This window comes from Ruminococcus sp. OM06-36AC, assembly GCF_003438725.1.
In the GTDB taxonomy this organism is placed as follows: Bacteria; Bacillota; Clostridia; order Oscillospirales; family Ruminococcaceae; genus Ruminococcus_C; species Ruminococcus_C callidus.
In genome coordinates, this window is the sequence record NZ_QSTT01000001.1 from 344,260 (window position 1) to 454,676 (window position 110,417).

Consider the following 110,417-nt stretch of genomic DNA (forward strand, 5'->3'; position numbering starts at 1 on the left):
CTACTGTCGCTTCACCGGAATAGGTGCTGGACATTTTGGCGGAGTTGATACCGATCACCTGACCAGAGCTGTTGATCAGCGGACCGCCGGAGTTACCGTTGTTGATGGCGGTATCCGTCTGGATCAGCGTCATGGTGTTGTCGTTAATGGTAACCTTCCGATCCAGTGCGGAGATAATGCCGCAGGTTACGGTGTTTTGGAACTGCAGACCCAGCGGGTTACCGATTGCCACAACCATTTCACCGACTTCACAGCTGCTGCTGTCGCCGAATTCTGCGGGAGTCAGGTTGTCTGCATCGATTTTCAACACAGCAATATCCGCTTCCTTGTCGTATGCCACGATTCTGGCATCATAAGTGGTTTCCTCGTCAGACATCTGGATCTGTACGGAAGAAGCTTCGCCATAACCGTATTCGTCATCGTAAATAACGTGGGCGTTGGTGACAATATAGCCGTCCTTCGACATGATGATGCCGGTGCCGACGCCAGTCATACCCTGCGAACCGTTGTTGCCCTGCGAGCCGTAGCCGAAGAAGCCGCCGTAGCCGTTCATGGGGTTATTGTTGCTGCCGTTGGACGAGGAGAAAGTGGACTGTACGCCGACAACCGACGGTGTCACTTTCTTTACAATATCCGCTACCGACATGGAACCGTTGGTAGAAGCCAGCTGAATCCAACTCTGACTGGAGTCGCTCTTTTTGGAAGAACTGCTGTCGCCGGTGCTGCTTTCTGCGGCAGAACTGTCGTTGCTTGCAACGATCGAACTGCTGTTGTCCGCATTTGAGGAACGAATGCCCTCATAGACACCGATCGAACCGCCGGACACCAGAACCATTGCCAGCACAAACGCTGCCACTTTCAGTCCGGTATGCTTTTTCTTCGGCTTCTTGTTGGGGTCGCCGCCGTTGGGATCGGAGTAGTAGTTTACATAAGAGTAGCCGCCGTTGTTGCCGCTGCCGCCGTTTCCGGTGGGAGTGGTCTGACCGCCTGCCGGATTGTTATAGGCAGAGCCGGCAGCGTTCTGCTGCTGGTATGCACCGCTGTGCACTGCCTCGTCCTGATGCGGTGTGGTGTTGCGGTAGTAACCGTTCTGATATGCATACGGATTTGCCGCACCGTTGACACCGGAACCGGCATTTCCTGCCGGAGCCGCGGTATTTGCAGCACCGCTGTTGTTGGTGGTATTGTCGGCATTCTGTGCCGCACCATTCTCATTCCATTGTGCATTGTTTTTGTTTTCGAAGTCAGCCATAATACTCTTCCTTTCTATCGTGAACCGCTTGTTTTCTGCGGTATGTGTTCTTCGCTTTCTGTAATTATTATTATACAGTTTTATGTGATAAACATATGATAATCGATAGAAAAGACGGTAAAATACAGCCCACAAAGGCTTCACATTCCCTGAAAACAGCTTTCACACAGGAAATTATGCCTGATTCTGTGCAAGATAGTCTGCCAGATCGACATGAACGCCGGCACCGGTCTGTGCCATATAGTACAGCCACAGGAAAATATCCTGCGAATCCAGCGTGCCGCTGTTGTCTGCGTCCAGAGCCTTTCGCTGAATCGGATTCAGTTCGGTGTCCAGACCAGCACCTACCCGTGCAATATTGTACAGGCAGAGAAACAGATCCTGTGTATCAATGCTGCCGCTGGCATCGGCATCGCCCATACTGCATGCCATTTTCTGATGAGATGCGGCTCCGGTGATAATGCTGTCTGCCGAGGGACGATTGCTTTTCAGATCGCCGTCCTTGCCGGTAGCGGTATAGGCATTGGAAATCACGCTGCCGTCGCCGCAGGAGAGCATCTCCGAGGACTGGATCGCAGCAGATGCCAGCATGACCTGCCCCAGCGGAGTGAAAGTCATGTTCAGATCCATGATGTTGCTGAATTCAAAGCCGATCGCCTTTTCACCGGCTGCCCCTACATAAGGCGTATAGAAGTCGGCAGCAGAAGCATTCTGCAAGCCGCGGATCTTGTCATTCAGTCCGGCATTGTCTGCAATGGTCATTGATGCCAGTCCCGTGCCGCTGACATTGCCGCCCTCCAGGGAAACGTCCAGATACTGATACAGATATGCGATTACAGTCTTTCGGTTCTGGGATACACCGGACATGCCGTAATAGTCCACGCCCAGCGGATTGTTGACAGTCTGTACTACCACGTTGGCAGAACGGTTCAGGGACTTGACTTCAGTAACCACCGCTTCAATGTTTGCCGCAACGGTTTCCACCAGAGCCGGCAGATCCCGAGCAAGCTTGCTGTTTGCCGCAGAAAGCTTCGAGCCATCACTGGTCAGCTTGTTTGCCACGTCAGTAAGCGTCTTACAGTTGTCCATATCCACCAGGTCGGCGTTTTTATACAGTACTTCTTCTATAAAGTCGTTGACACCCACAGAGATCATTACCACATCTGCGGTCTGCACATCGCGTTTCATATTCTGATTGGACTGCAAGTCAGAAACCAGCTTACCGGAAGTGGTGCCCACTGCGGCATAGTTCACCGCATTGCCGCCCAGATAGTCCGCCATATAGGAAACTGCCGACTCGCTGCCGCTGACTTCTGCCAGACAGTCGTCACCCAGTGCCACGACCTTCGGGGTAACTGCAAGGCTGGAAGTGTCTGCCGCAAATACCGGCAGTGCCAGTCCGGTGGCTGCTGTGACAACGGCACAGGCTGCCGCAATGCCTCTTTTCCAAAAATGTTTTTTACTCATATCGTTTTTCCTTTCTGTACAGGCAGAGCCGCCGTACCCCCTTATGGCAACACTGCATAAAGCTTACTTGTTGACTTCATCTGATGCTGCCCCTATATTTTTCGCATGGCTCTGCATTTCCTTTACGATATTGTCATTATACCGTGTTTTTCCGATTCTGTCAAGATAAAACCGCACAAAGCTGATGCGTAAGATACATTACCAGATTTTTCAGCAGAGTTTCTCCAAAAAAGCGAAACCGTGCCTGCCCTCAAAAGGACAAGCACGGTTTCAGTAAAGCAATGAGAAAAAGAGAGATAACTGCAAAATTCAAAAATTGCATGTAGAAATGTGACTGACATCTCGCAATTCTATTTTGTCAGCCCATATCCGTTCGAAGCATCATCACACGCGGGATTTCCGTTTTTTGTGAATCATCTGCCTTGCTTCTGTGATAATTATATCATATTTGCACCATTCTGTCAACAGGAAAGTGCTGGATTTCGTGTAAAATATCCAATTCGTTTTTTGTGCAATTTCACAACACGGATTTTATGCACCATATTTTCCTTGTCCAGCTGGTACAATTTCTACAAGCATTCCCTTGTGAAAAACGTTTTCCACAATTTTATCCACTTTTCCACATGCACCCGTGTGGAAAGCGGTGGAAAAGGGCGGGCTTTATGCAGTATTTCCTTAGTTCTTGATGATTTCCGCGGAATCCAGCAGAACGGTAAACGGTCCGTCGTTGCACAATTCCACCTGCATATCTGCCCCGAATATGCCGGATTCCACCACAGACACCCGTTCCTGACAGTACGCCTTGCATGCCTCATAAAGGGCTTCCGCCTGTGCCGGCGGTGCCGCGTGCACAAAACTGGGGCGGTTCCCCTTGCGGCAGTCCGCATACAGAGTAAACTGGGACACCAGCAGCAGACTGCCGCCGACATCTTGCAGCGAAAGGTTGATCTTATCGTTTTCGTCCGAGAAGATCCGCAGCCGCAGCAGCTTGTCCACCATTTTTTCCATGATCTCCGTGGTATCCTCCGGTGCAATGCCCAGCAGCACCAGATACCCCTGTTCGATTGCACCGGTGACATTGCCGTCTACGGTGACTTTTGCGTGTTTTACACGCTGTACCAACATTTTCATGCCTGATCCCTCACTTGAATTTGTTCCAGCACCTTGCCGATGGGTTCCCGAATGCACAGGTCTGCCTGTTCGTCCATGGGCGTTGCATCACGGTTCAGCAGTACCAGATGTTCCCCGCGGAAATACCGCAGCAGTCCTGCCGCCGGATAAACCGTCAGCGAAGTGCCGCCCACCAGCAGCAAGTCTGCGTTGGCAATGGCATTCACAGAGCGTGTCAGCGTGTCCTCCGGCAGAGATTCCTCATAGAGCACCACGTCCGGCTTCACTCTGCCGCCGCATTTGTCGCAGTGTGGCACACCGGTGGTCATCATGATCCACTCGGCATCATAGACGGCACCGCACACCTGACAGATATTCCGGTGCACACTGCCATGAAGTTCCAGCACACTCCTGCTGCCCGCCAGCTGGTGCAGCCCGTCAATGTTCTGGGTAACTACTGCCAGCAGTTTTCCTGCCTGTTCCAGTTCCGCCAGCTTCTTGTGTGCCGCGTTGGGCTTCGCCGTCAGACAAATCATTTTGTTCCGGTAAAAGCGGTAAAACTCCGCGGTATGCCGTTCAAAATAGGTGTGGCTCAGAATCGTTTCCGGAGGCACGTCATACTGCTGATGATACAGCCCATCCTGACTGCGGAAGTCCGGAATCCCGCTTTCGGTAGAAACGCCGGCTCCGCCAAAAAACACGATACGATCCGACTGATCCACCCATTGCTGCAATTGTTTGATTTTTTCCGTTTCCATGATACCTGCTCCTTTCTATCCGGCAATGACGCTGACATAAAACGTCCGGCGGCGTGGACCGTCGAATTCGCAGAAGTACACGCCCTGCCATGTGCCCAGCACCAGTCTGCCGTTCCGCACGGGAATGGTCACGCTGCTGCCCATTGCCGAAGCACGGGCGTGAGCAGAGGAATTGCCCTCCATATGGCGAAATTCCGGTCTGTCCGGAAACGCCTTCCGATATGCCAGCAGCAGATCTGTTACCACATCGGGGTCGGCGTTTTCATTAATGGTGATACCGGCGGTGGTGTGGGGGCAGTAAACGACACAGATGCCGTCTGTGATGCCGCTGTCCGCTACGGCTCCCTGTACCTGTGCCGTGATCGGGCAGAGATTCTCTGCCGGTGTTTCCAGTGTATACGAATATAGCATGGCATTTGCTCCTTTTTTCGGTAGTATTTCTATTTTTTCGGTAGTATCTTTAGGAAACACTGAATAAAGCTTGTGCGTAAGATGCGTAGTCAGATTTTTCGGCAGATTGCATAGAAATTCCGCAGGCATACTGCCGTATGGCAAGGGATTTCTGGGCAATATGACGGAAAATCTGCAAGCAGATTGCGTACAAAGCCGTCAGGCGGGCTTTATTCAGTGTTTCCTTTATTATAGAATATCTGTCCGGAAAATGCAAGTCCTTTCTTTTTCGTGCAAAATTTCATCTGTTTCTTTTGCTTTTTCAACAAACAGCCATCATTTTTCGCCATTATTTTTTCAGCAGCATTGAAAAGAAAACTTTTCGGAAAACGCCGAAAAAATTTTGCAGTTTTCTCTTGACAAATCGCCGATTTTATAGTATAATAATAAAGCTGTTTGATGCAGTTTCTGGAGAGGTGTCCGAGTGGTTTAAGGAGCTAGTCTTGAAAACTAGTGATTCCGCAAGGAACCGTGGGTTCGAATCCCACCCTCTCCGCCAGTTGAATACATTCGGAACGGAACGTTTCTCATGACGTTTCCTCCTTTGGATCATAAAATGCGGAAGTACCCAAGTGGTGAAGGGGCTCCCCTGCTAAGGGAGTAGGTCGGGAAACCGGCGCGAGGGTTCAAATCCCTCCTTCCGCGCCAAGAAAAAGACACTTCATTTCGAAGTGTCTTTTTCGTTTTTCTGCCGTTTTTTCAGCATCAGTATAAAAAAAGACCTGCAACAGGGAATTGCAGGTCAAAAACAGATAAAACCAATCAAGGGGAATTGGGGGATTTTTCAATCCATGTGAATAGTATACCGGAAAAAGCCTGCCGGAATCAAAAAAGTCTGTATGCCTCGCGGCACACAGACTTTTCTCATTTCAAAACACAGTTTCCCGAAAGTTCCAATCAGTTGATAATGGTTTCTTCGGTTTCCTTGTCGAACAGGTGAATCTTGTTCGGATCCAGAGCGATCTTGATCTCATCCTGCGGACGAGCAGTAGAACGCGGATCAACGCGGGCAGTCATAGAAACGCCGGCACAAACCAGATACAGATAAGTTTCTGCACCCATCATTTCGGTGATTTCTACAGTTGCATCTACAACACCAGTGGAAGCGTTGGACAGGAACATTTCGTCATCGTGCAGAGCCTCCGGACGGATACCCAGAGTCACTTCCTTATCCACATACTTTGCCAGTTCCGGTGTTACCTTTGCAGCCGGTACTTCGATCTGATACTTGACAGCCTTGCTGGTCTTGGTAGCTTCAGCACCGAATTCTACATAGTAGTTGTCTGCCTTCTTCAGAACAGCATCGATGAAGTTCATCTGCGGAGAGCCCAGGAATCCTGCAACGAACTTGTTGCCCGGACGCTCATACAGAGCCTGCGGTGTATCGATCTGCTGAATGATACCGTCCCTCATAACTACGATACGGTCACCCATGGTCATAGCTTCGGTCTGGTCATGTGTTACATAGATAAATGTAGTACCCAGCTTCTTGTGCAGCTTGGAGATCTCAGTTCTCATCTGTGCACGCAGCTTAGCGTCCAAGTTGGACAGCGGCTCGTCAAGCAGGAATACCTGCGGATTACGAACGATCGCACGACCCAGTGCAACACGCTGTCTCTGACCACCAGACATTGCCTTCGGCTTACGATCCAGCAGGTGGCTCAGGTCCAGAATCTTTGCAGCTTCTTCTACCTTGCGAGCGATTTCGTCCTTCGGAACCTTACGCAGCTTCAGACCGAATGCCATGTTGTCGAATACGGTCATGTGCGGATACAGAGCGTAGTTCTGGAATACCATTGCAATATCTCTGTCCTTCGGAGCGATGTCGTTTACCAGACGGTCGCCGATGTACAGTTCGCCCTCAGAAATTTCTTCCAGACCAGCGATCATACGCAGGGTGGTGGACTTACCACAACCGGAAGGACCTACCAGAACGATAAATTCCTTGTCCTTGATCTCCAGATTTACATCCTTTACAGCAACTACATTGCCCGGATACTTTTTATAAATATGTCGAAGTGATAAACTTGCCATTTGCACAGTTCCTCCTAAATAAGATTTTCCAGAACGTCCCCGCGGCTGAGCCGCTTGCCGTTCCCGGTGACATATATATCATACCAAAAATAAAAACATTTTTCAAGTCGTTTATTGCCCAAAATTCTGCTTGTACATTTATCCATTATGACGAATGACTTTGGAGCGTTTGTAGCAAACTTGCAAAATCGGTTTCACATTTCAACAATTTTTGGACATCTTTTTCAGACAGCACACAACACGCTCCCAGCGGCAATTCCGGCGGCAGCAGCAGTCCGCCCATTGCAACACGTGCCAGTTCACTGACATGATTTCCCAGTGCGGCAAACATGCGGCGTACCTGATGATACTTCCCCTCATGCAGACAGATGAGGGCTTCCCGATCGGTGTCGGGAACCGGTGCTGCCTTTGCCGGCAGGCACTGTGCCCCGTCTGCCAGCGTGATGCCCTGTTCCAGCGGCTGGAGATAGCCGTCCTCCCACGGACGTGCCAGCACGATGTGATAATATTTCGCCACATGCCCCCGTGCCGCAATCACCTGATGGGCAAGCTGTCCATCATCGGTCAGCAGCAGCATGCCGGTGGAGTCCTTGTCCAGCCGTCCCACTGGTCGCAGATCTTTCCGGCACAGTTCCGGCGGCACCAGTTCCAGCACACTTTTCTGTCCCGCCTCGTCGGCGGAGCTGACATAGCCCTTGGGCTTGTGCAGCAGCACATAGAGATACTGGTCGCCGCAGATCTCCCGTCCGTTCAGGCAGACCGTGTGGGCTTCCGGCTGTACTGCCTGATCGGCTTTCCGGACAACTGCACCGTCTACGGTGACTTTGCCTTTTTGTATCATCTGCCGCAGTTCCCGACGGGAATACATGGTACGTGCAGAGAGAAACTGATCCAGTCGCATAGAGGAACCTCCGTTCTATTTTTCATTTGGTTACATAAGCTGTACAAGCAACATTTTCTGAAAGGTGGTTTTTACATATGGGAAAACGCAGTGTACTTGCTCTGGGAATCGCAGGGGTATTGTTCGGGTGCGGGTTTTTGTGGCAGTGGCTGCACCAGCCGGAAGCAGAACCGGCACCGCAGGAGATCGTGCTCTCCGACGGAGCACAGCGGCTCGCCTTTCTGGAGGCGAACGGGCAGCCGGAACGCTGCTGTGTTGCCACAGAAACGGTGCAGCTGCCTGCCGCTGCCGATGATACCTACCGCCGCTATCTGGCTCTCCAGCAGGCACAGGGGCTGCCTCTGGAGGCACATCTGGGAGAAGCCGCCGCCCGATACACTTATACACAGAACAGCTCCGGACAGGGTTCCCTGTGCACAGAGCTGCTTCTTAGTGAAGATCAGGTTTTGCTGGGAGCGATCCAATACGACAGCACCGCACCGGAACAGTTCTCCCCCGTCCTTTCCACAGAATAATTACTTGTCAAATACGTGCAGCAGATTGCCGATCAGGGGCAGCTGCTTTGCCTTGCCATTGGCAGCGTTGAGGATTCCAATAATTATCAGAGCCAGAATTGCCAGAGAAAGCAGGGCAGGGAGAATTCTGCCCAGCAACGGAATCTTCCCCAGAATCGCATTGGCAATGATAACCACAGCTTCCGCAAGGAACAGGATAAAGCCCTGATTGGCGTGGTACTTGGCATAGCGGGACTGCCCGCCATTTACCAGCAACGGCAGAATGAACAGGATTCCCACGTAAGACAGAGCCGCCCAGACCTTGTTGGTCTGCACGTCCTGTGTGTCATACAGCATGGAATCGTCCTGCGTGTTCATGAAGTCGTTAAAATCTTTACTCATCGTTTTTCCTTTCCAGTCAAGATGCACATTCCCTGATGCATCACTTTTCGTCCGTTTTATCCAGTGCACCGATCACCGCCAGAAAGCCGGCGACATCGGTGAAGTCCTGATACACCGACGCAAACCGCACATAGGCGACTGCATCGATATATTTCAGGCGTTCCATTACCGCATTGCCGATCTCCGAAGAAGTCACAGTACTCCGCATCTGCCGGCTGTATTCGTCCTCCAGTTCTTCTACCATGGCAACGATCAGATTAGAGTTGACCGGTCGTTTCTTGATGGCGTTGAAAATGCCTGTCACCAGTTTATGCCGGTCAAAGGGTTCATAAGAACCGTCTTTTTTCTGTACCATCAGCATGGGACGGTCTACGGCTTCATAGGTCGTAAAGCGTTTGCCGCAGCCCAGGCACTCCCGCCGCCGGCGAATTCGTTCATCGTGAGGACGAGAATCCAGCACACGGGTTTCCGTGTGCCCGCAAAATGGACAATTCATGACACCACAGTTCCTTTCTTTCGGACAGCACCGCACAAGCTTTATTCAGTGTTGCCTTAACGTTTTCCCTCGATGCGGTTTCGCAGCAGCGTGTAATTGGCGGCAAGTTCTGCCACATCGGAAAAGCCGCTGCGGTATAGTTCCAGAATCACAGAGCAATCCGGACTGACTGCCGCCAGTTCCTTTAGAAATGCATCAAACCGAAACCGCCCTTTTCCCAGCGGCAGACAGTCCCCGTATTCCCCGTGGTCGCTTATGTGCACATGCACAATATGGCTGTTCAGCCCGCGGAGCATGGCGAAAGGATCTTCTCCGGAACGCACTGCCTGCTTGATGTCCAGCACAAAGCGTGCCTGTTTGCCCAGTGCGTCCCGCATCTCCAGCAAAAACGGCAGCGAGGCACTGGTACAGCGTGCCACATTTTCCTGTGCCACCTGTACCCCGTAGGATTCGCCCAGTTCTGCCAGCCGGCGGAACCGTGTAAAGTACATGTCCTTGTTCACCGAAGCCGCAGGCACCTTGTTGCCGTGCAGGACAAAAACCTTTGCCCCCAGCTGCTGCATGGCGGTGAAATAATTCCGGCAGTATTCCAGATAATCGTCTACACGCCTTGCGTAGTTGGAGAACAGCATGTTCGGTTCGATCTCACAGGTGTATGGGTGCAGCGAAGCACAGGTCATGTCAAACCGCTGTAACAGCCGTGCCAGCGTGTCCACAAAGCTGCGGCGTAATTCGGAGTGACTGTTGATGAAGATTTCCACGTGGGGAACGCCGGAAAGTGCCAGATCATACAGGGCTTCTTCCACCACGCGGGGATAAAGACACGCCGTAGAAACACCAGCTCGCAGCATAAGATCACTCCTTCCAGTTTGTTTTCCTATTATAGCACATCACCACGGAAATTTCAATAGAAAGACGCAGATTTTCACCAATTTTTCAGTCAGGGCAGCACTGCGTGAAAAGCAAAAACCGGTACAGGCACAACGCCCATACCGGTTTTTTACAATTTTGGAATCACGAACAAGTTATACGCTTGTTTTTGCCTTTTTCTTTGCAGGCTTCAGCACGGTGATGCCACGCTTGGTCTGCCACCATACCCACAGGCTGGGAACAAAGCAAATGGAGTTAAAGGTACCCATTGCAATACCTGCCATCATCGGTATGGAGAAGCTCAGGATCGAATCCAGTCCCATTACCAGTGCCACAATGGTAACCACCAGCATGGAACTGAATGTAGTAACGGAAGTCCGAATGCTTCGACGCAGGGACTGGGAGTCACTGATGTTGACCAGATCACGGATCTGGATTCCCGGCAGCAATGTCTGGTTTTCACGGATACGGTCGTAGATAACGATCGTATCGTTGACAGCATATCCCAACAGGGTCAGAATAACTGCCATGAAGTTGGAGTCGATCTCAAACCGGCACAGTACCACGCAGCCGTAAGTAACGATCAGAGTGGAAAGCAGTCCCAGCACGGCACAAACGCCGGCGGACCAGCCGCTGATCTGCTTGAATCGGAATGCAATGTAAATGATCAGGAGCAGTGCGGCAAAAACAGCTGCCACAATACACTTTGCGAAGAATTCGCCGCCGGAACGTGCGTTGACATCGTTTGCATCCAGCAGTGTCACGTCATTATCCGGACAGAGTTCCTTGACCTTGTTGGTCACGTCGTTCTGGCGGTCAATCGTCAGACCGTCGTTGGAAGTGAAGGACAGAGACAGGGTCTTGGTGTCGCTGTCCAGACTGTCGCCCTGCTGCACCTTGACGGCAGAGCCTACCAGACTGGTCAGTTCCTTGGAAATGCTGTTCTCGTCCACATCGCCTACATAGCTGTAAGTGATAATGGTACCGCCCTTGAATTCCAGTGCCACATTGACACCAGTAAAGGTGGAAAGCAATGAGATCAGAATCAATGCAAGGCCGATAATGAAGAATACTTTCGACTTGCTGCAAAAGTCACGCACTTTTACGTCAACATCAAAATGCTTTGCCTCTTTTGCTTCTTTAGTCTGCTTTGACATCGATACCACCTCCATAAAGTTTCTTGTTCTGGAAGCACTTGAAGCGAGAGAGCGACATGGTCATCAGTCTTGCAGCAAATACGCCCATGATGAAGTTCATGATCAGACCGGTCATCAGTGTGAAGCCGAAGGAGTAGATCACGCCCTCTGTGGTCGCACCGAAGAACCAGAAGATCGTATGGTTGAAGATCTTTGCCCAGATGCTGCTGGGAACACCAAATGCACCCATCAGCACGATGGAAACCAGAATACCTGTGAGGTTTCCGTCGAAGATCGCACTGAATGCACGGTGATAACCGGAGTACAGTGCTGTATCCAGCGTCTTGCCCTTCCGCAGTTCTTCGCGGATACGCTCGCCGGTGATGATGTTTGCATCAACGCCCATGCCCACAGACAGGATAATACCGGCAATACCCGGAATGGTCAGTGTGGTGCTGGACATAAAGCCGAACCAGCCGGAAACTGCTGCCAGCATGCCGGCAACCTGTCCGATCAGGGTGATCGAAGCCACAACGCCCAGCAGGCGGTACAGCACGATCATGTATACCACGATCAGAAGCAGTGTGATCAGACCGGCGATCACCATAGCGTTCAGTGCACCCTCACCCATGGTCGGGGAGATGGTCTTGAAGCTGGTGGTTTCCAGAGAGAACGGCAGTGCACCGGAATTGATCTTATCTGCCAGTTCCTTGGCACTCTCATAAGTAAAGTTACCCGAAATAGAAGCCTTACCGTCCGAGATGACTGCACTGACAGACGGTTCAGAGATCATGGTATTGTCCATCCAGATCGAGATCTTACCCTTGGACTGATACAGTTCAGAAGTTGCCTCATAGAACTTTTCCTTACCGCTGTCGTTCAGGTCCAGTGTTACCACCCATGTGATCTCACCGGTGGTATCGTCCTTGGAACCGCCGGTAGATGCCTGTGCCACATCGGCACCGGTCAGGACGATGTCGCCTGCCGGAATGGTATCTCCGTTTTCATCGGTAGAAGTATCGGTACCCTTGCGGAAAGTCAGTTCTGCGGTTTCGCCCAGTTCCTTGACGGCCTGCTCCGGATTGAAATCCGTTTCGCCCGCCTGCCACGGATACCGCACGATAATACGGTTGCTCTTGTAATCCAGATACGTTTCGCTGTCGCTGATGTTCTGGTTTGCCAGACGCAGCTTGATGGTTTCCAGTGCTGCGTCCATTTGTTCCTCCGTTGCATCCGCATCGCCCGCCGGTTCAAAGGTCACGTCTACGCCGCCTTGAATATCGATTCCAAGACGAATGTCGCCAACACCGTGTACATAGGTCTTGACAATATCACCATACTGCGAATGTACGCCGAATATGGTGGAAAGCGTAAACAGAGCGATCACGGCAAATACAATGAAGAAAACAGGTTTTTTCACTTTTCTCACGATTTAGCCTCCTGTGCTGCGGTCCTGTCTGTCCCAGTACCGCATATTAAATTGTGCCGTCGGCAGAATGCACGATCGACAATTACCTATTATTATATTCCAATTTTCGCAATTAGTCAATAGGTGCGGCAAAACTTGTACAACATTGCCGATTTGAAAGGGCTTTTTTCGGCGACTTCTCCAAAACACCGGGCAAAACTTTTCGAATTGCCGTTGCAATTCAGGGATACTTATGATATAATCAAAAGGAAACAAAAGGAAAGACAACACCGCACAGGCTTTGTGCAGTGCTGTCCAAACACGCAAACAGAAAGGACGAACCTCACATGGTACACTTCGGCAACGACTGGGACACCATTTTAGACGGCGAATTCGCCAAGACCTACTACCAGAACCTGCGGCAGTTCCTGTTGACGGAATACCGCACCCAGACCATTTATCCCGGCATGTATGATATTTTCAACGCCCTGAAATATACCCCCTATTCCCAGGTGCGGGCAGTGATCCTGGGACAGGATCCCTATCACAACCCCGATCAGGCTCACGGGCTCAGCTTTTCCGTGCGGAAAGGCGTGGCTCCGCCGCCGTCGCTGGTGAACATCTTCAAGGAGATCAAGGACGATGTGGGCATCGACAACACCGGCAAGCACGGCGAACTGACCAACTGGGCAAAACACGGCGTGCTGCTGCTGAACACCGTGCTGACCGTCCGTGCCGGACAGGCGAATTCCCACAAGGGCAAAGGCTGGGAGCAGTTCACCGATGATGTCATCCGACTGCTGGATCAGCGGGAAGAACCGGTGGTGTTCCTGCTCTGGGGCAACAACGCCAAGGCGAAAAAGGCCCTGATCCAGCACCCCCAGCATCTGGTACTGACTGCCGCACACCCCAGCCCCCTGTCCGCCTATCATGGCTTCTTCGGCTGCAAGCATTTCTCCAAGGCAAACGCGTTCCTGCGGGAACACGGGCTGCCGGAAATTGACTGGAGCATCTGACATGGCATATTCCTATCGCTGGCAGTACTGCGACATCGATTTTTTGCGGCACTGTCTGAAACAATACAACCTGCTGCTGGAGAAGATCCCGTCGGCAATTCTCACGGAGGAAACCACGGGAACGCAGATGTTCGTTACAGGATACCTCTCCGACTGCATCAAGCGGTGTGATGACGGATTCGACGATTACACCATGACGGCACTTTTGCCGGAAGGGACAGCCTCTGTCACGCTGCAAGGAAATGGGTGGACGATTCGCCGTCTTTCCACCCGCTACCACGGCAAGTATGCGGCACTGCTTCCGGAAATAGCAGCCTATTACTTTTCCAAAGCCGGCAGACAGCGACGGCGGGATACGGAACAGGCTCTGGGAAGCCGCTGCTTCGCATTTTTCGATTATGCGTACAACAGAATGTTGGAAACGCAGTTTCTCCGGCACGATTTTCGCTGGGTGGGCGGCGAAATTCCCTCTGTCAATCATTTGAAAACGCTCTCCGACGCTGCCGACCTGACTGAGGCACTGGGGCAATTCCGGCGGGAAGAATATGGCAGGCGAAAGAAGCACGATCTCTCCCATGCAAAGCTTTGCACTTTCTTGGAAACTCAGTTTGGAATACTATATTTTGAAAATCGGTCTGCTTCGTACCTGTTGCAGCCGGTTTCCGGCGGTTTTTCCGCAGATGACGGCAGCACGGAAAGCTGGCTGCTGTGGAGATGCAACCGGCTGCTGGGCGGCATTGCCCTTACAGCAGAGCGAAAAGTGTGCCGCCTGTTTGGAACTGACGAAAACGATCGGCAGCAGGTACTGGCGGCATACTTCTGTTTCTGCCGGCAAAAGGGGATTCTCTTTTCCGGAGAGATGCAGCTGTGCCAGCCGGAATACCCCGAACCGCTGGGGAAAGATTTCCTGCCGTGGAAGTGGGAGTCCGGCAAGGTCACGCCGCAGCTGCTGCAAACCATAGCCGACCAACTGCGGCAATGTGCTCCGGAACAAGCTGCGGACTGGTGCTGGCTGCTGGGGACACGGCTGGTATTTACTGTGCTGCCGCTGGCAAAAGAAGCATTGGCAGCACTGCCCCAGCTGGAACGAGATGCCTTTTTCGTACAGGCGGAGCAGTTCCTGCGGGAAACGGCGACTGCCTTAGGCGACCAGCCGCAGCCGCTGACGGAGCCGAACTTCGAAAAACTGACGGCACAGTACGGCAAGCTTTTGCTAGTAGATTCCAAGGAAAAGCTGCGGCGGTATGCCCGCCTGTATCCCACATTGGCATGCACCAAGTTTCCGATACGGCAGAAAAATGGCTATGTCTGGCTGCCGGAGCAACCAGTACGGCAATCAGCAAAAGCTGCCTCAGACGGCATCACCCTGCCGGAAATCCGCAGAGAACTGCTGTTGAAACAGTTGCAATTGCCGCCGGAAAAAATTGCTCTGGAACAGGTCTATCCCCTTTGCTATGAGGATATGGGATTTTTCTCCGAAAACGGAAGCTACCGCAAACGTGGTGAAAATTTCCTGAAAGAAGCACCGCAGCTGCTGCAGGATTACGAAGCACAGCATGGCAAAGTTCTCCGGGAACGGTACTCACCGGAGGAATGGGACTGGTTCCGTCAGGCTGCCGATTAACCCGAATCTGCCATAGGAAAAATTGATAACAAGCGATACGATTTTCCCGTCTACTCAAATACCTACAATTATGCTATAATATAAACAATATCATTATAGGCAATACCGCAAATTGCCGCAGAAAGGACAACACCATGAAAATCGCATCGTTATTTTCCGAAAAAACCGTTTTTTCATTTGAAATTTTTCCGCCGAAGAAAACTTCTCCCATTGAAACTGTCTATGACACGCTGGAAGCCTTACAGGATCTGAAGCCGGACTTCATCAGCGTGACCTTTGGTGCCGGCGGCAGCGGCAACGGGGAAAACACCCTCGCCATTGCACGGCGGCTGAAAGAGCACTACGGCGTACTGCCGATGGCACATCTGCCCTGTATCCACTATACCAAGGAGCAGATCGATAACATTCTGAAACAGTTTCAGGAAAACGGCATCGAAAATGTGCTGGCTCTCCGGGGCGACCGTGTAGAGGGCATGGAGCCGGCAATGGACTTCGTCCACGCTGCCGACCTCATCAGCTATATCCGCAGCTTCGGCGGGTTCGACATTGCCGGAGCCTGCTATCCGGAGTGTCACCCCGAAGCTCCCAACATGGACACGGACATCCGTCACCTGAAAGAAAAGGTCGATGCCGGTGCAAGCCACCTCATCACCCAGCTGTTTTTCGACAACGATTCCTTCTACGACTTCCGGTATCGGGCAGCCCGTGCTGGTGTCAACGTGCCCATTGAAGCCGGCATCATGCCAGTGACCAACCGGAAACAGATCGAGCGTATGGTCACCATGTGCGGTGCCAGCCTGCCCCGAAAGTTTACCAAAATGGTACAGCGGTTCGAGAACAATCCCGAGGCTCTGCAGGACGCAGGCATTGCCTATGCCATTGACCAGATCGTCGATCTGGTCACCGACGGCGTAGACGGCATTCACCTGTACACCATGAACAATCCCTACGTGGCACGGAAGATCAGCGAAGCGGTAAGCGGCATCATCAAGGCGGCTCCGAAATGCTGACCCTGCCGCTGGAGGCAATCGACAAGCAGGAGGCTCTCCGCTATATGGGCTGCCCCGCAGAACCGGACGAAACCCTGCGGACTGTCGTGGACACCTGCGAGCAGCAGCTTCGCCGGACGGTACAGCCCCGCGTGGTCTATCGGGTACTGCCCCTGTGTCGGGAAGCGGGGACACTTTCCGCCGGCGGCATGCAGCTGACCGGTGAGGACATTGCACGGCATCTGGCGGAATGCGACCGCATGCTCCTCATGGCGGCAACCCTCTCCGGACAGGCGGATCAGCTGATCCACCGTGCCGGCATCTCTGACATGACACGTTCGCTGGCAATGGACGCTCTTGCCAGTGCCGGCATTGAACAGGTCTGCAACCGTGCGGAAGAATGCTTTCGGGAGCAGCTGCCGGACACTTATTTTACATGGCGGTTCAGTCCCGGATACGGCGATTTGCCGCTTTCTCTCCAGCCGGAGATCCTCCGGCTGCTGGACGCGGAAAAGCGGCTGGGGCTGACAGTCACCGCCGAACACATTCTCATTCCGCGAAAATCCGTGACCGCGATCATCGGACTGGCAGATCACCCGCTGAAAAAAGGGGCAAGAGGCTGTGCCACCTGCCGCATGCGGGAAACCTGTATGTTCCGAAAGGGCGGCACGCACTGTTAAGGAAGCACTGCATAAAGCCCGCCTGACGGCTTTGTACGCAATCTGCTTGCGGTATTGCCTTAAAAACCACTTTCAACATGGACACAGACACCTGTGTCCATATTGTGCTATCTGAGCATGTATCCATACAGCATGTTCCGGACAACAAAAGGAGCCTTATCTTATGGAATACGAAATCGTACCATATACCGAAGCCGATGTCGATGCCATGATTGAGATCTGGAACGAGGTGGTCAATGACGGCGTAGCATTTCCACAGTTAGACGAACTGAACCACAAAACCGGCGTGGAATTCTTTGGAAAACAGGACTTCATTGGCGTGGCAAAGGTAAACGGCGAGGTTGCCGGTCTGTATATCCTCCACCCCAACAACGTGGGCAGATGCGGACATCACGCCAATGCCAGCTATGCCGTTTCCTCGAAAATGCGGGGCATAAAAATCGGAGAAGGGCTGGTGAAGCACTCCCTGAAAACTGCCAGGGAGCTGGGCTACCGCATTTTGATTTTCAACGCCGTAGTCAAGGGCAATGACCGTGCAATTCAGCTGTACACCAAGCTGGGATTCCAGCGTGTGGGCGTGATCCCCGGCGGCTTTCTGCTGAAAAGCGGCGTGTATCAGGATATTTATGTGTATTATCATGTGCTGTAAAAAACTATTGAATCACTTTCTGGAAAGGACACTCTCCTATGCTTTCTTCCCTATTTCCGCATCGTAAATTCATTCGCTTAGACGGCGGCATGGGCTCCATGCTGCAAAAGGGCGGCATGCCCGTAGGTGCACTGCCGGAGGTGTACAACATCACCGAACCGGAACGCATCATTGCCGCACAGAAACAGTTCGTGGCTGTGGGGTCGGACATCATCTACGCCAACACGTTCGGAGCAAACCGGCACAAAATGGCGAAATCCGGCTATTCCGTGCAGGAACTCATCTCTGCCGGCATTGCCTGTGCCAGAAAAGCCTGTGCCGGCACGGACACCAAGGTGGCTCTGGACATCGGTCCGATCGGACAGCTTCTGGAACCACTGGGCACACTCACATTTGAAGAAGCCTACGACATTTTCCGTGAAGAAGTCCTCGCCGGACAGGACGCAGACCTGATCGTCATCGAAACCATGACCGACCTGTACGAAACCAAGGCGGCACTGCTGGCGGCAAAGGAAAACTCCGACAAGCCGGTGATTTGCACCATGACCTTTGAGCCGAATCTCCGCACCTTTACCGGCTGTACCGTCGCTTCTGCGGCAATGACGCTGGAGGGACTGGGAGCCGATGCGGTGGGCGTGAACTGCTCCCTGGGTCCGGACGAACTCTTTCCCATTGTGGAAGAAATGGCAAAGTGGACCACGCTGCCGCTGGTGGTAAAGCCCAACGCCGGACTGCCGGATCCGGTCACCGGTGAATATCTGGTAGACCCTGCGGAATTCGCACAGGCAGTGGTGAAGTTTGCACAGCTGGGCGTTACCGTTTACGGCGGCTGCTGCGGCACCACGCCGGAACACATCAAAGCCGCATACGATCTGCTGGAAGAAGCAGAAATTCCCAGGCGGGAAAACATCGAGATTCCGGCGGCAGTCTGCTCCGCTTCCGAAGTGGTGCTGATCGACCAGCCACGCATTATTGGCGAACGCATCAACCCCACCGGCAAAAAGCGGTTCAAGGCGGCATTGCAGGCAAACGACATGGACTACATCTTGGATCAGGCAGTACAGCAGGTAGATGCCGGTGCCGACCTGCTGGACGTAAATGTGGGCATGCCGGGCATTGACGAAAAGGGCATGATGATCCGCACAGTCAAGGCGTTGCAGTCGATCGGCGGCACACCGTTGCAGCTGGACTCCACCATTCCGGCGGTCATGGAGGCGGCTCTGCGGGTGTACAACGGCAAGCCCATTGTCAACTCCGTCAACGGCGAAGAAGCTTCCCTGCAAAATATCCTGCCGCTGGTCAAGAAATACGGTGCCGCAGTTGTCGGGCTGACGCTGGACGAAAACGGCATTCCCAAAAAGGCAGCCGACCGGTTTGCCATTGCCAAGCGGATCCTCGACCGTGCCACTGCACTGGGGATTCCGAAACGGGACGTGTACATTGACTGCCTGACTCTGACGGCTTCTGCCGAACAGGACGGTGCCAGGGAAACGCTGGAGGCTCTGCATCGGGTCAAGACGGAACTGGGGCTGAAAACCGTTCTGGGTGTATCCAATATCTCCTTTGGTCTGCCGAACCGTGAGGCAGTCACCCGCACATTCCTCACCATGGCTCTGGAAAACGGGCTGGATCTGCCCATTATCAACCCTAACATTGCTTCTATGGCAGAGGCAGTGCGGGCATTCCGGCTGCTCCGCGGCTTTGACGTGAACTGTGCCGCCTTTGTAGAAGCGTATGCCAACATGCCCACTGCCACAGCAGCCGCAACGCCTGCTGCTGCGGCGAAGCCCGCCGCAGAAAAGGCTCCGGAAACGTTAGACCTGCCCTATGCCATGTCCCACGGACTGAAAAACGAGGGGGCAAAAATCACTGCCCAGCTGCTGGAAACCACAGATGCCATGGAAGTGGTCAACGAAATTCTGATCCCCGCACTGGACAGTGCCGGAAAGCTGTTTGAACAGGGAAAGATCTTCCTGCCCCAGCTGATTCAGACTGCCAGCGTGGCACAGGCGGCATTCGAAGTCATCAAGACTACCCTGATCGAACGCAATGCGGCTCCGGTCAGCCGCGGTGAGATCGTTCTCGCCACTGTCAAGGGCGATATTCACGACATCGGCAAGAATATTGTACGGGTGCTTCTGGAAAATTACGGCTACACCGTGCTGGACTTGGGGCGTGATGTGCCGTGCCAGCTGGTGGCAGACACCGCAAAGGAACACGGCGTAAAGCTGGTGGGACTGTCGGCACTGATGACCACCACGCTGGGAGCCATGGAAGAAACCATTCAGCTGGTGAAGCAGTCTTGTCCGGACTGCAAGATCGTTGTCGGCGGTGCAGTTCTGACTGCGGACTATGCCGAGAAGATCGGGGCAGACTTCTATGCAAAAGATGCCATGGAAACTGTCGCCGTTGCGAAAGAGGTTGTTGGGTAATTTTTTCCGTGGATCGCTGTCCTTTCAGGGACTTATTCTGATACATTCCCCAGCCATTTTGAAAATACAAAGGAAACACTGCATAAAGCTTGTGCGTAAGATGCGTAGTCAGATTTTTCGGCAGATTGCATAGAAATTCCGCAGGCATACTGTATGGTCGCAATCAATCTTAGTGCGACACGCCTTTGTTCTCGAGCAGAATCCTGCCTCGAACACAGTTGTCTGGCAAGGGATTTCTGGGCAATATGACGGAAAATCTGCACGCAGATTGCGTGCAAAGCCGTCAGGCGGGCTTTATGCAGTGTTTCCTAAACAAGCGAATCTGAAATCACCCGCCGCCATTCCAAAGGAGGGCATTATGACAACAGAACCAAACGAAACTGAAACCATGACGGATTCTCAAAAGGAAGACGAAAAAAAAGTCCGCAAGTGGGACTTTGTCAACAAACAGTGGGCGGCAACGATCATCTTCAGCGGCGTAGTGCTGCTGCTGATGGCGTTCCTGTTCATCAAGCGGGAAATCTTCACCGGACTGCTCGCCTATGTGTTCGATGTTCTGCGGCCGATCACCATCGGGCTGGTCATCGCATTTGTCCTGTACCGTCCCACCTGTCAGATCGACAAGCTGTTCCGCAAGGTACAGCAAAAATTCCCGCGGTTCCCTGCCGGTGCAATGGCAGTGTTCTGTGCATACTTCCTCATGCTGGCACTGCTCAGCATTGTCATCTGGATCATTGTGCCGCAGTTCATCACCAGTATCCGCGACTTCGGGGACAACATCATGGTATACTACAACAATATCATGAAATTCCTGAACAGCGACCGCGGCGAACAGATTCTCAAACTGTTACAGGACAACGACATCAATCCCGCAATGCTCCGCACCAAGTTAATGAGCCTGACCACCTACATTCCGGACGCAGTGGGCACACTGAGTACATGGGCAAGCGGGCTGATCGGCGGTGTCATCGACTTTTTCATCGGGCTGATCTTCTCCGTATATGTCCTCGCCGGACGGAACAAACTCCGCAGACAGGCAAAGCTGATTTTCCGGCATTTCCTGCCGAAAAAGCACTACGAACAGGTTGTCCACTACGGCAGACTGACTTTTTCCACGTTCTCTAATTTCGTCAGCGGACAGCTGTCTGATGCGTTCATTCTGGGCGTGCTGATTTTCTGTGTCATGAGTATCGGCGGACTGGAATACCCCATGATGATCGCGGTTATCATCGGCATCACCAACATGATCCCCTATGTGGGACCGTGGATGGGTACTATTCCCTGTGCGTTGATCCTGCTGATGGTCAAGCCCAGTCATGCCATTGCATTTGTCATTATCGTTATCATTGTCCAGCAGATCGACAGCAACCTGATCTACCCCCGTGTGGTTGGCACTTCTGTCGGACTGCCGGCAATCTGGGTGCTGTTCGCCATCACTGTGGGCGGCGGCTTGTTCAACGTACTGGGCATGATCGTCGGCGTTCCGATCATGTCTATCATTTACACCGTGATTCGGGAAAAGACCACCGGCAGCACCGGTTCACCGGAGAATCAGTCCACGCCCAAACCGCGGCAGTGGCATATCCGAAAATCTGTGCAGTCCCTCCGCAGCCGCGTTTCCAGAAAGGGAACGGAAGCCGAAAAGGACACCTCAAAAGAATAAGAACCTGTCTGCACGCAAAAATGCCGCCTGTTCCCTTGTTGGGAATGGGCGGCATTTGTCTGTCTTGAGGCAATACCGCACAAAGAGCGTCTGGCGACTTTGTGCGGTATTGCCTTGATTACTTTCGCAGTTCCTCCGGCTGTAAGCGTTCCACTTCCCGCAGCTGACGGACAATGGCACGGGTGCGGGTGCCTGCCAGAAGTTCCAGCTGCTGTTCGGCTCCCTGCAGGCTTTTCTGTGCCTTTTCGATCGTGCCGGCAAATTTTTCGAATTCCCCGCGGACTGCTCCCAGCACCACCCATGCTTCGTGGCTGTGCTTCTGAATGGCAAGGGTGCGGAAGCCCATTTGCAGGGCGTTCAGAATCGCCGCCATAGTAGACGGACCGGCAACGCTGATACTGTATTCCCGCTGTAACTGTTCCACCAGACCGCTGTTGACTACCTCGGCATACAGCCCCTCAAAGGGCAGGAACAGGATTCCGAAGTTGGTGGTATACGGCGGCTGGACATACTTGTCCCGAATGTCCTTGGCACAGCCGCGGACAACAGTCAGCAGTTTCTGCCGTGCCGCCTCCACCTGCTGAGGATCGCCCTGTTCCCGTGCGTCCTGCAACGCCGCATAAGTATCCCCCGGAAACTTGGAGTCAATGGGCAGCCATACCGGCTGTTCCCCGTCTGCGGGCATACGCACGGCAAATTCCACGTGGTTCCGGCTGTTGGGGAGAGTGGGGATCTCGGCGGCGTACTGCTCCGGCGACAAAATTTCCTGCAAAATTGCCCCCAGCTGTACTTCTCCCAGAATGCCGCGGGTCTTGACGTTGGACAGCACCTTTTTCAGGTCGCCTACGCCCACCGCCAGCGTCTGCATTTCGCCAAGCCCCTGATAGACCTGCTCCAGCCGGCTGCTGACCAGCTGAAAGGACTGTCCGATCTGCTGGTTCAGGGACTGTGCCAGTTTCTCGTTGACGGTGGTCTGGATCTCTGCCAGACTGTCCTGCTGCTGTGCCTGCATGCGGTGCAGATTTGCTGCAACGGCAGAGCGAATCTGCTCCATGCCCTGTGCATTGGAGCGTTCCAGATTTCCCACACGACTTTCAAACTGCCGCAGCCGTGCGTCCATGTTCCGTTCCATTTGTTCCAGTCGTTCTGCCTGATAGTCGCCGGACTGCCGCTGATTTTCCGACAGCAGATTCCCCAGCATCTGCATCTGGTTCTGGGTGTCGGCAGCGATCTCCTGCCGCAGGGTTCGCAGGGTGTTGTCGTCCTGGGGATTCCGCAGCTTCTGTACCTGTAATGCCAGCCAGATGATCGCAGCCAGTTGTATCAAGCAGAGAAATAGTAATATGTACAGCATATGATTCGACCTTTCCTAATTTTCTTTTATCATAGCACAGTCGGGTTCTGTTTGTCAAGAAATGCGGCAAGGGAGGCACGGAAATCAATTTTCATGATAGCCTCCCCTGAAAGGGGAGAGGGACCGCCGTTAGGCGGTGGAGAGGTTTTTTCGTAAAATCCTTTTATGGCGTTTCCGGCATAAGTGGAAACCCCTCAGTCAGTGCTACGCACTGCCAGCTCAGCACAAGGCACGCCCTACGGGTGCCCTTTCAGGGGAGCCTTCCTTGTCAAACTTCATAATTTGGCACAATTTAAATCAACATATTTTTGAAAATTGATTTCCGTGCAAGGGAGGATTTGGATTTTCAGGAATCCGCGACCGACAGTGCCACAAGCAAAGAAACCAAAAAACGCCCTCTGCACGTCATGTCCAGAGAGCGTTTCCTTGGGAAACACTGCATAAAGCCCGCCTATCAGCTTTATGCAGCGTTTCCCTTGTATTTTTATTGCAATAACGAATTGCTTACCGTTCCAGAATCTGACTTCTGTCCGGTCCGTTGCCGACCATGACTACCTTGCACTCGCAGACTTCTTCCAGCCGTGCGATGTACTTCTTGCAGGCTTCCGGCAGTTCGTCAAAGCTCTTGCAGCCGGAAATATCTTCGTCAAAGCCTTCGAATTCCTCGTAGATCGGCGAGCAGTCTGCCAGAGATTCCAGTGCTGCCGGAAAATCTTTCAGTACTGTGCCGTCCGGCTTCTGATAGCCAACGCACATTTTCAGGGTGCCGATGCCGCTGAGGGTGTCCAGCTTATTGATTGCCAGACCGTCCAAACCGTTGGTGCGGACAGAGTGCCGTACAATGACAGCATCGAACCAGCCGGTACGGCGGGGTCTGCCGGTAGTGGTACCGAATTCGCCGCCCTTGTTGCGGATCGTGTCGCCGGTTTCGTCATTCAGTTCTGTCGGGAACGGTCCCTTGCCCACGCGGGTGGTGTATGCCTTTGCCACGCCGATGATGTTGGTAATCATCTTCGGGCCAACGCCGGTACCAATGCATGCACCTGCTGCAATGGGGTGAGAAGAGGTAACATACGGATAAGTACCGAAGTCAATGTCCAGCAGGGTTGCCTGTGCACCCTCGAACATAATAGTCTTTCCTGCCTTGTTTGCCTCATAGGTCAGAACGGAAACGTCGTCCACATACTTTGCCAGACGCTTGCCGTATTCGGTATACTCTGCAATCACTGCGTCCAGATCAAACGCCTTGCCGCCGTAAACAGCAGTGATGATCTTGTTCTTCAGTGTGCCGGTAGTCCGTGCCTTTTCTGCGAAAATTTCCGGATGTACCAGATCATAGATCCGCAGACCGCAGCGTTCGTACTTGTCCATGTAAGTCGGACCGATGCCACGCTTGGTGGTGCCGATGTCCGAGTTGCCGCGGAACTTTTCCGACAGACCGTCCAGCTCAATGTGCCACGGCATTACCACGTGTGCACGGGGATCGATCTTCAGGTTTGCGGTAGAAATGCCGCGGCTTTCCAGACTGTCCAGTTCAGAGATGAAGTCCTTCGGGTCCAGAACCACGCCGGCACCGATCAGGCACAGGGTTTCCGGATAGAGAATACCGGACGGGATCAGGTGCAGCTTGTACACTTCGCCGTTGTTGACAACGGTGTGACCGGCATTGTTGCCGCCTGTTGCACGAACCACCACATCTGCACGAGATGCCATGATGTCGATGATCTTACCCTTTCCTTCGTCTCCCCACTGTGAACCGACTACAATATTTGCAGGCATAAGAAATTCCTCACTTTTCAAAATAGGATTTGTTTCCGGAATCCAGCTTCCGGTGCAGTGTATCACTGCAGCATACTATTCTATTATAACAGGCTTTTTCGGGAAATGCAATAGCATTTGCAGATTTTTTTCTTTTTGTGGGGTTTCTGCGGGGAAATGCGGGGATTGTCACCGCCGTTCACCCGCAAAAATCCACCGCTTGTCGCAAACTGCTTGAGGCGTTCTGCAAAATATGCTATGATATAGGCAACACCGCGAAAGGAGGAACAACGCCGCGTGAAGATACATATACAACTGGACAGCCAGTGCGAAGAACCGGAGATTCTCATTCGCACCGCCGCCGTAACCGCAGAGATTCGCGAACTGGTGGAAAAATCCCAGGGCAATACCGCACAAAAACGCCTCCTGCACCCAACCGTGCAGAAGGCGTTCCCTTGTATCGTTTTACTTCGAGAACCGTCCGTCCTCGTCCTTGATCTTGCTCCACATATACCGCAGCATCCAGCCGTCGAAGTCGGTGATCTTCATGGCGGAGCCTGCCATCATCAGAGAATTTTCTCCGCCGGGGAAACCGCCGGGCGGGAAGCCGTTGGATTCGCCTTCGCCGCCGTAGAAGTCTGTCATGCCGAAGCCGTGACCGATCTCATGTTCCAGCACGTGAATGCCTGTGCCGTCCAGCATGTTGAGGTACGCTGTATCCGAAAGTCGCTGTCCCCAGTCACCGCCGCAGCCGCCGATGTTCGGGAAGCCCTGTGTGCCCCACAGGTACATATCAAAGCGGCTGTCCAGCCCGTTGGGGTAGACATAGCTGCTGTCTGCAAAGTGGGCAAAACGGGAGATTTCCGACGGGGCACTGGGCAGCTTATCCGGAATGGTATCCACGCCGTTGGAGGTGTCATAGGTGCTGTCATAGTCGGAGATCAGGTTGTCATAGACAACTTCGTCCGGCTGCAGGTCTTGCAGAACGGATTTGTCCAGCACTGCCCAGCCTACAATTTTTACGTCCACGTGGTCATACTTCCAGCCGTCCCAGCCCTTGAGCCAGTCGTTCCAGCCGTTGATGCTGTCGCTGACCAGCTTTTCAAACTGCTGCCGCTGTTCCAGTGTCAGCGTCCGGTAGGACTGCCACCGTACCACATAGTTGATCGTACCGTTTCCGGCATCGATCTGGTCAAAAATGGTGTTTCGCCGTTCCGTGGACTTTTCCGCAGTAATGCGGTTGTTCCAGATCCAGTCTGCCGCATAGGTGTAATCTGACGGAAAATCCGCCATAGTCAGCTCCTGACGGGGTGCTTCTGTGGTGGTAGTCACTGTCGTTTCCGTCGTTGTCGTTGTAGTCGTAGATTTCTCTGTAGTCGTGGTGACAACCGGTTCCGTCGGCTCTGGTGCCGGCGGCACGATCGTACATGCCGGCACGGAAACCGGTGCAAGCGAAACAGATTCTCCCAGCAGATACTGCTGGAGCAGTTTCACATCAGCAGCATCTAAAACACCGTCTCCGTTGGCATCGCCCACAGCCTGCTGCATAAAGCTGACCTGTGGCTGTTCCACTGCCTGCCGCAGCTGCACCAGATCGGTGCCGTCCACAACACCATCATCGTTCCAGTCGCCCATGTGCAGATCGGTCACTGCCTGCGGTGTCACCTGTGCATAGACCGGCGACTGCACACCGCTGCGGAATCCCCGCAGATAGCCGTCCTCTCCGAATTCAAACTGCCCCGCATTTGTGGAGATCTCCAGCCTGTTTTTCTTTGTGTTTTCTGTCAGATAGTATTCGCCTTGGGACAGTGCGGATTTGATCGTAACGCCCAAGTTGGTTTCCGTGAAATACCACGTGTTGTAGGGTGCTGCACCGTCTGCCTCATAAAAGCCGACCTGTATACCCTCGCCCTCGGTGCCGCCCAGCACACTCAGATAGCGGCCGGTGCTGTCCTGTAGCATGTATCCCGTCCAGGTGTTGTACGATTCCGATGATACTGCGATCACCGGAACGGACACTGCCCCCAGAACTGCCGCAGTCAGGGCAGCCGCACAGCGTCGCAGCGTTTGTTTCTTCTTCATACTCAAATTCCTCCCGAACCGAAACGCCTTTCGGTTCTGCTCTCGGAGCGATCGCAGCACTGCACACGCTCCCATCTCTGATTTCCAATAGGTCTATTATAGCACATCAGAATCATAAATACAACAATTATTTTCTATAATGAGGAATATTTTTATTGAAAGAACACATCTGCAATAACTCTGACAACCTGCCTCTTTTCAATCGCCCTTGGCAATTTCACCGGAAATCTGCATGAAATCTCGTACAAATTGCGGATTGCACCCATGCAGTATTTCATGTTATAATAATAGTATATATAAAGCGGCACTGTATCAGACGAAATTTGCGTCATGCTGTTGTGAGCTTGTGTAAGACAGGAGAACGTTTATGAAGAAAAGTGCAAGAATCGCCCTGCACTGTCTGCTGGCAATGGTACTCACCGTACCGCTGGCGGCATGCGGTTCGGATACCAAAGATACCACCCCGAAAAAAGATATGTCCACCAACACGCGGGAACAGCTGGCAGAATTGTCCAAGTCGGACGAACGGCTCACCGGTGAGCTGGAAAACAAGACGATCAAGTGGATGTCAGACTGGGACATCAACTCCGACGATACCGGAAAGACCACGCCCATCGAACTGGCAGTGTTTCAGGAACGCTACGGCGGACAGATTGAGTTCCACCAGACCACCTATGGTGCACGGTACGACAACCTCGCCAACGCCATTAACAGCGATGAGGGCATCGACTTTTTCTACGGCGGCAACTGGGACGCATTCCCCAAGGGTGCTGTCCGCGGCATGTTTGTCCCCTATGATGATTACATTGATCTGGACTCCGACCTGTGGAAAGACGTAAAGGCTGCCAATGATGCCATGGTCTGGAACGACAAGCACTACATGGCAATCGTAGAAGTCACCGGCGACCAGTGTGCCATTATCTACAACCGCAAGACTATGGACGAAAACGGTCTGGACGATCCCGCAGAACTGTTTGAAAAAGGCAAGTGGGACTGGGACGCTTTCGAGGATATGCTCTCGGAATTCGTAGACACCTCTGACGAACGCTACGGCATCGACAGCTGGTATTTCGAATCCGGTCTGTCCGCCTCCACCGGTGTTCCCTATATCGGACTGGAAAACGGCAAGCTGGTGAACAACCTGCGGAACGAAGCCATTGAAGATTACCAGAACTGGATGTACGGGCTGTGGCAGTCGGACTATATCGCTCTGGGTGTCGGCGACTACGGCTGGACCTCGCGGGACTACTACATCGGCGAGGGCAAGCTACTGTTCTACCCCTGCGGGCTGTGGGCACTGGGCACCGAAAAATCCCAGTGGTCCAAGACGTTCGGCGAGGACGTATTCTTTGTACCGGTGCCGAAGTACGACAAGGCAGACGAATACTATATCCCCACCAGTGTCAACGCCTACTGCTTCGTCAAGGGCGGACACAATCCGGAGGGCGTGGGCAAGTTCCTCGACTGCTTCCGGTTCAGCAAGATCAGCGACGGTGCACAGGAGATCAGCGATGAACAGTTCGTCAAGGACTACGAGTGGACCGACGAAATGATCGAGATGAAAAACAAAATGAACGAAATGGCTCTGGCGAATCCGGTATTCGACTACTACAACGGCATTTCCTCCGATGTCACCGACATTCTGGACAGCAGCGTCAACGGCATTCGTGCCACTTCCCGCGGAATTCCGTGGAACGAATCTGTCAACGCGATCTATGACCAGACACAGAACTTCATTGATGAGGTCAACGAAAAGAACGCTGCTGAATAATCCCCTAGTAAACCATAACAACTCTGAAATATTGCAAACAACCGCCGACAGAAGATTTCCTCTGCCGGCGGTTGTTTTTCCACAAAAAAGCCGGAACACAGGTGAACCCCATGTTCCGGCTTTCTGTATGCGATTAAATTGTCAGAGAAGTTCTCTCACAGTTTTTCTTAGTACATACCGCCCATGCCGCCTGCTGCCGGAGCTGCTGCTGCCGGTTCTTCCTTCGGAATGTTTGCAACGGCACTCTCGGTAGTCAGAACCATAGAAGCGATCGATGCAGCGTTCTGCAGAGCACTTCTGGTGACCTTGGTCGGGTCTACGATACCATTGCTCATCATATCGCAATAGGTTTCGTTGTATGCATCGAAGCCATAGCCAACCTTGCGGCTGCGGCGAATCTTATCCACGATGATGCTGCCTTCCAAACCAGCATTTGCAGCGATCTGACGAAGCGGAGCTTCCAGTGCACGGAGTACGATCTTTGCACCGGTCTTTTCATCGCCGTCCAAAGACGGAACCAGCTTTTCTACTGCCGGAATTGCATTGATCAGTGCAGTACCGCCGCCGGCAACGATGCCTTCTTCTACAGCTGCCTTGGTTGCAGACAGAGCGTCTTCGATCCGCAGCTTCTTTTCCTTCATTTCAACTTCTGTTGCAGCACCGACCTTGATGACTGCTACACCGCCGGACAGCTTACCGATACGTTCCTGCATCTTTTCCTTGTCGAAATCAGAAGTGGAAGCAGCGATCTGGTTCTTGATCTCTGCGATTCTCTCCTCGATTGCTTCCGAAGTGCCTGCACCGCCGACCAGAATGGTGTTTTCCTTGTCGATCACTGCCTGACTAACCTTACCCAGCATCTCAATGTTTGCATCAGCCAGTTCCATGCCCAGATCAGAAGACAGAACAGTACCGCCGGTCAGGATCGCAATATCCTGCAGCATTTCCTTTCTTCTGTCGCCGAAGCCCGGAGCCTTGACAGCTGCACACTTAAAGGTACCGCGGAGGTTGTTCAGGATAATGGTAGTCAGAGCCTCACCCTCAATGTCCTCTGCGATGATCAGCAGCTTCTTGCCCATCTTGACGATCTGTTCCAGCATCGGCAGAATGTCCTGAATGTTGCTGATGGTCTTATCGGTGATGAATACCAGGGCATCATCATAAACGACCTTCATCTTCTCACGGTCGGTAATCATGTACGGGGACATGTAACCGCGGTCGAACTGCATGCCTTCTACGACTTCGCTGTAGGTTTCCGCAGTCTTGCCTTCTTCAATGGTGATAACGCCGTCGGTAGAAACCTTTTCCATTGCCTCTGCGATCAGCTTGCCGACATTTTCATCTGCGGAAGAAATGGTAGCAACTCTTGCAATATCCTCTGTGCCGTTAACGACCTTGGAATTTTCCTGAATGACCTTTACCGCAGTGTTCACTGCCTTTGCGATACCCTTGCGGAGCACCATGGGGTTTGCACCGGCAGCGATGTTCTTTGCACCTTCGTGAATGATTGCCTGTGCCAGAACGGTTGCGGTTGTGGTGCCGTCACCGGCAGCATCATTGGTCTTGGTAGCAACTTCGCGAACCAGCTGTGCACCCATGTTTTCAAACGGGTCTTCCAGTTCGATGTCCTTTGCGATCGTCACGCCGTCATTGGTTACCAGCGGAGCACCGAATTCGCGGTCCAGAACCACGTTTCTGCCCTTCGGTCCCAGTGTGATCTTTACGGTGTCTGCCAGCTTGTCGATACCGGCGATCAGTCCGTTTCTTGCGTCTGCATTGTACTTAATATCCTTTGCCATAGGTCAAAACTCCTTTTCTCTGTTGTGGAATCGTTCTTGTGGGATCACTTATTCTGTGATGCCCAGAATCTCGCTCTCATATACCAGTGTCAGTTCCTCGCCGTCCAGCTTGACGGTCTGACCTGCACTGTGGCTGATCAAAACGGTATCGCCAACCTTAACTTCCATGGGAACGCGTGTGCCGTTCGGGGAGAACTTGCCTTCGCCGCATGCAACGACCTTGCCCTTTGCGGGAACGCCTGCCGGATTCTTGGTCGCCAGTACCAGACCGCCTACGGTCTTTTCTTCTTCTTTTTCTACTTTAATCAGTACTCTGTCTGCCAACGGTTTCATTGTCATGATCCATTCCTCCTGCAACATAACATTATCACTTGTTTTCGAAATGTGTTAGCACTCAATATTCCCGAGTGCTAATATCTATTTTACCAACTTTTCAGAAAAAATCAAGGGCTTTTGTGCGATTTTCCGGAAATTCAGACATTTTCACAAAAAAGAAATCTTTCCCACGCCAAAACAACAGCAACTTCCACAAATACCCTGCCATGAAATCTTGAAAAAACAGCTGTAAATCTGTTTCCATGCAAAAATAAACTAACAAATACACGTGTAGAAATCACTATCTTCACATTTTACAATTTAAACATAATTGAGAAATAAAATATACACCTATCAATCACAGTGCTATAGTATAATAATATTGCAAGAATGTGACAGCGACCGACGGAATTTCCGCGGTCCTGCCGGAAGCAGCTCTGCTTCTCTTTTGTATAACCCCCAATATTCGTACAAAAAAAGAAGCGAAAAAACAAATCTATTCTGAATTATGAGGAAGGCGTGAAAAATCATGGCATTGGAAAAAGTTCTTGTTGTTGATGATGACCCGAATATTTGTGACGTACTGCGGATGTATCTGGAAAATGAAGGATACAGTGTAATTCTGGCATACGATGGTGAAGAGGCTCTGGTAAAGTTTAATGCACTGAAGCCGGACATCATTCTGCTGGACGTAATGCTGCCCACTCTGGACGGCTGGCAGGTTTGCCGAGAAGTCCGCAAGAAGTCCAGCGTGCCGATCATCATGATTACCGCAAAGGGCGACACCTTTGATAAGGTACTGGGTCTGGAACTGGGTGCAGACGACTATATCGTAAAGCCGTTCGACACCAAGGAAGTTATTGCACGTATCAAGGCAATTGCAAGACGTGTGGGCAATTCTCCGGAGGAATCCGAAGTCAAGGAAGTTCGCTATGACAAGCTGTCCGTAAACATGACCCGTTATGAACTGCGTGTAGACGGCAAGGTCGTAGACACCCCGCCGAAAGAACTGGAACTGCTGTTCTATCTGGCATCGAACCCGAACCGTGTATACACCCGTGACCAGCTGCTGGACGAAGTATGGGGCTTTGAGTACTATGGCGACTCCCGTACCATTGATGTCCACATCAAGCGTCTGCGTGAAAAGCTGGAAGGCGTTTCCGACAAGTGGTCTTTGAAGACCGTCTGGGGTGTCGGCTATAAGTTTGAGTCTGAAGAAGAAGACTAAGTCCCGTGGAAAAAGCAGAACAAAGTCGAAAAAAAAGCCACCACTGGCTTCGCATCTGGAGAGCCTTCTTGATCCGGCTGCTGCTGGTCGCTGTAGTTCTCATTATTACGGTAACTGCACTGTCCGGTTATGCGATCTCCAAGTACAAGCAGGATTATTACAGTAATTCCATGCGTGTCTGCGATATTATGGCGAAGGATTTCACCGAATACAACGCCCAGAACCCACAGCTGGATCTCTGGCAGGAGTATATTCCGAAAAGTGTGAATAAAGTTGCCGAACAGATGCACGTTTTTCTGTACGTGTTCAATGCAGACGGCAGCTGCCGGATCGCAAGCAGCAACAGCAGCATCGCGGCAGCAGACCTGACCCTGAACAACGAAATGCTGGCGGGCATACGGAAAGGCGGCGAATACCTGACGGACAAAGCCTCCGGCAAGATCGATCATTCGATCGTAGAGCCGATGCTCACCCGCGGATTCACATTCACCCTGACGGAAAACGGCGTAGAAGCCACTTATTATCTGTTTGGTGCATCATACACCAAGCCTTTGAATCTGTATACCACACATCTCTTTTTGTTTATGGCGATCCTGTCGTTTACACTGCTGCTGATTGCGGGCGTTCTGATCTTTTATCAGGTATGGCGAGGCAATTCGCAGCTGGAACAGCTGGAAGCTGCATTGCAGCGTTATGCACAGGGCAACTACAGCCAGCCCATTCCTGTGGAGCAGTACACCAGTTCCAATCTGGAACTGATCGCCGCACTCAGTGCACAGATCGGCAGTCAGTCCGGACGGGCAGAAGAATCCAGCCGCCAGTTTGTGTCCAACGTTTCTCACGAACTGCGTACTCCGATGACCATTATCAGCGGGTTCGTAGAGGGCATTCTGGACGGCACTGTTCCCAAGAACAAACGCATGGAATATCTCTCTATTGTGTCGCAGGAAGTCCAGCGGCTGAAAATGCTGGTCACTTCCATGCTGAATCTGACAAAGTTTGATGCCGGCACCATTCAGCTGAATTACCGTATGTTTATCCTGAACGACACTGCATTCCGGACGATTCTGATGTTTGAAAACCGACTGGAAAAGCGGCATATTTCCGTAGAGGGACTGGACGGCGAGCCGATTCGCGTCTGTGCTGATCCGGATCTGATCGGACAGGTGGTCTACAATCTGGTGGAGAACGCCGTGAAGTTCGTCAACGACGGCGGCACGATCTCGTTCACCTTTGCAGACGAGGAAGACTGCTGGGTATTTGCAGTACGCAATACCGGAAACGGTATTTCCAAAGAAGAACTGCCGAAAATCTTTGAACGATTCTACAAGTCCGATGCCTCCCGCAGTCAGGACAAAACCGGACTGGGGCTGGGGCTGGATATTACGAAAAAAATCATTCACCTGCACCACGCACAGATCAGTGTCCGCAGTGAGGAACATGCCTATACGGAGTTCGAAGTGCGTTTGCCGCACGTAGAGCCGCCGGAACAGGAACACGAATGATATAAGGCAATACCGCACAAAGAGCGTCTGGCGACTTTGCACGCCATCTGCTTGCAAATTTTCCGTCAGAGCCTGTTTCGTATCTTCCCGCACGCATCTTGCGTGCATATTTTCCGAGATATTTCGGGAAAATACTCGAAAATCCACAAAGGATTTTCTCCGTTTTTCCCTTCATCTCTCAAAAAATCTGACGACGCAATCTGCATACGTCAGATACGAAACAGACTCTCATATTTCACAAAAATGCTCGTGAATACAGCAAGTATTCACTCCGCTTTTTGTTTCATCTGACGAAAAATTTGACGACGCATCTGTCGCACAATCTTTGTGCGGTATTGCCATAATGAAACGATAAAAACGGACAGTGGCAAAGCGACAATCGCGGACACTGTCCGTTTTTTTGAAAGGAGCATTTTTGATGCAGGAGCCGTTCCCGAATTTTCCCACTGAGCCGCCGCAGAAGCCTGCCGGCGAACCGCTTCCCCCACAGGAAGAAACACCGGCACCGCCTACAGAACAGCCGGTTCCACCAGTGCAAAATCCATTACCGCCTGTACAGAACAAACCCGTTCCGCCAATGCAGAATCCATTACCGCCGGTACAGGGCATGCCGCAGAATAATCCGATTCCGCCAGTACAGAATCCATTACCGCCGGTACAGGACATGCCGCAGAATAATCCGGTTCCGCCTATGCAAAACCCAATTCCCAACTGGTACCAGAACCAGCAGCCCACCATGGGAAACTGGCAGATTCCGCCGCAGGTACCGCCTGCACCGCCGCAAAAACAGCCTCTGACACCGGAACAGAAAGACCGCCGCACAGCGTTCTGGCTGAAAATCGTAGCGGCTCTGCTGGCAGCCCTGCTGCTGTACTGTATCGGCAGCGATGTGGTTTCCTACCGCCGCGGCGGTGCTGCACCGGCTGCTGCCACAGCTTCGGACACTGACAGGGACGAAACCGCCGGCAGCAAGGTGATTATTCAGCAGCAGGATAAACCCGAACTGGATAAGAACGCAGAAAACACCGATGCAGATGGTGCCTACACCGTAGAGGGCGTTGCTTCTGTGGTGTGTCCCTCCATTGTGGAAATCGAAACCTACGGCGATGCCAAAGGCGAACAGCTTAGCGGCACCGGCTCCGGCATCATCTCCAGCGAGGACGGCTACATCATCACCAACGCCCACGTCCTGACTAACGGGAAGTCTTTCCGTGTCATCATGTCCGACGAAACGGAGTACCCTGCCACCGTCATCGGCAAGGACAACAAAACCGACCTTGCCGTTATCAAGATCGAGGGCAGCGACTTCCCTGCCGCCGTCATGGGCAATTCCGACGAGGTCGTTCTGGGCGAATCCGTTGTGGCGATCGGCAACCCCGCAGGGCTTTCCGGCTCTGTCACCAATGGCATTGTGTCCGGTCTGAACCGACAGATCCGCTCTGATGCCACCGGATTCGACATGAACTGTATCCAGACCAACGCCGCAATCAGTCCGGGCAACTCCGGCGGTGCACTGGTCAACATGTACGGGCAGGTCATCGGCATCACCTCCTCCAAATACGTCAGCTCCAGCTATGAGGGGCTGGGATTTGCCATTACCATTAACGAGGTGCTGCCCATTGTGCAGGATCTGATCGACAACGGCTATGTTGCCGACCGTGTGCGGGTAGGCATTACCTTTATTTCCCTGATCCCCGAAGAAGTCCGGCAGGGCTTTGCCGACGAGATCGGCATGAAAACCGTACCGGACAACCTGTCCGGCGTGTGGATCACGGAAATTGCAGATGACTGTGACATTGCCAGCACTGACCTGCAAGTGAATGATGTTATCGTATCGGTACAGGGCGAAGCCGTAGACGACTATGACTCCCTGAATGCCGCCATTGCCGGACTGAAAGGCGGTGACACCATAGAGGCACGCTGCCGCCGGTACCAGCCGGACGGAAACTTTGAGGAGTTCTCCATTCAGTGCAAGCTAATGGCAGACACCTCCGGAAACTATTAAGGCAATTTCATGTAAAAAAGCGTTCAGAGCAGATGAATGAACCTGCTCTGAACGCTTTTTGCATCTGATTCAGCCTTTGGCGAAATTCTTTGCCAACACTTTCATTATCGACAGACACAGCACATGTGCTCTGCCATTCTCACTGTCCGCGTTTCTGTGCCTTGTTCAGGAAACGTTCCGCATCGACCAGAAACCGCTTGTGCACGCCGGAACCGATCACGCCTACGCCGTCCTCTGCGGTAACGTGATAGGAGATCTCCCGCCCGTTGACACCGGTAATTTCTGCGGTAGCAGTTACCGTCAGCCCCACCGGCGTTGCCGCATCGTGGCTGATGTCCAGCTTGGTGCCTACGGTGGTTTCGCCCTCGCTGAGGAATGGAGCCACTGCATTGCAGGCTGCCTCCTCCATGAGGGCTGCCATCATCGGGGTGGCAAATACCGGCAGCGAGCCGCTTCCTACAGCAACTGCCAGATTGGTTTCATCTACCTGTACCGAGGCGGTTCCCTTGCTTCCAATTGTAATCGGTTCCATACATATTCTCCTTTAGTCCGAAGTCGTTTCCGTGGTTTCTTCTGTAGGATCCGGCAGCACATCTAAGGCACTGGGGGAAACGATGTCCCCAAGGATCCGGTCATAAGTCAGCGTATCCAGCTTTTTGTCTGCCTCCTGCATGGGCATGTAGTTGGTGGAGTACACCGGCTCAGTTTCCATTTCGTTCATCATAGTCTGGGTGAAGCTGTCACGGGGTGCATCGATCAGCTGCATCACCAGATACGGGGCATAGTATGTGGAAACCGCTTCCGACGGCAGCAAACTGGTGTTCAGTCCGTAGTTGTTCCACAGGATATACCGCTGTTCGTACAGGGTGCTGCAATTTTCGCTGGTGATGTTCAGCTGGCTGTAGATGCCGTCGTCCCCGCGGAGGGACGGGAAATGGTCACCCACAAACAGTACAATGGTCGGCTCGTCGATCTGGGAGAGCCGTTCCAGAAAGTCTGCCAGACCGTCTGCCGAATGCTGGATCCGGCTCAGGTAGTTGATAAATTCATCATCGCTGTCCCCGTCAGAATAGGGCTGATGGTTCTGCATGGTAGTGGCATGCACATACAGCGGCTCGTCAGTAGATGCGATCAGAGATTCGATCTGGTTGTACACCACATTGTCGTCGATATATTCCCCGTAGGTCGTTACCGGAACGGTGAAGTCATCTTCAAAAATCATCTGGTCAAAGTTGAACTGTCCATAGATACGTTTCCGGCTGTAGAAGCTGCTCTGGAATGGGTGCACATAGGCAGTGGAATAGCCCCAGCTTTTATAATATGCAGGCACTGTGGGCTGCTGCCGTTCCAGCATCATTCTCTGCGGCATGTTGGGGTCATTCAGGGACTTCACCGGCAGCCCGAACAGCAGTTCAAACTCTGTCCGTACCGTATAGCTGGCGTAAGTCGGCACGATCAGTGTTCCCTCTGTTCCCATAGAAGCGGCTTTGTCCAGTCCGGCATAATAGGGATCCAGATTCGTATAGCCCAGTTCCGACAGCTTATCGGAAAAGGCACGGAAATCCGCAAACGATTCCGACATGATCTCCACCACGTTGGGCTTCACGCCGTCATCGAAGTCCAGATCCGGCACTTCTGTTGCCAGATACTGCTTCACGGTGTCGCTGCTGTCCTCTTTATAATCCTCCGGCTCCTCCAGCTGGTTGGAGAGGTTCTCCGAACCCGTCTGCATAAAGAACGCCAGAAAACCGTTGTTGTCGAACTTTTCGTTCAGGATAAAGGTATTGTCTGCCTCTTTGGTGTCCAGCCGGAACAGGGCGTAAACCGGCTGGGAAATTGCCGGCACGGTAACGACCATGACGCAGGCGATCAGGCAAGCCAGACCGGGGGCAAGCCGTTTCCGCAGCTTCAGCCGCATTTTCAGTCTTGGGTTGAACCAGAATGCCAGCAGGATAAACGCGGCACAAATGGCAATGTACAAGACCAGCCTTGGCGTAATTTTGATATAGGCGAATGAAGTCAGACTTTTCAGACTGCGGAACAGCTTCATGTCTGTCATGATCAGGTGGTTGCCGTTGGTGTTGTACTTGAATAGTTCCGTAATACTGAGAGCCATATACAGGATACTTTCCAGCAGCATAGAGAACCAGCCCGACTTGAACAGGAGCAGTGCCCCGATAAAAATCAGTGCCGCGATCAGCACGTTAAACAGCATGATCGTGGGGTGGTTGGTGATGAACAGCACCAACTTACTGGGATATTTGTCCTGATTCAGTTCCGCCATGCACACGATGAAAATGGGATACAGCATCATCAGCAGCCGGTTGGTCATGGGATAACGCAGCGTATTGTAAGAACGTTTCTCATGCACGGAACAGAACCATGCACGCAGGGAAGAAAAGCGTGCATACCATGTCAATTGTTCTTTCATGTTTGTGAGATCACCTTTGTTTCAAAAAAGAATTGCAGAAGTCAGAATTTCCCTGATTTCTGCGGGATTGTCGTAACAATACTATAGCACAAACCCGCGGTTTTCGCAAGTATTCTCGCCAAAAACTCATGCAGTTTTCACGGAATTTGTGGATTTTATCGAAAAAGTCATGCCCCGAAAAAAGGTTTTGTGCAAGTTGCAGAGGGCAAATTTCCCGTATTTGGGTGAAAATCGACACTTCTCCTGCCGTCTGTCAGCCGCACCAGAAACCGCCGTTTACAGGAATATCCTGTCCGGTGATATACGCCGCCTGTTCGGACACCAGAAACCGCACGACATCTGCCACATCTTCCGGTTTTCCCAGCCGTCCCAGCGGTGTTTCCTCTGCCAGTTCGTCCAGTGTTTCCTGCGGCAGGTGGGACACCATATCCGTAGCGATCGTCCCCGGCGAAACGGCATTAACGCGAATGCCGGAGGGACCGACTTCCTTCGCCAGTGCACGGGTAAACGCCAGAATCGCCCCCTTGGTCACGGAGTAATCCACTTCACAGGAAGCTCCGGTTTCGCCCCACATGGAGGAAATATTGACGATACAGCCGGCATGGCGGGAGAGCATCGACGGCAGCAGCAGGCGGCTAAGTTCCACCGGAGCCGTCAGGTTCACCGCATAGAGCCGCCGCACCTGTTCCGGCGGCAGGCACTGGAACAGATTGATATACGAGCATGCGGCATTATTGACCAACACGTCCACATGTCCCAGATGTTCCAGCACGGTTTCCGCCAGTTCGGGCAGGGCATCGGTCTGTGACAGGTCGGCTGCAATGGGGATCACGCCGCAGGCGGCAGCCAGTTCTTCCATGGCATCGCGGCTATGGCAGTACACGCCAGCCACCTGATACCCGTCTGCTGCCAGACCCTTTGCCACAGCCGCCCCGATCCCGCGGGACGCACCAGTGACCAATGCTGTTTTCAGCATATGCAGCACCTCCGTTCCAAAAGTCTATTTTCCAGAAAAATTATAGCATGCACAAGAAAAAAAGTCAAGCGGCGGGCGGCGGGCGGCGGGTCGCCGCTGACCCTACGCCCCAATTTCAACTGTAAAAAGGGTAGTGTTACGGCGGGCAAGCCGCCTGTATGCCCCGCCGGGGGATTGCGGCGGGTCGCCGCTGACCCTACGCCCCAATTTCAACTGTAAAAAGAGTAGTGTTACGGCGGGCAAGCCGCCTGTATGCCCCGCCGGGGGATTTTTGTTGACAAAAATTCACAAGACAAAAAAGCCTCCCCTGAAAGGGGAGGCTTATATACCGCTTGCAAACGCCGCACAAAATAAAGTTGACCACCTGCACAAGCAGCACCTTAGAAAAACAACGTCACAACTACAGGCAAGGGCAACAACCGGCGTTGGCAAGCCCCAGGCGGACAGCGAGGTACGAGCGAATTCCGCCGGACGGTTTCGACATGGCTGCCCCAGAAAGTGCACTTCACGGAGGAACTCCCTGCCCGTTCGCCACACGCCCCGCATTTTCACCCGCTTACCGCAGCAAAACGACAAAAAAGTACAGCACCCTCTTGCACTTCCTGCCGTTCTGTGCTATACTATTAAGGCAATACCGCACAAATAGCGTCTGGCGACTTTGCACGCCATCTGCTTGCAAATTTCCCTTCAGAGCCTGTTTCGTATCTTCCCGCACGCATCTTGCGTGCATATTTTTCGAGATATTTCGGGAAAATACTCGAAAATCCACAAAGGATTTTCTCCGTTTTCCCCTTCATCTCTCAAAAAATCTGACGACGCAATCTGCATACGTCAGATACGAAACAGACTCTCATATTTCACAAAAATGCTCATGAATACATCCAGTATTCACTCCGCTTTTTGTTTCATCTGACGAAAAATTTGACGACGCATCTGTCGCACAATCTTTGTGCGGTATTGCCTTAAATTGTAAGAATACAAGGAAAATGTTTTCTCTAAGGAGGCATCACATATGGACGACAAGAAAATCGCACGCATCAACGAACTGGCGAAAAAATCCCGCACAGAAGAAGGGCTGACTCCTGCCGAACAGGAGGAGCAGAACGCTCTCCGGCTGGAGTACCGCCGTTCCGTCATCGGAAATCTGAAAGGACAGCTGGACAACACCGTTGTCATTCGTCCGGACGGTTCTTCCTACCGACCGGCAGACGCAGACAAGGACAAGTCTAAAAAATAAAGGAAGTACCTACATAAAGCTTGTGCGTAAGATGCTTGCAGATTGCGTGCAAAGCTGTCAGGCGGACTTTATGCAGTGTTGCCTAGGGCAACACCGTCAGGCGGGCTTTGTGCGGTGTTACCCTAGAGTTACAGCCGAAACTGACGGGGCAAAAATTCCCGCAGCTGGTATTCCCTGTCTGCCAGCACCACGGGAAATTCCGGCGGACAGAATTCCGCCAGCACCTGTAAACAGGCTCCGCAGGGCGGACAGGACTGGGTGCGGGCATTTTCTTCCGTCATGCCGCCTACAATGGCGATTTTCCGGAACTGTCGGAATCCGGCAGAAACTGCCCCGAAAATCGCACTGCGTTCGGCACACACCGTCAGCGAATAGGACGCGTTTTCGATATTACAGCCGGAAAAGCACTGTCCCTCCGCAGTAACCAGCACAGCTCCCACCTGAAAATGGGAATAGGGAGCATAGGCGTTTCTGCGGGCAGACAGAGCCTGCTGCAACAGTTCGGCATTATCAAAAGTGCTCATATCTGACATTGATTTTCCCTCCGGTATAACAAAAGCGAAGCCTTCGAAAAGACTTCGCTTTCCAGTATTTGAAAAATTGAAAGCAACTGATAAACGGCTTACTTCTGGATCATTGCCAGTGTGTCGCGAGCGATCAGCAGCTCCTCGTTTGTCGGGATTACCCAGACTTCTACCTTGGAATCCGGTGTGGAGATCTTCTTCAGCTCGCCCTTGAAATCGTTGGCAGCCTTGTCGATCTTGATGCCCAGATATTCCATGTTCTCGCAGACTTCCTCACGGCAATTCGGTGCATTTTCGCCGATACCGCCGGTGAAGATCACAGCGTCCAGACCGTTCATAGCTGCGGCATAGGCACCGATGTCCTTCTTGATGTCGTATACCAGCATATCCTTTGCCAGTGTTGCACGCTTGTCGCCTGCTTCTGCTGCTGCGGTGATGTCGCGGAAGTCAGAGGACTTACCGGAAATACCCAGCATACCGGACTTCTTGTTCATGTAGGTGTCCATTTCGGAAACGCCGAAGCCGTGCTTGCCTGCAACATAGGTAACAGCAGACGGGTCAACGGCACCACAGCGAGTACCCATCAGTACGCCGTCCAGCGGTGTGAAGCCCATGGTGGTATCTACAGACTTGCCGTCCTGTACTGCGGTAATGGAAGAACCATTGCCCAGATGACAGGAAACCACCTTCAGATCCTTCAGGTCCTTGCCCATAATTTCTGCCAGCTTGGCAGTGACAAAGCGATGAGAAGTGCCGTGGAAGCCATACTTACGAACATGGAACTGCTCGTAATCCTCATACGGAAAGCCATACATGAATGCCTTCTGCGGAATGGTCTGGTGGAATGCGGTGTCAAAAACAACGACCTGCGGCACGTTCGGCAGGATCTTGCGGCAAGCCCACAGAGCCAGTGCATGACCGTGGTTATGTACCGGAGCCAGTTCGCGGAGTTCGTCGATCTTTTCGATGATCTCATCGGTAACCAGAGTGGTCTTGGTGAACACTTCTGCACCCTGTACTACACGGTGACCAACTGCCGAAATTTCGTCCATGCTGGAGATCACAGCACCCTCGCCGGTAGTCAGTGCGTCTACCAGACAGGAAAATGCTTCTGCATGTGTCGGGAAATCGCAGTCCTTTTCCACCTTTACGCCGGAAGCGGTCTTGTGGCTCAGGTGACCATCGATACCGATACGGTCGCAGTTGCCCTTTGCGATGACAGACTCATCTTCCATATTGATGAGCTGATACTTCAGTGACGAGCTTCCTGCATTGACAACAAGAATAATCATAGGAAAATTTCTCCTTTTTCATTTTTGCGGCACCTGTCGGAACACATCGGAAAAGCAAACTCTGCCGGCGGCAGTACCTGCTTGCTTTTCCGATATGTCCCCGAAGCAGACCTCTGCCGCTGACATCATTTTTCGGACACCAGGAGTGTCCCATATATTATTATAAGCTTTTTTGCAAAAATTGCAAGGGGTTTCCGCAAATTCCCCGACCAATCATGCAATTTTCTCATTTTCTACAGCTTTTCGGGAGGTTCATACATGAAAATCAGTGGAATTATCTGTGAATACAATCCCCTGCACAACGGACACCTGTATCATCTGGAACAGGTTCGCCGCGGCGGTGCAGAGGGGATCGTTGCCGTCATGAGCGGCAACTTCGTCCAGCGTGGTGATGCTGCCCTGCTGGACAAGTTCACCCGTGCCCGTCTTGCCATTGAGGGCGGTGTCGATCTGGTGCTGGAACTGCCGGTGCCCTATGCTCTGGCTCCGGCGGAGAACTTCGCCATAGGCGGCGTGGCACTTCTGACGGCTCTGGGGAATGTGCAGGAGATCTCTTTCGGCAGCGAGTGCGGGGACATTCACCTGCTCTCACAGGCAGCACAGGCGTGTCAGGTCTGCAAGACAGACTACGCCGATGTCATGGACGATTTTCTCCGTTCCGGCTATTCCTATCCGGAGGTGCTCTCCCAGATGGTCGGGCAGCTCTACGGGGAAGAAACAGCTGCCGTGCTCCGCAGCCCCAACAACACCCTTGCCATTGCCTACCTCAACGCCATTGAAGAAATGGACAGTCCCCTGCAGCCCATGACCATTCCCCGCAAAGGAGCCGGACACAACAGCAGTCAGCCGGCACCGGACGGCACCGCCAGTGCCACCTATATCCGGCAGTTTTTTGCGGAGGGCGGCGACTGCCGGCGAATGATGCCCTCTTATGCATGGCATGCCCTGCGGGAAGCAAAACAGAACGGACACATCGCCTCTATGGAATATCTGGAACGGCTCATTCTGTACAAACTGCGTACCACCGATGCAGACGATCTCCACGACATTGCCGAGATCGGACAGGGACTGGAGCACCGTCTGTACAAGGCAAAGCGTTCCGCTTCGCTGGAAGAACTGTTACAGGCGATCCGCACCAAACGCTATCCCATGGCACGGCTGCGGCGGATCCTGCTGCACATTCTGCTGGACATCCGCACGGCAGACATCCAGAATTATCCGGCATACGGTCGGATTCTGGCGTTCAACGACACCGGACGGGAGATCCTGCGGGATTCCAAGAACAAGCGGCTGCTGCCCTTTTCCCACTCGCTGGCGGAACTGGCTCACACCAGTCCGGAGGCAGGACGCTGTGCGGCACTGGAATCACAGGCAACCGACATCTACCAGCTGGCACGACCGGTCATCGGACAGGGAGAATCCGATTTCCGGCGAAAGATCGTCACCTCCGGCGGTTCTCACCACGCGGAGGAGGAGAAGTAAGGGCAGATGCTGCCCAAACATTTTTACGTGTGTTCAAGGGCAATACCGCACAAAGATTGTGCGACAGATGCGTCGTCAAATTTTTCGTCAGATGAAACAAAAAGCGGAGTGAATACTTGATGTATTCACGAGCATTTTTGTGAAATATGACGGGAAATTTGCAAGCAGATGGCGTGCAAAGTCGCCAGACGCTCTTTGTGCGGTATTGCCCAAGAGGAACACAAGGGAAGAAGTATTATATTATGGCAAAAGTATCCAAAAAGCAGTTGGGACGGCGGAGGAGAACCGCATTGCTTCTGCTTCTGGCACTGATCGCGGCAGCAGTCTACCTGCTCTTTTTCCGGTCAGACAGCAGCAGAAACGTTCCTACAAAAGAAACCACCGCCGTACTGCAAAGCACGGCAATGACAGAAACGACTACTACCGAGGAGATCGGCGTGCTGTATCAGGGCACCATTCCGGTACAGACAGAACTCACCGTTCCCACCGAGCCGGCAGTGCTGACGGCTTCGCAGGTGGAACTGGACGCACAGCCGGTCCTGCAAAATCCGGAACTGCCTACCGGCTGCGAAGTGACCACACTGACGGCAGCACTGAACTATCTGGGCTACCCCGTGGACAAGCTCACCATGGCAGACCAGTATCTCACCCGTGCCGAGCCCTATCAGGCAACATTCGGGGAAGCCTTTATCGGCTCGCCCCACGATGCCAACGCGTGGGGCTGTTATGCACCGGTAATCGTGGAAACCGCACAGAAATACCTTGACGAACAGGGCAACGGCGAGGTGGCACAGAATCTCACAGGCTGTTCCCTGAAGACGCTGCTGTGGGAGGTGGCCAACGGCAATCCGGTCATCACGTGGGTGACGATCAACCTCACCAGCCGCGTGGAAGAACGCTACTACTGGACAACACCCAAGGGAGAAGATGCGGTATTCCTCATCAACGAGCACTGTGTCCTGCTCTGTGGCTACGACCTGAACGCCAATACGGTTACCGTCTGCGACCCGCTGGAGGGCAAAATCCAGTACGACATGGACAAGTTCGAGAACCGCTACCAGCTGGTCTATCAGCAGGCAGTGGTGCTCCGGAAGCCGGAGAGCCTGACGGGGACAGAAACGGAAACGGAAACGACGGAAATGTTTGTGCAATGAAGAATCCAAAAAATATGCCAAGCCGAAAGCCAAACCGATTAAAGGGGTTTGATTATGCGGAATTTGGGGCTTATTTCATCACAATTTGTGTAAAAGACCGAACACCACTATTGGGAAATATTGTGTTGGAAAATGATTTGGAATCACCTCAAGTAAGCCTTTCTGCCTATGGCAAAATAACCGAGTTCTATCTCAAACGGATTGCGGGAATTGATAAGTATGTCATCATGCCTGACCATATCCACATGATTTTGTTAAAGTGGGACATTCCTGAAAAGGAACCCCGCGGGGCGATGTGGGCATCGCCCCCTACAAAATCCTCAACAACGATCTCACAGGACATTCGATCTTTTAAAATCCTTGTCACGAAACAAATAGGATTTTCTATCTGGCAGCGTTCTTTTTATGACCGCATTCTTCGGAACGACAAGGAATATGAACAGGTTTGGGATTACATCGAAAACAATCCGCTTCTTTGGCTGGAAGGCAAAGATCATTTCTACGGAATGTACTGATTTCCGGCAGCTGTAGGGGGCGATGCCCACATCGCCCCGCAGTACCACCTCAAAAATCACCCTGCAAATCCAAATCCCCAAACAAAACCAATCTCGCAACAGGAGGTATGCCCTATGGCGTATATGCCCGCACTCTCTTATGAAGCCATTGCAGACGGCTTGACGGTCTGCACCAGTTCGCTGCACCGGTTCGGCACAGATGCGGTGCTGCTGACGGAATTTTCCGGTTATCGGCAAAAAGACCGCGTCTGCGACTTCGGCACCGGCTGCGGCATTATCCCCATGCTGATGCAGCGGCAGGCTCCCCCGCAGGAGATCTACGGCGTGGACATTCAGCCGGAGGCGATCCGGCAGATGTGTCTGGGCATTGCCGAAAGCACAGCCGTACAGTCTGTCCTGCACCCTGTCTGTGCCGACCTGAAGAATCTGTGGGAAGATGCTCCGGCGGGACAGCTGGATCTGGTCACCTGCAATCCGCCGTACAAGGCATATCAGGCAGGCATTGAAAGCCAGCTGACGGCACAGAAAATTGCACGGCACGAGATTTTGTGCAACATCTATGACATCTGCCGTTCGGCAAAGCGGCTGCTGAAATTCGGCGGGCGGCTGTGCATCTGCAACCGTCCGGAACGGCTGGCAGACTGCATCGATGCCATGCGGCAAAACGGCATTGAACCGAAGCGGCTGCAATTCGTGGCAAAGGATGCCGATGCCCAGCCCTGGCTGTTTCTGCTGGAGGGCAGAAGCGGCGGAAAGCCGTTTCTGAATGTGCTGCCTCTGCGAATCGTCGGGGACGGCAGCGGCGTGACAACACGACTCGAAAAGATAATGCCGGTATGATCTGCACTGCGTAACGGTTAAATTGTTGCTTGTACCGCACAAAGCTTGTGCGGTGTTTCCCTAGAAATCGTATCAGAACACATAGAAATTGTATTAGAAACCCGCTGTTTATTTTTGCTATAATAAGGGAAACACTGCACGCAATCTGCGTGCAGTGTTTCCTGAGATATGAAACTGGCTCTAAGGCAATACCGCACAAAGATTGTGCGACAGATGCGTCGTCAAATTTTTCGTCAGATGAAACAAAAAGCGGAGTGAATACTTGATGTATTCACGAGCATTTTTGTGAAATATGACGGGAAATTTGCAAGCAGATGGCGTGCAAAGTCGCCAGACGCTCTTTGTGCGGTATTGCCCTAAGACAATTACTTTTTTGACATCACAGGAGGAACTATCCCCATGAGAAAACACAATCCGATCTACAAGCGGGCATTGATGCTGGCGGTGCCGATGATGATCCAGAACGGCATCACCAACATGGTCAGTCTGGTGGACAACATCATGGTCGGCAGTCAGGGCACGGAAGCGATGACTGCCGTTTCCATTGCCGGTCAGCTGATCTTCGTATTCAACCTCGCCATTTTCGGTGCCCTTGCCGGTCCCGGCATCTACGGGGCACAATATTACGGACAGCGGAACATGCACGGTTTTCAGAGCACGTTCCGCATCAAGCTCTGGCTCAGTCTGGCATGTCTTATCTGCGGACTGCTGGTCTTTCTGCTGAGGGACGAGTCTTTGATCGGGCTATACCTCCACGGAGAAAGTGCCACCGTGGACTCCGCCCTCACCATGACCTATGCCAAGCAGTACCTGCACATCATGCTGCTGGGGCTGCCGTTCTTTGTGGTGACACAGGTCTATGCCACCAGCCTGCGGGAAACCGGCAGCAGCGTCAAGCCCATGGTGGGCGGCGTGGCTTCGGTAGTCGTGGACATCGTACTGAACTACCTGCTCATTTACGGCAACTGCGGCATGCCTAAGCTGGGCGTTCGCGGAGCAGCTATTGCCACCGTGCTGGCACGTGTCACCGAAATGAGCATCGTCATCATCTGGGCACACCTCTGCCGGAACAAGCACGTGTTCCTGAAAGGCATCTACCGCACACTCCGCGTTCCCAAGGAACTGGCGGGAAAGGTACTCCGCAAGGGCATGCCCATTTTCTGCAACGAACTGCTCTGGTCTGCCGGTCTGGCTGCCCTGACACAGTGCTACTCTACCCGCGGGCTGGAAGTGGTTGCCGGACTGAACATCTCCAACGCCATCTGCAACCTGCTGAACGTGGTATTCGTGGCACTGGGTTCTGCGGTGGGGATTCTCATCGGGCAGACGCTGGGGGCTTCGGAATACGAGAAAGCCAAGAAGGATTCGTTCAGCCTGATGTGGTTCACCGGTGCAGTCTGTCTGCTGCTGGCGGCGATCCTGATCTCCGTTTCCGGCGTGTTCCCCAAGGCATATGACACCACCGCAGAGGTACGGAACTACGGCCGCTGGTTTATCACCATTACCGCGGTGTTCTTCCCGATACAGGGCTTCCTGAACGCCCTGTACTTCACCCTGCGTTCCGGCGGAAAAACGATGATCACCTTTTTGTTTGACAGCGTCTTTACATGGGTGATCCCGATTCCCGCTGCCCTGCTGATGTGTCACTTCACCTCGCTGCCGATCCTAGGCATTTATGCCATTGTACAGGCGGCGGATATTCTCAAGGTGGTGATCGGGTATATCCTGATTCAAAAGGGTGTATGGATCAGCAATCTGGTAGAGGAGATGCAGTAACCGGCATTTTCAGGAAACAACACCCCAAGACCGTCTTTTCCAAAGGCGGTCTTTTTTCTGTTCTTTCTGCATAGAATGGCAAAAATTGAGAAAGCAGCACCGTGTTTCCCGCACCCCACACAGAAAGGACGAATTGCCATATGTGCACATCATCTGCCGGACTGCCGCCGGAATTATCTCAAACGGAACTCCCTGTCGTCGCCCTTGTAGGCATGCCCAATGTGGGAAAATCCACCGTGTTCAACGCCCTCACCGGCATGCACCAGCACACCGGAAACTGGGCGGGAAAAACCGTTGCCAGTGCCGTGGGGACAGTCACCTGGAACGGGGAATCGCTCCTGCTGGCAGATCTCCCCGGCACATACTCGCTCCGTGCCCGCAGTGCCGAGGAGATCGTGGCACGGGATTTTCTCTGCTTTGCAGAGCCGGATGCCGCGGTAGTGGTCTGTGATGCCACCTGTCTGGAACGGGGGCTGCTGCTGGTCATGCAGGTGCTGGAAACCTGCCCCCGCACCCTGCTCTGTGTCAACCTGCTGGACGAAGCTGAAAAGCGGCAGATCGCCATTGACCTGCCGCAACTGGAACAGCTGCTGGGCATTCCTGTGGTGGGCATGGCTGCCCGCAGCGGCACCGGACTGCCGGAATTCCAACAGCGACTGTTCGACCTCCTGCACCAGCCGGCACCGCAGCCGCTGCCCTGTCCCGTTCCGGAACAGCTGGAACAGCCATTGGAACAGATCCAGAACGAACTGCCGGAAAACCTCTGCGGACTTCAGCGGGAATGGACTGCCCGACGGCTGTTGGAACCGGAGCCGGAACTGCACGAAAAAATTGCCGCCCACGGGAATATTTCCTTGGAAATCCCCGCACTGTCCGATGCACTGGAACAGACGTGGAAGCAGTACTCCCCCGAAGTCTGTGCCGATGCCATGATCGCCGCCATTGTCCGACACAGCGAAGCCCTCGCCGCCCAGACTGTACACCAGCCGGAACAGACCGATGCCGCCGACCGCCGCCTTGACCGGATTCTGGCGGGGAAGTGGGGCATTCCGGTGATGCTGCTGTTGCTGGGGCTGGTGCTCTGGCTCACCATTGTGGGGGCAAATTATCCCTCGGCATGGCTCTCCGCCGGCTTTTCCCATTTGCAGGGCTGGCTCTCTCTGCTGCTGGAAACCATACATACGCCCCACTGGCTGCACGGTCTGCTGATCGACGGCATCTACAACGTACTGACCTGTGTCATTGCAGTCATGCTGCCGCCTATGGCGATTTTCTTTCCCCTGTTCACGCTGCTGGAGGATTTTGGCTATCTGCCCCGTGTGGCGTTTCATCTGGATAAACCATTTCAGCGTGCCTGTGCCTGCGGCAAACAGGGACTGACCATGTGCATGGGCTTCGGCTGCAACGCCGCCGGCGTGACCGGCTGCCGCATTATCGACTCCCCGCGGGAACGGCTGATCGCCATTCTCACCAACAACTTTATCCCCTGCAACGGCAGATTCCCCACCATGATCACCTGTATTTCCCTGTTTTTCGCCGCCGGCAGCGGGCTGTGCCGTTCTGCCAGTTCTGCCCTGTTGCTGCTGGGGCTGATCCTGCTGGGCGTTTTTGTCACATTCGCCGTGTCCCGTCTGCTGTCGCATACCATTCTGCGGGGTGTGCCGTCCTCCTTTACGCTGGAACTGCCGCCGTACCGCAAGCCCCAGTTCGGCAAGGTGCTGGTGCGTTCGCTGCTGGACCGGACGATTTTTGTACTGGGCAGAGCCTGTCTGGCGGCGGCACCGGCGGGAGCCGTGATCTGGTGCTTCACCAACTGCCATATTGGCGGCGGCTCCATTTTTGCACACTGTGCGGCACTTCTGGACACACCGGCACAATTTATCGGACTGGACGGCGTAATTCTGCTGGGGTTCCTGCTGGGATTTCCCGCAAATGAAATTGTCCTGCCCATTATCTGCATGGGCTACACCGCCGGAAACGCCCTCGCCGAGATCACCGACTTGAGCCGCATTCACGAGATCCTGACGGCAAACGACTGGACGGCTGCCACCGCCCTGTGCATGCTGCTGTTTTTGCTGTTTCATTTTCCCTGTTCCACAACCCTCCTGACCATTCACAAGGAAACCGGCAGCTGGAAGTGGACACTGGCGGCGTGGGGGATCCCCACCGCTGTGGGAATTCTGCTGTGCGGCATAGTGCACTGGACGGCAGTACTTCTGGCTTATATTTGTAAAATTTTGTAAATCAAATACAACTGTATATCTCCGCGGATTCCGGATACACTATAGGCAACGCGGCATAAAGCTTGTACGGAAGATGCGTAGTCAGATTTCATGCAAAGCCGTCAGGCGGGCTTTGTGCCGCATTGCCTATTCAACGCGGCAAATTTCTGCCGCCGGCTGCCGGTTCTTCTGCCGCACACGGAGAACCATCAGAGCAGTCCTGTGTGCGGAGAAACGGAGAACACCATGTCCAAGCAGAATCAGAGCCAGAACCGTCAGCAGCAGCAGAGCCAGAATCGCCAGAACCAGCAGGCACAGCAGAAGCAGAACCAGTCTGCCCAGAACTGCCGGAACCAGCAGGGCGACGACGATGACGACTGTGGCTGCGGCTGCGGCAGATAACTTCTGAAATTTGATGTTATAAAACAGAAAACAGGACAGCTTTTCCCTGCGGAATCGCTGTCCTGTTTTTTATGGCATGCTACTGCCTTATGTACTTAAAATTTCGTCCCAGCTTTTGGGAATGCCGGCTCCCCGATACGCACAGTACAGCATCAGATAGAATGCATCTGTGGCATCGATCTTACTGTTGCCGTCGCAGTCTGCCGCTGCCGCCTGCGACATGGACAAACCGGAAGCATAGCCCACGGCATCTTGTGCCTGTGCCAGCAGGGACTGAAACACATCGGTGGCATCTACACTGCCGTTCCCGTCTACATCACCCAGCAAAAACAAAGGCTCTGCAGTTTCCTTGGCGTAGATATACTGAGAATACTGTATCAGCCCTTCCCGTTCCAGTCCGGCAAAGAGATTGGCGGCGGCATTGTCCACCTCTGCCTGCGTGGCATCTTCCGGCAGGGCTGCCGCTTCGGCATAGGCTGCCTGATACAGCGGATCTGCATCGGCGGCAGGCTCGCCGTAAGACATGGCGGCATTCCACTGTGCCCAGTTGACCGCGGTGTCCTGTTCCTGCACAATTGCTTTCATTGCAGCGTTGCCCAGATTGGAATAGGGCTTTTTGCCGCTGCTGTTTTGCCACTGCTTCACGTCAACCATATCGATCCATGTGTCGCCGCTGCAAATAAACGTCTGCCCCGACTGGATCGAGCAGTGGCGTTCCAGCGTTTCCATGGAGTTGGACTCAAACGAAAGCCAGAGTTTTTCCCTGCTGCCCTTTTCCTTTCGCAGTTCCAGCACAACCGAAAACCGGTCGCCCTTTTGCAGCATCACATTTTGTGCTGCCAGTGAAATGTTCTTATAGCCGCCGTACTGCACTGTGCCCTGTTTGCTGCAAAGCTTTGTGCCGTCTACAGGGGACTGGGCGTTATTTTTCAGCCGGTACACCGAAATGGTATACCACCCGCCCTGAGAATTGTTCGATGTCATGGGAAACATGACTTCCGTCAGCCTGCCGGACTTTTCCGCAGTGAACACATTGGCTGCTGCGGAAAAGTTTACGTTGGCATAGGAAACACTGCCGTCGTACTGATAGCGTGCAACGGGCGTGCTGTCCTGCGTCATCTGAAACCGTGCCGCTTCGCAGAGAGAAGCTTCCTCATAGGACAGCCAGAAGTAGCCGCCGCCAACATCATCTGCCCCCCAGCTGTTCCGCACCAGCCACGCCCCGTCCGACTTGGGCTGACAGCTTTTTTGGAAATTCTCTCTGGAATAGTTATCGTCCCAGCCCACCAGCAGAACCGCATGGTCGGCATCTCCGGTGCCGTGCCGTTTCTGGTAATAGGCAATGGAGTCCCCGTTGTCAAAAAATATGCCCTTGGAATAGAACGATGCACTGACGGCACCGCTTTCCATGAGCCACTGCTTGATAACAGTCCGCCCCGCGGTGTCCACCTGCTGCAAGAGGTCGGAGCTCTGCATGCGGTAGTAGGCGTTATACCGCTGGTACTCGGAATAGCCCTGTGACCAGTCGTCCATGGAGGCGAACTGTTCCAACTGAGGGCCGATGCCTGCCGCCAGTCCATAGCCCGCAATGGTGGGATTGCCGCCGCTGATGCCCTTGTTGTCCATGGTGATATAGTCGCCGCTGGTGAGGTCGCCTACCAGCAAATGATTGGTAAAGGGATACCAGCCCAGTGCCGCTTCGGAAAAGTTCAGTTCGCCGCTGCTGTCTTTCCACGATTCCGGAATGTCCAGCCCCTGTTTCATGATGTTGGACTCACAGGCACCCAGTGCCGCATACGCCCAGCAAAGACCTGTGGAGCCCTGATCTTTGACAGAAGTGACATAACTGCTGCCGTCCACGTCCAGCAGGCTATAGGAAGACGGCAGCGAGCCGGCTCCACGCAGGCTTTCCTCCGCCTCGTCGTCTGTGACCTCCGGTGTGTCCGTCTGTGCCGGCTCATTCGCCGGCACCAGCAGCCCGTCGTTCTGTTTCCACGTTTCTTCCAGAACCTCCGGCATGTCCGGCTCCGCCGCCGCAGGTAACTGTCCCCACGGCAAACAGCTGATGACACACAGCAGCGAAATCACAGCACGCCGCCAGTACGTCCATTTTTTCCTCATATATTCCTCCTGCCATTCCGGCAATGTGTACGAAATTTTGTATACGATATTATCAATTATAGCACATTCCGCCAGAGATGTCAAAGGCAATACCGCACAAAGATTGTGCGGCAGATGCGTCGTCAAATTTTTCGTCAGATGAAACAAAAAGCGGAGTGAATACTTGATGTATTCACGAGCATTTTTGTGAAATATGACGGAAAATTTGCAAGCAGATGACGTGCAAAGTCGCCAGACACTCTTTGTGCGGTATTGCCCAAACAAAAACGCCGGATCGTTTCCTTTGAGATTCGCTCCGGCGTTATTTTTCCGTTTGATCTTATGATTCCTGCACGGCATCGTACAGTTCACTTTTCCGGTAGCCGGTTTCTGCGGCAACGGTTTTGCATGCCTGTGTCAGCTTCTGCCCATCTGCCACACAGCGGCGTACCTGCTCCACAGCTTCTTCCAGCGTGATGCTCTCCGCCTTCTGGGGCACCGCACCGGCAACGACCAGCACGTATTCCCCGCGGGGCGGCGTGTTTTCATAATAGGCAATGGCTTGTGCAAAGGTGGTCAGCTGCACTTCCTCGTGAATCTTCGTCAGTTCCCGACAGAGGGACAGGCTTCTGTCCCCGCCGAACACTGCCGCCATATCTGCCAGTGTCCGGCAAAGCTTATGGGGAGCCTCGTAGAAAATCATGGTTCGCTGTTCGTCCCGCAGTTGTTCCAGATGTGCCGCCCGCTGGTTCCGGTTCACGGAGAGGAACCCCTCAAAGGCAAACCGTGAGGTATGCTGTCCGGAGATCGCCAGTGCCGCAATGGCTGCCGACGGTCCGGGGACCACTTCCATAGGCACACCCAGCTGATGACAAAGCTGCACCAGCGGCTCACCAGGGTCGGAAATACAGGGCATGCCTGCATCTGTGACCACGCCGCAGGATTCCCCTGCGAGGATCCGGTCGGCAATGCTCTGTGCCACCGTCAGCCCGCTGTGTTCGTGGTAGCTGACAATGAGTGTGTGAATATCATAGTGGGAGAGCAGCTTGCGGGTGACACGGGTATCCTCCGCCGCCAGAAAGTCCACCTCGCCCAGCAGCCGCAGCTGCCGCATGGTGATGTCCTCCAGATTGCCGATGGGCGTGCCGATGATGTATAGTGTACCACTCATGTTGAAACTCCTTTTGCCTTAGAAAAACTGCTTCATTTCCAGAATATCGTGCACATGCACCGTTGCCGTCGCACAGATCTGCTGCCATGCCGCCGGATTGGCTGCATCATACACCCCCACGGTGAAAAATCCGGCAGCCCTGGCACATTGCAGAGCGTGGAGAGAATCCTCTGCCACGGCGATCTGCCGTCTGCCCAGATGCAGCTTCTGTGCCGCCAGCTGAAAGATACGGGGCTGGGTCTTGGGAGCACCAGCCTCCTGCTCGGTGAGCAGAAATGCCAGCCGTTCCCATACATGAAGCCGTTTCAGTGCCGCCTCTGCCAGTTCGCCGTAAGTCGCCGTGGCAACGCCATAGACGATCTGCTGGCTGTCCAGCCAGTCCAGAAGTTCTATGACATGGGGTTTCAGCGGCAGCAGTTCCCGATACTCCTGTGCAACGGTGTCTGCCACCTGCTGTGCAAACTGTTCCGGCGTGACCGGCAAGTGGAACTCCTCCACGAAATAGCGGGAGAATTCTTCAATGGACATTCGCTGTACCGTTTCGGACAGGTCGTCCGGCATTTCTTTGCCGTAGTAGTCCATGATCTTCTTGTCCACCTGCCGCCACATGCTGCCGGAATCCAGCAGCGTGCCGTCCAGATCAAAAATGACGCCCTGTAGGGTGTTGTGTTCCATGGTGTTGCGATTTCCTTTCGTGGGAAAGACAACACCGCACAGAGCCTGCATGACGGCTTTGCACGGTATTGCCTGAGGTTTGTTTCCCGATTACAGCTTTTCGAACCGCGGCTGGTTATCGTGTGCCGTGCCGGTAAAGATCGACTTCGGCATTGCCCAGACGCTGCCGTCCTGCTCCTTGCGGTAAACTACCAGTTCTTCCTGTGTTTCTGCGTGGCGGACGGAGGTCTGGAGCAGTTCGCAGACAGAGCCGTCCAGTACATCGCGGTACTTTGCACCGGCTTCCAGAACCGTAGGCTCCGGTACGGCAACTGCTGCTGCTTCCGGTTCAGTCTGGTTGACAATATCGTCCTCGACCAGAATCATCGAGGAGAACGGTGCCATGCGGATCCATGCACCGCCGTTTTCTACCTGCACCGGCTGACCGCTGATGACATCGACCAGCGAGGGCACGTGGGTGCCGAAGCGGAATTCGCTGGGGCAGTCCTCCAGATTCAGTGCCACGTAAACAGTTCTGCCATCCTGCTCCTTGGCGAACAGCAGCTGACGGTTCCGGACTTCCACAGTGTAGTAGGAGCCGGTACGCAGTGCCGGATATGCGTGGTAGATTCTGCCCAGCTTTACCAGATGCCGGTACAAATCCAGATTGCCGCTGCGATTCAGGTCGTCCAGATCCAGACAAGGCCGCAGACCATCATCGGAATTGTTCTCGTGTCTGCCCATGACACCGTATTCACTGCCGTAGTATATCGACGGAATGCCCGGCATGCAGTACATCAGCGTATAGCACAGGGGCAGATACCGCTGGTCGCACAGGGTGCTTGCCAGACGGTTGACATCGTGGTTGTCCACAAAGTTGTACAGAGCCACGCCCTGATAGATGCCGCCGTTGCCGAACTGGCGGTTGATGCTGTAGTTGATCTCGAAATAGTTCTTGTCGTTGTGGGAAGAATAGATGCCCTTATAGCACTCATAGTTGGTCACGCTGTCCAGCATTTCCGGATTTGCCCAACGCTTATAGTCGCCGTGAATGATCTCGCCCATGAGCCAGAATTCCGGATTGCGTTCCTTGCAGAAGTTGTGGATCCGGCGGAAGAAGTCGAAGTCCACACAGTCTGCGGCATCAAAGCGGATACCGTCGATATGGAACTGATCCATCCACATGCCCACGGCATCGATGAGGTAATCGCATACGTGCCAGTTCCGCAGATTCAGCTTGACCAGATTATAGTAGCCGTTCCAGCCCTCGTACCAGAAGTTGTCCCCGCAGGGGCTCTGACCGCCGAAGTTCAGACCGGCAAACCAGTCGCAGTACTCCGAAGCCTGTCCCTTTTCCTGTACGTCCTTGAACGCCCAGAAGTTCCGTCCCACGTGGTTGAACACGCCGTCCAGAATCACGCGAATGCCGTTCTTGTGCAGTTCATCGCAGATGTGGGCAAACATTTCGTTGGTGCCCAGCCGGCGGTCGATCACACGGTAATCGGTGGTGTCATAGCCGTGTTCCACAGATTCGAATACCGGTCCGAAGTAAACGGCATCAACACCCAGTTCTTTCAGATGCGGGATCCAGTCCAGCACCTTTTCCAGCCGGTTCACCGGTTCGCCGCCCTCGTTGCACTTCGGTGCTCCGCAGAAGCCCAAGGGATAGATGTGATACATCACTGCGTTTTCGTACCAATTCATTTTTATTTCCTCCTACTCCTATTGTCTATCACAAACAGGGCAATTTCCCTGTTGGAGTTCTTTAAAGCCTGTTCAGGCTCCTATGGCAACACCAGCCCGCCTGACGGCTTTGCACGCAATCTGCGTGCAAGCTTTGTGCGGTGTTGCCCTATCACTTCACAGAGCCTTCCAGATAATACGTTGCTTCCATATCCGCCACGTTGACTGCCAGAGCCAGCGGGAACATTTCCAGTGCTCTGCCCACGCTGTTCTTGTCCTCGTTGCCGGAAAAGCCCATGTGATAGCGAATGGCAAAAGCTTCGTCACGGGTCAGCCGCATAAAGCTTTGAATCATGTACACGGATTTTTCCCCGTGCCCATAGGGCAGAGTGTCCCGCACGGTATAGTAGGGCACCTTTTCCCACACGCCCTGTTCATTCTTGGCGTTGCGATAGTCCACGGCATAAAAGCCAACCTTGCAGATGTCGTGGAGCAGTGCCGTCACGGCAATGGTTTCCGGTGTATAGTCCATGCCGTACAGTTCCTTGGTGCGGGGACGATTCAGATAGTCTTTCAGGCACTCGTACACATTCAGACTGTGTTCCACCAGCCCGCCCTCATATGCCCCGTGAAATCGGGTGCTGGAGGGGGCAGTAAAGAAATCGCTGGCATCAGAGTCCAGCCATTCCAGCAGCCGGTCTGCTCCCCGCCGCTGGATATTTTCCTGATAAACGGCAATAAATTCTTCTCGTTTCGTCACGGCATTTCCCGCCTTTCTATACTCTGTTGTATATTATACCACACATTCAAGAAATTGGCAAGCGTTCCGCGAAAAACTTCCGTTAAAACGATTTCTAAATCATGAAAAAGCCGCAGGCGGAGAAAAAACCTGCGGCTTTTTTCAAAAGGGATGAACTGACAGACGGAAAAAGCATCTGCCATGGGAAATGTCAAAGTCTGTTTTATATCTGACGTACACAGATTGTTTTTCAAGAGATGAAAGTAAACTCTGTGCGGTAGAAATCACTGGGAAGCAGATTCTTCATCAGGCATTGGCGGGATATACTGCGTATAGTTCTCTGCCAGATCAAAGTCATTGATCGTTTGTGTCCGATAACCTTTGTCAATGGGAACAGTAAAAACTGTACCTGCTGCGTCCAAGTTGTTTTTTCCGTCCGGAACAATACGAATGGTCAGTTCCGTAGCATCAGTCAATGCTGCTTCCCATACAGAATTCTGAAAGGAAATGTCTGTATCAATATTCGCGTCTATCATATCATAAGAGTTACCGTTCTGATCCGTGACATACATCACATCGTAGTCATCAAATACAGTATCCTCAGAAAAACGGATCTCTGTGCTAAACGGAGAAACAGTCACAGATTCCAGCGTATATCCGTCTTTTGTTTCGGTAACTGGATAGATGTCCGTTCGGCTGGTATCCGCCTGTATCTCCGCAGTCAGAGTAATATCCACAGGAATAACACCCAGAGATCTCGGTTCACAGCTATATGCCGTATCACCCTTGGCGGATACGCCGGTTTCAAACCATGACCAACTAGTTGCATCTATTCCCTGTAAGAACGAAAACGAAAGCTGCAACGGCAGGCTTGCTGTAGTGTTCCCCTGAAATATCTCACTGCATTCCGCCGAAAGCACGATACTATATTCCGCATCGCCAGACTTCACAAATCCGGCAATGCTGGTATTTTCCTTGTCATAGTATGCACCCTCTGCCTGTTCAGAAAGCGTTGCCAGCCCACCGGTTTTTGTACTCATAGTATATGTACCGGTACTTCCGATAAATGACAGCTTTTGTCCATTCAGTGTGCCGGTAAACTCCGATTCAATTCCGGTACTGTTCTGCAATGCTTCTGGCAAATTCGTTAATCTTAGCGTTACACTCAGGTGGCTGCCGTCGCAGTAGATGTTTTCCATGCGAATCGTACCGTCTTTCGTTTTTTGCATTTCGTCTGTTTTTTCCGCATAGGAAGTCAGATCGTTTTTCTCTATGGGACTTTTTGTGTAATATTTTTCATTGCTGAAAAAGGCATAGATCCCCTTAACAGCATCGGACGAAGCCACTGCCGGAACAGCGATTGCAATGCTCAGCACGCCGGCAGCTGCCACAGCGAGAAAAGTGCCGACTTTCTTTTTTGCAGAACATCTGGTTCGCATCATTTTTCGCTCCATTCTGTGTTTTCTTCTCTGGTATGCCTTGGAAAACTGCGGTTCGGCCGCGTCCGCTGCAAACGCTTGTTCTACAATTTTTTCCCATTCGTCTTCATTATAAGGAAAATAGCTGCTCATAAGAAGTCACTCCTTTCTGCTGCATCATGGCTTTTCTGGCACGTTCAAAACGCTTACGTGCTGCTGTTTCCTTAATGCCGCACCGTTGGGCAATCTCCCGAAAGGGAAGTTCCTGCTGACAACGCAGCAACACGATCTGCCGGTCGGTTTCACTAAGAACTTCCAGCATTTCTGCCAGAATTGCCTGCTGATATTCCTGTTCTTCTTGCTGCTCTGCGGCACTGGTGGGCGTTTCGTCAGGAACCTGCAAGATTCGTTCGTCCCATGCAGTACGACGATCTGCTTCTTTCGCATTCTTTCGGTACTGGCTGATTGCAGTATTGCGAATGATCTGTATCATATACTGTCTGGTACGCGGGCTTTCCGGTTCGTCGATCTGATCCAGATGACGGATCACTTTGCAAAATGCCTCGGAAACCGCGTCCTCGGTCTGCTGGGTATGGTGCAGCACCGCATAGGCGATATGGTACATAGGCTTTTCATAAAGCCGATAGAGTTTATGCAATTTTTCTTTCGCAGACTGCATAAATTTCACCTCCTGTTTTGGACGTCCTACTTGATATAACGCAGCAGTCCGGAAAATGTGACAGATACAAGACCCTTTGCATTTTTCTCTAAAATATGCTATACTATCTACAGTAAGCCTATACTAACTCAGAAAAGGAGCAAGAGCATGACAAATACAAAGATCAAACCGGAACTGAACGGCGTGGCAGAAACCATGCTGCTGACTTTTTATGCAAGAGCCCAGTACTCCCGATCCCCGAAGCATGTCTTTTATGATGCCAAGGCGGTGGAGCTGGCGGAACGGCTGGACTACGATTTTTCCAAGGCTTCCAGGGACGTTGCCATGGGCAGCGGCACGATTGCCAGAACCATTGTATTCGACGAACTGGTACAGGCATTTTTGCAGAAGCACCCCGATGCAACGGTGGTGAACATTGCCTGCGGGCTGGACACCAGAGTGTACCGCATGGACACCGGAAAGTGCACATGGTACAACCTCGACCTGCCGGAAACCATTCGCGTCCGCGACCAGATCTTTCAGGAACAGGGACGCATCTCCACGGTGGGCAAGTCCGTACTGGATCCCACATGGCACGAGGACATCACCCAACGCGGCACCATGCTGTTCGTCATTGAGGGACTGTCCATGTACCTCCAGCCGGCAGAAGTGGCACAGATGCTCCGCATCATTCACGACAACTTCGACAACGCCTATGTGATGATGGAAACCACCTCGCCGTTCTGGGTGCGGAAGCAGTCCATTGAAAAATCGGTACAGGGCACCGGTGCAATTTTTACATGGGGTGTGAACCGGTTCTCCGAGATGCAGGACCTTGCCCAAGGATTCCACAGCGTGAAAGACGACAATATCCTCCGCGGCATGGCGAAGCTGTACCCCGCCTACCGGCTGATCTCATGGCTGCCGGTGGTGAAGAACATGGCAGAGAAAATTCTGATCTTTCAAAAGGATTAAGGCAATACTATTTCCACACTTCTCCCACGTTTTCCACAGCACTTTCAACAACTTGTGGAAAACAAAAACCGTGGTTTTTCGTGTGTCCTTTCGAATTTATGACAAACATTGCACAATTTACGGGGATCCGGCACCAACACCCTGTGCAAAACTCGCCGGATCGTAACCAGTTTGTAACTGGTTTTCCCCTGTGTTGTGGAAAACTGTGTTGAAAAGTTGGGGAAATACCGGTGAAAGATCCTGTCGATTCTGTAAAATTCGCGGAATTCCGCAGATTTTACAGCCGTGGAAATGTGGAAAGAGAATATTTTGCGGAATGTGGGAAATCCTAATTCTGCGAGGCATTGGAGCACATTCCTGCAAAATGGAATGCATTTCTTCTTCGCGACTTTCAAAAACGAGGTGAGATCCATGAAAAACTATCGATTTCTGGCACTGCCTATGGCAATGCTCCTGATCGGCAGTGCATTCACCGGCTGCGGCAGTAAGAATGACAGTTCCGCCGGTGATTCCACAAGCACTTCTGCCACAGATACCAGCCGCGAAGACGGCGGCGTGATGAGCGATGTAGAGGACGGCGTGCGGGATATTGTCACCGATGCAGGCGATGCGGTACGTGATGCCGGCGATGCAGCGGGCGACGCCGTCAAGGATGCAGGGGACGCTGCCGGCGACCTGATGAACGACGACGATTCCAAGACAGATTCCACGGACGACAGCAGCCGCTAACCCAGAGCGTGTGCACATGCTCCGGACAAAACAAGAGCCTCATTTCTGCAAAAGCTGCGGAAATGAGGCTCTTTTCATGCATTTTCAGGGCAATACTCTGCAATTACTGCTGTTCAAAGCGACGCTTCAGCTTTTCAAAGAAACTCTGCCGCTTCGCCTGATTTTTTTCTTCCAGACTGTCGTCAAACTTTTGCAGCAGTTCCTTCTGCTGGCGTGTCAGCTTTCTCGGCACTTCTACCACTACGGTGACATACTGGTCACCATAGGATTCTCTGCCCAGATACTTGACACCCTCGCCGCGTAGACGGAACTTGGTGCCGCTCTGTGTGCCCTCCGGAATGTCATATTCCACCTTGCCCTTAATGGTAGGCACGGTCACCTTATCGCCCAGCACTGCCTGTGCGTAGGTGATCGGGATCTCACAGTAGATGTCCACGCCTCTGCGGGTAAACAGATCGTGCGGACGTACATTTACAGAAACATTCAGGTCGCCGCTGGGACCGCCGTTCAGTCCGGCATCACCCTGTCCGCCGACACGCAGCACCTGTCCGTTATCGATACCAGCCGGAATCTTCAGCTCAATATCACTGGTAGTCCGGCAGCGTCCGCTGCCGCGGCACTTGCTGCACGGATTGGTGACGATCTTGCCCTTACCGCCGCAGCGGGAGCAAACTCTTGTGGAAGATACGGTGCCGAACGGTGTCCGCTGGTTGACCTGCACGGAACCACGGCCGTGGCACTCGGTACAAGTGCTGGTCGTGGTGTTGGCATCTGCACCAGTACCATTACACTGGTCGCACTTCACCATGTGAGTGATCCGCATCTTCTTCTTGACACCCTTGCAGGCTTCCATGAAGTCGATCGTCACGTTGCTGTTTACATCGCCGCCACGCCGCGGTGCATTGGCACTGGACGCAGTGCTTCTGGAACCGCCGCCGAAGCCGCCGAAGAAACTTTCGAAAATGTCGCTGACATCACTGAAACCGCCAAATCCACCGAAGCCGCCGGCTCCTGCACCGGCTCCGCCGCCGTAATTCGGGTCTACGCCGGCATGACCGAACTGGTCGTACCGTGCACGTTTCTGGGAGTCAGACAGCACTTCGTACGCTTCATTGACTTCCTTGAATTTTTCTGCTGCTTCTTTATCGTCCGGATGCAGGTCAGGGTGATATTTCCGTGCCATGGTCTTGAACGCTTTTTTGATCTCGTCCTCGGAAGCACCCTTTTGCAGCCCCAGCACCTCGTAATAATCCCGTTTTTCTGCCATGTCTGCTGGCTCCTTTCCCTTGAACAGACCCGATCGGAATCCGGCTGTTCCTCTATGGCAATACCGCACAAAGATTGTGCGACAGATGCGTCGTCAAATTTCTCGTCAGATGAAACAAAAAGCGGAGTGAATACTTGATGTATTCACGAGCATTTTTGTGAAATATGACGGGAAATTTGCAAGCAGATGGCGTGCAAAGTCGCCAGACGCTCTTTGTGCGGTATTGCCCTATTATGTTACGCTGTGTCCGCTTGCGGCGGCACACCGTGCGGGGAGTCCCCATATACGACGATGTCGGGACAAGCCGAAACCTGCCCCGTCACCGCCGTTCTATTCACAGCGGTACGTCATATTTCATGCCGCTGCGTTTCATTCTTAAACTTCCTTGAAGTCTGCGTCAACAACGCCGTCATCACCGGAACCGCCGTTCGGGTTGCCGCCCATATTCGGGTCAGCACTGTTGAAGCCTGCGGAACCGCCCATGTTCGGATCAGCACCCGGCTGACCGCCGTTCTGCTTGTATACCTTGGAGGACAGTGCGTAGAATGCCTGCTGCAGGTCGTCGGACTTTGCCTTGATCGCTGCGGCATCATTTCCGCCCAGTGCACTTCTCAGGTCTGCGATCTTGCTCTCGATTGCGGACTTTTCGTCTGCCGGAACCTTGTCGCCGAATTCCTTCAGAGCGTTCTCGCACTGGAAGCACAGGCTCTCTGCGTTGTTCTTGGTATCTACTTCTTCACGACGCTTCTTGTCGTCTTCTGCATACTGCTCTGCTTCCTTGACAGCCTTGTCGATGTCCTCCTTGGACATGTTGGTGGAAGCAGTAATCTTGATGTCCTGTTCCTTGCCGGTGCCCAGATCCTTTGCAGTCACGTGTACGATACCGTTCTGGTCGATGTCGAATGTTACTTCGATCTGCGGTACCCCTCTCGGAGCCGGTGCGATGCCGTCCAGACGGAAGGTGCCCAGCTGCTTGTTGTCCTTTGCGAACTCACGTTCACCCTGCAGGACAACAATATCTACTGCGGACTGGTTGTCTGCCGCAGTGGAGAAGATCTGGCTCTTCTTGGTCGGAATGGTGGTGTTTCTCTCAATGATCTTGGTGCAGACACCGCCCATGGTTTCCAGACCCAAAGACAACGGTGTAACGTCCAGCAGCAGCAGACCGTCCTTGACATCGCCGCCGAGGACACCGCCCTGATATGCAGCACCCAGAGCAACGCATTCGTCCGGATTGATGCCCTTGAACGGTTCCTTGCCCAGCTTCTGGCGAACAGCTTCCTGTACTGCCGGAATTCTGGAAGAACCGCCGACCATCAGGATCTTGTTCAGGTCAGACGGGGACAGACCGCTGTCAGACAGAGCCTGCTGTACCGGTCCCATGGTAGCGTCTACCAAGTCCTTGGTCAGTTCGTTGAACTTTGCAACTGTCAAGTTCATATCCAGGTGCTTTGCACCGGTTGCATCAGCGGTGATGAACGGAATGTTGATGTTGGTGGTGGTGGTGGAGGACAGCTCGATCTTTGCCTTTTCTGCGGCATCTTTCAGACGCTGTACTGCCATCTTATCGTTGGAGAGGTCAATGCCCTCAGTCTTCTTGAATTCTTCTACCATCCAGTTGATGATTCTCTGGTCGAAGTCATCGCCGCCCAGACGGTTATTACCTGCGGTAGCCAGAACCTGCTGTACGCCGTCGCCCATTTCGATAATGGAAACATCGAATGTACCGCCGCCGAGGTCGTATACCATAACTCTCTGGTCGTCTTCCTTATCGATACCATAAGAAAGTGCAGCAGCAGTCGGCTCGTTGATGATACGCTTTACAGTCAGACCTGCGATCTGTCCGGCGTCCTTGGTTGCCTGACGCTGAGAGTCGGTGAAGTATGCCGGAACAGTGATAACTGCTTCGGTTACCGGCTGACCCAGATATGCTTCTGCATCGGTCTTCAGCTTCTGGAGGATCATTGCGGAAATTTCCTGCGGGGTGTACTTCTTGCCGTCAATGTCAACCTTGTAGTCAGAACCCATGTGACGCTTGATGGAGGAAATGGTACGCTCCGGATTTGCAATTGCCTGACGCTTTGCGGTCTGACCTACCAGACGCTCACCATTCTTGGAGAAGCCGACAACAGACGGCGTAGTTCTCGCACCTTCTGCGTTGGGGATTACGACTGCATTACCGCCTTCCATAACGGCAACGCAGGAGTTTGTTGTACCCAAGTCAATACCAATAATCTTTCCCATAGTAAATTCTTCCTTTCTGTATCTCCGTTTCCCCTGCGGAAAAACGGGCAGATTTTCTCATTGAATAAATATATTTAAACTACCCTTGCGGATAGAAGTTTGCTTTTAGAACTTGTGTGCATAGGCATCTGCCTGCGTCTTTTCGGCAAATTTTGCTGCATACTGCGTTAAAAATTCTTGCCAGACACCAAGTATGCCTGCGAATTTTTGCCTTGTCTGCAACAAAATTTGCTCGAAAATCCGCACACATTTCCTATGAACACAAGCTCTTACAGCCAGAACTCGCTGCGAAGTGCGGTGAGTTCGTCTGCCGAAGCCGGCGTTTGATCTGCATGCTCCAGTGTGACAATATAATTGGCACCCATGTCACCGGTAATGCCGTACAGGGCATATTCGCCGCTGTCATTCCACTGGCACAGGCAGCAGCCTGCATCGACCAGTGTCGCTGTGACATCTGTCAGATCTGCCATAGAATCCACAATTTCCTGTGCATTCTGAAACAGCGGCTCCATGCTGATCAGGAGGTTTACAGTTTCCTGCGTTTCAGCGTTGTACAGCTGGTACTGATAACCGTCCGTTTTCAGCTGAATCTCTTTCCACGTCCACGCTGCCAGTACGCTTTCCGGCGGTGTGTACAGTGTCTTTTCCGGATACTGTTCTGCCATTGCCGCAGCAAACGCGGCGTAATCGTCAAAGCTCTGCCCAGCTGCCTCCGTGGCTTCTATAGCTTCGGTTGCTGCTTCCGTTATCGGCTCCGCAGTAGTTTCCAGTGCCGGTGCAGTACCAGTGCCGGCAGGCTGTTCCAGTTCCTTGGAATCACACCCTGTCAGCCACGCCACTGTCAGCAGCATCGCCGCCGTCATGAGGGACGCTGTGTGTTTCTTCACGCTGCTGCCTCCTGCCTACACAGAAACGGCAACCATTGCCGGACGGATCAGCCGATCCCCCAGCAGGTATCCTTTCTGGAACACCTCGCAGACCTTGTCGCTCTCGTAGTCGCTGTCGTCCACCTGCTTGATTGCATTGTGGAGATTCGGGTCAAAGGTTTCACCCAGTGCGGCAACTTCTGTCACGCCCAGCTTTTCGAATGCTTTCTGGATCTGTGTGAATGTCAGTTCCACGCCCTTTTTGTAGTTCTCATCGGCACAAGGTGCTTCCAGAGCCCGTTCGAACGTATCCATGACATTCAGCAGTTCCTTTACACAGTCCACCTTGGCATCACCGTAGATCTTCTTTTTCTCCTCGGTGGTGCGGTTGCGGTAGTTCTGATACTCTGCCATCAGCCGCAGGTGCTGGTCTTTTTGTTCCGCCAGTTCTGCTTCTTTTTGTGCCAGTGCATCTTTCAGGTCTTTTTTCTTCTTCTTTTTGTCGTCCTTGCCGTCCGCAGCTTTGGTTTCCCCGGCTTTGGCTTCCGGTGCAGCAGCTTCTTCCGGTGCGTTCTCTGTCTTTGCATCTTCCGGCTGCTGTGCTTCGGTTTCCGGCTTCTTGGTTTCCTTTTCGTCTGCCATTGCTAACACGTCCTTTCTATTGTTCCGGCTTGGGATCCTTTGGCGGCTCCGTCTGCCCGATACATTCCAGTTCCGGCAACGGCGTATCGTCGTCTTCCGAAATCAGGTGTGAGATTTTTTCGGTAAAATATTCTATATAAGGTATCACCTTGGCGTAATTCAGCCGCATCGGTCCGATGACACCCAGCGAACCGGCGGTGTGATCGCCTTTCTGATACTTGGAAACGATCATACTGGAGTTGCCGATGACGAAATCATTGCCCTCCTCACCGAACATGACCTTGATGCCCTGAAACGAATCGTCCAGCAGTCCGGATAATTCCTGTTTGTGCATCATGAACTTGGCGACTTCCGCCTTGTCCAGATCGTCACAGGAGAACAGGTTCTGCTCCCCAGTCATATACAACTCATTCTGCTGCAAATCCTTGGACATTTCGCAAATGCCCTGCACCAGCGGACTTAACGTCATCATGTAAGTGCCCATGGCGGTAATCATCTGTTCCAGCTTTTCTTCCGACAAGTCGGAAACCGAAACGCCCTCCAGATTTTCTTCCATGAAGTGCTTGAAAAAGTCCATGTGTTCATGGGTGAGGTCAAACTGTAACCGGCAGGCACGATTCTTGATCTTGCCGTCTGACGTGATCAGCAACACCACATACATGCGTTTCCCTGTAGGGATCACGTCCACTTTCGAGATCACCGAATATTTCGGTGCGAAGTTGGAAACCACGGTGGCACACTTGGTGATCTGGGAAAGTGCCGTGGTGGCACTTTGCAGGATCAGATCTTCTGTCAGCTGACTCTCATCGCCCAGCATCTCGTCCAGCCGGTCCCGTTCCTCTTGGGGGAGCGTTCCCTCAGCACTGATCTCCTCGATGTACATGCGGTACCCATTAAAGGTAGGCACGCGTCCCGCAGAGGTGTGCGGCTGTTCCAGATACCCCAGTTCTTCCAATACCGCCATGTCGTTCCGGACAGTTGCCGCAGACACATGAATGTCCGGTAACTGCGAGATCGTTTTCGACCCCACTGGCTCACCGGTCCGAATATACAGATCGACTACCGCCGATAGAATTCTTCGTTTTCGTGCATCCACAATAACCATCCTTTCTGGCAGATTCACTTTTAAAGTGTTAGCACTCATTCTCTCTGAGTGCTAATATAAATTTACCATGATTCCGGACGATTGTCAAGGGCTTTTTCAACTTTTGTAGGAATGTACAAAATCAGATTTATAAAAATGTGCATTTTGTGCAAATTTGAAGCCTGCTTGCAAAGTTTTTGCGGTTTGTCACCTGATTTCTATTTCAAATAGGTTGACAAATAAGGCCGACTGTGCTATAATGGGAACGTTGCAGCGTTAGCACACGCTTTGCGGCGGGGAATTTCCCGCAAGCCGACGCTCTCCAATCCAATCCAGAAAGGACTTTTTCCTATGAAACAGCAAACACAGACCGCAGCTGCCGAATCCGGCATGACTGCCAAGAAGACCCAGCACCAGAAGATCGTGGCAATGGTGCAGATTGCCCTGTTCGCGGCGATCATTGCCGTATGCTCATGGATCCAGATTCCCATGACCGTGCCGTTCACCATGCAGACCTTTGCCGTATTCTGTGCTCTCACCACACTGGGCGGCAAGGGCGGCACCATTTCCATTCTGATCTATATTGTACTGGGAGCCGTGGGCGTTCCGGTATTCGCCGGCTTTACCGGCGGCATCGGCATTCTGTTCGGCACCACCGGCGGCTACATTATCGGTTTCCTGTTCACCGGTCTGCTCTACTGGCTGATTACCCACTTTTTCGGGGAGAAGCTACCGGTAATGATTCTGGCACTGGTGCTGGGACTGGCGGTGTGCTACGCCTTTGGTACTGCGTGGTTCATGATCGTATACGCCAAGGATTCCGGTTCTGTGGGACTGCTGACTGCACTGGGCTGGTGCGTATTCCCGTTCATTCTGCCGGACTGCGTAAAAATGGCTCTGGCAATCCTGATTGGAAAGCGGCTCCCGAAGCGGCTGATCCAGCGTGTATAAACTACGGCCACACCACGGCTTGTGCTCGGCGTTTTTCTGCGGGCACGGCTACAGCGAAGCATTTACCGCAAACATGACGGAAATGCTGCGGCTGTTCCGGCAGGATGACCCATATATCACCCTGACCGGCGGCACGGACTGCATCTGTGCCAGCTGTCCCCACAGCCTGTCCCATGTGTGCGATGCGGCGGAAAAGGTACAACGCTATGACAGTGCCGTTCTCATGTTCTGCGGTCTTTCTGTGGGCAGTGTCCTGCGGTGGAGCGAATTTACCGACCGGGTAAGCCGGCACATTCTGGAACCGGGACTGCTACAGGACATCTGCGGCGATTGCCAGTGGTATTCTATTTGCGGAAGCACTAAATAATATAGGAAACGCGTGCGTATATTCAACGATATATGCACGCGTTTTATTTATTTTGCATAAATAATTAAATTTACTTTGTGCGAAAACACGTATTTTGTATTTTTATATTGACTTTTTATATTCCGATATGATATAATGTGGCTATAAGATATATGTCTTTATATCCATATTATTCCATCAAAAAATGCAACGAGGAGGTATTTCTATGAAAAAAGCAGTATTCAAAATCATAACATCTTGTATTGTTGGAACATCCTTATTCTTTTCACCACAACTGGCGACAAAAAGCTATGCCACATTAACCGTTAGAACTTACATGGACACAACAGAAACTGCAATTTATGGCATTCCCACCACATTTACCGAACGCCGTCCGGCTATTGAATCTCGTATCGAAACTTATTTTTCAGCAAGAAATATCAGCGTCAACGTTACATCTTCAAATCTTGACATATATTCTACGCCTGCAAGCCAGTGTGCGGAAAATGCACCCAATTATAATTATACAGTAAGACATGGATGTGCGTGCTACTCAAACACACAGTGTGATAATGGGACTCATCACCATAGTAACGCACAAGTATATAGGAACTCTTTTCCCAACCCTACTAATGCCAAAACAGCCCATTGGTTAATCACAGCTGCATTCATATGCGATAATAATCCACATCATGGATTAAACGGCGTTACTTGGACCGATTCACGTAAAATTGTCTCCTGCGATTACGATTATAAAGTTCCAAAATCTCAAAAGGGAACAGATGTATACGCATTTGTATCAAAAACTGCTATCCATGAAATTGGACATCTATACGGTGTAGCTGATCATTATGCAGTACTTCCAGATCGTTACCCAGATTGTATATGGGGCAAGAATCATTCAAATTATGAAATTGCGAAAAGTGCTGTAACATGCCCACAATGTGCATCCACATTAAGCAAAAATAAAAACAAATATTAAAAGCGAGGCGATTTATATGAAAAAAGCATTAATTCTATCCATTACTATTGCAATGTTGGTTTGTGCTGGTTGTGGTACGACATCGAACACAGCACAAAAAAATAAAAGTACAGTTGCCACAACAGAAACCACCGAAGAAGTCGTTTACAAAGACCCCATCACCTACACAGAATACGAAACGCTGGACGCACTTACCGCAGACTTTCCCGAAAAACAGCCCGGCATTACACAATACCAGCCACCGCAGGCAGTCCTGGACAGCTGGGAATTCCGGCTGGGACGCATTGATAACACATACTATAACTATACCTTCTACGACGCCGAGCAGGGACGCACCATCTTCCTGGAGATCGGTACAACGACATACTATAACAATATGCAGGAACGGCTGGACGAGCTGAGCCAGTACAGCACCATAGAACATGAAACTATTGTACAGGATGAATCCTGGCGAATCGACTACTATCCCGACAACGAAGACCGCACCCTATACGGCATTATGCCCGACAGCGGTGCAGATTATGCACTGATGATCTGGCGGGATGACGGCGAAAAGGACACTCAGAACGACCTGATGACTGTCAGGGAGGCACTGGGGATTTAGAGAATCCTTCCCGATTATTTTCATTCTCACAAAACACTTGACATTTCCGCAGTTTTCCGGTACAATATAAAAGATACCAATGCTGTATACAGCAAGCAAATTCAAACAAGGGAGAATACGAAAATGTTGACCAACGATCAGAAAAGCATGGATAAAATCGTAAACCTCTGCAAGTCCCGCGGCTTTGTATACCCGGGCTCTGAGATCTACGGCGGTCTGGCAAACTCCTGGGACTACGGCCCTCTGGGTGTGGAACTGAAAAACAACATCAAGCGTGCATGGTGGCAGAAGTTTGTACAGGAGTCCCCGTACAACGTCGGTCTGGACGCTTCGATCATTATGAATCCGGAAACATGGGTGGCTTCCGGTCATCTGGGCGGTTTCTCTGACCCGCTGATGGATTGCAAGTCCTGCAAGACCAGACACCGTGCGGACAACCTGATTGAAGATTTCGACGGCACCAACCCTGCCGGCTGGACCAATCAGCAGATGATGGACTATATCCGCGAAAAGCAGATCCCCTGCCCGAACTGCGGCAAGACGGACTTCACCGACATTCGGCAGTTCAACCTGATGTTCAAGACCTATCAGGGTGTAACCGAGAATTCCAAGTCCGAACTGTACCTGCGTCCGGAAACTGCACAGGGCATCTTTGTAAACTTTGCCAATATCCAGCGTACCACCCGCAAAAAGCTGCCGTTCGGCGTGGCTCAGATCGGTAAGTCTTTCCGAAACGAGATCACTCCGGGTAACTTCATCTTCCGCGTCCGCGAATTCGAGCAGATGGAACTGGAGTTCTTCTGTAAGCCGGACACCGATCTGGAATGGTTCCAGTACTGGAGAAGCTACTGCAAGAACTTCCTGCTGACACTGGGTCTGAAGGAAGAAAACCTGCGGCTGCGTGACCACGATCCGGAGGAACTGTGCTTCTACTCCAAGGCAACCACCGACTTTGAATACAAGTTCAGCTTCGGCTGGGGCGAACTGTGGGGCGTTGCAGACAGAACCAACTACGACCTGACACAGCATCAGGAACACAGCGGCAAGTCGCTGGAATACATGGATCAGGAAGAAAATACCAAGTATATTCCTTACGTTATCGAGCCTTCTCTGGGCGTAGAGCGTCTGTTCCTGTCCATTGTGACAGAAGCTTATGACGAAGAAGTGGTAGATGCAGAAAAGAACGACACCCGTGTGGTAATGCACCTGCATCCGGCACTGGCACCGTACAAGGCTGCGGTTCTGCCGCTGTCCAAGAAGCTGGGCGACAAGGCTCGGGAAGTATACGCCGTTCTGGCAAAGCACTTCTCTGTAGACTACGACGAAACCGGCTCTATCGGTAAGCGTTACCGCCGTCAGGACGAGATCGGTACTCCGTTCTGCATCACGGTAGACTTCGACACCATAGAAAAGGACAACTGCGTCACCGTCCGCGACCGCGACACCATGGAACAGGTTCGCATGCCGATCGATGAACTGGTAAGCTATTTGCAGGACAAGGTAACTCTGTAAGCTTCAGGAAATACACAGCAAATTTTCAAAGGGCACTCTCTGCTACAGAGGGTGCCCTTTTTCGGTCAAGCGGCGAGTCGCCGCTGACCTTACGCCCCAATTTCAACTGTAAAAAGGGTAGTGTTACGGCGGCAGCAGCCGCCTGTATGCCCCGCCGGGGGATTTTTGTTGGTGGAAACTTCGGGTGATACTTGAATCTTATAATACAAGTGGAATGCGAACTCTTTTCTTTTTTTGCTTCTTGTGAAATCGGTTGGCTGCTGTAGAGAGAAAAGAATCCCTCCACCAGCTTCGCTGGTCCCCCTCGTACTGAGCGGTCCCCTCTGCCCTGCGGGCATCTCCCCACCCCGTGGGGAGTCACCCTTTTTAAGGGAGGCTTATATGCGAGCTTGCAAACGCCGTATGAAATAAAGTTACCCACCTGTATCGGAAAACACTTGAATATCAACATTAACAATACAGGCAAGATCAACAATCGGCGTTGGCATGCCCTAGGCGGACAGCGAGGTACGAGCGAATTCCGCCGGACGGTTTCGACACGACAGCATTAGAAACTGCACAAAAATGTTTTTTCTATAATAGCCTCCCTTGAAAAGGGAGGTGGCTGCCCGTAAGGGCAGACGGAGGGATTTCTTCTGTGAAACCTGAAACAAAAGTAAAAGATTTCAGCAGAACCCCTCCACCGCCTCCCCTTTCAGGGGCGGCAATATTGAAAAAAGTCAACCGGCGGGGCGATGTGGGCATCGCCCCCTACTTCAAGAAGTCCCCTAACATAATAAAGCCGTAATTATCACCGCAAATCTCAACTCCCCCTTGACATTCCCCGAAAAATCTGGTATGATACAGAAAAACAAGAAAGGTTTTGAGATTATGGCACAATACGTCACCATTACCAGCGACAAGCGAAAAATGCCGGCTCTGCTGCTGTGTATTCTGGGATTTTTCGGGATCGCAGGACTGCACCGGTTCTATGTGGGAAAAATCGGCACAGGGCTGCTCTGGCTGTGCACCGGCGGCTTTTTCCTGATCGGAACACTGGTAGATCTGTTTCACATTCTGCTGGGCAAATTCCGCGACAATACCGGCGTGCCTCTGCGGCATTGAGCCGCCGCACCGCCTGCCTATGGAGCATCGGGCTGTTCCTTGGAGCAGTGCTACTGGTCTGCCTGCACCGCCCGCTGCTGCACGTTCTGGAGGCTCTGCCGCTGCCGGACTGCATATTCTACCGAACCACCGGCTGGCTCTGTCCCGCCTGCGGAAATACCCGTGCGGTACTGGCTCTATGCAAAGGGCAGGTGCTCCGTTCGCTTGGCTGCAACCCCATGATCGGCACGCTCTGTGCTGCCCTGCTCTGCCGCTATGCGGAACTGGTCTGCACCGCCATAGGCAAACCACGGCAGATTCTTCCGCGGCGGACGGCCGCACTGGTAATTGTGCTTGCGATAGTGCTGGGGTATGACATCGTGCGAAACTTTTTTCCGGCGATCACACTATGCAAATAAAAACACCGCTTCCCAGACTGAGAAGCGGTGTTTTTTCATGCAAAAAACTGCATTTAAATTTCATGATTGTGTCGCTTGGAGATCTTCAGACGGTTCATTGCACGGTTCAGGGCAGCCTGACTGTGATAGTACTGCATAATGCTCTGCTTATGCAGCAGCCGTTCTTTCGCACGCTCGGCAGCCTCTGCGGCACGCTTGGCATCGATTTCTTCCGGCAGTTCGATGGCATCACCCAGCACCAGCACATAGTCCCGACGCACTTCGGCAAAGCCCTCGCTGATCGCCGCATAGTGCCATTCGCCGTCCACCAGATATTTCAGTTCTCCGGGGCTGACAATGGTGACCATGGACTCATGTCCCGGCAAAATGCCCATCAGACCGTCCACTGTCGGAAACACCAGCTGCTCTGCCGCACCTACATAGAACGGGCGGTCAGATGCCAGAATCTCCAGCTGAAATGTGTTTGCCATAGTACATCCCTCACGATTCCTTCTTCATGCTCTCGGCTTTCGCGATCGCCTCGTCGATAGTGCCCACGTTGAAGAACGCATTTTCCGGCAGTTCATCCATAGCACCCTCTACGATCATCTTAAAGCCGCGAATGGTTTCCCGCAGCGGTACGTACTTGCCCGGCAGACCGGTAAAGACTTCTGCCACGTTGAACGGCTGTGAGAGGAACTTCTGGATCTTACGGGCACGATATACTGCCAGCTTGTCATCCTCGTCCAGTTCTTCCATACCCAGAATTGCGATAATGTCCTGCAATTCCTTGTACCGCTGCAACAGTTCCTGCACCTTTCTGGCTACCTGATAGTGTTCTTCGCCCACTACGTCCGGTTCCAGAATACGGGAGGTGGATTCCAGCGGATCTACTGCCGGATAAATACCCTGTTCCACGATCTTACGGGACAATACAGTCGTCGCATCCAGATGTGCGAACGTAGTCGCCGGAGCCGGGTCAGTCAGGTCATCTGCCGGCACGTAAACTGCCTGTACAGAGGTGATAGAACCGTTCTTGGTAGAAGTGATACGCTCCTGTAGTTCGCCGACTTCGTTTGCCAGTGTCGGCTGATAGCCTACGGCAGACGGCATACGTCCCAGCAGGGCGGAAACTTCAGAACCTGCCTGTACATAACGGAAAATGTTATCGATAAACAGCAGCACGTCCTGATGCTTTTCATCACGGAAGTATTCTGCCATGGTCAGACCAGTCTGTGCCACACGCATACGGGACCCCGGCGGTTCGTTCATCTGTCCGAATACCAGAGCCGTCTTTTCGATAACGCCGGAATCTTTCATTTCGTTCCACAGGTCATTACCCTCACGGGAACGTTCGCCGACACCGGTGAAAATAGAATAGCCGCCGTGTTCGGTCGCAACGTTGTGGATCAGTTCCTGAATCAGGACGGTCTTACCAACGCCGGCACCGCCGAACAGACCGACCTTACCGCCCTTTGCATACGGAGCCAGCAGGTCAATAACTTTGATACCTGTTTCCAGAATCTCGACTACCGGACTCTGATCGCGGAACGACGGAGCCGGACGGTGGATCGGCCACTTTTCTTCGGTCTTGACTTCACCGGCATCATCAATCGCTTCGCCCAGCACGTTGAACATTCTGCCCAGTGTGGCGGTACCGACCGGCACCTTGATACAGGAACCGGTGGCGGTGACTTCCATATCCTTTGCGAAGCCCTCCGTAGAGGACAGGCTGATGCAGCGGACGATGCCGTTGCCCATATGCTGTGCCACTTCCATGACACAGGTCTTTCCGCCGTTATCGACGGTCAATGCATCCTTGATCATCGGAAGCTTTCCCGGGAATGCCACATCAATGACAGGTCCTAAAACCTGCACGATTTTCCCTTTTTCCATATCATCATTCCTTTCCAGACGGCGGCGGCACAGCGGGCATCAGATGACACCCGCCGACTCCGCCGCTGCCGAGCCTTCCAATTCTTAGGGCAATACCGCACAAAGATTGTGCAACAGATGCGTCGTCAAATTTTTCGTCAGATGAAACAAAAAGCGGAGTGAATACTGGATGTATTCACGAGCATTTTTGTGAAATATGACGGGAAATTTGCAAGCAGATGGCGTGCAAAGTCGCCAGACGCTCTTTGTGCGGTATTGCCTTAGACAGCACTGCTTGGTGTCGTGCTGTTCTTAGAACCTGTCTTCACAATTCGGCGGAATTTGCACCGCTGACGATCTCTGTGATCTCCTGCGTGATTGCCGCCTGTCTTGCACGGTTATATTGCAGCGACAGATCCTGTAACATATCCTTCGCACTGGTGGTTGCAGAGTCCATGGCAGACATTCTCGCCTGCTGTTCACTACAGAACGAATCGACCATGGCACCATAGATCATGCCCTTCATAAAGTTCGGAGTCAGATGCTCCATAACGATATTCGGGCTGGGGGAGAACACTGCCTCATGGTGCTTGGTGATCTCGCCCTTACTCTGTACAAAGTGCTCTGCATCCAGCGGAAGCAGCTGCAAAATTTTCGGTTCAAAGGCAATGGACGAAACCATATCGGTATAGATAATATACACATCGTCCAGCTTTCCCTCGTCAAACGCTTTCAGCATTTGCTCCGCAATGCGGCGGGAACGATAGAGCGTAGGGTTCTGGGTGGTATAGATAAACTCTGTATCCACGTCCAGTTCTCCGGCACGGGCACGCCGCTGGAAGTACATTCTTCCCACCTGTCCCATGACGTACAGGTGACTTTGCTTGTGTGCCGCCATTTTCTGCTCTGTCAGCTTGATGATATTGTGGTTATAGGAGCCGCACATGCCTTTGTCCGCAGTGATGACAATATAGCCCACCTTCCGGTCTTCGGGCTTGATCTCCTCCCGTTGATCGAAATACCGCATATCGATGTCCTCCGGTGCACGGGAAAGGATACTCCGCATAGCATACAGCAGCTTATTGAAATAGGGCTGTGTTGCCGCCAGATCCTTTTTCGCCTTTTTCAGCTTGGAGGAGGAGATCAGATACATGGCATTGGTGATTTTCATAATGTCGTTGATGCTCTTGATCCGGTCACGGATCTCACGCATGTTGCCCATTTTAGTTCACCTGCTTCTTATAGGTACGCACCAGTTCCAGCAGCTTTTCTCTGGATTCGTCGGAAAGCTTGCCGGTTTCTTTCATTTCGGTAACGATCGCCGCACCGTTTGCCTCCACATAGTTCATCAGTCCCTCGCGGAACGAACGCAGATCGCTCAATGCCACATCGTCCAGCAGACCGTTGGAGGCTGCGGACAGGATCACGACCTCTTTCCACATTGCCAGAGGGTGATACAGCGGCTGCTTGAGCAGTTCCATCAGCACATGACCGTGATCCAGCATTGCCTGCGTAGCAGGATCCAGATCGGAACTGAACTGTGTAAAGACTTCCATTTCGCGGAACTGTGCCAGATCCACACGCATCTGACCGGAGGCTTTCTTCATCGCCTTGGTCTGTGCGGCACCGCCGACACGGGATACAGACAGACCGACGTTGACTGCCGGACGCATACCGGCGTTGAACAGTTCGCTCTCGAGGAAGATCTGTCCGTCTGTAATGGAGATGACGTTGGTCGGGATATAGGCAGAGATGTCGCCTGCCTGTGTTTCGATGATCGGCAGTGCGGTGATCGAACCGCCGCCGTGTGCATCGTCCAGACGGCAGGAACGTTCCAGCAGACGGGAGTGCAGATAGAATACGTCACCCGGATAAGCTTCACGCCCGGGCGGACGGTGGAGCAGCAGGGACATTGCACGGTATGCCACCGCGTGCTTGGAAAGGTCATCGTATACAATGAGCACGTCCTTGCCCTGACTCATGAAATACTCTGCGATCGCCGTGCCGGCATAGGGTGCGATGTACTGTACCGGAGCCGGTTCGCTGGCAGATGCAGACATGACAATGGTATACTCCATTGCATCATTCTTTTTCAGGGTAGAAACGATCTTTGCAACTGTCGAGGACTTCTGTCCGATTGCGACATAAATACAAATGACATTCTGTCCTTTTTGGTTAATGATCGTATCCACAGCAATCGATGTCTTACCGGTCTGACGGTCGCCGATGATCAATTCACGCTGACCGCGTCCGATGGGGAACATCGAGTCAATGGAAAGGATACCGGTCTGTAACGGTACATTGACCGATTTCCGGTACGCCACGCCGGGTGCTTCGTGTTCGATCGGGAAATAATCCTCTGCTGTCAGGGGATCGCCGCCGTCGATCGGGTTTCCCAGTGCACCGACAACTCTGCCGATCATTTTCTGCGTTACGCCGATACCGGCACGCTTTCCGGTACGGACAACAGAAGTACCCTCTGTAATGCCATAGTCACTGCCCAGCAGAACGACACCGATGGTCTTGGTTTCCAAGTTCTGTACGATGCCTCGTACACCGGTTTCAAATTCTACCAGTTCGCCGTACATGGCATGCTGCATGCCGAATACCGTTGCGATACCGTCGCCCACACGAACGACTGTACCGGTTTCCTGCACGCCGGACTTCCGATCGAAGTCCTCTATCTCGCTTTTTAAAACGGATATAATCTCACTTGCATTCATGGTACTCATGTCTTACCCTCACCTCCGTATCAGGCTCTTTCGCATATTGCGGACGGCAGAACGCACGCTGCGGTCATACTCGTCATCGCCGATATGCAGGATAAAGCCTCCCAGCAGTTCCGGATTCTGGTGCAGTTCCAACTGTACCTCCGGTTCGCCGGTTTTTGCACAGATCATTTTTTTCATCGCTGTCAGCTGTGCGTCTGTCAGCGGCGTTACATATTCCAGCACGGCATGAGCACAATGTCTTTGCCGGCGTTCCAATGCTTGATATTCTGAAAAAATCTCCAGTATGCTGTCGATCTGACCGTTTTGGCAGACAACCTTCAGGAAGGTCCGCAGGGATTCCGGAAAGATCCGGTCGATCACTGCAAACTTTTCCGCCTCCGAAATCGTCGGGTTGCTTAGGGAATCCGTCAACAGGGGGCAGTTCTGAAAGGTTTGCTGTGCATCTGCCACGGCATCTGACGCATTTGGCAGCGTCAGCAGCACGGTTGCATAAGATGTCACTGCACCATTCATTCTCCTGCTCCTTCCTCAGACAAGAACGCATTCACCAGCTCGCGGTTGGTCTGGTCGTCCACTTTCTGCTCCATCAGCTTGGAAGCGGCAGCCAGTGCCAGATCGGCGATCTCGCCCTGTACGCCGTCCAGTGTCTGCCGGCGTTCCCGTTCGATTTCCTTCTGTGCTTCTTTGAGGAGCGTGTCTGCCTGCTGTTGAGCCTTGGCAGTGATCTCGCTGCCCTGTGCGTGTGCATTCTGCTCTGCGGTCGCAATGATCTGTTTTGCTTCCTGCTTGGCACCGCTCAGGGTTTCCTCATATGCATTCTTCAGCTTTTCCGCATCAGCGGCATGCTGCTTGGCTTCGTCCATATCCGCCTGCACCATCTGTGCCCGCTTTTCCAGCATGGCATTTACTCTGCCGAAAAGGAATTTTTTCAGAAAGAAAAACAGCACGAGGATATTGATGACGGAAAACAAAATGGTCCAAAAATCAAAATCTAACATATCCACTCTCACAGCTTTTTCCAAGAAAAGCCGTGCTCCTTTCTCTCAGATTCAGAAGGTGGTCCTTTTACTTCATAATGACCATCAGCAGTGCAACAACGAAACCATAAATAGCGGTTGCTTCTGCCAGTGCACAGCCCAGCAGCAGTGCCTTGTTGATCGCTCCGGCAGCCTCCGGCTGTCTGGCAATGGCTTCTGTTGCCTTGGATGTTGCGATACCGATACCCAGACCGGCACCAATACCAGTCAATACTGCAATACCTGCTCCTATCATTTTCAATTCCTACCTTTCTGCCCGCGTTGTTTTGCGGGGGCGTGTTTTTTACTTCATGATAACCATCAGCAGTGCAACAACGAAACCATAGATGGCGGTTGCTTCTGCCAGTGCACAGCCCAGCAGCAGTGCCTTGTTGATTGCTCCGGCAGCCTCCGGCTGTCTGGCAATGGCTTCTGTTGCCTTGGACGTTGCGATACCGATGCCAAGTCCTGCACCGATACCTGTCAATACTGCGATACCTGCTCCTACCATAGGGAACGCTCCTTTCTGTAGCTGCCGAGTGGGATTGCAGCAAGCTATGCCTGCTGTAACTTCGGCACACTCTCCTCCTCGACTTCCATGCCTTCTGCCATGAACAGCGATGTCAGGAATACAAAGACATACGCCTGAATCAGTCCGTCGAACACATCGAAGTACATGCTGAACACCATCGGGATAATCAGACCACAGACATGTTCGATCAGCTGCATGACAACGAAAGCACCCAGTACGTTACCGAACAGTCGCATACACAGCGACAGCGGACGAATGGCGATCTCCATCACATTCAGCGGTGTCAGCAGAGCCATCGGCTTTGTGAAGGACTTCAAAAAGCCCTTGATGCCGCCCTGAGCCCGAAATGTTGACGCTTCAATGAGGATAATGCTCATCAGTGCCAGTGCCACGGTGACGTTGATGTCCTTTGTGGGAGGCTTCATGCCGAACCCGAACATGCCGATCATATTGGCGATTCCCAGATAGATCAGCACGGTACTCAGATAGGGCACATAGCGTCTGCCGGCTTTGCCCATGTTGCCCTCAAAGAAGTTTGTGAGCCATGTGACCGCCATTTCCAGAAACGCCTGCCGCTTTCCCGGTACGATCTTGAGATTCCGTGTCAGTATCAGTACCAGCACCATAATGATCGCCATAAGGAACCATGTCATGACGACCGATTCACTGATGTGGATCGGTCCCACCAGCGGTACGTCAAACGGACTCTCCCAGAGGATCCGGGTATGCAGCTGTTCCTGCAGTTCTTCACCCATTGTATCCACCACCTTTTCTGCATCGTTTTTCCGGAGAGAGAAACAGTGGTTTTCCGCGGAATTCCGCAGGATTCCCTGTTCTTTCCAATTCTCCTGAAAAGCGAAAATCAACAGCGTGTTTATTGCTGTTTCCTTTATTATAGGACGATTTTCGAAAAAAGTCAATCGACTTTCATGACGATTTCTACTAGTTTCTTTTCTTGTTTTGTTGCACATTTCACAAAGGAACAACACTTTCCGGAATAATGATAAGTATCCGCCGGATTTAGGTGCTGTTTTTTAAGTAAAATTCCGCTTTTTTGTTAGATATTGCGTTAGTTTTCCCCTTCTCCGGTATTTTTCACAAATTTCACATTGTGAAAAATGCCATTCTTGAACATACTCATGTAAAACGCCCGTGCAGACTGTATTTTCACAAAAGAAAAAGCACTGTGCCCGCAGTATGCAGGACACAGTGCTCTTTTTATGATGAGAAAATCATCGGATAAAGGCAATACCGCACAAAGATTGTGCGACAGATGCGTCGTCAAATTTTTCGTCAGATGAAACAAAAATGCTCGTGAATACTTGATGTATTCACGAGCATTTTTGTGAAATATGAGAGTCTGTTTCGTATCTGACGTATGCAGATTGCGTCGTCAGATTTTTTGAGAGATGAAGGGAAAAACGGAGAAAATCCTTTGTGGATTTTCGAGTATTTTCCCGAAATATCTCGGAAAATATGCACGCAAGATGCGTGCGGGAAGATACGAAACAGGCTCTGAAGGGAAATTTGCAAGCAGATGGCGTGCAAAGTCCCCAGACGCTCTTTGTGCGGTATTGCCTAAACTTTTAACAGCCTTTCACCGATCAGATTTCTGCCTGATACGGCAGGGTGTTGATCTGCTGGATCACGAACATGAGCAGTACCAGACCGTCAGCGGAATCGATCTCGCCGTTGCCGTTGACATCGCCGTTCAGACGCTGGGACTGGTTTGCTTCAACTACACCAGCTACCATCTTGTTCAGCAGAACAGCATCTGTGATGTCGATTCTGCCGTCCATGTTCACATCACCGAACAGCGTTTTCGGCATCGGGCCCTCATACTGGGTGGTAGTGGTCGTGGTTGTCGTTGTAGTAGTGGTAGTTGTTGTGGTAGTAGTAGTTTCTTCGGTGGTGGTTGTCGTTGTAGTGGTTTCTGTGGTAGTCAGCATCGTCATGATTGTAGTCGTGGTTTCTGCTGTGGTGGTCGTCGGTTCCGGAGTGGTTGTGGTTGCTTCGGTAGTGGTGGTTGCTTCTGTTGTAGTTGTGGTTGCTTCGGTGGTGGTAGTTGTTTCCGCAGTCGTTGTTGTGGTCGGTTCCGGCGTTGTGGTAGTGGTTGTAGTGGTAGTCGCTTCAGTAGTTGCCTCAGTGGTGGTTGTTTCAATTGCTGTGGTAGTGGTTGTGGTGGTAGTCGGTTCAGTAGTTGCTTCGGTAGTTGTAGTGGTTGTAGTGGTAGTAATTTTTTCGGTTGTGGTGGTAGTCTGTTCTGTGGTAGTCACTGCCGGACCTTCGTGACCAGTGCCGGAAATGGTGAATACTACGCGAATATCCTTTGTAATGGTGGTATTGCTTGCAAGATCCTTGATCTTGGTGGACCAGTCATCGTGGAGGTACAGTCGGGTAACGCCCGGGCCCTCACCTTCATAATAGTGAGTGTTGATTGCCTTTTCACTAACGGTGTAATCTTCGATCTTTACGCCGTCAACCCAAACTTCGTCCAGAGAAACCTTCAGACCCTTGAAGGTATCGGTGGTGAAGTTTTCGGTTTCGCCGTCCGGTGTGATCAAAACTGCCAGGAACTGAACCGTATCGGTACCGCCGCCGGTAACGTCCCAGTCTACACTGTATGTGCCGTCGCCGGTGATCGGTGTCACTGCGGCACCCTCATCGTCGCCCTCTGCCCAGTTGTTTGCTGCACCGATCATACCAATGAAGTATGCCTTACCGATCGGGTCGCCCTGCGGCTGTGCAGTTGTGGTAGCTTCTGTAGTAGTGGTCTTCGGTGCTTCAGTAGTAGTCTGTGTCGTTGCTGTTGTCTGATCCGGATCGCCGTCTACATAGAAGAAGCCGTCAAAGATCAGAGTGACATCAACATAAGACCATTCTACCTTGCCGCCCTTCGGGTCGGTCCAGTCATACCAGTGACCGATCTTCAGGTAGTCCATATCCAGCGGACCTTCGAATTCGTTTCCGTCCTCGTCAGTTGCCTTGGTGGTTGCCGGAATGTCTACTGTCGTTACACTTTCTCCGACTGTGAACGAATACGGCTGGTATGCCCAGTGCGAAGAACCGTCATTGCTGTCTACAATGTTGTACTGTACTGCACCGCCGGTACCATAAGAAGCCTTGTTGCCCTTAATTGTATAGTTGATGACAACAGAAGTCAAGTTTACGCCGTAATCCTTGTAGGGCTTCAGGTCGATCAGCAGATCGCTGCCGTCTGCAACGTCGCTTGCCTGGAATGTCAGACGGTCGGTCTTCTGCTTGCCGGGGTCTACATTTCCGCCGGAAGCAATGTTGGAGAAGATGTTCTTCAGGTCTTCGTCAAACCATTTCATATTCTTACGGCTGAACAGGCAGATCGTACCGGAGTCAGAGTCGTCCCATGCAACGGGGCAGATACCGTCCATGTTGTATGCTGTAGAAGCAATTGCCTGATAGAATGCCTTGATGGATTCTTCGTCCTTGTTATACGGTGTGGTATTTACGCCGTACTTGTCGGCATTGCATGCACCGTATTCACCGATCACAACGCCATAGCCATTGTCAGTGAACTTGGTCTTGAGGTCGTTGAAATCCTTTTCCACCTTGCTCAGGTCTGCGGCAGTGCCCCATGTTTCCCGATGTCCCCAGGTGGAAGTGGTGTCTGCAACGCAGAACGTCGGCGGTTCATAATAGTGCACGGAAACCGCCAGCATATTGGAGTCGTCCTTCGGCATGGAGAAGCTGCTGGACAGTGCCTTTGCGGTGTTGTTGCTGTCTGCGGTGCAGATCAGCAGACGGTCTTTGTTGTTGCCGCCGGTTGCACGGACGGTGTCTACAAACGCCTGATTATAGGTCATGGCATCGCTGGTGGAGAAGCTGACTTCGTTCATACCCTCGAATACCAGATGTTCGTCATAGCCTTCAAAGTAGGTCGCGATCTGCTTCCACAGCTTTTCAAATGTTGCGATCTTGGAGGTATCCTTTTCCCACTCCTCATCGTGGTGGGTGTTGATGATCGCATACATACCGTTATCCACGCAGTAGTCTACGACTTCCTTGACTCTTGCCAGATACTGATCTGCAACCGTACCATCAAACGAATCCATCTTTGCGGTGCCGGAAGCACCGGTCATATCCCACCAGGTGACAGGGATCCGGACGGTGTTGAAGCCAGCCTTCTTGACTTCCTTGATCATGTTTTCGGTCGCAACCACGTTGCCCCAGGCAGTTTCAATATCTGCCGGAGAGGGGTTGCTGGTCCATGTGTTGGTCGAATCCAGAGCGTTGCCCAGATTCCAGCCCAGACCCATGTCCTCCACCATCTGTACCGCGGTCTTGTCTGCCGCAGATGCAACAGAGGTTCCCACAGACAGTGCAGTGGTCATGGACAGCCCGATTGCCGCAGCCGTCATGGTGCTGAGCAGTTTCTTCATAAACTTCATGTGATCGAACTCCTTATCTTTTTTGTGTAACCTGCACAGAACAGTCCTCTGCCGTCTGAAGCAGTGCTCACCTTATCCACTTTATTCTATCACCTTTTGTGCAAGCTGTCAAGAGATTTTCCCCGTTCACTCCCTCCATTTTCCAAGAAACCGGCAAGATGCACAAATCTCATTTTAGGGAATTGTACAGAATGTTGATACAAAAGCACCCCGAAAACCGGTGCATTTGACTTTCGGGGTGCTTATCAGATTGATTTTCTATGGCAATACCGCACAAAGATTGTGCGACAGATGCGTCGTCAAATTTTTCGTCAGATGAAACAAAAAGCGGAGTGAATACTTGATGTATTCACGAGCATTTTTGTGAAATATGACGGGAAATTTGCAAGCAGATGGCGTGCAAAGTCGCCAGACGCTCTTTGTGCGGTATTGCCCTATGTGGTTGTGACACAAATCGTGCAAAGCCGTCAGGCGGCTTGATGCAGTGCTGCCATTAGTCGTGTGCGTTGCCCAGGAATGCCGCACCGATAATGCCGGCATCGTTGCCCAGCTTCGCGATCACGATCTCGGTATTCTTTGCGGAGTTGCGGGTGTAGACTTCCTTCTTGACGATCTCCTTCATGGGAACCAGCAGCGGATCGCCCTCGTTGCACACGCCGCCGCCAATGCACAGAATGTCCGGCTGGAAAATGTTAATGGTATTGGTGATACCAGCTGCCAGATACTTGATGTAATCGTCAACCACCTGCTTTGCGGTAGCATCGCCGGCACGCATGTAGTTGAACGCAGTCCGTGCGGAAATACGTTCCTCGTCCTTCATGGCACTTTCCGGATTGGCTGCCAGTGCCTCCTTGGTCATGCGAACCAGACCGGTTGCAGAGGAGTATACCTCGAAGCAGCCCTTTCTGCCGCAGGTGCACTGCGGACCGTCTACGGAAATGACAGTGTGACCAACTTCTGCACCGCCGAAGTTGGAGCCGCTGTAGATCTTGCCGTCAATGACGATGCCGGCACCTACGCCGGTACCCAGTGTGATGCAGACTGCATTCTTGGCACCCTTTGCAGCACCGGCAACATATTCGCCGTATGCAGCAGCGTTGGCATCGTTTTCAATAAAGGTGGGCTTGCCCAGTGCAGTTTCCAGATACTTCACCATGGGAGTGTTGTTGAAGCCCAGATTGTTGGAATATTCGATCACGCCGGTGGCACTGTTGGCAACGCCCGGTGTGCCTACGCCGATCCACTCGATGTCCGCCATAGTCAGACCAGCCTTTTCCGCAGCTTCCTGCGAAACCTTTGCCATATCCGCAGCGATTTCTTCTTCCGGACGGGGCAGGTTGGTCTTGACGCTTGCCTTTGCCAGAATCTCATAGCTTTCGTTGACTACGCCGGCAACAATATTTGTGCCGCCCAGATCAATACCAATGTAATACTTCATATATGTTTCCTCCTCAATATGCAAATCCATCATGTGGAATTGTCAACTCAATTTTTCGTCCACGCGGGTAACCACGTACTGTACGCTTTCGCCGGTCACGGTATAGGCTCCCAGTCCGGCAGGCAGCAGCACGCTGCTGCCCTTTTTCACCGGATAGCTGCCGGATTCTGTTTGCAGAGTGGCTTCTCCCGACAGGAACAGCAGGTGGTGGAACGATTCTGTCCCTACGGTAAATGCAACCGTGCCGTGCACAGTCACCACGTCCGAAGCGAAATACTTGCACGCTTCCAGCTTCCGCACCGTGCCGCCGGCAACCGCCTCCGCAGGATACTGCACCGTAGGAGCAATGGGACGGAGATTGGTCACGTCCAGAGCCTTTGCAATGTGCAGCGGACGCAGCTTGCCGTCTGCTCCCCGTCTGCCGTAGTCATAGACACGGTAGGTAGTGTTGGAGTTCTGCTGGATCTCCGCCAGCAGGATCCCCGCACCAATGGCGTGCAGCGTACCGGAGGGGATAAAGTACAGTTCTCCCGGCTTGACCTCCACCCGATTGAGAATTTCTGTCAAGGTCTGGGCGTGGATCCGCTGTTCGAATTCCGCCTTTGTCACTTCCTGTTTCAGCCCGTAGTACAGGGCAGCGTGAGGTGCCGCATCTACGATGTACCACATTTCTGTCTTGCCGGCTTCTCCCTCCACCCGCATGGCGTAGTCGTCATCGGGGTGCACCTGAATGGACAGATCCTGTTTGGCATCGATCAGCTTGATCAGCACCGGCACAGTGGTGCAGTCCGCACAGTTGGTGCCGAGGAATGCGGTGCCGTTCTTGTCCAGATATTCCCGCAGGTTCAGCCCTGCATCACTGCCGGAAGTGAGTATGCTGCTGCCGTCCTTGTGGCAGGCGAGTTCCCAGCTTTCAGCGATCTTGTCAGCATCGCTTTCCTTGCCGAATTCCTCCCGCAGGCGATTGCCGCCCCAGAGATAGTCCTTGCAGATTCCCTGCAAAAAAATTGGTTCTGTCATAATAGTTCCTTTCTAAAATGCCTGTAAGCCGAACTGATGCCGGAACTCGTCCATGCTTCCGGCGTAGACGTTCAGGTCAATGTGTGTCTGATAGCCGTCATAGCCCTCCAGTTCGCCGGAATCGGTATACTGCCAGAATGTCCAGTCGAAATAGGGCTTATAATAGTAGTTACTGATCCAGATCGGATAGTCCTCTGCAAACGATTTTACATATGCCCGATAGGTGTTGGGGGCGGCGTAGAGAATGGGCTTTACCCCGTAATGGGCTTCCAGCAGGTCCAGCATTTCCTGTAAGTTCTGCCTTGCGGTGCCGGTGTCCGGCATGCTGCCGCCCAGCGACTCGTACAATTCCACATCGATCACCGGCGGCAGGGTGTTTTCCGTCACCGGCACTGTGCGGATAAAGTTTTCCGCCTGCTCCTTTCCCGTGTTCTCAAACCGGAAAAAGTGATATGCTCCCACGTAGATCTTCGCCGCCTGTGCTGTCTGCCAGTTCTGTGCAAACTGGCTGTCGTTGTGGTCAACGCCCTCGGTCGCCTTGATAAAGCAGAAGTCCACGTCCTGCGATGCCAGCACGTCCCAGTCGATATTGCCCTGATAGTAGGACAGATCAACTCCACGCACCGGATAATCCTGTTTGCTGGGAACATCTGCCGCCTGCCTGCCGGTGCTGGTCAGATAGATGTGCAGCAGCCTTGTGCCGCCGATGCCGGCAAACACCAGCCCCGCCAGCAACAGCAAGGTCATGATCCAGCGAAAAATGTATTTTCCATAATGTCTTTTTTTCACGAAGCAATATCACCCATTACGATTCCCCGTCCGTCTGTGCAGAAGTACACTCTGCCGTAGACATTGCTGTCACCGGTGATGTACTTGGGGTTCAGGTTTCCGAACTTATGCTGCTCGTCGTTGATTCTGATCCAGCTTTTGCCCTTGTCCTCCGAGCGATAGATGCCGTAGCCGTTTTCGCCGTCATCGCCCTCGGCATAGATCACCGGATAGCTGTCTTCTTCTTTGCCCTTGCCGAAGCCGATGCTGTCCACGGTGGGCAGGGTCTTTACAGTCTGGAAGCTTTCGCCGCCGTCCTCCGTGTACATGATCATGGTGCTGCTGGAGATCCAGACGTTGCCCTCCTGCCCGAACACCGTCACCGGTTCAGCAGAATCTGCCACCATCTGTCCCGTGGATTCGAAAGTCACGCCGCCGTCCCTGGACACGTAGAACAGCCCGTCACAGGTGGCATAGAACACCTTCGGGTTCACCCGATCGGCGGCAATTTTGGCGTTAAAGCCCAGTCCTTCCACATAGTACCACGTCTTTCCGAGGTCAGTGGTCACATAGGGCTTTCCGGAAATGCTGTTGGGCACCCAGATCGTGGAGCTGCCGTCTGCGGACATTGCCACCTGTCCGCCGGTGGCGGGGTCGGGCTTGTGCTTTACGGTTTCCCATGTGGCACCGCCGTCCTGCGTGAAATTGATCGTGGTGGTCTTTTCCTCGCTGAGGTATACCGCCGTGTTGGGGTTCTGGAATGCCACATCTAAATCTGTGGGCTTGCCGTTTTTCATGAAGTGGGCATCATCGGGGCACTGTGTCACGTCCTTGTGGGCAAAGCCGGTCAGATCTCCCATAATGGAATACAGCTGGGGCGAATCGTCCTTGCTGGGCGGTGCCAGCATCTTGAACACTGCCGTTTCTTCCAGCCCGTAGGCATCAAAGGCAATGGTCACCGGCTCTGTGCCGATCTTCGTCATGTTCTGGGTGGAATAGATCGTTGCACCGGTACCGTACATCACTTCGTCAGAATTGAACGGGTTGATGTTGACATCTGCCACCCACCAGCCGGTTTTCGCCTGATTTTCACCTCTGCCCCAGTCCAGCCATTCCGCCTGTGCGGTGTCCATCTGGTAGTGGTTTTCCTTGGTGTTCAGGTTGAACAGTCCGCTCCAGCTGTCGCCGCCGTCGGTGGTATAGTACAGATTGTCGCCGTTGTCCGACCACCAGCCCAGCGTGGAAACCACCACCGTATCCGGATTCCGGACATCTACGGAAATGCCGCCGAAGCCGCCCTGTCTGCCGTCGTTCAGATCAGGTGTAATATCCGTGAAGCTGTCCGACTGGGTATCGTACACATAGACTGCCCCAGCCGTGGGGGACAGATTCGGACCGCAATTGTCAGAGTACGCCAGATACAGCTTTCCGCTGTTGGAGAATGCAGCATGCAGCGGGTACATGCCTGCCGCATTGGCAGCCAGTGCCGTCCAGCTGTCGCCGCCGTCTGTGCTTTTATAAATGCAGGTGCCGTCTGTCATTGCCACGCCGACGTACATGTCGCCGGAAGTCGGATCAAAAGTCACCCACAGAATGCCGATACTGTTGCTCTCCTGTTTATAGTCGCCCTTTTCCGGAAAAGAGGTGACCTCTTCCCAGTTCTTGCCGTAGTCGGTGGTTTTCCACAGACCGCTGTCACGGCTGCCGAACCAGACTTCCTTGTTGTTATTGGGGTTGACGCACATGCGTTCGCCGCAGCCCCGTCCGGACTGGTTGCCGCCGCAGCTGAACGGAGCATCAAAGCGTGTCCACGTTTCGCCGTAATCGTCCGAGGCAAACAGTGCCGCATCATCGCTCATATACGTGCCGCCGGCAAAATAAACGCGGTTCGGCTCCACCGGATCTGTCGCCATACTCTCGATCCCGATATAGCCCCATTCGTCCGCCCCCAGAAAGTCCGTCAGCGGTTCCCAGGCAGTGTCCTTTTTCCGGCGGTACAGTCCGCCGATGTCTGTGCGGGCATAGACCAGCCCTTCTTCCTTGGGGTTATACTCCATGCCGGTGACATATCCGCCGCCGCCAATGGCAACATTGCTCCATGTGTAGTCTGCCTTGGCAGTTTTGGAGCCGTCCGCGGCACAGCCGGTGCCGATGCCGCAGAGGATAACTCCGCTCAGCAAAACGGCTGTGAACCGTCCTTGTTTGTTCATGTATGTGTCCTCCGTATTCCGTGCAGGGGATACTGCAAAAATTTCCTACTTCTTATGATACCCGAAAACGGCAGATTAGTCAATAGGACGAGGAAAATTTTCACGCAAATCCATTTTCATGATAGCCTCCCCTGAAAGGGGTGACTCCCCACGGGGTGGGGAGATGCCCGCAGGGCAGAGGGGACCGCTCAGTACGAGGGGGACCGCCGTTAGGCGGTGGAGAGGTTTTTTCGTAAAATCTTTTCATGACGTTTTCGGCATAAGTGGAAACCCCTCAGTCAGTGCTACGCACTGCCAGCTCCCCTTTCAGGGGAGCCTTACTCGTCAAGCTTCATAATCTTGCACAATTTAAATCAACATATTTTTGAAAATTGATTTCATGGAAAATTTTCACGCAAATCCATTGTTGAAATTATCCCCGCAGTACCGGCAGCGGCGTTCCCTCGTGGCTGCCGATATGCTTTTCCAGCCACACCATGTGATACCACCGTCCGAATTTATAGCCGCACTGGTGGAATTCGCCCACCATGCGATACCCCAGTTTTTCATGGAAACAAATGCTGTCCCGTGTGAGGTAGGGGTCATTTTCCCCTATGGGACAGGCAACGCAGGCGTTCATGTTGAGGAAATGCCGCCGCTGTAATTCCTGTTCCAGTGCATCGTGGAGCAGTCTGCCAATACCCTGCCGCTTCCGGTGCTGTTCCACATAGATAGACGTTTCCACAGACCAGTCATAGGCAGCACGTTCGTGGAATTTTCCGGCGTAGGCGTACCCCACCGGCACGCCGTCCTGTTCTGCCACCAGATAGGGGTAGTTTTGCAGGGTGTCCGCAATGCGGCGGGTAAACTCCGCCTCTGTGGGAACATCGTACTCGAATGTAATGGCAGTTTGCTCCACATAAGGGGCATAAATGGCAAGCAGTGCCGGTGCATCTGTTGGCACTGCAGAACGGAGCTGAATCGACATGATCGTACCTCCTTGGTGATTCTCTGTCTAGGGTACACCTTTTTGAGGAAGTTGTCAAGACCTGCGGTGATTTTTCGTCCCACGAAAAAACAACCCCCGACGATTGGATTCCGCCGAGGGTTGTTTTCTATGGGATACGCAAGAATAAAGCCGTCAGGCGGGCTTTATGCGGTATTGCCTTAGTTCTTCATCTCAAAGTGTTCGCCCAGAATATCCTTGTTTGCGTCCAGAATGGGCTGAATGCACTCTGCCACGAATTCTTCGGTCTGCTGTTCGCTGCGGCCGGTGAAGTTTTCCGGCTTCAGGATCTTGTCCAGATCTTCCTTGGTGATCATGAATGCCGGATCTGCCAGCAGCATATCGCACAGGTCGTTGTCCAGACCTTCTTCCTTGACGTGCTTGCCGGCGATCATGGAATACTGACGAATCTTTTCGTGGAGTTCCTGACGGTTGCCGCCCTTTTCCACAGCGTCCATCATGATATTTTCGGTTGCCATGAACGGCAGTTCCCGCATGATCCGCTGACGGATCATCTTCGGATACACCACCAGACCGTCGGTAACATTCAGCATGATGTTCAGGATCGCATCGACTGCCAGAAATGCCTCCGGTACGGAAACACGCTTATTGGCAGAGTCGTCCAGTGTCCGCTCGAACCACTGGGTACCTGCGGTAAATGCCGGATTCAGGCTGTCGATCATCACGTAGCGAGCCAGAGAAGTGATACGCTCGCAACGCATGGGGTTCCGCTTGTATGCCATTGCAGAGGAACCGATCTGAGTCTTTTCGAAAGGTTCTTCCATTTCCTTGAAGCTCTGGAGCAGACGCATATCGTTGGAGAACTTGCTGCAGGACTGTGCAATGCCGCTAAGGGTTGCCAGAATCTGCGAGTCGATCTTTCTGGAATAAGTCTGACCGGAAACCGGAACAACGCCGTTGAAGCCCATTTCCTTGGCAATCTTGGCTTCCAGTTCCTTGACCTTATCGGTATCGCCCTTGAACAGTTCCATGAAAGAAGCCTGTGTACCGGTGGTACCCTTGGAGCCCAGCAGCTTCAGGTTTGCGATACGGTATTCCAGTTCATTGAAGTCCATGAGCAGTTCGTTCATCCACAGTGTAGCACGCTTGCCCACTGTAGTCAGCTGTGCCGGCTGGAGGTGGGTATATGCCAGAGCCGGCATGCCCTTATATTCCATGGCGAAGTGAGCGAGATTTGCCAGCACGTTGATCATCTTGCGGCGAACGATCTCCAGAGCATCACGCATCACGATAATGTCTGTATTATCGCCGACATAGCAGGAAGTTGCACCCAGATGAATGATGCCGGCAGCCTTGGGGCAGACCTGACCGTATGCATACACGTGGGACATGACATCGTGCCGGCGGCGTTTTTCTTCTGCTTCTGCCACGTCATAGTCAATGTTGTCGATATTGGCTTCCAGTTCGTCCACCTGCTCCTGTGTCACGGGCAGACCGAGTTCCATTTCTGCCCGAGCCAGAGCCACCCAAAGGCGACGCCATGTGGAGAACTTCTTGTCAGCGGAGAAAACGTGCTGCATTTCCTCACTGGCATAGCGGGTGCAGAACGGGCTTTCATAACTTGTGGTATTACGCATCTTTTTGTACCTCTTTCTTTTGGAATCCATTGACGGAATCTCTTCTGATTCTATTATAGCATATTTCGACAACCTTGGCAAGAGGGGCGGCGGGCGGCGAGTCGCCGCTGACCTTACGCCCCAATTTCAACTGTAAAAAGGGTAGTGTTACGGCGGGCGGCGAGTCGCCGCTGACCTCACGCCCCAATTTCAAGTGTGAAAAGGGTAGTGTTACGGCGGACAAGCCGCCTGTTCGCCCCGCCGGGGGATTTCTGTTGGCGAGAATCTATGGTGATAGTTTCTTGTATAATCTTCGGGTGATACTTGAATCTTGCAGTACAGGTGGAATGCGAACTCTTTTCTTTTTTTGCTTCTTTTTTTCTTTTCAGCAAAGAAAAAAAGAAGCGTAACTCCTTGTGAAATCGGTTGTACATGAAAGATGATAAACAAATAAACTTGCAAACGCCGTATGAAATAAAGTCACCCACCTACACCAAAAAAAACTTGAATATCAACATTACCGATACAGGCAAGGGCAACACTCGGCGTTGGCAAGCCCCAGGCGGACAGCGAGGTACGAGCGAATTCCGCCGGACGGTTTCGGTGTGGCTGCCCTAGAAAATTGCTGCCCTCAGGCAAGTCCGCGGGGCGATGTGGGCATCGCTCCCTACTTTTTCTTTTTTGTCTACCGGATTCCTTAATAGGAAATACGGTGCAACTTGCCCTTGACAAAAACAAACCCGCCCCGACAGAAGTACCTGTCGGGGCGGGTTTTGCGGCATCAGAACAATTTCACCTGTTCCGTTACAGCCGGTTTACTTTTTCTTACGCTTGCAGCCTGCCACGATTGCCGCTGCCAGTGCAATGCCTGCCGGAATGATGACTACCGGCAACGCTTCGCCTGTCTTTGGCGTGGAGGAGATTTTTGTGTTGCTTCTGCTGCTGGAAGAAGACGAACCGGAACTGCTTCTGATCACCGTGGTCGTCTGGCTTCCGCCAGCTGCTGTTGTTGTGCCGGAGCCGCCACTGCCTGCGGTCGTACCGGTGCCGCTTTCTCCAGTCACGGTCGTGGTTTCCGTAGAAGCCGTGGTCGTGGTGGAAACGGACGGGGTATGCTCGCCGTTGCCGGCGGTGGTATTCTTCGCAGTAGTTGTGGTTGCTTCCGTAGTCGTTGTGGTTTCTTCGGTAGTTTCCGTTGTGGTGGTTTCAGTACCAACGTACTCATCGATCATCACAATGGCTCTGCCGTCCGGATTTGCCGTTACCACAGCATTTTCCACGCTCCAGCTGCCGTCTTCATTCAGGCTGACGCCAACAAACAGTACCAGTGTACCGTCTTCGTTCAGCTGGAAGTAGATCGGTTCTGCAACGAGGTAATCTGCCGGAGCCAGTGTTTCGGTCAGGCAGTACGGTGTGTTCGGCTGGATTCCGGCAAAGACATGCGATACGCCTTCTTCGGATACCCACTGATCGATCACATTGCCGCTCTGATCGGTAATGTTCAGAGATGCTCCGCCGATCTCATTGCCGCCCACGTCACACTTGCGGATCACATAGCCGTCCGGCTGTTCGGTGGTGGTGACAATTGTAGTTGTCGTTTCCTCCGTTGTCGTGGTGGCTTCTGTGGTAGTTTCAACAGTGGTTTCTTCTGTCGTGGTAGTCGTTGCTTCGATGGTTGTCGTAGCTGTTGTTGTGACAGTTGTTTCTGCGGTAGTCACTGTGCTTGCCGCAGTAGTGCTGGTTTCGGTCACCGTTTCCGCAGTCGTTCCTGCGGCAGTTGTGGTGGTCGATGCTGCACTGGTTTCCGTAGAAGCACTTGCTGTTGTAACAGTGGTTTTGGCGGTTGTGGTATCTGTGGTAGTTCCGTTGGTAGAAGTAGTAGTCGGACCTGCACTGGTTTCTGTGGTGCTTCCACTGGTTGCCAGTGTGGTGTCTGTTGTCACTTCGGTGGTGGTTTCGCTGGTAGAAGTGGTAGTCGGGCCTGCACTGGTTTCCGTGGTGCTTCCGCTGGTTGCCAGTGTGGTAACTGTTGTCACTTCGGTGGTGGTTTCACTGGTAGAAGTGGTAGTCGGGCCTGCACTGGTTTCCGTGGTGTTTCCGCTGGTTGCCAGTGTGGTGCCTGTTGTCACTTCGGTAGTGGTTTCGCTGGTAGAAGTGGTAGTCGGGCCTGCACTGGTTTCCGTAGTGTTTCCACTGGTTGCCAGTGTGGTGTCTGTTGTCACTTCGGTAGTGGTTTCGCTGGTAGAAGTGGTAGTCGGGCCTGCACTGGTTTCCGTAGTGTTTCCGCTGGTTGCCAGTGTGGTGTCTGTTGTCACTTCGGTGGTGGTTCCACTGGTTTTCGATGTAGTTGCTACAGTTGAAACTGTGGTAACTGTACCAGTTCCCGTAGTGGTTTCTGTGTCAGATGTTGTGCTGCTTTCGCTGGTTGAAGTAGTTGTTGTGGTTGTTGTCGTTGTAGTCGTTTCCGAAGTCGATGTTGTAGTAATCGCAGGCTGTTCCGCATCGCAGACCAGAATCTGTCCTGCGGTCTTGTCATAGTAGTAATAGCCCTTGGTCGCCTTGTCATTCAGACTGTTCTCGGCACTGGTGTCTGTGACAACACCGTTTTCCACAGTAAAGGTCATTGTCGATTCGATTACCGTGTAGGTTTTTTTGGTTTCTGCGTCTGTAAAGGCATCGCCGGTTTCTTTCAGTGTGTATTTGCCGTCCGGCAGCTTGCTCAAAATAGCATCTGTCTTGCCGGAAGTCCATGTAATAGACTTTGCATCTCTGCTGTCCACATGAATATTTGCTGTCACACCGTCCAGCGTTGCTCCGCTTTCGTCCGGATTTGTCAGGGTCAGGGTCAACGTTGCTCCGGTGACTTCCTGCTTTCCGGTGATGTCCTTCTTGGCAATGGTGAGCTTGGAAACCTCGTCCCGAATGGTCGTGGTTCCGGTCACCTTGCCGTCTGTTCCAATGGTGAAGGTTTCTTCTGCGGTGTACAGCTGATAGCCGTCCGGTGCATTGGTTTCCTTCAGCTGATAGCTGCCTGCCGGCAATCCGGTGATGATCGTTGCATCTTCTCCGGAAACAAACTGAATGGTCTTGCCGTCTGCACTGATGCTGTAATCTGTTCCCTTGACCAGTACTGTCTTGTTCCCGTTCTTATCGGTTCTGGACAGTTCCAGTTTCGTGGTATCCAGCACGTTTTCTGCGGTGATCTCCAGTGTTGCACCAGCTACTTCCGCACCGCTTGCTGCGTCCTGCTTGCTGATCGGTACGACGTTGACAGCTTCCGCATCGCAGACCAGAATTTCTTCCTTGGTCTTATCGTAGTAATAATAGCCCTCGGTCGCCTTGTCATTCAGGTTGTCTGCGTCACCGGTGGTGCTTGTGACAACACCGTTTTCCACAGTAAAGGTCATTGTTGATTTGATTACCGTGTAGGTCTTTCCGGTTTCTGTGTCTGTAAAGGCATCGCCGCTTTCTCCCAGAGTATAGGTGCCGTCCGGCAGCTTGCTCAAAATAGCATCTGTCTTGCCGGAAGTCCATGTAATGGAATCTGCGGTTCTGCTGTCCACACGGATATTTGCTGTCACACTGTCCAGCGTTGCTCCGCTTTTGTCCGGATTTGTCAGGGTCAGGGTCAGCTTTGCTCCGGTGACTTCCTGCTTTCCGGTGATGTCCTTCTTGGCAATGGTAAGCTTGGAAGTGTCATCTTCCATTACGATCTTGTTGTCGTCCTTGGTCAGTCCGTTTACCGTTCCGACCTTGCCGTCAGCTCCGACCTCGAAGTTCATCGCCTCAGTCTTTTTGGTGAAGCCGTCCGGTGCGGTGGTTTCTTCCAGCGTGTACACGCCTGCCGGCAGATTTGCCAGTGTCACACCGCCCTTGGCTTTGTCCGAAGTCCATGTAATGGTGTTGCCGCTGGTTTCGATTCCAGCAGTGCTGCCGTCGCTGTAGGAGCCCTTGACTTTGCTCAGGTCTGTTCCTGCCGGTGCAGTCAGTTTCAGTACGGCTCCGGTGAGTTCTTCTCCGCCGCCGACTGCCTGCTTGCTGATCGTCACGCTGGGCTTCTGACCGTCCTTCATGGTAATGTCATTGCCGGAAACGTCATATTCTGTGGTTCCCGTTGCATCAACTACACCGTTTTTAATGGTAAAGGTGAAGTCTGTGCTTACCTTGTTGTAGCCGTCCGGTGCAACTACCTCCGTCATGGTGTAGGTGCCGTCCGGCAGACCGATGATGTTGGTCTTGTTTTCGCCGTCAGAAATAAAGGTGATAGTATTAGATGTCTGTGTGTATTTGCTGTAATCAGCGTTGTCCTCCAGAGAGTCTGCCTTTGTCAGCAAAGTTTCCCCACGCTTGACCTCCAGCACATCTGCATTCAGACTGCCGTTTGTCCGAGTGATCTTGATGGTTGCACCTGCCAGTTCCTTAGAATTTGCAATATCCTGCTTGTCAACGCTGACTTGTGCACGGTTGATAACCGTTACACCGGTGCTTCCCAACTCAGCATATGCCATCGATTCTGCATTTTCTGTGACAATATAGCCGTCATCGCCGATTTCAAATGCAACTTCTACCGGCACATAGTTATTCTGTGCAGCTTCTGTCAGTTTGTACTTTCCGGCTGTCAGATTAGTAAATATTTTTGCTGTACCATCGGTTGTCCAGCTTTCCTCATTACCATCCGGCTTTTTCAAAGTCAGCTTATAGCCGGTCATTGCCTTACCGTCTACATCTGTTTTTGCAAAGGACAATTCCACTTGTGTGGTATTGGCATCGGTAATGACCTTTTCGCCCGGAATACCCGGCAGCAGGTCTACCCGACTGCTGTTGCCGGAGTAGGTAGCGAGGAATGTCTTGCCGCCTACTGAGATCGTGCTCTCGTTTTCTACGCGGTTGCCGTCTGCGTCCAGCTCAAAGACGTAATAGATCTTGCTGCTGTCCAGTCCGTCAAAGGTAACAGACTTTTTGCCCTTGTCGCCGGCAGCAATGGTAATTGGCTCTACCTTTGCCGTGCCTGTAGCATCCTTTACCGGCTCATAACTGCCGTCTGCGTTCAGCGTAAACAGTCCTACCTTAATTGCATGGTCAACTGCCGGTTTGCCGTCCTCGGTAGCGATCTTCGTTACCTTGATCTGAGCCGGATTCTTGGTGGTGTTTGTGATAATGGTGTTTGCCTGCGGTGCGTCCTTGGTCAGGGTAAGTGCCGCAACCTGATTGTGGTCATCGCAGCAGTCATAAGAAACGTAGAATGTCGTATTTGTTTTCGTAGTGGAATCCTTGGGATCGAGAACAACAGGCATCTGGAAAGAAGCACCGTTTTCGACACGCTTGTCACCGTTCATTTCAAAAATGTAGTACGGAGTATCTGCTTTCAAATCGTACCGTTTGTTCTGTTCATTCAGTTCAGTACTGAATTTCACCTCAGAACCTGCAATAACTTCCTGAGTATCACCTACCTGAGTATAGGTGTCACCGTTCTTGGTGAACAATCCCACGGAGAATACAGGTGTGCTCTTGACATCATCTGCGATCAGCACCTTGCTGACGGTGATGCTGTATTGGGGTTGTTCAAAGTTAGTGATTGTAGTAGTACCGCCTGCCTGTACTGCCGACCGTATTACCGGTAAGAAAGAGTAGCGGATACCACTATCCGCAGTGTAAGTACCAGAATCTCCTGTATAAGTCGGAACGCCGTTGGCATTGGTTTCCAGCACGTAGAAATCCACGCCCTTGGGCACATCTTTAAATGTCACGTCCTGCGAGCCTGCCTCGGTAAAGGTCAGGGACTGCACCGGTGCTTCCTCATAGCGAACATAATCGCCTGCCGCATTCTGGGTGAACAGGGCAAAATAGAAGGTGTCGCCGGTGACATCTCCACCTTCCATGCCTGCCAGGGTTTTGGTCAGTGTGATCTCACCTGTATTTTTGGTATTGGTCACGTCGACCGTCTGGTTCGTTGTGTCATCAGTGGAGATCTTATTGCCGGTATATGCCGGTGTGTAGTTGCGAATCTGATTGCCCTTGGCATCTGTTTCCAGCAGGTAAACGTTGTTGGCGTTGTTGGTCTGCTGCTTGATCGAGGACAGGTCTACGTCCTTCATGGTGACAGAAGCCGCGGTCCGTCCTGCCGGAATGGTGGCGGAAATCACATCGCTCAACCGTGTGGTGTAATTTTCATCGGTAAACAGTGCAAAGTAGAACGTTGCGTCCTTGGTTTCTGCTTCTGTCAAGGTCTTGTTGACCGTCACATCAACGGTGGTGTCCGGTGTCTGTACCCAGACGCCGACCTTTGCCGGCTCTGCTACCATGACAGTATCGCCCAGAATGTCAGGATTCTGATAGGAATACGCAAAGCTGTTCCATGCGATGTTTTCCTCGCCGGTCTTTGCCACATAGCTGGGAACGGTTGCCTTTACGGTAACAACGACTTCCTCGCCAACCTTGACGGTCGTATCCTGCAGCTGGATCCGGAAGTCTACGGTATCGTCAGACTTGATGTTTGTCCAGTTCATGACATCGTTCTGCCCCAGCCAGTCCTTGGAGTACTCATTCAGGACAGAGGTCTTGTCGGTGGAATAGCTACGTGCTGTTTTATCAATTACATCTGTTCCGCCTACCATAACAGAATCAATGCTCTTGAGTTTCACGCCGAATGCGGAGAAACGCTCATAGCCGGAAACCAGACCCAAGTCACCCACATAGGGCAGACGGTCAATAATGGTCATGTTTTCCAGAGCTACCGGCGAGTTGTTCTTGATGTGGAGTTCATAGGTCACATCTTCGCCCTGCATGCCCTGCACATAGTTATGGGTAGGCTCACGGCTGTAACCGGTATCGGTAGCCGGATCCGTATGGGGTGTGCCGGTGTGATTCTGATTGGTGTAGGTAATGGTCTTCCACGATTCGGTGGTCAGACCAACGATATTGTAGTTTGCATAGCTCCAGATCTGGTTGTCGCGCTTTTCGCCGGCAACCGTATCTTCTGCGGTAAACGGCTGGTCAATGGTGGCGTAACCGGTGTTGGTGATAACGCCTTCGCTTTCCTGTCCGTCCTTGACAGTGGTGGCGAACTGGAAGACGATGCACTTGTTCTTTGCCAGTTTCGCTGCCAGTTTGTCTACAGAGATAATCAGTTTCGAGCCGTCGATCTTATAGGCGGTATCTGGAACTTTCGTGCCGCCTTCCAGCAGACCAGTTTTGTCGTTTACTTGAAATGTAGAACTGCCGTCGCCGTTATGCGTCAGATCCAGCACCTGATAGGTCATCTGCAAACCGGTTTCGTTGCTGAACTGGTAGGTTGCCGGCAGATTGTCGGTCAGTGTCACGCCGTCCAGTTTCAGGTCTGCCACATCGGTGGAATCGCCTCTGCCGTTGTACAGGACAGTCTGCCAGATCAGGGTATCACCGGCGGTGATGTAGCCGTTTCCTACCGGCTGTACAGCAGTGTCATCATAGGTCTGTCCTGCAAAGGAAGCTACTGCCAGCTTGGCGAAGCCGGGGGCGGGAGTGGTTTTGGTGAAGCTGATGTCCACCTTGCTATTGGGCAAAATCACACGGTCGCTGCCGTCATCTCTGCCCTCCACCACTGTCACCTTGGAAAGAGTGTTGGTCAGTGTGACTTTTTTCGCTGTGCTGTTTGCCAGTTCCTGTGCCTTGTCGGCGGTCAGTTTGGCTTGGTAAGTCAACTTTACGCCACTGCCCCACTGATTTGCAAATTTTTCTGTGGAAACAAATGTAAAGGTCAGCGTCTGTCCAACTTGAGTTGCCTGAATGCCACTCAAAGCTGTATCATTTGCAGTTACACTATCTGGCACATATTCCATGCCGTCCGGCAGCGTATCTTCTACAACGATCGTTTTCCCAGCATAGTCATTATTTGAACCAGAAAGTGCCAAGCTGTAACTAAATTTTTTCTGCTCCAGATTTGCCGCTTTCATATCAACGATATTGGTCGTTTTGTCCGCACTATTTGTCAGTGACTTTTTCGCCTCAAAAACAGTATTGCTTACTGGATTCAAAATCATGTCATGTGCATACCAAGTTACAGTTTTGTTTCCGTGTTCGTTTACAGTCAGACCGCCTACTGCGGTATAGTTATAGACACCTCTCTGTGTTCCGAACTTTGTTTCAAATGCACTTAATGTCTGCATCAATGCACTATTATTCAGATCATAAATACCACCAAACCCCTGAATTCCATTTTTTTCATGATTGTAGTCATTATTATTAGTGACATCGTTTGCAAGTACCACGTATTCCACTGTCACTGATTCGCCAGCCGCCAGCTTGATTCCCATAATATTAAAGGTTTCAGCCGCATAGCCTCCATGAGATCTATTATCTTGCTCTACAGTAACAGTCTGAATTCTGGAGTCAGACGCATTGCCGTTAATTGCAACGACTTTCAGAACATCAGAAGCTTCCCACTTCAACGTTGTACCATAATCATATAAGTACAGGTTTTCCATGGTCGTGGTTCCCTTGTTGGTAAAAGTCGCCTGATATGTTAGCTTATCACCATTTACAATTTCTGTTGTATCATCTGCTTGTATACCATTTACTGCAATGATTTTCTTTTGCAAGCTATATTTGCTTAAATCTTCACCGCCGTAAATAGTATGCGTCGCAGTACCCTTTACTTCCGCACCTTCATATACTTTTGCGGTATTTGTCAGTGCTGCGGCTGTTGCAGAATCTTCCACATTTGCATATACTGTCAAAGTAATTGACTTCCCTTTTGGAACAGTAATCGTTCCGCCGGCAGTCAATGTTTTTGTATCAACGGAAGTAATATTTTCTGTGGTGTCGTCTGATAAGGTCAAAATGCCATATGCACCACTATTTTCACGGAATGTCATGCCGTCCGGCAAGATGTCCTCTATTTTCACATTTTCAGCATCTGCTTCACCATTATTCGTTACTGTAATTGTGTAAACAACATCTTTTGCCGTGCCAAATGTGTAATTGCCGACATCTGCCGTCTTCGTAATCCCCAGCTGTGCTTTCGGTGTATCCGGTGTAAACTTCACTTCGTTGGAAAACTTGCCGTTTACCGTTGCTATGTTGGAAATTTCTCCGTTCACGCTGCTTTTGATTGTACCAGTCACCGTGATCTGTACTGTCTTTCCTGCCGGAACTGGAATTGTGTTTGGGAATACAGTTACTGTTTTTCCGTCTACGGTGTAAGTCGTATTTTCCAGATGCTGGAACAAGCTTGCATCAGAAACGGTAACATTGTCCGCGTCCTTTGCACCGGAGTTGGTAACAGAAATGGTATAGGTCGCAGTCTGTCCGGCAATGCCGGGGTAGTACTTCTGTCCCAGATTCTTACCATTATAAGTTACATAACCGCTTTTTACCGGCGTTTCGATCACTGCCTTGTCTTCCTTGACAGAGATCGTTGCCTTGGCTGTATTGTTACCGTCGGTCACTTCGTTGGTCAGGTTTGCAGTCTGGTCTTTGGAAACCTTGCAGACCACCTTTGCTGTCACCGTTGCACCGGCAGCGACATTCTGGAATGTCACGCTGTTTCCGGAAACAGTACCGTCTGCGGCTGTGATGCTCTCCAGTGTCATGCCGTCCGGAACGTTATCTGTCAGTGTAATATCCCCGGCAGCATCACCGGTATTCGAAGCGGAGATCTCAAATTCTACAGTATCCCCGTTCACGTAATATGCTTTTCCATTTTGTACAGTTTTTCCAATACTGAACTTCGGCCCCTGCGGAGCAGAAACTTTCAGTTCCACGCTGTTTCCGCCGATGGGAGAATAACTGGTATTGTCACCGTAGGGCTTGCCGGAAACAGTCAGGCTGTTGGTGACCTTGCCGTCCGCGGTGCCGTTCATCTTCACGATGCTGCTGTTCAGAGGCAGTGCCACGTTCAGCTTGACTGCGGACATTTCTGCATTGGTGTTCTTGCTGTCCACGGTGAAGCTGATCTTGGCAGTGCTGCCGCTGACATCTACGCTCAGGTTGCCGGCGGTGTAGCCTGCTGCCGCAACGGCAGACTTGACGACGTTTTCCACCGCGGTCTGTGCACCACCGATAAAGGTCATTTCCGACAGTGAAATGGTGTCCTCGAATTTCAGGGACTGCACCCATTCCACGCCGTTTTTCTTGGAGGCGTTGTTCGCCGAAGCACTCAGGGTATAATTTACCGTGGTGCCGGCAGCCAGCTGTGCTGCTGTCAGGGCGTTTCTGTCCTCCGACTTGGACGCACTCCACTGCCGTTCTGCCTTGGCAGTAATTGTACTGCTGGCATTCTTGCCTGTGCTGTCCTGTACGATCTTTACAGTCGAGGGCGTTCCGCCCGGGGTCTTGCCGTTTTGGAACTTCGCCTGCAGCCGGACCTGTTTGGTCTGACCGTTGTCAATATCAAAGGCGATATACCGGCTGCCGTCGCTGTTGACATGCAGGGTATAGCCGTTATAAACTGCCCCGTCCTTAAAGCCGTTGCCGGCGAAGTTCGGCAGCAGCAGATTCTTGTCGGTGATCTCGATCCGATAAGAATCCATCTCTCCTTCATTGACGTTGTTTCCGGAGATCGTCGACATCAGATAGAACACATCTCCCGTATTCACTTCATCAATCGGATTATACTTGCTGTCCCGAAATTCGACACTGGCGTTTGTCAGTACCAGCGGTCCGCCGGATCGTCCGTTATTGTCTGCCGATACCGGAAACAGCATCGACGGCAGGCAGGTCACGATCATCAGGACTGCCAGCAAGACACTGATGACTCTTGTACGCAGGTGTCTTGTCTTTTCTGTCTGCATAAAAAAACTCCTCTCATTGCGGGAACGCTGCACGCAGTCTGTTTTGCATTCTTTCGTGCAAACTTTATGCGGCGTTTCCTCAGATTTTTTGCACGGGAAAACTGGTTCCCTGTACAGATTTGCACCGTGGCAGCAACATCGACAAAAACGATATACATACCACATTTTTTACAGCAATTTCCACTAACTCCGCTGCTTTTTAACTGTTCAATTGTTTCCACAATCAAAAGAACATTTTGGCATAAATCACGGAAATTGCTCTGATACAACTTTATTATACTGATTATCTGTGAAGTTTTATATCACTTTTTATGTAACGTTTGAAAAGTCAGGGGAAGAATCAGGAAGTCTGTTCAAACTGCTTTCTGATTCTCCAAATTTTGCAGCGGCATCTCCGGCGAATGGCTGTCCGAATTTACCCGCGTGCAACTTCTTTCAATCACATATGACGAATCACGCCATTGTTTTTTCAAATATTTCGTGAAAAAAGCTATTGCAACCTTGCCCAAAATCCGGTATAATAAATAGTAGGGGATGTTCCAGAGGAAACGGAACAGTCCGCAGTATGGCAAATCGAAGCCAGCACTAATAAATGGCACGCCTATGCCAAATGCATTGAGGAGGATATTATGGTAGCAAAAACAACAGAAAATCCCCAGAGAGAAGAATTAAAACAAAAATTCGTAGACCGACTTCAGCTGGAGTGCAGCGTTTCTCCGGACGAAGCTTCTGACAAGCAGATCTATCAGGTGCTGTCTGCCCTGATGGTCGAAAAGCTGAAGCACAAGCGGCAGCATTTTATCAATAAAACCAATTCCGTCGGCGGAAAGAACGTTTACTATCTGTCCATGGAATTCCTGATGGGTCGTTCCCTGAAGACCACCCTGTACAATCTGGAACTGGCAGATGATGTCCGTGCGATCCTGCAGGATTATCACATCAACCTGGACAGCATTTTCGAGTGCGAACCGGACGCTGGTCTGGGCAACGGCGGTCTGGGTCGTCTGGCTGCATGCTATCTGGACGCAATGGCAACACAGGAAATCCCTGCAACCGGTCACTCGATCTGCTATGAGTACGGTATCTTCAAGCAGATTCTGGAAGACGGCTGGCAGACCGAAGAACCGGACAACTGGCTGCCAGGCGGCAGCGTATGGCTGGACCCGAAGCCGGACGAAGCCATTGAAGTCCACTTCGAGGGCAATGTACAGGAATACTGGCAGGATTCCTATCACTATATTTCCCATGTCAACTACAACACCGTTATCGCGATCCCGTATGACATGTACGTTTCCGGTTACGGCAGTGCCGGCGTTTCTACCCTGCGTCTGTGGAAGGCACAGGCACCCAGCTTTGACATGAAGGAATTCAACGAGGGCAACTATGAACAGGCTCTGTCCCGCAACTCCATGGCGAATGCGATCTCCAAGGTACTGTACCCTAACGACAACCATCTGGAGGGCAAGTCCCTGCGTCTGCGTCAGCAGTACTTCCTGTGTGCCGCAGCTATCGGCGACATCGTCAACCACCACATGAACGTATACGGCACACTGGAAAACCTGCATGAAAAGGTAGCGATCCACATCAACGACACACACCCGACACTGGCAATTCCGGAACTGATGCGTGTGCTGCTGGACGACTGCGGCTATACATGGGATCGTGCATGGCACATCGTCACCAACACCTTTGCCTACACCAACCACACCGTTATGGCAGAGGCTCTGGAAAAGTGGGACGTGAATCTGGTCAAGCAGATCGTGCCGCGTATCTTCCAGATCATCGTGGAGATCAACAACCGCTACTGTGCTGGTCTGATGGAACGCAACGGCGGCGACAGTGCAAAGACCACCCGCATGTCTATCATCAAGGACAACCAGATCCACATGGCTACCCTGTGCGTCATGGCTTCTCACAGTGTCAACGGCGTTTCCAAGCTGCACTCGGAGATCATCAAGGACAGCGTATTCCACGAAGAATATCTGGATACGCCGAACAAGTTCAAGAATGTCACCAACGGTATCGCATACCGGAGATGGCTGTATCAGTCCAATCCGGGTCTGACCCAGCTGCTGCGTGACAAGATCGGCGACGGCTTCCTGAAAGACGGCAGCGAGCTGAAAAAGCTGGACGTTTTCGCAGACGACAAGGCCGTTCTGGAACAGCTGCGGAAGATCAAGAAGGAAAACAAGCAGCGTTTCGCCAAGTATGTCAAGAAAAAGAGTGGTCTGGTTCTGGACACCGACAGCATTTTCGATGCTCAGGTAAAGCGTCTGCACGAATACAAGCGGCAGCACCTGAATGCTCTGCACATTCTGGCACAGTACAACGCCCTGCTGGAAAATCCGGATATGGACTTTACTCCCAAGACCTACATCTTCGCCGCAAAGGCTGCTCCGGGCTACTATCTGGCAAAGCAGATCATTAAGATGATCTGGGCTCTGTCCGAGGAGATCCGCAAGAACCCCCGCATTTCCGACAAGCTGTCTGTATACTTCCTCGAAAACTACTGTGTTACCATGTCTGAACTGCTGATGCCGGCCTGCGACATCTCCGAGCAGATCTCTCTGGCAGGCACAGAGGCTTCCGGTACCGGCAACATGAAGCTGATGCTGAACGGTGCCATTACACTGGGTACACTGGACGGTGCAAACATCGAAATCGGCGATGCAGTTGGTCCGGAAAATATCCTCATCTTCGGCATGAAGACCGAGGAAGTCAACACCCTCAAGGCCCGCGGCTATCGTCCGGAGGACTATTACAACAACAATCCGGTCATCAAGAGCTGTATCGACCGCATGTATGCCGGCATCAACGGCTGCAAGTTCACTGAAGTGGCAGACTCTCTGCGGACACTGGATCCGTACATGGTTCTGGCAGACTTCGACAGCTATTGTCAGGTACAGGAACACAGTTCCAAGCTGTACACCGACAAGGACACATGGACCAAGATGTCCCTGCACAACATTGCCAACGCAGGCATCTTCTCCGCAGACCGTGCTGTAAACGAGTACGCAAAGGATATTTGGAATATCTGAGGACTGGGGAATCTCTCCCGGAACTGATATAATCTGACGAAAACGGAGCAGCACAAACCCTGCTCCGTTTTCTTGAATGAACGAATTGTGCGGTATTGCCTACAATTTGCATATTCTCACTTCACAAAGAAAGGAGCATCTCTGTATGCGTTATTTTTACAACAGCTGGGATTCGGCGTATAAGTCGCACTTCGGTGCCATTGCCAGAAACCAGAGCTGTCAGTTCACCATTCGCCTGCCGGAAGAAACGCCGCTGGACTTTTCTCCGGTGCTGGTGGTTTTCCGCACCGGCTTCAAGGAACGTTTTCTGCCGATGAACGTGAAAGAACACGAAAACGGCTATGTCACATACACCACAGATCTCATTCCCAAGTACTCCGGCGTACACTACTACTATTTCTCCTACACCTCCAACGGTGTGCGGCACTATATCAAGCGGGGCGATGCCTGCCACGGCACACTGGATCAGGGAGAAATGTTCCAGCTGACAGTCTACAGCGAGGACTATCAGACACCCCAGTTCCTCAAGGGCGGCGTGATGTATCAGATCTTCCCCGACCGCTTTTGCAGCAGCGGCAAGATGCATGACAATGTGCCCTCTGACCGCGTGATGCGGGAATGGGGAGAACTCCCCTACTACAAGCCCGACCAGAACGGACACGTCTGGAACAACGACTACTTCGGCGGCGATCTGGACGGTATCCGCAGCAAGCTGGACTATCTGAAAGATCTGGGCGTGACCTGCATCTATCTGAACCCGATCTTCGAATCCCACGAGAACCACCGCTACAACACCGCCAATTACCGGAAGGTAGACCCGCTGCTGGGCACCAACGAGGACTTTCGGGAACTGTGTAAGGCTGCCAAAACCCGCGGCATTTCGGTAATTCTGGACGGCGTATTCTCCCACACCGGTGCAGACAGCATCTATTTCAACAAGTTCGGCCGCTATCCCACCCCCGGTGCGTATCAGTCCGAAAAGAGCCCCTATTACTCCTGGTATCACTTCTGGGGCAACAAGGAATATGAGTCGTGGTGGGGCATTGACACCCTCCCCAACGTGGACGAGAACAACCCCAGCTATACCAAGTACATCTGCGGCGATGACGGCGTACTGGACTACTGGCTCAGTCTGGGGGCTGCCGGATACCGTCTGGATGTTGCCGACGAACTGCCGGACGAATTTCTGGACAACCTGCGTGCCTGCGTCAAGAAGTTTGACGAGGAAAAGATCGTCATCGGCGAGGTCTGGGAAGACGCTTCCAACAAGGAGGCGTATGGTGTCAAGCGGCGGTATCTGCTGGGCGACCAGCTGGACAGCGTGATGAACTACCCGTTCCGCGAGGCAATTATTGCTTACATGAAGGGCGAAGCTGCCACCACATTCCGCGACCGCATCATGGGCATTCTGGAGAACTATCCCAAGTGCACTGTCGATGTGCTGATGAACTTCGTTTCCACCCACGACATCGAACGGGCGATCAACCGGTTCGGCGGGCAGCCCTGCGACGACAAGAGCAAGGACTGGATGGCATCGAATGAACTGTCGCCGGAGGAATACGAACGCGGCAAGACGCTCCTGAAAGGGGCTATGGTATTGCAGTTCTTCCTCCCCGGTGTACCCAGCATCTACTACGGCGACGAAGCCGGCTTGCAGGGCTGGAAGGATCCGTTCAACCGCCGCTGCTATCCGTGGGGACAGGAGGACACCGAGCTCATTGACTACACCCGCCAGCTGGCAAAGATCCGGCGGGAACACCCTGCATTTGCAGAGGGTGCTATGGAATTTCTGGTGCTGGAGGACAATGTTGTGGGATTTGCCCGCTATATTCCGGAAAATGGCTCCAGTGCTGTGATCCTGCTGAACCGCAGCGGGGATACCACAATGGTTTCGCTCCGCGACAAGGCATTCGGCCGCTATGCATTCAGCACGGTCATCAGCGGCATCTGCGACGGTGATGCCGTGATCCTGCCGAAGAACAGCTATGCCGTGATCAGTGCCGTCCGCACCAATGTGCCGAATGCACGATAACAAACACAGTGTTTCCCTAGACAATCACCGCTAGACAATCACCGCGAGGGCAGCCGAAAGGCTGCCTTTTGCTTTTATCTTTTCACACGCTCTGATTCGACAAATTTTCTATAGTTTGATTTGAAAATTGATTGTTTAGCAATGCAAAACTTTTCTTTTTTCGAAAATGGTGAAAAAGGCTTTACAAGTGCCCGAAAATGTGATATACTAATGAAGTCGCCAATCGAGGTGTGGCTCAGTTTGGTAGAGCACTACGTTCGGGACGTAGGGGCCGCAAGTTCGAATCTTGTCACCTCGACCAATTGCAGAAGGCTGAATTACGAAAAAGCTCGTAATTCAGCTTTTTTTCGTTACCTGGGGTGTTTTGCGAAAAACAGATTTTTTCCCAAAATGGCAAGTAAATACGGGCAAATGGCAAGTAAAATGGCAAGTGGGAAACGGGCAGTTTGTGCCAGTTGTTGGAATTTTTGGAGTTGCCTAGCGTTGTCCAATAAAGAAAGAAGGCAAATGGATTTGAACAAAAATATGAAAAGCATACAGCCTATAGACCCCGTCATTACACTTCCAGCCTATCCGAATCAAAGGCAATACCGTGCAAAGTCACCAGACGCTCTTTGTGCGGTATTGCCTTAAAATAAAATAGGCAAAGGATTTGTCACTGCCAAACGCAGCAAGTCCTTTGCTTTTTATTATTTCCGTTCCGACCGCCTGTGATTTCTGTACTCCTTAGGCGTCATTCCATAGAGTGCCTTAAATTTGCGGCAAAAATATCCCACATTTTCAAAGCCTGCTGTCTGAGCTATAACGGAAACGCTGTTTTCAGTTTCCGTAAGAAACTTGGCAGCACGCTTCAAACGATATTCCAGAGCATAATTAATGGGCGATGTATGCAGATAGCTTTTAAAAATATTCAGCACACTGCTTTTGCTTATAGAAACAGATCTTGCAATGTCTTCCAAGGTTATCCGACGATAATAGTTTTTGTGGATATGCTGCATCATTATCTGCAGCTGTGCTTGTGCCTGTGCGGAGGTTTTGTTTATGTTTTGAGTGTCGTTCCAACTTATGCTTTCGTAAATCTGCCCCCATAGCTTCATAATAAGTTCGGTTGTTTTCAGTTCGGATATGCTTTTCGATTCCTGTATGGCAAACACATTTCGTATTGTATCAAGCATCTCACATTGCTTTTCATCTGTCGGCGATATTATCAGGCATTCAACCGAGGACATAAGCACAGGCTTTATATATTTGCGGTATATCAAACTGTTTTCTGCGGCTATCAGAAGCGGAGAAAAGACCATATTGGGAATAATTGTACTTTTGCTGCTCTCAAACCGATGTATCACCTGTGTGTTGATGAAAATTGCTTCCCCTGTGTTAAGCACATATCTGCTGCTGCCCACAAAAAAATCTGCCGTCCCATTTTCTACAAGCACAAACTCAACCTCGGGGTGCCAGTGCCAGTCAATACAGTGCAGGTCAAAGAGCCATATATCCTCATAATAATATCGAAAGGGATATTCCTCACTGCCGTGACTTATGGTTTCACGAAGAGTTTCATCAGTGATGATCTTTGCGTAGCCGTCGTTTAGGTTTTTCAAATTTATCCTCCATTTTTGCGATATAGTGTAATAAAAATGCGATATTGTACATTGAAATATGCCGTTTGTTATGATATGATACAATTATATCAAAAAGCGAAAGGAACGTCAAGATGAATTACAGAAAAACTCTTATTGCCTGTTATCTTGGATTTATTACACAAGCTATTACAGCAAATTTTGCACCGCTGCTATTTCTCACATTCCACAATGTTTACAATATCCCTCTCGGAAAAATTGCGCTCATATCATCCGTTTTCTTTATCACCCAGCTTATTGTGGATATTCTCTGTGCAAAGTTTGCGGACAGAATAGGCTACCGCAGATGCGTTGTGGGTTCTCAGCTGTTTTCGGCAGCAGGACTTCTGGGACTTGCGTTTCTTCCTCAGATAATGCCCGACCCGTTTATGGGAATAATCATCAGCACAATTGTATATGCGGTGGGCAGCGGTCTTACGGAGGTGCTTGTCAGCCCTATCGTTGAATCCTGTCCCTTTGAGCATAAAGAGGCGGCAATGAGTTTGCTCCACTCCTTTTACTGTTGGGGCTCGGTAGGAGTTATCCTGCTTTCCACAGTATTTTTCTCGGTGTTCGGTATAGGCAATTGGAAATGGCTTGCTTGTATCTGGGCAATAATTCCGCTGTATAATATGTTTAATTTCATCACCTGTCCCATTGAACACCCTGCCGAGGACGGGCAAGGTATGAGTATCGGAAATCTTTTAAAAACCCCCGTGTTCATTATTTCCATACTGCTGATGATATGTGCGGGAGCGTCGGAGCTTTCAATGGCACAGTGGGCATCTGCATTTGCGGAATCTGCTTTGGATCTTTCAAAGGCTATGGGAGATATTGCCGGGCCTTGCCTGTTTGCGGTGACTATGGGAATAAGTCGCTCACTGTATGGAAAATACGGCGACAGGCTTGACCTAATAAAATTTATGATAGGCTCAGGCATGCTTTGCCTGATATGCTATCTTGTTGCTTCCCTGTCGGATATTCCCATGCTTGGGCTTGCAGGCTGTATAATATGCGGCTTTTCCGTTGGAATTATGTGGCCTGGAACCATAAGCATCTGTTCGGGGAAAATGCCCTCAGGCGGCACAGCAATGTTTGCCCTTCTTGCCATGGCAGGCGACCTTGGCGGTGCAATAGGTCCGGGTATCGTAGGAAACATTTCACAAAGTGCAGGAGATGATATTCGCAAGGGCGTGCTTGCAGGCTGTATTTTTCCACTTGTGCTTGTTATTCTGACTTTTGTGATTTCCAAAAATGTCAATAAAAACAGGCAGGAATGAAAGAGTATGACTATAAGGCAATACCGTACAAAGAGCGTCTGACGACTTTGTGCGGTATGTGCTTGCAAAGTCCCGTCACATTTCACAAAAATGCTCGTGAATACAGCAAGTATTCACGAGCATTTTTGTTTCATATGACGAAAAATTTGACAACGCATCTGTCGCACAATCTTTGTGCGGTATCGCCTTATATAACTATAGAAGAGGATTTTGAAGGAAGTATAGATTGACAGAAAGGTTATTTATGAAAAGCAAAAGAAAAATACAATTTCTTATGCCAATATTCTGTATAACCCTCTTGCTTATCATCTATTGTTTTGTGAATAGTTTGATAAGGAAAAGAGAATTTCAGCATATGCCAGAAATATATGAGATACCAGATACTTCACAAGTATTTACGCAAAACAATGTCACAACAGTTCGGATAAATTATATCATAAAAAATGTAACCGCCAACCAGACCCAAACGTTGATTCGGCACTAAAAAAGCGATAAAA

General features: G+C 52.0%; 85 protein-coding genes and 3 tRNA genes (1 of these 88 running past the window's edge). 36 read left to right on the forward strand and 52 right to left on the reverse strand.

The window, feature by feature from the left end:
- The 5 genes from DXB92_RS01515 to DXB92_RS01535 all read right to left on the reverse strand — a co-directional run.
- Positions 1–1,252, reverse strand: partial view of a trypsin-like peptidase domain-containing protein gene (locus tag DXB92_RS01515; protein WP_117731994.1) — the 5' portion only. The gene continues 383 nt to the left of window position 1, outside the view; 1,252 of the gene's 1,635 nt are visible here — the first part of the coding sequence; the start codon lies at positions 1,250–1,252; its stop codon lies beyond the left edge, outside the window.
- 174 nt (positions 1,253–1,426) lie between these two features.
- A complete protein-coding gene (locus DXB92_RS01520) occupies positions 1,427–2,719 on the reverse strand; it encodes a hypothetical protein (RefSeq protein ID WP_117731996.1) in 1,293 nt (430 codons plus the stop codon).
- Between the two features lie 675 nt (positions 2,720–3,394).
- Entirely contained in the window at positions 3,395–3,850 is a 456-nt protein-coding gene (gene dtd / locus DXB92_RS01525; protein ID WP_117731998.1) for a D-aminoacyl-tRNA deacylase, read from the reverse strand.
- Entirely contained in the window at positions 3,847–4,587 is a 741-nt protein-coding gene (locus DXB92_RS01530; RefSeq protein WP_021682516.1) for an NAD-dependent protein deacylase, read from the reverse strand. The genes dtd and DXB92_RS01530 overlap by 4 nt, the downstream gene beginning before the upstream one ends.
- Before the next feature lie 15 nt (positions 4,588–4,602).
- Positions 4,603–4,998, reverse strand: coding sequence for a secondary thiamine-phosphate synthase enzyme YjbQ (locus DXB92_RS01535; protein WP_021682517.1), 396 nt, complete (start codon positions 4,996–4,998; stop codon positions 4,603–4,605).
- A gap of 449 nt (positions 4,999–5,447) precedes the next feature.
- On the opposite strand from DXB92_RS01535, the gene DXB92_RS01540 reads away from it, so the two are divergent.
- Together DXB92_RS01540 and DXB92_RS01545 are read left to right on the forward strand one after the other, a co-directional pair.
- Positions 5,448–5,536, forward strand: a tRNA-Ser gene (locus tag DXB92_RS01540).
- 59 nt (positions 5,537–5,595) lie between these two features.
- Positions 5,596–5,685 (forward strand) — tRNA-Ser (locus DXB92_RS01545).
- 249 nt (positions 5,686–5,934) lie between these two features.
- Here the strand turns inward: DXB92_RS01545 and ugpC are convergent.
- Positions 5,935–7,071, reverse strand: coding sequence for a sn-glycerol-3-phosphate ABC transporter ATP-binding protein UgpC (ugpC, locus tag DXB92_RS01550; RefSeq protein WP_117732000.1), 1,137 nt, complete (start codon positions 7,069–7,071; stop codon positions 5,935–5,937).
- A gap of 145 nt (positions 7,072–7,216) precedes the next feature.
- Positions 7,217–7,972, reverse strand: coding sequence for a pseudouridine synthase (locus DXB92_RS01555; RefSeq protein WP_021683687.1), 756 nt, complete (start codon positions 7,970–7,972; stop codon positions 7,217–7,219).
- 77 nt (positions 7,973–8,049) lie between these two features.
- Between DXB92_RS01555 and DXB92_RS01560 the strand changes: the two genes are divergently transcribed.
- Positions 8,050–8,487 (forward strand): DUF4830 domain-containing protein, encoded by a 438-nt coding sequence (locus tag DXB92_RS01560; RefSeq protein ID WP_117732001.1) that lies wholly within the window; start codon positions 8,050–8,052, stop codon positions 8,485–8,487.
- Here DXB92_RS01560 and DXB92_RS01565 read toward each other — a convergent pair whose 3' ends face one another.
- From DXB92_RS01565 to DXB92_RS01585, 5 genes are all read right to left on the reverse strand, one after another.
- The gene (locus DXB92_RS01565) at positions 8,488–8,868 is read right to left on the reverse strand and encodes a hypothetical protein (protein ID WP_242986581.1); all 381 of its coding nucleotides are present in this window, start codon (positions 8,866–8,868) and stop codon (positions 8,488–8,490) included.
- Positions 8,869–8,908: 40 nt separating this feature from the next.
- The gene (nrdR, locus tag DXB92_RS01570) at positions 8,909–9,364 is read right to left on the reverse strand and encodes a transcriptional regulator NrdR (RefSeq protein WP_040648432.1); all 456 of its coding nucleotides are present in this window, start codon (positions 9,362–9,364) and stop codon (positions 8,909–8,911) included.
- Between the two features lie 56 nt (positions 9,365–9,420).
- Positions 9,421–10,215 (reverse strand): sugar phosphate isomerase/epimerase, encoded by a 795-nt coding sequence (locus DXB92_RS01575; protein WP_242986582.1) that lies wholly within the window; start codon positions 10,213–10,215, stop codon positions 9,421–9,423.
- A 174-nt stretch (positions 10,216–10,389) separates the two neighbouring features.
- The gene (secF, locus tag DXB92_RS01580; protein WP_117732003.1) at positions 10,390–11,391 is read right to left on the reverse strand and encodes a protein translocase subunit SecF; all 1,002 of its coding nucleotides are present in this window, start codon (positions 11,389–11,391) and stop codon (positions 10,390–10,392) included.
- A complete protein-coding gene (locus DXB92_RS01585; protein WP_117732005.1) occupies positions 11,375–12,799 on the reverse strand; it encodes a SecD/SecF family protein translocase subunit in 1,425 nt (474 codons plus the stop codon). Before DXB92_RS01585 ends, secF begins: the two co-directional genes overlap by 17 nt.
- 326 nt (positions 12,800–13,125) lie before the next feature.
- Between DXB92_RS01585 and DXB92_RS01590 the strand changes: the two genes are divergently transcribed.
- From DXB92_RS01590 to DXB92_RS01620, 7 genes are all read left to right on the forward strand, one after another.
- On the forward strand, positions 13,126–13,794 hold the full coding sequence (locus DXB92_RS01590) for a uracil-DNA glycosylase (RefSeq protein ID WP_021683679.1): 669 nt from the start codon (positions 13,126–13,128) through the stop codon (positions 13,792–13,794).
- A gap of 1 nt (position 13,795) precedes the next feature.
- Entirely contained in the window at positions 13,796–15,418 is a 1,623-nt protein-coding gene (locus DXB92_RS01595; RefSeq protein ID WP_117732007.1) for a hypothetical protein, read from the forward strand.
- A 134-nt stretch (positions 15,419–15,552) separates the two neighbouring features.
- Positions 15,553–16,428, forward strand: a complete 876-nt coding sequence (gene metF, locus DXB92_RS01600) for a methylenetetrahydrofolate reductase [NAD(P)H] (protein WP_117732009.1) — start codon at positions 15,553–15,555, stop codon at positions 16,426–16,428.
- Positions 16,422–17,087: a vitamin B12 dependent-methionine synthase activation domain-containing protein gene (locus tag DXB92_RS01605; RefSeq protein ID WP_117732010.1), complete on the forward strand. Its 666-nt coding sequence runs from the start codon at positions 16,422–16,424 to the stop codon at positions 17,085–17,087. The genes metF and DXB92_RS01605 overlap by 7 nt, the downstream gene beginning before the upstream one ends.
- Before the next feature lie 163 nt (positions 17,088–17,250).
- Positions 17,251–17,736 (forward strand): GNAT family N-acetyltransferase, encoded by a 486-nt coding sequence (locus DXB92_RS01610; protein ID WP_117732012.1) that lies wholly within the window; start codon positions 17,251–17,253, stop codon positions 17,734–17,736.
- Between the two features lie 38 nt (positions 17,737–17,774).
- Positions 17,775–20,168: a homocysteine S-methyltransferase family protein gene (locus DXB92_RS01615; RefSeq protein WP_021683674.1), complete on the forward strand. Its 2,394-nt coding sequence runs from the start codon at positions 17,775–17,777 to the stop codon at positions 20,166–20,168.
- A 358-nt stretch (positions 20,169–20,526) separates the two neighbouring features.
- Entirely contained in the window at positions 20,527–21,831 is a 1,305-nt protein-coding gene (locus DXB92_RS01620) for an AI-2E family transporter (RefSeq protein WP_117732014.1), read from the forward strand.
- A 118-nt stretch (positions 21,832–21,949) separates the two neighbouring features.
- On the opposite strand, the gene rmuC is transcribed toward DXB92_RS01620, so the two are convergent.
- From rmuC to DXB92_RS01640, 3 genes are all read right to left on the reverse strand, one after another.
- Positions 21,950–23,185, reverse strand: coding sequence for a DNA recombination protein RmuC (gene rmuC / locus DXB92_RS01625; RefSeq protein ID WP_117732016.1), 1,236 nt, complete (start codon positions 23,183–23,185; stop codon positions 21,950–21,952).
- Positions 23,186–23,689: 504 nt separating this feature from the next.
- Positions 23,690–24,964 (reverse strand): adenylosuccinate synthase, encoded by a 1,275-nt coding sequence (locus DXB92_RS01630; protein ID WP_117732018.1) that lies wholly within the window; start codon positions 24,962–24,964, stop codon positions 23,690–23,692.
- 444 nt (positions 24,965–25,408) lie between these two features.
- Complete coding sequence (locus DXB92_RS01640; protein WP_117732022.1) at positions 25,409–27,025, reverse strand: dockerin type I repeat-containing protein; 1,617 nt, start codon at positions 27,023–27,025, stop codon at positions 25,409–25,411.
- A gap of 367 nt (positions 27,026–27,392) precedes the next feature.
- Between DXB92_RS01640 and DXB92_RS01645 the strand changes: the two genes are divergently transcribed.
- A complete protein-coding gene (locus DXB92_RS01645; protein ID WP_021680815.1) occupies positions 27,393–28,796 on the forward strand; it encodes an ABC transporter substrate-binding protein in 1,404 nt (467 codons plus the stop codon).
- 167 nt (positions 28,797–28,963) lie between these two features.
- Here DXB92_RS01645 and groL read toward each other — a convergent pair whose 3' ends face one another.
- Positions 28,964–30,595, reverse strand: coding sequence for a chaperonin GroEL (gene groL / locus DXB92_RS01650; protein WP_021680814.1), 1,632 nt, complete (start codon positions 30,593–30,595; stop codon positions 28,964–28,966).
- Between the two features lie 48 nt (positions 30,596–30,643).
- Positions 30,644–30,934: a co-chaperone GroES gene (locus tag DXB92_RS01655; RefSeq protein WP_040646611.1), complete on the reverse strand. Its 291-nt coding sequence runs from the start codon at positions 30,932–30,934 to the stop codon at positions 30,644–30,646.
- A 505-nt stretch (positions 30,935–31,439) separates the two neighbouring features.
- Between DXB92_RS01655 and DXB92_RS01660 the strand changes: the two genes are divergently transcribed.
- From DXB92_RS01660 to DXB92_RS01670, 3 genes are all read left to right on the forward strand, one after another.
- Complete coding sequence (locus tag DXB92_RS01660; RefSeq protein ID WP_021680810.1) at positions 31,440–32,138, forward strand: response regulator transcription factor; 699 nt, start codon at positions 31,440–31,442, stop codon at positions 32,136–32,138.
- A gap of 5 nt (positions 32,139–32,143) precedes the next feature.
- Positions 32,144–33,643 (forward strand): HAMP domain-containing sensor histidine kinase, encoded by a 1,500-nt coding sequence (locus DXB92_RS01665; protein WP_021680809.1) that lies wholly within the window; start codon positions 32,144–32,146, stop codon positions 33,641–33,643.
- A gap of 418 nt (positions 33,644–34,061) precedes the next feature.
- On the forward strand, positions 34,062–35,648 hold the full coding sequence (locus DXB92_RS01670) for a trypsin-like peptidase domain-containing protein (RefSeq protein ID WP_117732024.1): 1,587 nt from the start codon (positions 34,062–34,064) through the stop codon (positions 35,646–35,648).
- Positions 35,649–35,787: 139 nt separating this feature from the next.
- Here DXB92_RS01670 and DXB92_RS01675 read toward each other — a convergent pair whose 3' ends face one another.
- The 3 genes from DXB92_RS01675 to DXB92_RS01685 form a co-directional block, all read right to left on the reverse strand.
- Positions 35,788–36,180 carry a thioesterase family protein gene (locus DXB92_RS01675; RefSeq protein ID WP_117732026.1) on the reverse strand — a complete coding sequence of 131 codons (393 nt, stop codon included), beginning with the start codon at positions 36,178–36,180 and terminating at the stop codon, positions 35,788–35,790.
- Between the two features lie 12 nt (positions 36,181–36,192).
- Entirely contained in the window at positions 36,193–38,079 is a 1,887-nt protein-coding gene (locus DXB92_RS01680; protein ID WP_117732028.1) for an LTA synthase family protein, read from the reverse strand.
- Positions 38,080–38,332: 253 nt separating this feature from the next.
- Positions 38,333–39,055, reverse strand: a complete 723-nt coding sequence (locus tag DXB92_RS01685) for an SDR family oxidoreductase (RefSeq protein WP_117732030.1) — start codon at positions 39,053–39,055, stop codon at positions 38,333–38,335.
- Between the two features lie 1,012 nt (positions 39,056–40,067).
- Here DXB92_RS01685 and DXB92_RS01690 point away from each other — a divergent pair.
- The gene (locus tag DXB92_RS01690; RefSeq protein WP_117732032.1) at positions 40,068–40,292 is read left to right on the forward strand and encodes a DUF896 domain-containing protein; all 225 of its coding nucleotides are present in this window, start codon (positions 40,068–40,070) and stop codon (positions 40,290–40,292) included.
- A 128-nt stretch (positions 40,293–40,420) separates the two neighbouring features.
- Here the strand turns inward: DXB92_RS01690 and DXB92_RS01695 are convergent, their stop codons facing one another.
- On the reverse strand, positions 40,421–40,825 hold the full coding sequence (locus tag DXB92_RS01695) for a cytidine deaminase (protein ID WP_242986583.1): 405 nt from the start codon (positions 40,823–40,825) through the stop codon (positions 40,421–40,423).
- Between the two features lie 89 nt (positions 40,826–40,914).
- A complete protein-coding gene (locus tag DXB92_RS01700) occupies positions 40,915–42,108 on the reverse strand; it encodes an acetate kinase (RefSeq protein WP_021683275.1) in 1,194 nt (397 codons plus the stop codon).
- Between the two features lie 258 nt (positions 42,109–42,366).
- On the opposite strand from DXB92_RS01700, the gene DXB92_RS01705 reads away from it, so the two are divergent.
- The 7 genes from DXB92_RS01705 to DXB92_RS01735 all read left to right on the forward strand — a co-directional run bounded on the left by DXB92_RS01705 (position 42,367) and on the right by DXB92_RS01735 (position 50,499).
- Positions 42,367–43,590: a nucleotidyltransferase family protein gene (locus DXB92_RS01705; protein WP_117732034.1), complete on the forward strand. Its 1,224-nt coding sequence runs from the start codon at positions 42,367–42,369 to the stop codon at positions 43,588–43,590.
- A 242-nt stretch (positions 43,591–43,832) separates the two neighbouring features.
- The gene (locus tag DXB92_RS01710; protein WP_181976845.1) at positions 43,833–44,744 is read left to right on the forward strand and encodes a C39 family peptidase; all 912 of its coding nucleotides are present in this window, start codon (positions 43,833–43,835) and stop codon (positions 44,742–44,744) included.
- Positions 44,741–45,259: a transposase gene (locus tag DXB92_RS01715; RefSeq protein ID WP_117732037.1), complete on the forward strand. Its 519-nt coding sequence runs from the start codon at positions 44,741–44,743 to the stop codon at positions 45,257–45,259. Before DXB92_RS01710 ends, DXB92_RS01715 begins: the two co-directional genes overlap by 4 nt.
- 114 nt (positions 45,260–45,373) lie before the next feature.
- On the forward strand, positions 45,374–46,099 hold the full coding sequence (locus DXB92_RS01720; RefSeq protein WP_242986584.1) for a methyltransferase: 726 nt from the start codon (positions 45,374–45,376) through the stop codon (positions 46,097–46,099).
- A gap of 399 nt (positions 46,100–46,498) precedes the next feature.
- On the forward strand, positions 46,499–47,875 hold the full coding sequence (locus DXB92_RS01725; RefSeq protein ID WP_117732039.1) for an MATE family efflux transporter: 1,377 nt from the start codon (positions 46,499–46,501) through the stop codon (positions 47,873–47,875).
- A 140-nt stretch (positions 47,876–48,015) separates the two neighbouring features.
- Positions 48,016–50,118, forward strand: a complete 2,103-nt coding sequence (feoB, locus tag DXB92_RS01730) for a ferrous iron transport protein B (RefSeq protein WP_117732041.1) — start codon at positions 48,016–48,018, stop codon at positions 50,116–50,118.
- Between the two features lie 114 nt (positions 50,119–50,232).
- On the forward strand, positions 50,233–50,499 hold the full coding sequence (locus DXB92_RS01735; RefSeq protein WP_147330001.1) for a hypothetical protein: 267 nt from the start codon (positions 50,233–50,235) through the stop codon (positions 50,497–50,499).
- An 87-nt stretch (positions 50,500–50,586) separates the two neighbouring features.
- On the opposite strand, the gene DXB92_RS01740 is transcribed toward DXB92_RS01735, so the two are convergent.
- The 7 genes from DXB92_RS01740 to DXB92_RS01770 form a co-directional block, all read right to left on the reverse strand.
- Positions 50,587–52,620 (reverse strand): lectin like domain-containing protein, encoded by a 2,034-nt coding sequence (locus DXB92_RS01740; RefSeq protein WP_181976846.1) that lies wholly within the window; start codon positions 52,618–52,620, stop codon positions 50,587–50,589.
- Positions 52,621–52,939: 319 nt separating this feature from the next.
- Positions 52,940–53,770 carry a 16S rRNA (cytidine(1402)-2'-O)-methyltransferase gene (rsmI, locus tag DXB92_RS01745; protein WP_117732047.1) on the reverse strand — a complete coding sequence of 277 codons (831 nt, stop codon included), beginning with the start codon at positions 53,768–53,770 and terminating at the stop codon, positions 52,940–52,942.
- Between the two features lie 18 nt (positions 53,771–53,788).
- The gene (locus DXB92_RS01750; RefSeq protein WP_181976847.1) at positions 53,789–54,445 is read right to left on the reverse strand and encodes an HAD family phosphatase; all 657 of its coding nucleotides are present in this window, start codon (positions 54,443–54,445) and stop codon (positions 53,789–53,791) included.
- A gap of 90 nt (positions 54,446–54,535) precedes the next feature.
- The gene (locus tag DXB92_RS01755; protein ID WP_117732051.1) at positions 54,536–56,128 is read right to left on the reverse strand and encodes a DUF1653 domain-containing protein; all 1,593 of its coding nucleotides are present in this window, start codon (positions 56,126–56,128) and stop codon (positions 54,536–54,538) included.
- A gap of 151 nt (positions 56,129–56,279) precedes the next feature.
- Positions 56,280–56,867: an HD domain-containing protein gene (locus tag DXB92_RS01760; RefSeq protein ID WP_021683292.1), complete on the reverse strand. Its 588-nt coding sequence runs from the start codon at positions 56,865–56,867 to the stop codon at positions 56,280–56,282.
- A gap of 263 nt (positions 56,868–57,130) precedes the next feature.
- A complete protein-coding gene (locus DXB92_RS01765; protein WP_117732053.1) occupies positions 57,131–58,417 on the reverse strand; it encodes a DUF4179 domain-containing protein in 1,287 nt (428 codons plus the stop codon).
- On the reverse strand, positions 58,395–58,943 hold the full coding sequence (locus DXB92_RS01770; protein ID WP_117732055.1) for a sigma-70 family RNA polymerase sigma factor: 549 nt from the start codon (positions 58,941–58,943) through the stop codon (positions 58,395–58,397). Before DXB92_RS01770 ends, DXB92_RS01765 begins: the two co-directional genes overlap by 23 nt.
- A gap of 147 nt (positions 58,944–59,090) precedes the next feature.
- Here DXB92_RS01770 and DXB92_RS01775 point away from each other — a divergent pair, with 147 nt between their 5' ends.
- Both DXB92_RS01775 and DXB92_RS01780 read left to right on the forward strand, forming a co-directional pair.
- The gene (locus DXB92_RS01775) at positions 59,091–59,897 is read left to right on the forward strand and encodes a class I SAM-dependent methyltransferase (protein WP_117732057.1); all 807 of its coding nucleotides are present in this window, start codon (positions 59,091–59,093) and stop codon (positions 59,895–59,897) included.
- A gap of 411 nt (positions 59,898–60,308) precedes the next feature.
- Positions 60,309–60,626: a hypothetical protein gene (locus DXB92_RS01780; protein ID WP_040646397.1), complete on the forward strand. Its 318-nt coding sequence runs from the start codon at positions 60,309–60,311 to the stop codon at positions 60,624–60,626.
- Positions 60,627–60,729: 103 nt separating this feature from the next.
- Here the strand turns inward: DXB92_RS01780 and dnaJ are convergent, their stop codons facing one another.
- The 5 genes from dnaJ to hrcA form a co-directional block, all read right to left on the reverse strand.
- Complete coding sequence (gene dnaJ / locus DXB92_RS01785; protein ID WP_040646395.1) at positions 60,730–61,893, reverse strand: molecular chaperone DnaJ; 1,164 nt, start codon at positions 61,891–61,893, stop codon at positions 60,730–60,732.
- Between the two features lie 375 nt (positions 61,894–62,268).
- Positions 62,269–64,137 carry a molecular chaperone DnaK gene (gene dnaK / locus DXB92_RS01790; RefSeq protein WP_021680496.1) on the reverse strand — a complete coding sequence of 623 codons (1,869 nt, stop codon included), beginning with the start codon at positions 64,135–64,137 and terminating at the stop codon, positions 62,269–62,271.
- Between the two features lie 269 nt (positions 64,138–64,406).
- Entirely contained in the window at positions 64,407–65,024 is a 618-nt protein-coding gene (locus tag DXB92_RS01795) for a hypothetical protein (protein WP_117732059.1), read from the reverse strand.
- Between the two features lie 15 nt (positions 65,025–65,039).
- Positions 65,040–65,645 carry a nucleotide exchange factor GrpE gene (gene grpE, locus DXB92_RS01800; protein WP_117732061.1) on the reverse strand — a complete coding sequence of 202 codons (606 nt, stop codon included), beginning with the start codon at positions 65,643–65,645 and terminating at the stop codon, positions 65,040–65,042.
- Between the two features lie 16 nt (positions 65,646–65,661).
- Positions 65,662–66,741, reverse strand: coding sequence for a heat-inducible transcriptional repressor HrcA (gene hrcA, locus DXB92_RS01805; RefSeq protein ID WP_117732123.1), 1,080 nt, complete (start codon positions 66,739–66,741; stop codon positions 65,662–65,664).
- A gap of 339 nt (positions 66,742–67,080) precedes the next feature.
- Here hrcA and DXB92_RS01810 point away from each other — a divergent pair, with 339 nt between their 5' ends.
- The 8 genes from DXB92_RS01810 to DXB92_RS01835 all read left to right on the forward strand — a co-directional run bounded on the left by DXB92_RS01810 (position 67,081) and on the right by DXB92_RS01835 (position 72,626).
- On the forward strand, positions 67,081–67,680 hold the full coding sequence (locus DXB92_RS01810; RefSeq protein WP_341473029.1) for a biotin transporter BioY: 600 nt from the start codon (positions 67,081–67,083) through the stop codon (positions 67,678–67,680).
- Positions 67,673–68,047 carry a DUF1284 domain-containing protein gene (locus DXB92_RS01815; protein ID WP_117732063.1) on the forward strand — a complete coding sequence of 125 codons (375 nt, stop codon included), beginning with the start codon at positions 67,673–67,675 and terminating at the stop codon, positions 68,045–68,047. The genes DXB92_RS01810 and DXB92_RS01815 overlap by 8 nt, the downstream gene beginning before the upstream one ends.
- Before the next feature lie 205 nt (positions 68,048–68,252).
- Entirely contained in the window at positions 68,253–69,008 is a 756-nt protein-coding gene (locus DXB92_RS13305) for a hypothetical protein (RefSeq protein WP_147330002.1), read from the forward strand.
- A 16-nt stretch (positions 69,009–69,024) separates the two neighbouring features.
- Positions 69,025–69,612, forward strand: coding sequence for a hypothetical protein (locus tag DXB92_RS01820; RefSeq protein WP_117732065.1), 588 nt, complete (start codon positions 69,025–69,027; stop codon positions 69,610–69,612).
- A 126-nt stretch (positions 69,613–69,738) separates the two neighbouring features.
- Positions 69,739–71,124 carry a glycine--tRNA ligase gene (locus DXB92_RS01825; RefSeq protein ID WP_040646400.1) on the forward strand — a complete coding sequence of 462 codons (1,386 nt, stop codon included), beginning with the start codon at positions 69,739–69,741 and terminating at the stop codon, positions 71,122–71,124.
- Between the two features lie 637 nt (positions 71,125–71,761).
- Positions 71,762–71,911, forward strand: a complete 150-nt coding sequence (locus DXB92_RS13430; RefSeq protein WP_181976849.1) for a hypothetical protein — start codon at positions 71,762–71,764, stop codon at positions 71,909–71,911.
- Between the two features lie 50 nt (positions 71,912–71,961).
- Positions 71,962–72,228 (forward strand): TM2 domain-containing protein, encoded by a 267-nt coding sequence (locus tag DXB92_RS01830; protein ID WP_117732067.1) that lies wholly within the window; start codon positions 71,962–71,964, stop codon positions 72,226–72,228.
- Positions 72,225–72,626, forward strand: coding sequence for a DUF2752 domain-containing protein (locus tag DXB92_RS01835; protein WP_181976851.1), 402 nt, complete (start codon positions 72,225–72,227; stop codon positions 72,624–72,626). Before DXB92_RS01830 ends, DXB92_RS01835 begins: the two co-directional genes overlap by 4 nt.
- Before the next feature lie 53 nt (positions 72,627–72,679).
- Here DXB92_RS01835 and atpC read toward each other — a convergent pair whose 3' ends face one another.
- The 17 genes from atpC to DXB92_RS01915 form a co-directional block, all read right to left on the reverse strand.
- Positions 72,680–73,096 (reverse strand): ATP synthase F1 subunit epsilon, encoded by a 417-nt coding sequence (atpC, locus tag DXB92_RS01840; protein ID WP_021681804.1) that lies wholly within the window; start codon positions 73,094–73,096, stop codon positions 72,680–72,682.
- 10 nt (positions 73,097–73,106) lie between these two features.
- The gene (gene atpD / locus DXB92_RS01845; protein WP_021681803.1) at positions 73,107–74,501 is read right to left on the reverse strand and encodes a F0F1 ATP synthase subunit beta; all 1,395 of its coding nucleotides are present in this window, start codon (positions 74,499–74,501) and stop codon (positions 73,107–73,109) included.
- Between the two features lie 304 nt (positions 74,502–74,805).
- On the reverse strand, positions 74,806–75,702 hold the full coding sequence (gene atpG / locus DXB92_RS01850) for an ATP synthase F1 subunit gamma (RefSeq protein WP_021681802.1): 897 nt from the start codon (positions 75,700–75,702) through the stop codon (positions 74,806–74,808).
- Position 75,703: 1 nt separating this feature from the next.
- Positions 75,704–77,212 carry a F0F1 ATP synthase subunit alpha gene (gene atpA / locus DXB92_RS01855; protein WP_021681801.1) on the reverse strand — a complete coding sequence of 503 codons (1,509 nt, stop codon included), beginning with the start codon at positions 77,210–77,212 and terminating at the stop codon, positions 75,704–75,706.
- 9 nt (positions 77,213–77,221) lie between these two features.
- A complete protein-coding gene (atpH, locus tag DXB92_RS14065; protein WP_021681800.1) occupies positions 77,222–77,725 on the reverse strand; it encodes an ATP synthase F1 subunit delta in 504 nt (167 codons plus the stop codon).
- Positions 77,722–78,234 carry a F0F1 ATP synthase subunit B gene (gene atpF / locus DXB92_RS01860; RefSeq protein ID WP_051343698.1) on the reverse strand — a complete coding sequence of 171 codons (513 nt, stop codon included), beginning with the start codon at positions 78,232–78,234 and terminating at the stop codon, positions 77,722–77,724. Before atpF ends, atpH begins: the two co-directional genes overlap by 4 nt.
- A 43-nt stretch (positions 78,235–78,277) precedes the next feature.
- Positions 78,278–78,484 carry an ATP synthase F0 subunit C gene (atpE, locus tag DXB92_RS01865; protein WP_021681798.1) on the reverse strand — a complete coding sequence of 69 codons (207 nt, stop codon included), beginning with the start codon at positions 78,482–78,484 and terminating at the stop codon, positions 78,278–78,280.
- A gap of 48 nt (positions 78,485–78,532) precedes the next feature.
- Positions 78,533–78,739 (reverse strand): ATP synthase F0 subunit C, encoded by a 207-nt coding sequence (gene atpE / locus DXB92_RS01870; protein ID WP_021681797.1) that lies wholly within the window; start codon positions 78,737–78,739, stop codon positions 78,533–78,535.
- A 44-nt stretch (positions 78,740–78,783) separates the two neighbouring features.
- Positions 78,784–79,515 carry a F0F1 ATP synthase subunit A gene (locus tag DXB92_RS01875; RefSeq protein ID WP_169725993.1) on the reverse strand — a complete coding sequence of 244 codons (732 nt, stop codon included), beginning with the start codon at positions 79,513–79,515 and terminating at the stop codon, positions 78,784–78,786.
- Positions 79,516–80,364: 849 nt separating this feature from the next.
- A complete protein-coding gene (locus DXB92_RS01880; RefSeq protein WP_117732069.1) occupies positions 80,365–83,184 on the reverse strand; it encodes a cellulase family glycosylhydrolase in 2,820 nt (939 codons plus the stop codon).
- Between the two features lie 493 nt (positions 83,185–83,677).
- Positions 83,678–84,622: an ROK family protein gene (locus tag DXB92_RS01885; RefSeq protein ID WP_040647285.1), complete on the reverse strand. Its 945-nt coding sequence runs from the start codon at positions 84,620–84,622 to the stop codon at positions 83,678–83,680.
- Positions 84,623–84,664: 42 nt separating this feature from the next.
- The gene (manA, locus tag DXB92_RS01890) at positions 84,665–85,642 is read right to left on the reverse strand and encodes a mannose-6-phosphate isomerase, class I (RefSeq protein WP_117732071.1); all 978 of its coding nucleotides are present in this window, start codon (positions 85,640–85,642) and stop codon (positions 84,665–84,667) included.
- A 12-nt stretch (positions 85,643–85,654) separates the two neighbouring features.
- Positions 85,655–86,431 carry a GH25 family lysozyme gene (locus tag DXB92_RS01895; RefSeq protein WP_117732073.1) on the reverse strand — a complete coding sequence of 259 codons (777 nt, stop codon included), beginning with the start codon at positions 86,429–86,431 and terminating at the stop codon, positions 85,655–85,657.
- Positions 86,428–88,620, reverse strand: coding sequence for a cellulose-binding protein (locus DXB92_RS01900; protein WP_117732075.1), 2,193 nt, complete (start codon positions 88,618–88,620; stop codon positions 86,428–86,430). Before DXB92_RS01900 ends, DXB92_RS01895 begins: the two co-directional genes overlap by 4 nt.
- A gap of 412 nt (positions 88,621–89,032) precedes the next feature.
- Complete coding sequence (locus DXB92_RS01905; protein WP_117732077.1) at positions 89,033–89,587, reverse strand: GNAT family N-acetyltransferase; 555 nt, start codon at positions 89,585–89,587, stop codon at positions 89,033–89,035.
- Positions 89,588–89,766: 179 nt separating this feature from the next.
- Positions 89,767–91,203: an adenylosuccinate lyase gene (gene purB, locus DXB92_RS01910; RefSeq protein WP_021681786.1), complete on the reverse strand. Its 1,437-nt coding sequence runs from the start codon at positions 91,201–91,203 to the stop codon at positions 89,767–89,769.
- Between the two features lie 794 nt (positions 91,204–91,997).
- Positions 91,998–101,951 carry a SpaA isopeptide-forming pilin-related protein gene (locus tag DXB92_RS01915; protein WP_181976854.1) on the reverse strand — a complete coding sequence of 3,318 codons (9,954 nt, stop codon included), beginning with the start codon at positions 101,949–101,951 and terminating at the stop codon, positions 91,998–92,000.
- Positions 101,952–102,580: 629 nt separating this feature from the next.
- On the opposite strand from DXB92_RS01915, the gene DXB92_RS01920 reads away from it, so the two are divergent.
- From DXB92_RS01920 to DXB92_RS01930, 3 genes are all read left to right on the forward strand, one after another.
- Positions 102,581–104,989 carry a glycogen/starch/alpha-glucan phosphorylase gene (locus DXB92_RS01920; RefSeq protein WP_117732081.1) on the forward strand — a complete coding sequence of 803 codons (2,409 nt, stop codon included), beginning with the start codon at positions 102,581–102,583 and terminating at the stop codon, positions 104,987–104,989.
- Positions 104,990–105,134: 145 nt separating this feature from the next.
- On the forward strand, positions 105,135–107,021 hold the full coding sequence (locus tag DXB92_RS01925) for a glycoside hydrolase family 13 protein (protein ID WP_117732083.1): 1,887 nt from the start codon (positions 105,135–105,137) through the stop codon (positions 107,019–107,021).
- Between the two features lie 224 nt (positions 107,022–107,245).
- Positions 107,246–107,322 (forward strand) — tRNA-Pro (locus DXB92_RS01930).
- A gap of 388 nt (positions 107,323–107,710) precedes the next feature.
- Here DXB92_RS01930 and DXB92_RS01940 read toward each other — a convergent pair.
- Complete coding sequence (locus DXB92_RS01940) at positions 107,711–108,622, reverse strand: AraC family transcriptional regulator (protein WP_117732087.1); 912 nt, start codon at positions 108,620–108,622, stop codon at positions 107,711–107,713.
- Between the two features lie 113 nt (positions 108,623–108,735).
- Between DXB92_RS01940 and DXB92_RS01945 the strand changes: the two genes are divergently transcribed.
- Positions 108,736–109,920, forward strand: a complete 1,185-nt coding sequence (locus DXB92_RS01945) for an MFS transporter (RefSeq protein WP_021683159.1) — start codon at positions 108,736–108,738, stop codon at positions 109,918–109,920.
- Positions 109,921–110,417 lie beyond the last annotated feature (497 nt).

What these genes read in the sequence shown, in the direction of transcription:
- DXB92_RS01715 (WP_117732037.1), top strand. Translation starts at nt 44,741, where the DNA reads ATGAAGAATCCAAAAAATATGCCAAGCCGAAAGCCAAACCGATTAAAG.
- DXB92_RS01750 (WP_181976847.1), bottom strand. Translation starts at nt 54,445, where the DNA reads ATGGAACACAACACCCTACAGGGCGTCATTTTTGATCTGGACGGCACG.
- DXB92_RS01710 (WP_181976845.1), top strand. Translation starts at nt 43,833, where the DNA reads ATGGCAAAAGTATCCAAAAAGCAGTTGGGACGGCGGAGGAGAACCGCA.
- nrdR (WP_040648432.1), bottom strand. Translation starts at nt 9,364, where the DNA reads ATGAATTGTCCATTTTGCGGGCACACGGAAACCCGTGTGCTGGATTCT.
- DXB92_RS01535 (WP_021682517.1), bottom strand. Translation starts at nt 4,998, where the DNA reads ATGCTATATTCGTATACACTGGAAACACCGGCAGAGAATCTCTGCCCG.
- atpE (WP_021681798.1), bottom strand. Translation starts at nt 78,484, where the DNA reads ATGATAGGAGCAGGTATTGCAGTATTGACTGGTATTGGTGCCGGTCTG.
- DXB92_RS01560 (WP_117732001.1), top strand. Translation starts at nt 8,050, where the DNA reads ATGGGAAAACGCAGTGTACTTGCTCTGGGAATCGCAGGGGTATTGTTC.
- atpA (WP_021681801.1), bottom strand. Translation starts at nt 77,212, where the DNA reads ATGAGTACCATGAATGCAAGTGAGATTATATCCGTTTTAAAAAGCGAG.
- DXB92_RS01640 (WP_117732022.1), bottom strand. Translation starts at nt 27,025, where the DNA reads ATGAAGAAGAAACAAACGCTGCGACGCTGTGCGGCTGCCCTGACTGCG.
- DXB92_RS01775 (WP_117732057.1), top strand. Translation starts at nt 59,091, where the DNA reads ATGACAAATACAAAGATCAAACCGGAACTGAACGGCGTGGCAGAAACC.
- DXB92_RS01755 (WP_117732051.1), bottom strand. Translation starts at nt 56,128, where the DNA reads ATGAATTGGTACGAAAACGCAGTGATGTATCACATCTATCCCTTGGGC.
- DXB92_RS13305 (WP_147330002.1), top strand. Translation starts at nt 68,253, where the DNA reads ATGAAAAAAGCAGTATTCAAAATCATAACATCTTGTATTGTTGGAACA.
- secF (WP_117732003.1), bottom strand. Translation starts at nt 11,391, where the DNA reads ATGTCAAAGCAGACTAAAGAAGCAAAAGAGGCAAAGCATTTTGATGTT.
- DXB92_RS01605 (WP_117732010.1), top strand. Translation starts at nt 16,422, where the DNA reads ATGCTGACCCTGCCGCTGGAGGCAATCGACAAGCAGGAGGCTCTCCGC.
- DXB92_RS01565 (WP_242986581.1), bottom strand. Translation starts at nt 8,868, where the DNA reads ATGAGTAAAGATTTTAACGACTTCATGAACACGCAGGACGATTCCATG.
- DXB92_RS01590 (WP_021683679.1), top strand. Translation starts at nt 13,126, where the DNA reads ATGGTACACTTCGGCAACGACTGGGACACCATTTTAGACGGCGAATTC.
- DXB92_RS01885 (WP_040647285.1), bottom strand. Translation starts at nt 84,622, where the DNA reads ATGAAGTATTACATTGGTATTGATCTGGGCGGCACAAATATTGTTGCC.
- atpE (WP_021681797.1), bottom strand. Translation starts at nt 78,739, where the DNA reads ATGGTAGGAGCAGGTATCGCAGTATTGACAGGTATCGGTGCAGGACTT.
- atpG (WP_021681802.1), bottom strand. Translation starts at nt 75,702, where the DNA reads ATGGGCAACATGCGTGAGATCCGTGACCGGATCAAGAGCATCAACGAC.
- DXB92_RS01725 (WP_117732039.1), top strand. Translation starts at nt 46,499, where the DNA reads ATGAGAAAACACAATCCGATCTACAAGCGGGCATTGATGCTGGCGGTG.
- atpD (WP_021681803.1), bottom strand. Translation starts at nt 74,501, where the DNA reads ATGGAAAAAGGGAAAATCGTGCAGGTTTTAGGACCTGTCATTGATGTG.
- atpC (WP_021681804.1), bottom strand. Translation starts at nt 73,096, where the DNA reads ATGGCAAACACATTTCAGCTGGAGATTCTGGCATCTGACCGCCCGTTC.
- DXB92_RS01695 (WP_242986583.1), bottom strand. Translation starts at nt 40,825, where the DNA reads ATGTCAGATATGAGCACTTTTGATAATGCCGAACTGTTGCAGCAGGCT.
- DXB92_RS01705 (WP_117732034.1), top strand. Translation starts at nt 42,367, where the DNA reads ATGAAAATCAGTGGAATTATCTGTGAATACAATCCCCTGCACAACGGA.
- DXB92_RS01820 (WP_117732065.1), top strand. Translation starts at nt 69,025, where the DNA reads ATGAAAAAAGCATTAATTCTATCCATTACTATTGCAATGTTGGTTTGT.
- DXB92_RS01620 (WP_117732014.1), top strand. Translation starts at nt 20,527, where the DNA reads ATGACAACAGAACCAAACGAAACTGAAACCATGACGGATTCTCAAAAG.
- DXB92_RS01830 (WP_117732067.1), top strand. Translation starts at nt 71,962, where the DNA reads ATGATACAGAAAAACAAGAAAGGTTTTGAGATTATGGCACAATACGTC.
- purB (WP_021681786.1), bottom strand. Translation starts at nt 91,203, where the DNA reads ATGCGTAATACCACAAGTTATGAAAGCCCGTTCTGCACCCGCTATGCC.
- metF (WP_117732009.1), top strand. Translation starts at nt 15,553, where the DNA reads ATGAAAATCGCATCGTTATTTTCCGAAAAAACCGTTTTTTCATTTGAA.
- DXB92_RS01655 (WP_040646611.1), bottom strand. Translation starts at nt 30,934, where the DNA reads ATGACAATGAAACCGTTGGCAGACAGAGTACTGATTAAAGTAGAAAAA.
- DXB92_RS01615 (WP_021683674.1), top strand. Translation starts at nt 17,775, where the DNA reads ATGCTTTCTTCCCTATTTCCGCATCGTAAATTCATTCGCTTAGACGGC.
- grpE (WP_117732061.1), bottom strand. Translation starts at nt 65,645, where the DNA reads ATGGCAGACGAAAAGGAAACCAAGAAGCCGGAAACCGAAGCACAGCAG.
- dtd (WP_117731998.1), bottom strand. Translation starts at nt 3,850, where the DNA reads ATGAAAATGTTGGTACAGCGTGTAAAACACGCAAAAGTCACCGTAGAC.
- DXB92_RS01875 (WP_169725993.1), bottom strand. Translation starts at nt 79,515, where the DNA reads ATGGGTGAAGAACTGCAGGAACAGCTGCATACCCGGATCCTCTGGGAG.
- DXB92_RS01630 (WP_117732018.1), bottom strand. Translation starts at nt 24,964, where the DNA reads ATGCCTGCAAATATTGTAGTCGGTTCACAGTGGGGAGACGAAGGAAAG.
- groL (WP_021680814.1), bottom strand. Translation starts at nt 30,595, where the DNA reads ATGGCAAAGGATATTAAGTACAATGCAGACGCAAGAAACGGACTGATC.
- DXB92_RS01645 (WP_021680815.1), top strand. Translation starts at nt 27,393, where the DNA reads ATGAAGAAAAGTGCAAGAATCGCCCTGCACTGTCTGCTGGCAATGGTA.
- atpH (WP_021681800.1), bottom strand. Translation starts at nt 77,725, where the DNA reads ATGAATGGTGCAGTGACATCTTATGCAACCGTGCTGCTGACGCTGCCA.
- DXB92_RS01700 (WP_021683275.1), bottom strand. Translation starts at nt 42,108, where the DNA reads ATGATTATTCTTGTTGTCAATGCAGGAAGCTCGTCACTGAAGTATCAG.
- feoB (WP_117732041.1), top strand. Translation starts at nt 48,016, where the DNA reads ATGTGCACATCATCTGCCGGACTGCCGCCGGAATTATCTCAAACGGAA.
- DXB92_RS01520 (WP_117731996.1), bottom strand. Translation starts at nt 2,719, where the DNA reads ATGAGTAAAAAACATTTTTGGAAAAGAGGCATTGCGGCAGCCTGTGCC.
- DXB92_RS01675 (WP_117732026.1), bottom strand. Translation starts at nt 36,180, where the DNA reads ATGGAACCGATTACAATTGGAAGCAAGGGAACCGCCTCGGTACAGGTA.
- dnaJ (WP_040646395.1), bottom strand. Translation starts at nt 61,893, where the DNA reads ATGGCAGAAAAACGGGATTATTACGAGGTGCTGGGGCTGCAAAAGGGT.
- DXB92_RS01900 (WP_117732075.1), bottom strand. Translation starts at nt 88,620, where the DNA reads ATGAACAAACAAGGACGGTTCACAGCCGTTTTGCTGAGCGGAGTTATC.
- DXB92_RS01765 (WP_117732053.1), bottom strand. Translation starts at nt 58,417, where the DNA reads ATGAGCAGCTATTTTCCTTATAATGAAGACGAATGGGAAAAAATTGTA.
- dnaK (WP_021680496.1), bottom strand. Translation starts at nt 64,137, where the DNA reads ATGGGAAAGATTATTGGTATTGACTTGGGTACAACAAACTCCTGCGTT.
- DXB92_RS01670 (WP_117732024.1), top strand. Translation starts at nt 34,062, where the DNA reads ATGCAGGAGCCGTTCCCGAATTTTCCCACTGAGCCGCCGCAGAAGCCT.
- DXB92_RS01810 (WP_341473029.1), top strand. Translation starts at nt 67,081, where the DNA reads ATGAAACAGCAAACACAGACCGCAGCTGCCGAATCCGGCATGACTGCC.
- DXB92_RS01925 (WP_117732083.1), top strand. Translation starts at nt 105,135, where the DNA reads ATGCGTTATTTTTACAACAGCTGGGATTCGGCGTATAAGTCGCACTTC.
- manA (WP_117732071.1), bottom strand. Translation starts at nt 85,642, where the DNA reads ATGACAGAACCAATTTTTTTGCAGGGAATCTGCAAGGACTATCTCTGG.
- DXB92_RS01905 (WP_117732077.1), bottom strand. Translation starts at nt 89,587, where the DNA reads ATGTCGATTCAGCTCCGTTCTGCAGTGCCAACAGATGCACCGGCACTG.
- rsmI (WP_117732047.1), bottom strand. Translation starts at nt 53,770, where the DNA reads ATGAGTGGTACACTATACATCATCGGCACGCCCATCGGCAATCTGGAG.
- DXB92_RS01595 (WP_117732007.1), top strand. Translation starts at nt 13,796, where the DNA reads ATGGCATATTCCTATCGCTGGCAGTACTGCGACATCGATTTTTTGCGG.
- DXB92_RS01770 (WP_117732055.1), bottom strand. Translation starts at nt 58,943, where the DNA reads ATGCAGTCTGCGAAAGAAAAATTGCATAAACTCTATCGGCTTTATGAA.
- ugpC (WP_117732000.1), bottom strand. Translation starts at nt 7,071, where the DNA reads ATGGCAAGTTTATCACTTCGACATATTTATAAAAAGTATCCGGGCAAT.
- rmuC (WP_117732016.1), bottom strand. Translation starts at nt 23,185, where the DNA reads ATGCTGTACATATTACTATTTCTCTGCTTGATACAACTGGCTGCGATC.
- DXB92_RS01915 (WP_181976854.1), bottom strand. Translation starts at nt 101,951, where the DNA reads ATGCAGACAGAAAAGACAAGACACCTGCGTACAAGAGTCATCAGTGTC.
- DXB92_RS01680 (WP_117732028.1), bottom strand. Translation starts at nt 38,079, where the DNA reads ATGAAAGAACAATTGACATGGTATGCACGCTTTTCTTCCCTGCGTGCA.
- DXB92_RS01530 (WP_021682516.1), bottom strand. Translation starts at nt 4,587, where the DNA reads ATGGAAACGGAAAAAATCAAACAATTGCAGCAATGGGTGGATCAGTCG.
- DXB92_RS01945 (WP_021683159.1), top strand. Translation starts at nt 108,736, where the DNA reads ATGAATTACAGAAAAACTCTTATTGCCTGTTATCTTGGATTTATTACA.
- DXB92_RS01610 (WP_117732012.1), top strand. Translation starts at nt 17,251, where the DNA reads ATGGAATACGAAATCGTACCATATACCGAAGCCGATGTCGATGCCATG.
- DXB92_RS01780 (WP_040646397.1), top strand. Translation starts at nt 60,309, where the DNA reads ATGAAAAACTATCGATTTCTGGCACTGCCTATGGCAATGCTCCTGATC.
- DXB92_RS01685 (WP_117732030.1), bottom strand. Translation starts at nt 39,055, where the DNA reads ATGCTGAAAACAGCATTGGTCACTGGTGCGTCCCGCGGGATCGGGGCG.
- DXB92_RS01920 (WP_117732081.1), top strand. Translation starts at nt 102,581, where the DNA reads ATGGTAGCAAAAACAACAGAAAATCCCCAGAGAGAAGAATTAAAACAA.
- DXB92_RS01880 (WP_117732069.1), bottom strand. Translation starts at nt 83,184, where the DNA reads ATGAAGTTTATGAAGAAACTGCTCAGCACCATGACGGCTGCGGCAATC.
- DXB92_RS01720 (WP_242986584.1), top strand. Translation starts at nt 45,374, where the DNA reads ATGGCGTATATGCCCGCACTCTCTTATGAAGCCATTGCAGACGGCTTG.
- DXB92_RS01740 (WP_181976846.1), bottom strand. Translation starts at nt 52,620, where the DNA reads ATGAGGAAAAAATGGACGTACTGGCGGCGTGCTGTGATTTCGCTGCTG.
- DXB92_RS01575 (WP_242986582.1), bottom strand. Translation starts at nt 10,215, where the DNA reads ATGCTGCGAGCTGGTGTTTCTACGGCGTGTCTTTATCCCCGCGTGGTG.
- DXB92_RS01660 (WP_021680810.1), top strand. Translation starts at nt 31,440, where the DNA reads ATGGCATTGGAAAAAGTTCTTGTTGTTGATGATGACCCGAATATTTGT.
- DXB92_RS01690 (WP_117732032.1), top strand. Translation starts at nt 40,068, where the DNA reads ATGGACGACAAGAAAATCGCACGCATCAACGAACTGGCGAAAAAATCC.
- DXB92_RS01555 (WP_021683687.1), bottom strand. Translation starts at nt 7,972, where the DNA reads ATGCGACTGGATCAGTTTCTCTCTGCACGTACCATGTATTCCCGTCGG.